General features: G+C 43.0%; 116 protein-coding genes and 1 tRNA gene (1 of these 117 cut by a window edge). 55 read left to right on the plus strand and 62 right to left on the minus strand.

Features of this window, described 5'->3' with window-relative positions; all coding sequences use genetic code 11:
* Positions 1 to 179: 179 nt before the first annotated feature.
* Both ACMUMQ_RS11935 and ACMUMQ_RS11940 read right to left on the minus strand, forming a co-directional pair.
* Positions 180 to 743 (minus strand): hypothetical protein, encoded by a 564-nt coding sequence (locus ACMUMQ_RS11935; protein WP_414682212.1) that lies wholly within the window; start codon positions 741 to 743, stop codon positions 180 to 182.
* 44 nt (positions 744 to 787) lie between these two features.
* Positions 788 to 1,864 (minus strand): hypothetical protein, encoded by a 1,077-nt coding sequence (locus ACMUMQ_RS11940; protein WP_414682213.1) that lies wholly within the window; start codon positions 1,862 to 1,864, stop codon positions 788 to 790.
* A gap of 156 nt (positions 1,865 to 2,020) precedes the next feature.
* Between ACMUMQ_RS11940 and ACMUMQ_RS11945 the strand changes: the two genes are divergently transcribed.
* The 3 genes from ACMUMQ_RS11945 to ACMUMQ_RS11955 are packed head-to-tail and all read left to right on the plus strand — an operon-like array spanning position 2,021 to position 3,321.
* Entirely contained in the window at positions 2,021 to 2,359 is a 339-nt protein-coding gene (locus tag ACMUMQ_RS11945; protein ID WP_414682214.1) for a GNAT family N-acetyltransferase, read from the plus strand.
* Positions 2,360 to 2,365: 6 nt separating this feature from the next.
* A complete protein-coding gene (locus tag ACMUMQ_RS11950) occupies positions 2,366 to 2,608 on the plus strand; it encodes a hypothetical protein (RefSeq protein WP_414682215.1) in 243 nt (80 codons plus the stop codon).
* 53 nt (positions 2,609 to 2,661) lie between these two features.
* Positions 2,662 to 3,321, plus strand: coding sequence for a hypothetical protein (locus ACMUMQ_RS11955; RefSeq protein ID WP_414682216.1), 660 nt, complete (start codon positions 2,662 to 2,664; stop codon positions 3,319 to 3,321).
* Between the two features lie 320 nt (positions 3,322 to 3,641).
* Here the strand turns inward: ACMUMQ_RS11955 and ACMUMQ_RS11960 are convergent.
* Positions 3,642 to 3,717 (minus strand) — tRNA-Phe (locus ACMUMQ_RS11960).
* Positions 3,718 to 3,837: 120 nt separating this feature from the next.
* On the opposite strand from ACMUMQ_RS11960, the gene trmL reads away from it, so the two are divergent.
* A complete protein-coding gene (gene trmL, locus ACMUMQ_RS11965; protein ID WP_414682217.1) occupies positions 3,838 to 4,305 on the plus strand; it encodes a tRNA (uridine(34)/cytosine(34)/5-carboxymethylaminomethyluridine(34)-2'-O)-methyltransferase TrmL in 468 nt (155 codons plus the stop codon).
* A 14-nt stretch (positions 4,306 to 4,319) separates the two neighbouring features.
* Entirely contained in the window at positions 4,320 to 5,417 is a 1,098-nt protein-coding gene (locus tag ACMUMQ_RS11970; RefSeq protein ID WP_414682218.1) for an ion channel, read from the plus strand.
* Positions 5,418 to 5,456: 39 nt separating this feature from the next.
* On the opposite strand, the gene ACMUMQ_RS11975 is transcribed toward ACMUMQ_RS11970, so the two are convergent.
* The 12 genes from ACMUMQ_RS11975 to ACMUMQ_RS12030 form a co-directional block, all read right to left on the minus strand.
* On the minus strand, positions 5,457 to 7,196 hold the full coding sequence (locus ACMUMQ_RS11975) for a potassium/proton antiporter (RefSeq protein WP_414682335.1): 1,740 nt from the start codon (positions 7,194 to 7,196) through the stop codon (positions 5,457 to 5,459).
* A 9-nt stretch (positions 7,197 to 7,205) separates the two neighbouring features.
* Positions 7,206 to 7,457 (minus strand): YfhL family 4Fe-4S dicluster ferredoxin, encoded by a 252-nt coding sequence (locus ACMUMQ_RS11980; protein ID WP_317005829.1) that lies wholly within the window; start codon positions 7,455 to 7,457, stop codon positions 7,206 to 7,208.
* Positions 7,458 to 7,500: 43 nt separating this feature from the next.
* A complete protein-coding gene (coaD, locus tag ACMUMQ_RS11985) occupies positions 7,501 to 7,986 on the minus strand; it encodes a pantetheine-phosphate adenylyltransferase (RefSeq protein WP_414682219.1) in 486 nt (161 codons plus the stop codon).
* Between the two features lie 173 nt (positions 7,987 to 8,159).
* Complete coding sequence (locus ACMUMQ_RS11990) at positions 8,160 to 8,702, minus strand: YggT family protein (protein ID WP_414682220.1); 543 nt, start codon at positions 8,700 to 8,702, stop codon at positions 8,160 to 8,162.
* Positions 8,703 to 8,707: 5 nt separating this feature from the next.
* Positions 8,708 to 9,544 (minus strand): pyrroline-5-carboxylate reductase, encoded by an 837-nt coding sequence (gene proC, locus ACMUMQ_RS11995; RefSeq protein WP_414682221.1) that lies wholly within the window; start codon positions 9,542 to 9,544, stop codon positions 8,708 to 8,710.
* Between the two features lie 67 nt (positions 9,545 to 9,611).
* Entirely contained in the window at positions 9,612 to 10,325 is a 714-nt protein-coding gene (locus ACMUMQ_RS12000; RefSeq protein WP_414682222.1) for a YggS family pyridoxal phosphate-dependent enzyme, read from the minus strand.
* A gap of 117 nt (positions 10,326 to 10,442) precedes the next feature.
* On the minus strand, positions 10,443 to 11,549 hold the full coding sequence (locus ACMUMQ_RS12005; RefSeq protein WP_414682223.1) for a diguanylate cyclase domain-containing protein: 1,107 nt from the start codon (positions 11,547 to 11,549) through the stop codon (positions 10,443 to 10,445).
* A gap of 115 nt (positions 11,550 to 11,664) precedes the next feature.
* Entirely contained in the window at positions 11,665 to 12,942 is a 1,278-nt protein-coding gene (locus tag ACMUMQ_RS12010; protein WP_414682224.1) for a dihydroorotase, read from the minus strand.
* A 1-nt stretch (position 12,943) separates the two neighbouring features.
* Complete coding sequence (locus ACMUMQ_RS12015) at positions 12,944 to 13,948, minus strand: aspartate carbamoyltransferase catalytic subunit (RefSeq protein WP_414682225.1); 1,005 nt, start codon at positions 13,946 to 13,948, stop codon at positions 12,944 to 12,946.
* A gap of 300 nt (positions 13,949 to 14,248) precedes the next feature.
* On the minus strand, positions 14,249 to 14,746 hold the full coding sequence (gene pyrR / locus ACMUMQ_RS12020; protein ID WP_414682226.1) for a bifunctional pyr operon transcriptional regulator/uracil phosphoribosyltransferase PyrR: 498 nt from the start codon (positions 14,744 to 14,746) through the stop codon (positions 14,249 to 14,251).
* Between the two features lie 63 nt (positions 14,747 to 14,809).
* Positions 14,810 to 15,280: a Holliday junction resolvase RuvX gene (gene ruvX / locus ACMUMQ_RS12025; RefSeq protein ID WP_414682227.1), complete on the minus strand. Its 471-nt coding sequence runs from the start codon at positions 15,278 to 15,280 to the stop codon at positions 14,810 to 14,812.
* Positions 15,280 to 15,852 (minus strand): YqgE/AlgH family protein, encoded by a 573-nt coding sequence (locus ACMUMQ_RS12030; protein ID WP_414682228.1) that lies wholly within the window; start codon positions 15,850 to 15,852, stop codon positions 15,280 to 15,282. Before ACMUMQ_RS12030 ends, ruvX begins: the two co-directional genes overlap by 1 nt.
* Positions 15,853 to 16,171: 319 nt before the next feature.
* Here ACMUMQ_RS12030 and ACMUMQ_RS12035 point away from each other — a divergent pair, with 319 nt between their 5' ends.
* Positions 16,172 to 16,318, plus strand: a complete 147-nt coding sequence (locus tag ACMUMQ_RS12035) for a hypothetical protein (protein ID WP_414682229.1) — start codon at positions 16,172 to 16,174, stop codon at positions 16,316 to 16,318.
* Between the two features lie 110 nt (positions 16,319 to 16,428).
* Positions 16,429 to 17,268: a 2OG-Fe(II) oxygenase family protein gene (locus tag ACMUMQ_RS12040; RefSeq protein ID WP_414682230.1), complete on the plus strand. Its 840-nt coding sequence runs from the start codon at positions 16,429 to 16,431 to the stop codon at positions 17,266 to 17,268.
* A gap of 93 nt (positions 17,269 to 17,361) precedes the next feature.
* Here the strand turns inward: ACMUMQ_RS12040 and cuyB are convergent, their stop codons facing one another.
* From cuyB to ACMUMQ_RS12055, 3 genes are all read right to left on the minus strand, one after another.
* Positions 17,362 to 18,084 (minus strand): cysteate racemase, encoded by a 723-nt coding sequence (gene cuyB, locus ACMUMQ_RS12045; RefSeq protein WP_414682231.1) that lies wholly within the window; start codon positions 18,082 to 18,084, stop codon positions 17,362 to 17,364.
* A 133-nt stretch (positions 18,085 to 18,217) separates the two neighbouring features.
* Positions 18,218 to 19,231: a D-cysteate sulfo-lyase gene (gene cuyA / locus ACMUMQ_RS12050; protein WP_414682232.1), complete on the minus strand. Its 1,014-nt coding sequence runs from the start codon at positions 19,229 to 19,231 to the stop codon at positions 18,218 to 18,220.
* Between the two features lie 141 nt (positions 19,232 to 19,372).
* On the minus strand, positions 19,373 to 20,278 hold the full coding sequence (locus ACMUMQ_RS12055; RefSeq protein WP_414682233.1) for a LysR family transcriptional regulator: 906 nt from the start codon (positions 20,276 to 20,278) through the stop codon (positions 19,373 to 19,375).
* Positions 20,279 to 20,496: 218 nt separating this feature from the next.
* On the opposite strand from ACMUMQ_RS12055, the gene ACMUMQ_RS12060 reads away from it, so the two are divergent.
* Positions 20,497 to 21,159, plus strand: coding sequence for a DsbA family oxidoreductase (locus ACMUMQ_RS12060; RefSeq protein ID WP_414682234.1), 663 nt, complete (start codon positions 20,497 to 20,499; stop codon positions 21,157 to 21,159).
* Positions 21,160 to 21,179: 20 nt separating this feature from the next.
* On the opposite strand, the gene ACMUMQ_RS12065 is transcribed toward ACMUMQ_RS12060, so the two are convergent.
* The 5 genes from ACMUMQ_RS12065 to ACMUMQ_RS12085 all read right to left on the minus strand — a co-directional run bounded on the left by ACMUMQ_RS12065 (position 21,180) and on the right by ACMUMQ_RS12085 (position 25,479).
* Positions 21,180 to 21,767 carry a Crp/Fnr family transcriptional regulator gene (locus ACMUMQ_RS12065; protein ID WP_414682235.1) on the minus strand — a complete coding sequence of 196 codons (588 nt, stop codon included), beginning with the start codon at positions 21,765 to 21,767 and terminating at the stop codon, positions 21,180 to 21,182.
* A 9-nt stretch (positions 21,768 to 21,776) separates the two neighbouring features.
* The gene (locus tag ACMUMQ_RS12070; RefSeq protein ID WP_414682236.1) at positions 21,777 to 22,685 is read right to left on the minus strand and encodes a DMT family transporter; all 909 of its coding nucleotides are present in this window, start codon (positions 22,683 to 22,685) and stop codon (positions 21,777 to 21,779) included.
* Entirely contained in the window at positions 22,682 to 23,536 is an 855-nt protein-coding gene (locus ACMUMQ_RS12075; protein WP_414682237.1) for an arylamine N-acetyltransferase family protein, read from the minus strand. The genes ACMUMQ_RS12070 and ACMUMQ_RS12075 overlap by 4 nt, the downstream gene beginning before the upstream one ends.
* Before the next feature lie 147 nt (positions 23,537 to 23,683).
* Positions 23,684 to 24,187, minus strand: coding sequence for a GNAT family N-acetyltransferase (locus tag ACMUMQ_RS12080; protein ID WP_414682238.1), 504 nt, complete (start codon positions 24,185 to 24,187; stop codon positions 23,684 to 23,686).
* A 290-nt stretch (positions 24,188 to 24,477) separates the two neighbouring features.
* The gene (locus tag ACMUMQ_RS12085; RefSeq protein WP_414682239.1) at positions 24,478 to 25,479 is read right to left on the minus strand and encodes a helix-turn-helix domain-containing protein; all 1,002 of its coding nucleotides are present in this window, start codon (positions 25,477 to 25,479) and stop codon (positions 24,478 to 24,480) included.
* A gap of 201 nt (positions 25,480 to 25,680) precedes the next feature.
* Here ACMUMQ_RS12085 and ACMUMQ_RS12090 point away from each other — a divergent pair, with 201 nt between their 5' ends.
* The 5 genes from ACMUMQ_RS12090 to puuE all read left to right on the plus strand — a co-directional run bounded on the left by ACMUMQ_RS12090 (position 25,681) and on the right by puuE (position 30,826).
* Complete coding sequence (locus tag ACMUMQ_RS12090) at positions 25,681 to 27,102, plus strand: ethanolamine ammonia-lyase subunit EutB (protein ID WP_414682240.1); 1,422 nt, start codon at positions 25,681 to 25,683, stop codon at positions 27,100 to 27,102.
* Entirely contained in the window at positions 27,099 to 27,941 is an 843-nt protein-coding gene (gene eutC, locus ACMUMQ_RS12095) for an ethanolamine ammonia-lyase subunit EutC (protein ID WP_414682241.1), read from the plus strand. The genes ACMUMQ_RS12090 and eutC overlap by 4 nt, the downstream gene beginning before the upstream one ends.
* Positions 27,942 to 28,211: 270 nt before the next feature.
* Entirely contained in the window at positions 28,212 to 29,567 is a 1,356-nt protein-coding gene (locus ACMUMQ_RS12100; RefSeq protein WP_414682242.1) for an ammonium transporter, read from the plus strand.
* A 2-nt stretch (positions 29,568 to 29,569) separates the two neighbouring features.
* A complete protein-coding gene (locus ACMUMQ_RS12105; RefSeq protein ID WP_317005804.1) occupies positions 29,570 to 29,734 on the plus strand; it encodes a hypothetical protein in 165 nt (54 codons plus the stop codon).
* Between the two features lie 165 nt (positions 29,735 to 29,899).
* Positions 29,900 to 30,826: an allantoinase PuuE gene (gene puuE / locus ACMUMQ_RS12110; protein WP_414682336.1), complete on the plus strand. Its 927-nt coding sequence runs from the start codon at positions 29,900 to 29,902 to the stop codon at positions 30,824 to 30,826.
* Positions 30,827 to 30,891: 65 nt separating this feature from the next.
* Here puuE and ACMUMQ_RS12115 read toward each other — a convergent pair whose 3' ends face one another.
* From ACMUMQ_RS12115 to ACMUMQ_RS12165, 11 genes are all read right to left on the minus strand, one after another.
* The gene (locus tag ACMUMQ_RS12115; protein ID WP_414682243.1) at positions 30,892 to 31,257 is read right to left on the minus strand and encodes an AraC family ligand binding domain-containing protein; all 366 of its coding nucleotides are present in this window, start codon (positions 31,255 to 31,257) and stop codon (positions 30,892 to 30,894) included.
* 143 nt (positions 31,258 to 31,400) lie between these two features.
* Complete coding sequence (locus tag ACMUMQ_RS12120; RefSeq protein ID WP_414682244.1) at positions 31,401 to 32,627, minus strand: allantoate amidohydrolase; 1,227 nt, start codon at positions 32,625 to 32,627, stop codon at positions 31,401 to 31,403.
* 2 nt (positions 32,628 to 32,629) lie between these two features.
* Positions 32,630 to 33,844 carry a (S)-ureidoglycine--glyoxylate transaminase gene (pucG, locus tag ACMUMQ_RS12125; RefSeq protein ID WP_414682245.1) on the minus strand — a complete coding sequence of 405 codons (1,215 nt, stop codon included), beginning with the start codon at positions 33,842 to 33,844 and terminating at the stop codon, positions 32,630 to 32,632.
* 24 nt (positions 33,845 to 33,868) lie between these two features.
* A complete protein-coding gene (locus ACMUMQ_RS12130) occupies positions 33,869 to 34,687 on the minus strand; it encodes a sulfite exporter TauE/SafE family protein (protein ID WP_414682246.1) in 819 nt (272 codons plus the stop codon).
* 32 nt (positions 34,688 to 34,719) lie between these two features.
* Positions 34,720 to 36,312: a gamma-glutamyltransferase family protein gene (locus tag ACMUMQ_RS12135; protein ID WP_414682247.1), complete on the minus strand. Its 1,593-nt coding sequence runs from the start codon at positions 36,310 to 36,312 to the stop codon at positions 34,720 to 34,722.
* On the minus strand, positions 36,309 to 37,511 hold the full coding sequence (locus tag ACMUMQ_RS12140; RefSeq protein ID WP_414682248.1) for an amidase: 1,203 nt from the start codon (positions 37,509 to 37,511) through the stop codon (positions 36,309 to 36,311). The genes ACMUMQ_RS12135 and ACMUMQ_RS12140 overlap by 4 nt, the downstream gene beginning before the upstream one ends.
* 115 nt (positions 37,512 to 37,626) lie before the next feature.
* Positions 37,627 to 38,385 carry a BPL-N domain-containing protein gene (locus ACMUMQ_RS12145; protein WP_414682249.1) on the minus strand — a complete coding sequence of 253 codons (759 nt, stop codon included), beginning with the start codon at positions 38,383 to 38,385 and terminating at the stop codon, positions 37,627 to 37,629.
* Between the two features lie 31 nt (positions 38,386 to 38,416).
* Positions 38,417 to 38,977: a biotin transporter BioY gene (locus ACMUMQ_RS12150; protein ID WP_414682250.1), complete on the minus strand. Its 561-nt coding sequence runs from the start codon at positions 38,975 to 38,977 to the stop codon at positions 38,417 to 38,419.
* On the minus strand, positions 38,978 to 39,592 hold the full coding sequence (locus ACMUMQ_RS12155) for an energy-coupling factor transporter transmembrane component T family protein (protein ID WP_414682252.1): 615 nt from the start codon (positions 39,590 to 39,592) through the stop codon (positions 38,978 to 38,980).
* Positions 39,567 to 40,328 carry an energy-coupling factor ABC transporter ATP-binding protein gene (locus tag ACMUMQ_RS12160; RefSeq protein ID WP_414682254.1) on the minus strand — a complete coding sequence of 254 codons (762 nt, stop codon included), beginning with the start codon at positions 40,326 to 40,328 and terminating at the stop codon, positions 39,567 to 39,569. Before ACMUMQ_RS12160 ends, ACMUMQ_RS12155 begins: the two co-directional genes overlap by 26 nt.
* Positions 40,329 to 40,519: 191 nt before the next feature.
* Complete coding sequence (locus ACMUMQ_RS12165) at positions 40,520 to 41,338, minus strand: MurR/RpiR family transcriptional regulator (RefSeq protein WP_414682255.1); 819 nt, start codon at positions 41,336 to 41,338, stop codon at positions 40,520 to 40,522.
* A 313-nt stretch (positions 41,339 to 41,651) separates the two neighbouring features.
* Here ACMUMQ_RS12165 and ACMUMQ_RS12170 point away from each other — a divergent pair, with 313 nt between their 5' ends.
* The 6 genes from ACMUMQ_RS12170 to ACMUMQ_RS12195 all read left to right on the plus strand — a co-directional run bounded on the left by ACMUMQ_RS12170 (position 41,652) and on the right by ACMUMQ_RS12195 (position 45,693).
* Positions 41,652 to 42,443, plus strand: coding sequence for a transporter substrate-binding domain-containing protein (locus tag ACMUMQ_RS12170; RefSeq protein WP_414682256.1), 792 nt, complete (start codon positions 41,652 to 41,654; stop codon positions 42,441 to 42,443).
* A 9-nt stretch (positions 42,444 to 42,452) separates the two neighbouring features.
* Positions 42,453 to 43,115, plus strand: coding sequence for an amino acid ABC transporter permease (locus tag ACMUMQ_RS12175; RefSeq protein WP_414682257.1), 663 nt, complete (start codon positions 42,453 to 42,455; stop codon positions 43,113 to 43,115).
* A 10-nt stretch (positions 43,116 to 43,125) separates the two neighbouring features.
* Positions 43,126 to 43,776, plus strand: coding sequence for an amino acid ABC transporter permease (locus ACMUMQ_RS12180; RefSeq protein ID WP_414682258.1), 651 nt, complete (start codon positions 43,126 to 43,128; stop codon positions 43,774 to 43,776).
* Entirely contained in the window at positions 43,763 to 44,491 is a 729-nt protein-coding gene (locus ACMUMQ_RS12185) for an amino acid ABC transporter ATP-binding protein (RefSeq protein WP_414682259.1), read from the plus strand. The genes ACMUMQ_RS12180 and ACMUMQ_RS12185 overlap by 14 nt, the downstream gene beginning before the upstream one ends.
* Positions 44,492 to 44,555: 64 nt before the next feature.
* The gene (locus ACMUMQ_RS12190) at positions 44,556 to 44,738 is read left to right on the plus strand and encodes a hypothetical protein (RefSeq protein ID WP_414682260.1); all 183 of its coding nucleotides are present in this window, start codon (positions 44,556 to 44,558) and stop codon (positions 44,736 to 44,738) included.
* A 295-nt stretch (positions 44,739 to 45,033) separates the two neighbouring features.
* The gene (locus ACMUMQ_RS12195) at positions 45,034 to 45,693 is read left to right on the plus strand and encodes a helix-turn-helix transcriptional regulator (RefSeq protein ID WP_414682262.1); all 660 of its coding nucleotides are present in this window, start codon (positions 45,034 to 45,036) and stop codon (positions 45,691 to 45,693) included.
* 84 nt (positions 45,694 to 45,777) lie between these two features.
* Here the strand turns inward: ACMUMQ_RS12195 and ACMUMQ_RS12200 are convergent, their stop codons facing one another.
* The 14 genes from ACMUMQ_RS12200 to ACMUMQ_RS12265 all read right to left on the minus strand — a co-directional run bounded on the left by ACMUMQ_RS12200 (position 45,778) and on the right by ACMUMQ_RS12265 (position 57,543).
* A complete protein-coding gene (locus ACMUMQ_RS12200; protein WP_414682263.1) occupies positions 45,778 to 46,407 on the minus strand; it encodes an OmpA family protein in 630 nt (209 codons plus the stop codon).
* 86 nt (positions 46,408 to 46,493) lie between these two features.
* Complete coding sequence (locus ACMUMQ_RS12205) at positions 46,494 to 47,780, minus strand: TadE/TadG family type IV pilus assembly protein (RefSeq protein ID WP_414682264.1); 1,287 nt, start codon at positions 47,778 to 47,780, stop codon at positions 46,494 to 46,496.
* A gap of 4 nt (positions 47,781 to 47,784) precedes the next feature.
* Positions 47,785 to 48,324: a tight adherence pilus pseudopilin TadF gene (tadF, locus tag ACMUMQ_RS12210; protein WP_414682265.1), complete on the minus strand. Its 540-nt coding sequence runs from the start codon at positions 48,322 to 48,324 to the stop codon at positions 47,785 to 47,787.
* Between the two features lie 4 nt (positions 48,325 to 48,328).
* A complete protein-coding gene (locus ACMUMQ_RS12215; RefSeq protein WP_414682266.1) occupies positions 48,329 to 48,889 on the minus strand; it encodes a TadE family protein in 561 nt (186 codons plus the stop codon).
* Positions 48,879 to 49,880, minus strand: a complete 1,002-nt coding sequence (locus ACMUMQ_RS12220; RefSeq protein ID WP_414682267.1) for a tetratricopeptide repeat protein — start codon at positions 49,878 to 49,880, stop codon at positions 48,879 to 48,881. Before ACMUMQ_RS12220 ends, ACMUMQ_RS12215 begins: the two co-directional genes overlap by 11 nt.
* Positions 49,873 to 50,763 (minus strand): type II secretion system F family protein, encoded by an 891-nt coding sequence (locus ACMUMQ_RS12225; RefSeq protein ID WP_414682268.1) that lies wholly within the window; start codon positions 50,761 to 50,763, stop codon positions 49,873 to 49,875. The genes ACMUMQ_RS12220 and ACMUMQ_RS12225 overlap by 8 nt, the downstream gene beginning before the upstream one ends.
* The gene (locus ACMUMQ_RS12230; protein ID WP_414682269.1) at positions 50,753 to 51,682 is read right to left on the minus strand and encodes a type II secretion system F family protein; all 930 of its coding nucleotides are present in this window, start codon (positions 51,680 to 51,682) and stop codon (positions 50,753 to 50,755) included. Before ACMUMQ_RS12230 ends, ACMUMQ_RS12225 begins: the two co-directional genes overlap by 11 nt.
* A complete protein-coding gene (locus ACMUMQ_RS12235; protein ID WP_414682270.1) occupies positions 51,679 to 52,965 on the minus strand; it encodes a TadA family conjugal transfer-associated ATPase in 1,287 nt (428 codons plus the stop codon). The genes ACMUMQ_RS12230 and ACMUMQ_RS12235 overlap by 4 nt, the downstream gene beginning before the upstream one ends.
* Positions 52,966 to 52,987: 22 nt before the next feature.
* Positions 52,988 to 54,223, minus strand: coding sequence for a CpaE/TadZ family protein (locus tag ACMUMQ_RS12240; RefSeq protein ID WP_414682271.1), 1,236 nt, complete (start codon positions 54,221 to 54,223; stop codon positions 52,988 to 52,990).
* Positions 54,224 to 54,225: 2 nt separating this feature from the next.
* Positions 54,226 to 54,717 carry a hypothetical protein gene (locus ACMUMQ_RS12245; RefSeq protein ID WP_414682272.1) on the minus strand — a complete coding sequence of 164 codons (492 nt, stop codon included), beginning with the start codon at positions 54,715 to 54,717 and terminating at the stop codon, positions 54,226 to 54,228.
* The gene (locus ACMUMQ_RS12250; protein WP_414682273.1) at positions 54,714 to 56,024 is read right to left on the minus strand and encodes a type II and III secretion system protein family protein; all 1,311 of its coding nucleotides are present in this window, start codon (positions 56,022 to 56,024) and stop codon (positions 54,714 to 54,716) included. The genes ACMUMQ_RS12245 and ACMUMQ_RS12250 overlap by 4 nt, the downstream gene beginning before the upstream one ends.
* 12 nt (positions 56,025 to 56,036) lie before the next feature.
* Positions 56,037 to 56,840, minus strand: a complete 804-nt coding sequence (gene cpaB, locus ACMUMQ_RS12255) for a Flp pilus assembly protein CpaB (RefSeq protein WP_414682274.1) — start codon at positions 56,838 to 56,840, stop codon at positions 56,037 to 56,039.
* Between the two features lie 20 nt (positions 56,841 to 56,860).
* A complete protein-coding gene (locus ACMUMQ_RS12260; RefSeq protein WP_414682275.1) occupies positions 56,861 to 57,307 on the minus strand; it encodes a prepilin peptidase in 447 nt (148 codons plus the stop codon).
* Between the two features lie 29 nt (positions 57,308 to 57,336).
* On the minus strand, positions 57,337 to 57,543 hold the full coding sequence (locus ACMUMQ_RS12265; RefSeq protein WP_414682276.1) for a Flp family type IVb pilin: 207 nt from the start codon (positions 57,541 to 57,543) through the stop codon (positions 57,337 to 57,339).
* A 388-nt stretch (positions 57,544 to 57,931) separates the two neighbouring features.
* Here ACMUMQ_RS12265 and ACMUMQ_RS12270 point away from each other — a divergent pair, with 388 nt between their 5' ends.
* The 8 genes from ACMUMQ_RS12270 to ACMUMQ_RS12305 all read left to right on the plus strand — a co-directional run bounded on the left by ACMUMQ_RS12270 (position 57,932) and on the right by ACMUMQ_RS12305 (position 69,164).
* Positions 57,932 to 58,633: a prepilin peptidase gene (locus ACMUMQ_RS12270; protein WP_414682277.1), complete on the plus strand. Its 702-nt coding sequence runs from the start codon at positions 57,932 to 57,934 to the stop codon at positions 58,631 to 58,633.
* 188 nt (positions 58,634 to 58,821) lie between these two features.
* Complete coding sequence (locus ACMUMQ_RS12275; protein WP_414682278.1) at positions 58,822 to 59,694, plus strand: ABC transporter ATP-binding protein; 873 nt, start codon at positions 58,822 to 58,824, stop codon at positions 59,692 to 59,694.
* 3 nt (positions 59,695 to 59,697) lie between these two features.
* Entirely contained in the window at positions 59,698 to 60,684 is a 987-nt protein-coding gene (locus ACMUMQ_RS12280) for an ABC transporter substrate-binding protein (protein ID WP_414682279.1), read from the plus strand.
* Positions 60,684 to 61,730: a FecCD family ABC transporter permease gene (locus tag ACMUMQ_RS12285; RefSeq protein ID WP_414682280.1), complete on the plus strand. Its 1,047-nt coding sequence runs from the start codon at positions 60,684 to 60,686 to the stop codon at positions 61,728 to 61,730. The genes ACMUMQ_RS12280 and ACMUMQ_RS12285 overlap by 1 nt, the downstream gene beginning before the upstream one ends.
* Before the next feature lie 331 nt (positions 61,731 to 62,061).
* Positions 62,062 to 65,433, plus strand: coding sequence for an MHYT domain-containing protein (locus tag ACMUMQ_RS12290; RefSeq protein WP_414682281.1), 3,372 nt, complete (start codon positions 62,062 to 62,064; stop codon positions 65,431 to 65,433).
* Complete coding sequence (locus ACMUMQ_RS12295) at positions 65,433 to 66,428, plus strand: response regulator (RefSeq protein ID WP_414682282.1); 996 nt, start codon at positions 65,433 to 65,435, stop codon at positions 66,426 to 66,428. Before ACMUMQ_RS12290 ends, ACMUMQ_RS12295 begins: the two co-directional genes overlap by 1 nt.
* Positions 66,429 to 66,585: 157 nt before the next feature.
* A complete protein-coding gene (locus ACMUMQ_RS12300) occupies positions 66,586 to 67,890 on the plus strand; it encodes a methyl-accepting chemotaxis protein (RefSeq protein ID WP_414682283.1) in 1,305 nt (434 codons plus the stop codon).
* 224 nt (positions 67,891 to 68,114) lie between these two features.
* On the plus strand, positions 68,115 to 69,164 hold the full coding sequence (locus ACMUMQ_RS12305) for a peptidase M42 (RefSeq protein WP_414682284.1): 1,050 nt from the start codon (positions 68,115 to 68,117) through the stop codon (positions 69,162 to 69,164).
* Between the two features lie 17 nt (positions 69,165 to 69,181).
* Here ACMUMQ_RS12305 and ACMUMQ_RS12310 read toward each other — a convergent pair whose 3' ends face one another.
* A complete protein-coding gene (locus ACMUMQ_RS12310; protein ID WP_414682285.1) occupies positions 69,182 to 69,709 on the minus strand; it encodes a DUF7482 domain-containing protein in 528 nt (175 codons plus the stop codon).
* Between the two features lie 121 nt (positions 69,710 to 69,830).
* Positions 69,831 to 71,858 (minus strand): sigma-54-dependent Fis family transcriptional regulator, encoded by a 2,028-nt coding sequence (locus ACMUMQ_RS12315; protein WP_414682286.1) that lies wholly within the window; start codon positions 71,856 to 71,858, stop codon positions 69,831 to 69,833.
* 382 nt (positions 71,859 to 72,240) lie between these two features.
* Between ACMUMQ_RS12315 and ACMUMQ_RS12320 the strand changes: the two genes are divergently transcribed.
* The 7 genes from ACMUMQ_RS12320 to ACMUMQ_RS12350 all read left to right on the plus strand — a co-directional run bounded on the left by ACMUMQ_RS12320 (position 72,241) and on the right by ACMUMQ_RS12350 (position 79,524).
* Complete coding sequence (locus tag ACMUMQ_RS12320; protein ID WP_414682287.1) at positions 72,241 to 73,329, plus strand: ABC transporter ATP-binding protein; 1,089 nt, start codon at positions 72,241 to 72,243, stop codon at positions 73,327 to 73,329.
* Between the two features lie 2 nt (positions 73,330 to 73,331).
* On the plus strand, positions 73,332 to 74,474 hold the full coding sequence (locus ACMUMQ_RS12325; protein ID WP_414682288.1) for an ABC transporter ATP-binding protein: 1,143 nt from the start codon (positions 73,332 to 73,334) through the stop codon (positions 74,472 to 74,474).
* Positions 74,464 to 75,333, plus strand: a complete 870-nt coding sequence (locus ACMUMQ_RS12330) for a carbohydrate ABC transporter permease (RefSeq protein ID WP_414682289.1) — start codon at positions 74,464 to 74,466, stop codon at positions 75,331 to 75,333. The genes ACMUMQ_RS12325 and ACMUMQ_RS12330 overlap by 11 nt, the downstream gene beginning before the upstream one ends.
* 10 nt (positions 75,334 to 75,343) lie before the next feature.
* On the plus strand, positions 75,344 to 76,204 hold the full coding sequence (locus ACMUMQ_RS12335; protein ID WP_317005748.1) for a carbohydrate ABC transporter permease: 861 nt from the start codon (positions 75,344 to 75,346) through the stop codon (positions 76,202 to 76,204).
* Between the two features lie 11 nt (positions 76,205 to 76,215).
* A complete protein-coding gene (locus tag ACMUMQ_RS12340; protein ID WP_317005747.1) occupies positions 76,216 to 76,488 on the plus strand; it encodes a DUF2160 domain-containing protein in 273 nt (90 codons plus the stop codon).
* A 98-nt stretch (positions 76,489 to 76,586) separates the two neighbouring features.
* Positions 76,587 to 78,308: an ABC transporter substrate-binding protein gene (locus tag ACMUMQ_RS12345; RefSeq protein WP_414682290.1), complete on the plus strand. Its 1,722-nt coding sequence runs from the start codon at positions 76,587 to 76,589 to the stop codon at positions 78,306 to 78,308.
* 322 nt (positions 78,309 to 78,630) lie between these two features.
* Positions 78,631 to 79,524 carry a phytanoyl-CoA dioxygenase family protein gene (locus tag ACMUMQ_RS12350; RefSeq protein WP_414682291.1) on the plus strand — a complete coding sequence of 298 codons (894 nt, stop codon included), beginning with the start codon at positions 78,631 to 78,633 and terminating at the stop codon, positions 79,522 to 79,524.
* A gap of 4 nt (positions 79,525 to 79,528) precedes the next feature.
* Here ACMUMQ_RS12350 and ACMUMQ_RS12355 read toward each other — a convergent pair whose 3' ends face one another.
* Positions 79,529 to 80,896 (minus strand): MATE family efflux transporter, encoded by a 1,368-nt coding sequence (locus ACMUMQ_RS12355; protein ID WP_414682292.1) that lies wholly within the window; start codon positions 80,894 to 80,896, stop codon positions 79,529 to 79,531.
* A gap of 327 nt (positions 80,897 to 81,223) precedes the next feature.
* Here ACMUMQ_RS12355 and ACMUMQ_RS12360 point away from each other — a divergent pair, with 327 nt between their 5' ends.
* The 3 genes from ACMUMQ_RS12360 to ACMUMQ_RS12370 all read left to right on the plus strand — a co-directional run bounded on the left by ACMUMQ_RS12360 (position 81,224) and on the right by ACMUMQ_RS12370 (position 84,665).
* A complete protein-coding gene (locus tag ACMUMQ_RS12360) occupies positions 81,224 to 82,336 on the plus strand; it encodes an outer membrane beta-barrel protein (protein WP_414682293.1) in 1,113 nt (370 codons plus the stop codon).
* 289 nt (positions 82,337 to 82,625) lie between these two features.
* Entirely contained in the window at positions 82,626 to 83,741 is a 1,116-nt protein-coding gene (locus tag ACMUMQ_RS12365) for an OmpA family protein (RefSeq protein WP_414682294.1), read from the plus strand.
* 375 nt (positions 83,742 to 84,116) lie between these two features.
* A complete protein-coding gene (locus ACMUMQ_RS12370; protein ID WP_414682295.1) occupies positions 84,117 to 84,665 on the plus strand; it encodes a porin family protein in 549 nt (182 codons plus the stop codon).
* A gap of 89 nt (positions 84,666 to 84,754) precedes the next feature.
* Here the strand turns inward: ACMUMQ_RS12370 and ACMUMQ_RS12375 are convergent, their stop codons facing one another.
* Entirely contained in the window at positions 84,755 to 85,978 is a 1,224-nt protein-coding gene (locus ACMUMQ_RS12375) for a TIGR03862 family flavoprotein (protein WP_414682296.1), read from the minus strand.
* A gap of 90 nt (positions 85,979 to 86,068) precedes the next feature.
* A complete protein-coding gene (locus ACMUMQ_RS12380; RefSeq protein ID WP_414682297.1) occupies positions 86,069 to 86,656 on the minus strand; it encodes a DUF502 domain-containing protein in 588 nt (195 codons plus the stop codon).
* A 170-nt stretch (positions 86,657 to 86,826) separates the two neighbouring features.
* Here ACMUMQ_RS12380 and ACMUMQ_RS12385 point away from each other — a divergent pair, with 170 nt between their 5' ends.
* Positions 86,827 to 87,747 (plus strand): LysR family transcriptional regulator, encoded by a 921-nt coding sequence (locus ACMUMQ_RS12385; protein ID WP_414682298.1) that lies wholly within the window; start codon positions 86,827 to 86,829, stop codon positions 87,745 to 87,747.
* 30 nt (positions 87,748 to 87,777) lie between these two features.
* On the opposite strand, the gene ACMUMQ_RS12390 is transcribed toward ACMUMQ_RS12385, so the two are convergent.
* The 5 genes from ACMUMQ_RS12390 to ACMUMQ_RS12410 are packed head-to-tail and all read right to left on the minus strand — an operon-like array spanning position 87,778 to position 92,607.
* On the minus strand, positions 87,778 to 89,061 hold the full coding sequence (locus tag ACMUMQ_RS12390; protein WP_414682300.1) for an amidase family protein: 1,284 nt from the start codon (positions 89,059 to 89,061) through the stop codon (positions 87,778 to 87,780).
* A 3-nt stretch (positions 89,062 to 89,064) separates the two neighbouring features.
* Positions 89,065 to 89,718, minus strand: a complete 654-nt coding sequence (locus ACMUMQ_RS12395) for a DUF2848 domain-containing protein (RefSeq protein ID WP_414682301.1) — start codon at positions 89,716 to 89,718, stop codon at positions 89,065 to 89,067.
* Between the two features lie 8 nt (positions 89,719 to 89,726).
* Positions 89,727 to 91,007 carry a TRAP transporter large permease gene (locus ACMUMQ_RS12400; protein ID WP_414682302.1) on the minus strand — a complete coding sequence of 427 codons (1,281 nt, stop codon included), beginning with the start codon at positions 91,005 to 91,007 and terminating at the stop codon, positions 89,727 to 89,729.
* On the minus strand, positions 91,007 to 91,537 hold the full coding sequence (locus tag ACMUMQ_RS12405) for a TRAP transporter small permease subunit (protein WP_414682303.1): 531 nt from the start codon (positions 91,535 to 91,537) through the stop codon (positions 91,007 to 91,009). Before ACMUMQ_RS12405 ends, ACMUMQ_RS12400 begins: the two co-directional genes overlap by 1 nt.
* Before the next feature lie 5 nt (positions 91,538 to 91,542).
* Positions 91,543 to 92,607 carry a TRAP transporter substrate-binding protein gene (locus ACMUMQ_RS12410; protein WP_414682304.1) on the minus strand — a complete coding sequence of 355 codons (1,065 nt, stop codon included), beginning with the start codon at positions 92,605 to 92,607 and terminating at the stop codon, positions 91,543 to 91,545.
* Positions 92,608 to 92,794: 187 nt separating this feature from the next.
* On the opposite strand from ACMUMQ_RS12410, the gene ACMUMQ_RS12415 reads away from it, so the two are divergent.
* The 11 genes from ACMUMQ_RS12415 (at position 92,795) to ahpF (ending at position 104,391) form a co-directional block, all read left to right on the plus strand.
* Positions 92,795 to 93,676 (plus strand): LysR family transcriptional regulator, encoded by an 882-nt coding sequence (locus tag ACMUMQ_RS12415; RefSeq protein WP_414682305.1) that lies wholly within the window; start codon positions 92,795 to 92,797, stop codon positions 93,674 to 93,676.
* A 47-nt stretch (positions 93,677 to 93,723) separates the two neighbouring features.
* Entirely contained in the window at positions 93,724 to 94,920 is a 1,197-nt protein-coding gene (locus ACMUMQ_RS12420) for an alcohol dehydrogenase family protein (protein WP_414682306.1), read from the plus strand.
* Positions 94,921 to 95,157: 237 nt separating this feature from the next.
* Positions 95,158 to 96,120: a TRAP transporter substrate-binding protein gene (locus tag ACMUMQ_RS12425; protein WP_414682307.1), complete on the plus strand. Its 963-nt coding sequence runs from the start codon at positions 95,158 to 95,160 to the stop codon at positions 96,118 to 96,120.
* 161 nt (positions 96,121 to 96,281) lie between these two features.
* On the plus strand, positions 96,282 to 96,800 hold the full coding sequence (locus ACMUMQ_RS12430) for a TRAP transporter small permease (RefSeq protein ID WP_414682308.1): 519 nt from the start codon (positions 96,282 to 96,284) through the stop codon (positions 96,798 to 96,800).
* Positions 96,800 to 98,107 (plus strand): TRAP transporter large permease, encoded by a 1,308-nt coding sequence (locus ACMUMQ_RS12435; protein ID WP_414682309.1) that lies wholly within the window; start codon positions 96,800 to 96,802, stop codon positions 98,105 to 98,107. The genes ACMUMQ_RS12430 and ACMUMQ_RS12435 overlap by 1 nt, the downstream gene beginning before the upstream one ends.
* Before the next feature lie 34 nt (positions 98,108 to 98,141).
* Complete coding sequence (locus ACMUMQ_RS12440; protein ID WP_414682310.1) at positions 98,142 to 98,888, plus strand: 5-oxoprolinase subunit PxpA; 747 nt, start codon at positions 98,142 to 98,144, stop codon at positions 98,886 to 98,888.
* Between the two features lie 8 nt (positions 98,889 to 98,896).
* On the plus strand, positions 98,897 to 99,610 hold the full coding sequence (gene pxpB / locus ACMUMQ_RS12445) for a 5-oxoprolinase subunit PxpB (RefSeq protein WP_414682311.1): 714 nt from the start codon (positions 98,897 to 98,899) through the stop codon (positions 99,608 to 99,610).
* Positions 99,600 to 100,523: a 5-oxoprolinase subunit C family protein gene (locus ACMUMQ_RS12450; protein ID WP_414682312.1), complete on the plus strand. Its 924-nt coding sequence runs from the start codon at positions 99,600 to 99,602 to the stop codon at positions 100,521 to 100,523. Before pxpB ends, ACMUMQ_RS12450 begins: the two co-directional genes overlap by 11 nt.
* Positions 100,524 to 100,645: 122 nt before the next feature.
* Positions 100,646 to 101,884 carry a cystathionine gamma-synthase family protein gene (locus ACMUMQ_RS12455; protein WP_414682313.1) on the plus strand — a complete coding sequence of 413 codons (1,239 nt, stop codon included), beginning with the start codon at positions 100,646 to 100,648 and terminating at the stop codon, positions 101,882 to 101,884.
* A 224-nt stretch (positions 101,885 to 102,108) separates the two neighbouring features.
* Positions 102,109 to 102,666 carry an alkyl hydroperoxide reductase subunit C gene (ahpC, locus tag ACMUMQ_RS12460; protein WP_414682314.1) on the plus strand — a complete coding sequence of 186 codons (558 nt, stop codon included), beginning with the start codon at positions 102,109 to 102,111 and terminating at the stop codon, positions 102,664 to 102,666.
* A gap of 177 nt (positions 102,667 to 102,843) precedes the next feature.
* Positions 102,844 to 104,391, plus strand: coding sequence for an alkyl hydroperoxide reductase subunit F (gene ahpF / locus ACMUMQ_RS12465; RefSeq protein WP_414682315.1), 1,548 nt, complete (start codon positions 102,844 to 102,846; stop codon positions 104,389 to 104,391).
* Between the two features lie 156 nt (positions 104,392 to 104,547).
* Here ahpF and ACMUMQ_RS12470 read toward each other — a convergent pair whose 3' ends face one another.
* Positions 104,548 to 105,366 carry an AraC family transcriptional regulator gene (locus tag ACMUMQ_RS12470; RefSeq protein WP_414682316.1) on the minus strand — a complete coding sequence of 273 codons (819 nt, stop codon included), beginning with the start codon at positions 105,364 to 105,366 and terminating at the stop codon, positions 104,548 to 104,550.
* 220 nt (positions 105,367 to 105,586) lie between these two features.
* Between ACMUMQ_RS12470 and ACMUMQ_RS12475 the strand changes: the two genes are divergently transcribed.
* Positions 105,587 to 106,216, plus strand: a complete 630-nt coding sequence (locus ACMUMQ_RS12475) for a LysE family translocator (protein ID WP_414682317.1) — start codon at positions 105,587 to 105,589, stop codon at positions 106,214 to 106,216.
* 17 nt (positions 106,217 to 106,233) lie between these two features.
* Here ACMUMQ_RS12475 and ACMUMQ_RS12480 read toward each other — a convergent pair whose 3' ends face one another.
* Together ACMUMQ_RS12480 and ACMUMQ_RS12485 are read right to left on the minus strand one after the other, a co-directional pair.
* Entirely contained in the window at positions 106,234 to 106,542 is a 309-nt protein-coding gene (locus ACMUMQ_RS12480) for a helix-turn-helix domain-containing protein (RefSeq protein ID WP_414682318.1), read from the minus strand.
* Positions 106,543 to 106,785: 243 nt separating this feature from the next.
* Positions 106,786 to 107,127 (minus strand): zinc ribbon domain-containing protein YjdM, encoded by a 342-nt coding sequence (locus tag ACMUMQ_RS12485; protein WP_414682319.1) that lies wholly within the window; start codon positions 107,125 to 107,127, stop codon positions 106,786 to 106,788.
* Between the two features lie 186 nt (positions 107,128 to 107,313).
* Between ACMUMQ_RS12485 and ACMUMQ_RS12490 the strand changes: the two genes are divergently transcribed.
* From ACMUMQ_RS12490 to ACMUMQ_RS12500, 3 genes are read left to right on the plus strand one after another with little or no spacing between them, the layout of a single operon-like run.
* Positions 107,314 to 108,672: a DASH family cryptochrome gene (locus tag ACMUMQ_RS12490; RefSeq protein ID WP_414682320.1), complete on the plus strand. Its 1,359-nt coding sequence runs from the start codon at positions 107,314 to 107,316 to the stop codon at positions 108,670 to 108,672.
* 2 nt (positions 108,673 to 108,674) lie between these two features.
* The gene (locus ACMUMQ_RS12495) at positions 108,675 to 110,183 is read left to right on the plus strand and encodes an FAD-binding domain-containing protein (RefSeq protein WP_414682321.1); all 1,509 of its coding nucleotides are present in this window, start codon (positions 108,675 to 108,677) and stop codon (positions 110,181 to 110,183) included.
* Entirely contained in the window at positions 110,180 to 111,730 is a 1,551-nt protein-coding gene (locus tag ACMUMQ_RS12500; protein WP_414682322.1) for a cryptochrome/photolyase family protein, read from the plus strand. Before ACMUMQ_RS12495 ends, ACMUMQ_RS12500 begins: the two co-directional genes overlap by 4 nt.
* Before the next feature lie 34 nt (positions 111,731 to 111,764).
* Here ACMUMQ_RS12500 and ACMUMQ_RS12505 read toward each other — a convergent pair whose 3' ends face one another.
* Complete coding sequence (locus ACMUMQ_RS12505) at positions 111,765 to 112,283, minus strand: glycine cleavage system transcriptional repressor (RefSeq protein ID WP_414682323.1); 519 nt, start codon at positions 112,281 to 112,283, stop codon at positions 111,765 to 111,767.
* A gap of 222 nt (positions 112,284 to 112,505) precedes the next feature.
* Between ACMUMQ_RS12505 and ACMUMQ_RS12510 the strand changes: the two genes are divergently transcribed.
* Complete coding sequence (locus ACMUMQ_RS12510) at positions 112,506 to 114,428, plus strand: putative bifunctional diguanylate cyclase/phosphodiesterase (protein ID WP_414682324.1); 1,923 nt, start codon at positions 112,506 to 112,508, stop codon at positions 114,426 to 114,428.
* Between the two features lie 123 nt (positions 114,429 to 114,551).
* A protein-coding gene (locus ACMUMQ_RS12515) for an NAD(P)H-dependent oxidoreductase (protein ID WP_414682325.1) crosses the window boundary here: on the plus strand, positions 114,552 to 114,724 show its 5' portion. Its footprint extends 466 nt past the window's final position; only the first 173 of its 639 coding nucleotides appear in the window; its start codon is at positions 114,552 to 114,554; the stop codon falls past the right edge of the window.

The raw sequence follows: 114,724 nt of genomic DNA on the forward strand, positions 1-114,724 counted from the left end.
TTGATCAACAACTGCCAATTTAAAGGCGAAGGAATAGTCTCTCTGTGTACGCTTAGGTGTTGTAGTCATTGCACTCTCCAATTGAAGTATTGAAAAGTGACAACCTTATTTAGGACGGGTCAATGCAAAAAATAAAAGCCCTCTATTGAGGGCTTTTATTTAGTATAGCGACTAAAAACTTACCTATTCTCTTCAAGAAGTTCTCTTTCAAGCCTAGATATATCAACAAAATTTTCTAGTCCGATCCATAATATTTGAAGGATCAACTTAACTTGAATAAGACCAAGGAAGACTAAGACAGAAAAAGACCCCCCCTTAAGGTACGGGGCATACGGTTGCACAAAGCTAATTTTAGAAAGTGCATAATAAGCGAACACTTGAGCAAGACATACAAACAAGACAACGCTACTGGCTGTGATAACATCGCTAAGACTCCCCATTCTCTCGATTACAGGAGACATACTTTCGCGTTCCTTAGCGAGCTTTCTCATTTGTGTTTCAGCATCAATCTTCATTAACGCAAGCCAAGCACCAATCACCCCAAATAAAATTGATGATATAGTAATCATACTGCCAGCAATTGAAACCTGATCAGTCCCTTTGACGCTAGTTCCAGGAAAATAGGCAGCAACAGTAATCGCCAAAAAACAGCACCAAACGAGAACGTTAAACCGACGACAAAAGGTTTCATTTGCATGTAACTTAGCAAATATTTCTGGCCACTTTCTGAGCAAACTCATCATAAAATCACTCCGTCCGATAGATTGATTTTAGCACAATAGCGCTTTCACGAACTATGTAGAAAAGAACCAAATCGTGATAAAAGCTCTTTATGGAATGCATTTTGATCTGGGAACTCTCTATTACCTTTTTGAGTTTTAAGATTAATAGTGTCGCCTTCCTTACTATAGCTTCCTGATAACCAATACTCTCGACCATGCCCACTAATTTGAAAGCCCACGTTAAACGCCTGCTCCTTAGTAAACTGCTCAAAATTTTGCTCTAGTTCTTCCACTTCACTTTGAAGCATGCCCGCAACCGGTACAACCATCCGTATTTGGCGCTTTTTATCAAAGTCCCCATTATGGTTTATATATCCCGCTACAGACTCTTTCGCTTGCCAAAGCTGTCGGTTAGCAGTTTTTGGAATCAAATCTGGTTGCTTAATCTGATAGGTTACTTTGTAAATGTCGCTTGCGTACTTTTTAACAGTATCTAGCTCTGAGTCACCGTACCTGCGACTCCAATCTACTTTTGAAACTAGGCTACTATTTAATACTTGAGTAGGATCAGATGCTTTTTTTTCTGAAAAGCCACCGTCTTTGCAGCGATACAAAGAATGACCATTCATGTAAGCCTCGAGATAACTTTTTAACTTGGGAGTTGAAACATAAGGCTTTCCAAATCCTTTAAACCATAACTGAACAGTAGCCAACCGATTTAACTTAGGGAGGAAGAGGAAATATGCCATAAACCCTGGTATATCATGCACGTCTAGATTCCCTTTAGGGTTCTTAGGAATTTCTCCCTTAACAGGTCTATTTCCAGGTAACGTACTTACTCCAGCTCGCCCTCTGGGCAAAGCAACCCAAAATGCAGCTAAAAAAGTGTCTTGTAATTTAGTGATGTTATAGCAATAAATTTTCTTTTCATCGGGTATGGTATCAGGGCAAGTGTTAGCCAACGGTTGACCGGATGCTATGGCCCATTGCTCGACTTCTGTAAGTAACTCTTCTATCCCCAAGCACTTAGGTACATCATTCTTATGAACAATTTGTCTTCTGCCTTGTTCTGTCGCTTCGTACAATCCACACTTTTCAATATTGTGTAGAATTAACTCGGCCTCAAAATCCGTTGCGCTCAAATGACTTCCTCCATACCCACTAGAATATTAATCTCTTTGAACTTTAAGTATCTCTATAAGCGTTTCATTTGTCACCATTTGAAAACATTTTATTGACTCAAACCTGACATGTGAGGTTAAGATTGGTATATCTCCACAAGCGACTAAGGATGGCTAATGCGCTTCAAGCACGTTCAAGACGATGAAACGAATGGTATGTTCATCGCTAATAGCGACACTGGAGCTCGTGTTGCCTATCTAATATGGGATTTCCCCGAAGATAATGAAAACGTCATCGAAATATGCGATCTCATGATTTACAGCGAAGAAGATCGTGGTAAAGGCATTGGTTCTGCTCTGATCAATTTACTGCTAGAGCACGCTAGAAAACTCAAAGTTGATGAGGTAATGGGGATAACCCAAGCGGATGATAAACTAGCACACGCTTTTTATGAAAAGCACGGTTTCTCGTTCCCTGAACCTCATAGATTCACACTTACTGTAGAACGCAGCTAATTTAATATGCAAAGGCAAAAGAAGAGTAATTCAGACATTCGCTGTGAGATTGCTGACGAGGCGATTAAAGAAGAGAACTACGACTGGCATCGCTCGGTGGAGTTGGCCATCAAGCATTATAAGGCTTGGGGTGATCACTCTGTCAGCGAATTAGATGACTTGATTGATATTGTTCGCCGTAAGATTGAAGATGAAGAAAAGCGACAGTCACAAATAAAGTTAAAGCAATATCGAAACTTGAGAGGGTAATGATTTTTATCTGACCCTAAATATTATACCGATATCAAAAAATAAGGGCCAGAATGAATATTGATTCACCATTAACATTAGTAGGAATAGTTACCGGTGCAATTTTAACATCGTTGAGCGCTGGCTGGACTTTTGGCTACTATTCAAGAAGTGACCGTATAGAAACTTTAGAGACGGAAGTCCAATCTTATAGAAACGCAGAAAATCTAAATATGCCTGCAACAATACGTACTCTTGTAAATACCAACAAGTCGATTGAAAAAAACATCGCTGAAGTCAACGCCCATTATAATTGGAAGGCTGAAGAAGAAAGCCTCAGGTCTAAAATTTCAGATCTTTCGGCTGAACTTGAAAACAAGACAAACCTATTGAACAAAGAACAAAAAGAGTCATCTTTATTAAAAATTAGCCTGAATAAGGCTAAGAGAGAATTAGAGCTTTTATCTCCTATAAATGAAGAGTTTTGGTTAGGTATGGGAGAGACAAAAAATTTTTCAGGATTTGATAAAACCCTAGGGTTATCAGTAATATCAGCAAGCAGTGTCATAATTAACTTTGAAAACAGGCCAAAAACTCTATCTATTGGTGATCACGTAAATTTTTATACAAAAGGCTTCGATTGCAAATTAATTTTATCTAACATTAATACATACAACATTCGTGCATTTTTTAACAATGTTTGCACAAAAACTAAAGACTCAGTTAAAAATTAGGAAATAAATCAAGTTTCGATTGGATTACTGAGAAGGCGATTAAAGAAAAGAACTACGACTGGAATCGCTCGGTGGATTTGATCATCAAGCAGTATAAGATGTGGGGAGAACACTCTATCAACGACTTGGTTGATATTATTCAGCGTAAGATAGAAGATGAAGAAAAGCAGCAATCTAGACAATGTGAGCATATCACATATCACATGCTCAAAAAATATGAGACACAGAAACAAAGCGAAAATTAATAAAGAAGTAAATAAGCTAACAGTCAGGCCGTTCAGGCGAAAAAAAACCTGCTATAAAAGCAGGTTTCTTTAATATGGTGCCCAGAGACGGAATCGAACCGCCGACACGAGGATTTTCAATCCTCTGCTCTACCGACTGAGCTATCTGGGCAAGTGGGGCGTATTATAGAGAAACCTTTTTACGGGTCAACAGTTTTTTGAAAAAAAATTAAAAACTTAGTTTCTTCCGCGCCTCTGGTATTATCTCTCTAATATCAAGGAGATAAAACTTATGCTTCATATCGTACTTTACCAACCAGAAATTCCACCTAATACAGGCAATGTCATCCGCCTGTGCGCTAACACAGGTTACCACTTACATTTGATCGAACCTTTTGGTTTTGATCTCGATGATAAGAAGTTACGCCGAGCGGGTTTGGATTATCACGAGTTTACTAATTTAAAACGCTATCCAGACTTCCAGTCCTTTGTTGATCAAAATGACATCGGCACTATTTATGCCCTGACCACAAAAGGCAGCCGAACGCATAGTGAAGCGAACTTTGTAGAAAACGATGTCTTGGTTTTCGGGCCAGAAACTCGTGGCTTGCCTGCTGAATTCATCGAAGCGCTACCACTTCCTCAAAGACTACGTTTGCCAATGCAAGCGAACTCTCGCAGTTTGAACTTATCTAATACAGTTGCCGTCATGGTTTATGAGTCTTGGAGACAGCTTGGTTACGCCATGCCAGCAGAATAATACACTGAGGTAAAATGAACGCTCTTTCACTGCTTTTAAAACGAAAAAACAGTCGTCGAAAATTTCGCGATAAAGTGCACTTGCATGAATCTACCGATTTAAAAAAGCGCTTCCTGCTTTTAATCGGCGTAATTGCTTTGCACAGCTTAGCCATGGTGTTTTTTGAAGACTTAGATTGGTGGCAAGCTTTTTGGCTAACCATGACTTCTGCAAGCACCACAGGTTACGGGGATATTTCCGCCGCAACTTTTTGGGGGCAATTCTCAACCATCTTATTAATTTATGGCATGGGAATAACCTTACTTGCACAAATTGCCAGTGATTATGTGGAACTAAGACTGACGAAGAAAGAAATGCGCGTGAAAGGCGTTATAAGGTGGAATGAAATGCAAAACCATATATTGATTATCAATACTCCGAAATATGACTCTGAACGCTACCTAGGGCTTTTGGTGAGCCAAATCACACAAACGCCTGAACTTGCCGACACTCCCATTCAGATCCTTACCACAGCCTTTCCTGAGGGGTTACCGTTAGAACTGAGATCTCAAGGTGTGGTGCATCACACTGGAGATGCATTAAGCGATGGTATGCTTTTAGCCGCTGGAGCCGATAAAGCCAAGTACATCATTGTTTTATCGCCAGATGCTCAAGACAGCCTGAGCGACAGCTTAACCTTTGATATTTTGCATCGTATTCAAGCTCTACAGCCTTCGGCTTTTATTATGGCGGAAGCCATTAATGACTCGAATCGACCTCGCTTTAGAAGCGCAGGGGCAAATGCCGTTATTCGTCCAGTAAGAGCTTACCCTGAAATGCTAGTGCGCTCTTTAATGGCGCCTGGTACAGAGCAAGTGCTGGAAGATTTGTTTCGCCACCAAGGAGACCATACCATTCGCTTAAACATTCAGCTTGCGAATGTTACTTGGGCGAAAGTCGTGACAACCTTGATCCAAAAAAACATTGGGACTGCATTAGGCTACATACAAGAAAACGGTGACGTTGTGACGCACCCTCAGACTCATGCCGTCATCAATGCAACAGGATTAATCGTGCTGATAAATGACGACCAAGTCATTCCGTCGCTGGATGAAATAGGAAAGTTATTCTAAGACGAGCATTCAGCTCAGAGTATAACGATGGGCTTGAGATTACTTATTTTGTAACTTAAGCCCGATCACTTCTATTTGATTGCCTTTCATTTCACGAATCGTTAGGCGCAAGTTACCAAACCTTGCCCTATCACCTACCACAAGGGATTTACCAAGTTGCTGTTTCACCAACTCAGCGGCAGTATCGCTTTCACTGATGCCCTCCAATGAAACACCATACACCTTGGCAAGATCCAATAACGACGCATCACCACGAATGGCAAACTCACCAAAGAAGTTCTGCAGCAGGAATGATCCTGAGGATTGTTGTGAGAATATTTGCGCCACATCATTCACATCTTCTGGATGTAAAAGCATCCAGATTCTGTCCCCTGACTTAAGCGCTGTTTCAGTATTCACGACAATCGGTTTCTGATCTCGAACCAAAGCCACCAGCTGAGGCGTAGAAACCGTCTCGCTAGGAACGTTTTGAACGATCGCCGCAGGAATACGAACCGATTCCGCTTGCACCAAAAATTCGTAGAGTTCTAATGTGTGATGAGAGTTTACGTCATCGATTAAAGAGAAACGTGTTGTCGGTGCAGGCGCCGGAGGAACAACCACTTTCAGCCAACGGGCCATCCAAGGCACAGTAGAGCCCTGTAACAACAAAGAAATCAGCACTACAGTGAAAGTGATTTCAAACAAGAGCTCCGCATTGGTGAGACCTGCGATGACAGGATAAAGTGCTAATACAATCGGAACCGCGCCGCGTAGCCCAACCCAACTAATATAAAGACGTTCAGGCCAACGGAAATCAAACGGCAGCAAACAAATCATCACAGCAACAGGGCGAGCAATAAAAATAAGAAAAGCAGCAATCGCAACAGCTTCAAAGCCATGCGTCAGCAAGCTCGACGGCGTAACCAAAAGCCCTAATAACAAGAACATGCCTGCCTGAGCCAACCAAGCCAAACCATCCATCACTTGAGATATAGCCTCAAGCTGCTTGATACGACCATTGCCCACAGTTAATCCAACAAGATAAACAGCAAGGAAACCACTACCACCCGCAATGTTAACGCCGGAGAAAACAGCAAGCCCAAAGGAGATAATCAGTAGCGCGTACAAGCCTTCCACTAAAGGTACTTTACGCAGCACAAGCAATAATAGTTTCCCACCCAACAAGCCAACGATGCCACCGATCGCGAACTGCTGAAGCATTTGACCTAAAAACGCCAAAACACTTAAATGATCTGTGCTTTGTAGCAAGCCAGTTAGCATCACCACCAACAAAATCGCCATTGGATCATTGGCACCAGATTCGATTTCTAACGTGCCACCGACGCGTTCATTAAGGCTCACGCCACTGTTACGCAATAGATTAAATACTGCTGCCGCGTCAGTCGAGCCAACAATGGCACCGAGTAATAAGCCGTAGATAAGTTTGACGTCAAGCAACCAAGCAGCAAAGGAGCCGACCGCCGCTGTGGTGAATACAACACCTAATGTGGCAAGGGAAAAAGAGGGCCACAAGGCCACCCGAAAGGTACTGGTTTTGGTACGCATACCACCATCAAGCAGGATGATAGCAAGAGCAAGGTTACCAACAAAAAAGGCTAGATTTGGGTTGTCAAAAGCCAGTCGGCCAATACCCTCTTCGCCTGCTAACATCCCCATTCCGAGGAAAACAAGTAACAAGGGCAGACCAACACGAACCGTTAAGGAGCTGGCTAAGATACTAACCAGTAGCAATATGCCAGCTAAAAAGATAAATCCATTTGTGTCGATAGTAGCAATAACCTCTGACTAAAGTTGTCCGGTAAGTGTTAAGTACTTTTCCATCAGTTGCTCTTCACTTTCTTTGTAGTTTGGATCCAAAGGAATGCAATCTACTGGGCAAACCTGCTGACATTGAGGCTCATCAAAATGCCCCACGCATTCAGTACACTTTGCCGGTTCAATCACATAGATTTCTTCACCTTGAGAAATCGCCTCATTTGGGCACTCAGGCTCACAAACATCACAGTTTATGCATTCATCTGTAATAATAAGAGACATTTTTCTCTCCTAACAAAAACACTATGTAGTAGAACCAAGAAAGTTAAATCGTTTGAAAGTGCTCTTGCAGAACACGCTTAACTTCTGGATTTACAAATTGACCAAAGTCACCATTTAAAGACGCGATTTCTCTTACCAATGTTGATGATATGTAAGAGTGCTTCTCTGATGGCGTCAGGAAAATACTTTCCACATCTGGCGCAATCGCTCTGTTCATATTCGCCAGCTGGAACTCGTATTCAAAGTCAGAAACCGCACGCAAGCCTCGAATGACCACTTTGGCATTCACAGAGCGCGTAAACTCGGTTAATAAGTTATCAAAGCCCATTACTTGTACATTCGGCAAATGCCCTAATACATGCTTCGCTAATGATATACGCATTTCATGTGATAATGCTGGGCGCTTTTTCGGGCTAGCGGCAACCGCTACGATAACTTGATCGAAAAGCTTTGATGCTCGTTCAACCAAATCCGTATGGCCATTTGTAATCGGGTCAAATGTCCCCGGATAAACCGCAATCGTACTCATGGCTTTCATCCAAAATTAGTAAGGGATAATGAGACAGAGCGACCAAAATCGTCATAGTGATCCACTCTCGTTCTCGTTTTAGGGGTCGCATCATATAGGAATACGCCCTTATTCTCAATTCGCCAAACAATATCGATTGTCTAACTTCTATTCAAGATTATAGGGCGCTCTTTTTATAAGCTGTAAGGCCCTAGTATTTGCTTAAGGAAAGAAATCGCCAAAAATATAAAGATAGGCGATAAATCCAAACCACCCAAGGTAGGAATTACTCGCTGGCACGCTCGATATAAAGGTGCCGTAATCTGTCCAACCAACATAGCACCAGGATGACTTGCACCAGGAGCAACCCAGCTCAAGATCACAGAAATCAACATGGCCCAGAAATACAGATCCAATAAATGATAAAAAGTCCCCGCGATGGTGTAAATCGCATAGCCTGCTGGAGGCAGTGAAACACCTTTAATGAGTACAACCAAAGCCACTGTTAGAAGTTGCACTGCGAACGCCAATACAAGAGAAGCGGTATCCAATCGACCAATAGCTGGTATAACTTTACGCAATGGCAATATCAGCGGACTCGTTGCTCTAACCACACCTTGGCTAATAGGGTTATAAAAATCTGCTCGCGTCAGTTGAAGCACTAAACGCAGTAAAACAATAAACAAGTAAAGGTTACATATCACCTTCACCAACATAGTAAATGGATCTGAATACATTCTATTTATTCCTCATTATTATTCTGAACAGAAAAGTCTCTCGACATTTCTTTTGATCTATTCGCGCAAGCTGTCATGGCATCAGCCACTATTTTATCTATATTCGATGCCTCAAAAGACAGCAAAGCTTGTTCTGTTGTGCCATTTGGCGACGTAATGTTTTTACGCAATTCCGCGATCGGTTCCGGCAATTCCACCACCATTCGCGCCGCACCTAACATGGCGTGGCTCGCTAACTCGCGGCTGACATCTTCATCCATGCCTTGTTTTTTTGCCTCTTTGATCATGGCCTCAAGGAATAAAAAGAAATACGCCGGCGCACTGCCCGATAGGCTTGTGACTGTATGCATGTGTTCTTCTTGTTCAACCCAAACAGAATTGCCAACACTTGAAAACAATTCAGTTACCCAATGCTTTTGTTCATCCGTAATGTGCTCATTGGCAATCAGACCTGTCATACCCGCACCTAACTGCGAAGGCGTGTTTGGCATACTACGAACAACAGCAACAGGCTTACCAAGCCAGTGTGACAGAGCATTCAACTCTATCCCCGCCGCGACCGACACAAACAACTGGTCGCTGCGAACATATGACGAAAACTCTTCAACGACCGCTTTCATTTGCGCAGGTTTAACGCACAACACAACGACATCAGCGTCATTCACAGCCGAATCATTATCAGCCAACATGGTGATGCCATATTGTTCATGATAATAATCTCTTTTTTCTGGCGTTCTTGATGTTCCTATAATTTTGTCAGCAGGGTAACCACTCGCAAGCATGCCACTAAAAATTGCTCTTGCCATGTTTCCCACGCCGATGAAGGCAATGCTAGGTGTCATGTGTCATCCTATTATTAATCTGAGCTCGTACGCCCGTTAAAGGTCAATATTATACGTTGTCATTGCGCTACTTGGTTGAGTAATCTCGCTCACCAAAGATCGCTGTTCCCACTCGAACCATAGTGCTTCCCGATTCAATCGCAGCAGTTAAATCGCCAGACATCCCAATAGATAGAGTGTCTATCATGCTATCTTCTTTGGATAATTCAAGGAATGCATGAGACAAGGGAGCATAAACAGCACACTGAGCTTGATGACTTTCTTGCGGTGCGGGAATGGCCATCAAACCTCTAAGGCGTAAATTTGGCAATTCCTTAACTAACGCAACCATATCATCTAATTGCTCTAAAAGAATTCCAGACTTACTTTCTTCGCCGCTTATATTCACCTGAATACACACATTAAGCGGCGGCAAGTTTTCTGGTCTTTGTTCATTTAAACGCAGTGCAATCTTTTCACGATCAATAGAATGAACCCAATCCATTGTTTCTGCGATTTGGCGGGATTTATTAGATTGAATTGGGCCAATGAAATGCCATTCAATATCGGAAAGATGTGAAAGCGCATGGAATTTATCAACCGCTTCCTGCACATAGTTTTCACCAAAAGCTCGTTGACCAGCAGCATAAACCGCTTCTAAGGATGAAACAGGCTTTGTTTTGCTCACTGCCAATAAACGGACACTGCCTTGCAGACGATTTGTTTGGCTCTCTGCTTGCTGAATTTGTTGCAAAACCAGAGCAAGATTTTTTTTAATGCTTTCCGCGTCACTGTTCGTCACTTCAACCACCATTGCACCTCAATCTTATTTTTTAGTGGGTTTATTTGATTTTAAATAAACCCACTAAAAAGCATATGTTGCGCATCATAGCACTATTTTAAATGACAGAAAAAACACCTACAGTGAGTAGCACTCTGAACTGGAGCTGTAGAAAGCATCATGGAATTCCAAGCGATAGCCGGAAGCATTTCCAAGGGAGTAGGCAGCTGAAGAAGCCGCTTTATGAAGAGATTCTAAAGATGAGTGTTCAGGATAAAAAGCAATACCGATGGCTAAGCCAGCTCGCATAAGTCTGTTATTGGAGTATTCCGCTTTTTTCATGGAATCCAATACTTTTTGAGCCACTACTTCAGCGTCTTCTAAATGCTGAATACGGATTCCCATAACAAACTCACGCTCATCATAATGTGCAATAAGGTCGTTATCTCGCACGGCATCTGACATCACATCAGCTAGCTCTTTCAGTTCACTCGCGTCGATTTTTATATCTTGAAGTAAGTAGAGAGACAACAAGGCCGCACGCTGAAAATGACGACGAGAATCTTTTAAAACCATGCCAAAACTGTCATCAAAGCTATAACGTCTTAATAAACCAGTATTAGGGTCTCTATGGTTGTTTTCCAATAATGAGAAATCTGCTTTTTCACGCTCAAAAGCAGCATTCACCCAAGAAGCATAAGAATCTAACGCCAACTCCATTAAATTATTGGCAACCGATGTATTGTCTTCCTGAAAAGCCAACATGAAATAAATGGAACCTTGTCCATCAGAAATACTGACCATAGAAACACTTGTGAAAGCATGCTTGCTTAGAAAAGGTTGCCATTTTTTCCAACCCGATGCTTGTTGAATATTCACATCGTGTTGCTTTGGTCGTGAGGAAGTTGCCGCGAAAGACAGTAGATCTTGAGGAATAACCGATAGCAAGCCATTACTTGATGGCAAATCGGCATTAATCGAATCGGTAAATTGCAAACGCCACTGTAAACAGTCTTTATCAGAGACTAGAAACAAGCAATAAGCGTTAGACAACTGCGCCTGCAATTTACTTTTGAAACGGTTTAAAAGCGCATTTAAAGGTGCGCCTTTCGATATGACCTCAAGTATTTTAGGTACGTCGTCGTATAACTTTTTTATAAAGTCCCTTTCTTTTTCTACATTCGCCAATCGAGATTGCAATATTTGCTGCTCTTTTAACGATGAGCCTGAGATGTCCGTAGTCATAAAAAATTAAAACCATACCATTCACAATTTAAGTTAGATTAACGCGCTAACACAAAAAGTAAAGGACTAGTAAAACCAAACAGTAAAAAACCTTACTTTGCCCGAAAAAAGAACGCTAAACAGCCTGATAAACCTGTTGCCCAGAGATATAAGTGCTCATCACGCGGCCAATAAATTCTTCACCAAAGTAAGGAGAATTATGGCCTTTTGTCTTGCGACCTTCATAACTCCAAGACCAACGAGCCGTGCTATCGAACAAGACAAAATCAGCAAAGCTTCCTACCGCAAGCGAACCCGCTTCCAAACCGAAACAGGCTGCTGGACCAGAGGTCAAACAACTCAACAGTGTAGAGAAATCAAAATCGCCTTCATCCATAAGCTGCATTGCTAATGGCAAAAGGATTTCGACATTCGCCATGCCTGGCTCTGTCGCCGCAAAAGGCGCAATTTTCGCCATTTTTTCATGGGGCTGATGATCAGAACAAATCGCAGTAATCACACCCTGTTTAATGCCTTCGATCAATGTCAGGCGATCGTTCTCTGAACGCAGTGGTGGCAAAACATGATATCGACCATCAAACTGATTCAGCACATTATCGCTCAGCAATAAATTATGTACCGCTACATCTGCTGTTACATCCAATCCTGCCGCTTTCGCATCTGCGATCATTTCCACTGATTTAGCACAAGATAGGCGTGCAAAGTGCGCGCGCACTCCAGTCTTCTCAACCAATAATAGATCACGCATCAAAGCTACGGTTTCAGCCGTGTCAGGAATACCACTTAAGCCATGCATGGTGGACATCAAACCTTCGTGAGCACAGCCGCCTTCAGACAAGCTTTTCTCATCAGGATGAAACACCACTAACAAATCGTGAGTCGCAGCGTACTCTAACGCTCGAGACAACACCTTGGTATTTGCCATTCCGTTGCGACCGTTAGATAACGCGATACAGCCAGCATCCGTTAATGCCACCATATTACTTAATTGAACGCCTTCTAAACCTTGAGTCAAAGCTCCAAGCGGGAAAACATTCGCCATGCCGGCTTCATCCGCTTTATCTTGAATCAAAGCTGCCACTGCTGGCGTATCTACGATAGGGCGAGTATCAGGTGGCGAAATCAGTGTCGTAATCCCACCAGACACAGCAGCGCGTCCTTCGGTAGCAATGCTGCCTTTTTGCGTAAAACCTGGTTCACGTAATGACACAGCAAGATCCACCAAACCTGGCAATACCCACTGCCCTGATGCATCAACAACTTGAGCGTCATCAAAACCCTCAGGCGCTTCACCAATGGCAACAATTTTATGATTCTCAACAAACAAGTCGGTGACTTTATCTAAACCTTGGCTTGGGTCGATCAAACGACCATTTTGAATACGTAATTTCATACTATTTCTCATCCTTCACAGCTGGCGCTTCATCACTTTGCAACTGACCGCTCATCGCCATCGACATCACCGCCATACGCACTGCAATACCATTAGTAACCTGATTCAAAATCACCGAATGGTCACCATCCGCCACTTCAGAAGAAATCTCAACACCTCGGTTAATCGGTCCTGGGTGCATAACAATCGCATCTGGCTTAGCCCACGCTAGGGATTCTTCAGTCAAACCATACAGACGATAAAACTCACTCTCGCTCGGCAAAAGAGCGCCTTTCATGCGTTCTTTCTGTAGGCGCAACATCACAATAACATCTACATCTTTCAAGCCAGCTTCTAAGTCATAACAAATGGTTGCGCCCATCTCTTCGAAAAAGCTTGGGACCAAGGTCTTAGGGCCAACCAAACGAACATCACTAACACCCAAAGTTGTGAGCGCTTGTAATTGAGAACGGGCAACTCGTGAATGCAGAATGTCGCCAACGATAGCGACTTTTAAACCGTCAAAGCTGCCTTTGTGGCGGCGAATCGTCAGCATATCTAACATAGCTTGAGTTGGGTGAGCGTGACGGCCGTCCCCTGCGTTAATAATCGCTACGTTTGGCGTACAGTGTTCGGCAATAAAATGAGGCGCGCCGCTGTCAGAGTGACGAACAACAAACATGTCGCTTTGCATCGCTTCAAGGTTTTTCAGAGTGTCTAATAAAGACTCGCCTTTAGATGTTGCCGAGGTTTCGATATTCAAATTGATAACGTCAGCGGAAAGTCGTTTAGCCGCTAGTTCAAAAGTAGTACGAGTTCGGGTGGAGTTTTCAAAGAAGAGGTTAACAACGGTTTTACCGCGTAAAAGTGGCACTTTCTTAACGGACTGCTCGCCCATTGAAAGGAAAGATTCCGCTCTGTCTAGAATCTCAGTCAGAATGGTTTTATCAAGCCCATCTAATGTCAGAAAATGCTTTAACTGACCGTGTTCGTTTAACTGTAATGCCCGAGGGTCGGATCGCATCATGGTTTGCTTTCCTCAAACTGTAAAGACGGAATCGCCTTTCTCTATTTAAAATGGTCTTCTAATATTCAGCCGTATTTAAAAATTCAAAATACGCAAAAAATTTATTCTGTAAGTGTAGATAGAAAAATGCCCGGTTAGTAAAACTAAAACCGGGCATTAACAATGCGAAAGACTAAAACAAACAATGAATCCACCAGCATAGCGGGTGAAATAAGGTGCTTTTTAACTATTCGATCGTTTCTTTTATCCATACTCTAATTGTCGTATTTGTTTGATAAAAAATAAAGCTCTTAACCAATATTATTGCGCATCTACTAAGGAAACGCTCATCGGCTGAGGGCCAGTTAACTTAACCCTTTGATCAGGATTAAGCGTTAGGTGCTCACCGACAATATCGGCAGCAATTGGCAGTTCATGCTGACCAAGATCATAAAGAATCGCCAAGGTAATGCTGGCAGGACGACCAAAGTCAAAAATCTCGTTCATCGCCGCACGAATGGTTCGGCCAGACATCAAAACATCATCCACCAAAATAACATGGCGATCTTCAATCGCAGGCAACAAGGTTTGGTTTACCTTTGGGTTTAAGCCTGCTTTGGTAAAATCATCTCGATAGAAAGTAATGTCTAATGTGGCTAATGGTTCATTGGTCGGCACTGACGACATCAGTTGCTCCGCAACCCAAACACCGCCCGTATGAATTCCAACGACAATCGCATCTTCAATGTTCTTCTTTGCGCAATAGTCAGCTAATTGCGTTTTCATGGATGCCAGAGAAAGCTCTAAATCTAACTTCATTATTGCCCACACCTTACTGATAAAATCACTGTTTCTATGCTGAACAGCCTGTTAATGGATGACTTAAAGAGATTCTGCGAACCAAGTTTCTAGAATCATTTGAGCGGCCAAACCGTCAACAGAGTTGTCTTTAAAATTACGGTTTCCGCCTCGTGCGATTACTTGGCCTTTTGCTTCATAGGATGATAATCGCTCGTCCATCATATGGTAAGGAAGATTAAAACGCCCATGCAATCGTTTGGCAAATTTACGTGCTCTTTGACACATCTCATTTTCAACGCCATCCATATCTAATGGCAATCCTACAACAAAGGCGTCCGGTTTCCATTCTTCAACGATTTTCGCAATGTCATCCCAGTTTGGAATGCCATCTTTTGCTTTAATCGGGTCAAGTGGCTGAGCGGTGCTGGTAACACTCTGACCAATAGCCACTCCCATTCGAGTCGTGCCAAAATCAAAACCCAATACTGAACGAACAGTATTGGGCTTCTGTTGATTACTTAAAGGCACTTCTGTCGAGCCTGACGCTGTCATTAACCATGTCCTATATCCGGTGAAAGTCTTGTCATATCAATTCCCAACACTTGAGTCGCTGCGGTAAATTGCATATCACTTGGTGTATGGAATAATACGTCTAAATCCGCTTCACATACCAGCCAATCATTGTTGGCAATTTCAGATTCTAATTGCCCTGCATCCCAGCCCGCACAACCTAATGTGATTCGAAACGCATTAGGCCCGTTGTTTTGAGCAATGTCTTCCAACGCCTCAAGAGAAGCGGATAACGACACTTCGTCTGTCACTTGTAGTGTATTGCTCCATTGTTTATCCGCAGTATGCAAGATGAAACCTTTCTCTGCTTCTACTGGGCCGCCGTGATAAATAGGTTCAGCAGCAAGCAAAGGATTGCTAATTTTCATTTCGAGATGATCAGCTAATTCTGTGAAATCAACTTTTGATGGGCGGTTAATCACAATCCCCATCGCGCCTGCCTCTGTGTGCTGACAAAGATAAATAACAGTATGTTCAAAATGTGGGTCGTCTAGGTGTGGCATTGAAATGAGAAAGTAATTTTTAAAAGATTCGAAAGGTACATTCATAGTCATTAACCCTCTTAAATTAGATGAAAACACAAAAAACGTGCTAATTGCCTAAACTTAAAAAGAACTGAGATCTGAACAATTACCGAAGCTTAAGAAGCTTCCTTAACGCAGTGGAACTGATAATGAAGAAGTGTAAAAAAGCCAATCTGAAAAACGATTTGACCAAAACAGTATAGACCAAACTAACGGTAAACCATTCCAAAATATACATTTTTTTACTGACCGGCTTCAAAAAACACACATCAGGCAGTAAACTACCCATACAAATTCAAAATGATGTATTGTTTCTAAAACTTCTATTTTCATGCTTAGGAAGCCCAAAATGTCCCTAATTTCATTACAAAGCGCACAAGGAGACTCGATGTTAATCGGGCCACTTGCTCGTCTTAAAATGATGATGTGGGCACAGCATTACCAAGCTGAAACAGTTGATTTACGCTATTTTTTCCACAGCGGCTGGTCTTCTTAACCTCCTTATTTATTGTCTAAAAAAACACTCTCTGCCTCTTTCATTAGAAGAAGAGGTTTTGCTTTTTAAAAAACAATACTGTCGGCCAAATGGCGACAAAGGAAATGATCATGCAACTACAAGCAATCGACTACACAAGCGCAACTGCTCAAGAAGACTTCGTAAAATCACTTCACGATACTGGCTTTGGCGTTTTAAAAAATCATGCAATCCAAAAAGCCTTAGTCAGTGCGATTTACGCGGAATGGCAAACCTTTTTCGATGACGAATCAAAATACGATTACCGTTATAACGTTGGCACACAAGATGGCTTCTTCCCGCCAGATGTGTCTGAAACAGCCAAAGGCCACACGAAAAAAGACATCAAAGAGTATTTTCACTATTACCCTTGGGGACAATGCCCAGATGCTCAAAAAGCCTTGTTGTCTCAATATTATGCAGAAGCCAATACACTAGCGGCCGAGCTATTAGCTTGGGTGGAAAAACACACACCAGCCGACATTGCTAAAAACTACACGCAATCTTTATCCAGCATGGTAGATGGCAGCGATCAAACTCTCTTACGAGTATTACATTACCCGCCACTAAAAGGTGATGAAGAGTTAGGCGCGATTCGAGCTGGTGCTCATGAAGACATTAACCTGTTGACCATTTTACCTTCCGCCAATGAGCCGGGCTTACAAGTAAAAGCCAAAGATAGCACTTGGATGGATGTACCATGCGACTTCGGCACCTTGATCGTTAACATCGGTGACATGTTGCAAGAAGCGTCAGCGGGCTACTTCCCTTCTACTTCTCACCGAGTCATCAATCCTGACGGCGCAGATAAGACAAAATCCCGCATTTCTTTGCCTCTGTTTCTGCACCCAAAACCAGAAGTGGTGTTGTCTGACCGCTACACAGCGAAAAGCTATCTGCATGAGCGTTTAGTAGAGCTTGGGGTTATCTAAGACTTAAAACGTCACAACAAAAACGGCTCTTAGTTCCTATACACAAGAACTAAGAGCCGTTTTTTTATTGACCGTTAAAACCGAACCGAAATGTTATTTAGAGGGTAAAGCCTCACTCACAATACTCTTCGCTAATAAATCTGATGCATCGTAAGTCGGTAACTCTGTGCGTAACTGATCTCCCACTACCGACAATTCAGTGCAAGCAATAATAAGACCTTCAGCACCTTGAGCCGCTAAATCTTCAGCCGCTCGATGATAATCAACAAGTTGTTCTGCTGTCTGTTTATTGGCTTTGACCGAGCAAATAAACGCCATCACTTTTTCTTGATGCTCTGGCGCTGGATACATTACTTCAACATTATGCTTGGCAAACCAAGGCTCGTATAAATGAATAATTTGAAGTGCTGAAGAAGCCAAGAGTCCAATCTTCTTAATATTTGGCTGAGCACTTTTCACATGATCTGCCGTCAATTCAACCATATTCATAAAAGGCACATTCACAGCTTCCGCAATACGCGAATAATAATGATGCGCGGTATTGCATGGCATGACTAAAAAGTCAGCCCCTTGTTCCTCCAAACCTTGCGCCATTTTAATCATGCAAGGCGCTGGGTCTTCCCCGTTCCCTTCGATCAAAGCTTTAATACGAGAAGGAATCTTAGGATTGTTATCCACCAATACATGAATATGATCAATATCATCCGTCACAGGTGTCAGGTGGATAATACGGTGCATCAAATCAACGGTCGCCTCAGGCCCCATTCCACCGATGATACCAACCACTTTTTCTTTGTTCTTGACCTCATTGGTCATAACCGATTCTCCTTCTCACCACTTCAACAATGATTCTGCCAACCAAATAGTTTCATACGAAAATGAAACTATTTGTTGCCCTTATATGATCAAGGTAAATAGCATAACAGGTTTCATCTATTATCTATCTGGCCTATTTTACATAATCTTCAAAGCCAAAAGCTTGACGATAACCATATAGTGCTTGGCTGCCACCAGTGTGTAAGAAGACAATATTTTCATCTTTTCCGAAATGACCTTTGCGAATAAGATCAATCAGTCCCGCAGCACCTTTTGCAGAATAAACCGGATCCAACAAAATTGATTCATATTCAGCGAACAACTTAATAGCCTCAAGGCCACTTTCTGTCGGAATACCATAACCTTCGCCAACATAATTACAGTTGGCGACCACATCTTCACGTTTTACAACACCCGGGATGTTTAGATGTTCAGCAGTTTTCTCAGCTAAACGAAAAACATTACCTTCTTGAACATCCTGAGGAACACGTACACCAACACCCAACACAGGAATTTGGCTGTTTGTAGCAGCAAGGCCAGTTACCAAACCTGCTTGTGTTCCAGCACTACCTGTTGCATGAACAACATGATCAATTTTAAGACCCATATCATTTGCTTGAGTAAGTAATTCAATCGCCGCGTTAACATAACCTAATGCACCAACTGGGTTAGAGCCACCACCGGGAATAATGTAAGGCTTTTTACCTTCAGCACGCAGCTTTTCAGCAACCTCTTCCATTGCCGCATTCATATCAGTACCACCTGGATACTTACTCAACGATGCACCAAAAAGCTGATCCATTAATACGTTACCGTTGTAGTTGTAATCCACATCTTTACTACCTGTACGGTCTTCTAACAAAAGATGGCATTCCATACCCATTTTCGTCGCAATGGCAGCTGTTTGACGAGCATGGTTTGACTGGGTAGCACCTTGCGTAATAATAGTGTCAGCGCCTTTTTCAATGGCATCTCCCATTAAGAACTCAAGCTTACGAGTCTTGTTGCCACCACCAGCCAAACCAGTGCAGTCATCGCGTTTAATCCATAATTTAGGGCCACCTAACAATTCACTTAAACGAGTCATTGGCTCAAGAGGGGTTGCAAGATGTGCGAAGTGCAAACGAGGATAACGAGAAAGATGCATATAAGGCTCCAATAGCAGCATTGTTTGTTAAATGAACAGGCGTCTTACCTGATTAGCTTTCCACATTAGAGGTAGACAAATAGAGAGGCCAATGCTGTTTTACTCAGCACCGGTTACTTTTTTGCATAAGGTCAGAAGAGCTTACTCACCATCTTTATAAAGAGTGAGCAAATGTTGCCAAAATCGTTCAGAAACTGTATTGGTTTTCGTCTTTCGTCGGTAAATATTGATACTTAAATCAATTGATTGAAGAGGGTAAGGTAAAATGGCCATAGAGCCTTCATCTAACTCTTTCTTAACCAATGATTGTGGTAACCAAGCGATGCTATAACCTTTCGCCACTAACGCTTTCAAGCCTTCGGCCAATGCATTTTCACAGACTTTATGAAGTTTAATTTTACTCTTAGGTTCCAAAAAACTTACGGGAGCAATCAATCGCCCTAAAAAGGATTCTTTTGGATAAGAAGCCCACCTTAAACTCCCCTGCGATGGATCATAAACTGGCTCACCGTCTGCCCTAACTGCAGTAACGGGCACCACACGATCCATTGCTACATGAAGACTTTCAACATCATCGCGATCTAATTCTTGCATAATATCGGGGGACGAAAAGCATAATAAGAAATCGCCTGTTCCAGCAATAAACGATTCCAATGAGTCATGAAGATTATCAGTATTGACTCGAATTAATGTATCACTCATCACAGACTCAACTTGCTCTAACCAATCAGGCAAAAATGACACCGCCAATGAATGCTGTGACAGCACCATAATTTCGGTCATATCGTTCACTAGACAGGTAAGCTGATGTCGAGACGAATAAATCTGGTTTTTAAGACTTTCTGCCTGCTCTAAGAATGCTTTTCCTGCTTCCGTAAAACTGGTGGGATATTGTGTTCGATCAACCAAACTGACACCAAGCCAGTTTTCTAATGAACGGATACGTCGACTGAACGCTGGCTGTGTCACAAACCGGGCTTCAGCTGCTTTTGAGAAGCTGCCATGTTTGGCTAACGCAAGGTAATCTTCCAACCATTTAAGTTCCACAAGAGATCCTTTTGACTCAATTAGGGCTGCTGCATAATCATGTAAGCGGAGCAAACAACTTACCATCTCCTTTCCCTATATCAAACAATCTTATATCTCATGAAGATATGGATTAATTATGCAAATCATCAGTAAAAACGAACTTTTTCCATTCTAATGCTTTTATTTTCAAACAACGCCCACAACTATTAACTCACTTAACTCCAAGGTCATTGATCATGAAAAACTCACTAGACATTCAATTCGTATCCGACATTATGTGCCCTTGGTGCGTGGTTGGACTCGGTAACCTCAACAAAGCCATCGCCGAACTGGAAGACAAAGTAGATGTAAATATCACCTTCCAACCATTCGAGCTGAATCCAACCATGCCAGCAGAAGGCCAAGGTTTCCAAGAACACATCATTGAGAAGTACGGCATTACCAAAGAGCAATCAGACCAAAACCGAGCGGCTATCCAAGAACGTGGCAAAGAACTCGACTTTGATTTCAACTTCAATGACGAAAGCCGCATGCGTAACTCTTTCGACGCTCATCGTTTATTGCATTGGGCCAATTTAGAAGGCAAGCAAGCTGAACTAAAAGCCGCTTTATTCAAAGCCCATTTTACTCATAACCAAGACGTTAGTGATTATGCAGTTTTATCTAAAATTGCGGCCAGTGTGAATCTAGATCCAAGTGCGGCAAAAGGCGTCTTGGAAAGCGGTCAATACAAGGAAGAAGTAAAAAAGCTTGAGCAATTTTGGCAGCAAAATGGCATTAACTCAGTGCCAACCGTTGTGGTGAATAATAAATACGCCATTACTGGTGGCCAACCCGCTGAGAGCTTCAAACAAGCTCTTGAAGAAATCATGGCAAGCGAGTCTAGTTCGGAAGAGTAAGCTTGAATTGCTAGCATCAATCAACACAGCTTTAGCTTCTGTCGAATACGGCTTAACGCTACAGGTGTAATGCCAATGTAAGAAGCTATTTGCTGCTGTTGAATGGTGTCTTTTAACTCTGGGAAGGCAATGCAAAAATCCAGATATCGACGCTCAGCAGAGTGTTTCATGAACGCACTTTCTCGCTCTTCTTTGCTGATAAAAATCCTTTCTAATAATTTGACGTAAAACTCCAGAAAGTTTTTATCCTGTCGCATTTGCTCATAAAACGCGGCCCAAGGGTAAGATAAAACAATGCTCTCTTCTAACGCTTGAATCCCAAATGATGCCTTTGATTTTGTCACCATAGATTTGGTGGAACCAATAACACTCGGACCTTTAACAAAGCTTTGGATAAACTCTTTCCCTTCATCAGATACACTGACATAACGAACCAGTCCAGTAGATAAAAAGTAGAAGTTGCTCGCAACATCGCCTTGCTGAAAAAGGTAATCCCCTTTTGATACGGAATGGATCTCTACAGGCAGAGTAAGGATCGATAAATCAATGTCATGCCCTAATCGATTAAAATAGGTCTGCAAACTATTTGTTAATTGAGGTTGCTCCATAAAGTCACTTCACTCTAATTGTTTTCTATCAATTAAAAACAAGGCCACGCCCAAACACAACAACCCAGCAAGAAAGCCCCAATTAAACAAACTGAATACACGAGCATTAGCGACAGAAACAAAAAGCGCCACCCAAACCGGTATTGTATAAGAAAAAGCCAATAATCGACTTGCGCCTACCGCTACCACCAAACGCTGTTGTAGCACGAAGGTAAATAACGTCGTAAATACCGTTAAATATAATCCGTAAAACCAAAAGCCACTTGTTTGCCATTGCACCTTCTCTAAGTCTCCCCAGAATAAAGCAATCGGCAACAACCAAATACAGCCAAAAAGCATCATCATAAAAGCACCTGATAAAGCCTCTAGAGATCGCCCCCATTTTTGTACAGACACAACATGCAAGGCCAATAGAACACAAGCACCAATAAAAATAAGGTCGCCTGAATGCCAAGCAAAATCACCAACGGCTTGTGTCGAAAACAACACCAAGATGGCACCACAGGAACCTATGACAAATCCCAAAATACGTAACCACGGCGAGATTTCATGCAACCATACTCTGGCGATAAAAACGCCGATCAAAGGCACTAAAGTATAAAGTACAGACGTATTCAGTGGAGTGGTCGATTGCAATGCGGCAAATAGCCCGATAAAAAAGCCAACCAAAGCACCGCTGATAATCACATAATGAAAAACTCGGCGGCGACAAACAAACAGCGCCTTAAACTGATCGCTAACCTTAAGCCCTTTCTTACGCCACCTTACGACAAGAACGCAAAACATAATCAGGCACGCCAAAAAGAAGCGAAACGTCGATGTGGCAATTGGACTCGCGTAATCCACAATAAGACCAGACACAATAAAGGAGGAAGCCATCAACCAAGCCCAAACCAACAAGGTGATAGTGTGGTTCATAACACGGCCTCAGACTGATCTTCTTTGTTTAATAGCGCCAAGTTATTCGCCAAAAAGCGATCAAACAAATGCTCAGCAATCACCCATTCAATATCCAATCCAAATGTGTTGGTTAACACTTGGTATAAATCGTTAGGAGAAGATAAGACCTGCTTTTTCAGGTTTCCTTGCTGCCTTTCCATTAACTCATGGTTCATCAAAAAGATCGTACGCGACGCGTCTTTTAAGCCAACCATTAAGTTATTCACAAAACCAGCCATTGGATATCGATGAGAATAGAAGTTACCCGCTAAACAATCTGCATCGGTATAAACCGCCAAATCAAAACGATACATAGTGTAGTAATCGCCTTGCTTCAAAATCTGTAAGTCGTACTCTCCCTCCGGCTTAGCCACAATGCGGTACACATCATTGCCTGACTTTTGCAGTACATCTGGTTGCAGCAGCAAAGGCGTAATCGGACAATCGCCACCAAACCCTGTATCCACCAAATACTGTCGACCTTCATGATTCAATAAAGTGAAGCGATGTGTTCTAGGAACCTCTTGTTCTTGGTTTTTAAGCACACGAGCCATCACCAATTTAACGTCATATCCCAAGGCTTTTAGAAGCTCAAAGGTGAGCTTATTATGTTCAAAGCAATAACCGCCCAAACCACGTTTCACGATTTTCTGGCTGATATCTTCTAGGTTCAAAGAGATATCTTCTCCCATCACCACAGCCAGACTGTTGAAGCTGTATCGGGCAATATGTGTCGCTTGCAGTGACTCAACAAAACTCATATCTAATGGTACGGGAATGGCCAAGCCAAGATCTGAAATATAGCGTTGTAAACTTAATGGTAATGACATGCTTTGCTCCTTTGATATAACCAATAGGAGCAAAGAATATAGAGGCAAAGGAAGAAAGGAATTAACCTAGGTTAAGCGATATCAATTTACTGTACTTTAAGACATCAAACTCACAACGCTTATTCAACGAAATAGTGATCCGTAAAATTAGCCAATGGCTTTTTCAAGCATTTCAACATCCCAGTACTGCTCGAATTTACGGCCTACTTCACGAAACACACCGACGGATTCAAAGCCGAACTTCTTATGAATAATAAGCGATGCATCATTTGGCAAAGTGATTCCAGCATAAGCACGGTGCACGTCTTCTGTTTCTAAGCGTTTAAACAATTCTGTGTATAACGCCTTCCCCAAGCCTCGGCCTTGTGTGTTTGGCTTTAAGTAAATACTCACTTCGACAGAAGTTTCATAGGCTTGCTTAACTTTATATTGAGCACTGCAAGCATAACCAAGGACTTCTCCTGCTTCTTCTACAACCAACAGCTGATGCCTTCCTGTCGGGGAAAATTGTGAAAACCAAGCACTTCGGCTTTCTACTGTATAAGGCTTGATATCAAATGTTGTTGCCGTATTGGCGATGTAATAATTATAGAGATCAGTTAAAGCAGTTAAATCGTCAATAACCCCTGTACGAATTTGAAATCTGTTCATTGAGTTTCTTCTCTTTTATCTAGGGAAGGTGCGAACAAGTCCACTGGCTTCAGCGTGTGGATAAACCTTTATTATTCGAGGCAAGCTTCGCAGTCCAATATGAACATATTGGCAAGAAGCTTAACAAAGAATAAAAAGTGTTTAGCCCACGCCCTTCGGGTCTTTCAGAGAAACGGCCTCTCTGCGTTAAGAGTAATTGAAAGGTATTAACATTCCTGCTCACTCTTGCCTTGATAGACCGTTTCTCTGATAAGACTGAAGTTCAGAAGACTTATTCGCACCTTCCCTAACTACATTTGCCACTCTAGTGTTTGAGAGGGTTGTTCGCCAAAAAGCTGTTTATAGTCTTTTGAAAATTGGCTTAAATGCCAAAAACCCCATTGCGAAGCAATGCTGCTTACGGTTTCTGAATCTTGAGCGCTTTTGTTTACTTGTATCAAAGCTCGCCTAACACCGTTTAATCGGCTCATTCTCAAATATTGAATCGGGCTGATGCCTAGAATACTTTCAAAGCTGTATTGCAAGGTTCGGCGGCTCACATTGGTAATCTCGCACAGTTGCGTCACCGTCACAGGCTCGTCCAAATGAGAATCCAAAAACTGCCGGACACAATCCACTACTTTTTTACGATGATGATAACTTTGTGTTTTTGCAGGCTGCGGGGTTTCTACTTTCAGTATCTCCAACAACGCCATCATGACAATATCGTGCTGTAGTCTTGGCGGTGTCGCTTGATATTGAACAGAAGCTGAACCCTCTGATACATCATGACCCGACAACAAACGCGCTAGTAGAAAACGAACATCGGCCAAGGTCTTATCTGGCACACCAAGCCGACCATGCTCAATAAATTCACGCCAGTTTAGATCCACACCATGAACATCCGCCATTTTCATTAAGGTGAATTTATCCACCACCAAACCATACAAATCGTAATCTTGGGGTGTCGATAACTGAAAATCACAGCCACCAGGGCGACACATGATGGTGTCAGGCCGAATGCTCAAACCATTAATTCGGCTTTCCTCTTGGTTTGCCTGAGGAATACCTAACCAGACAGAATCCGGCCAGACAACGCACTTTTGCTGCAAAGCCTGACTCGTGTGTTCACAAAAGACCTGTAAATCCTCAAAAGGCAGCTCAACAATACGACCATAAAAGCTGCCGCAGCTGGTTTGATCGTATTCCTGCTGCCAATTAGTTAAATTCCCTGCATGTAGGTCTGCATCATGTGCTTCCGAGACTCGTGAAAAAAAGCCCTCTTTTTGTGCATCATTTGCCATATCCAACATAACAATACCTATTTCTGTACTCTGCCTTCGCAAATCATCAAGCGCTTAACTCTAACTTATTGATATTTATAAAATAGTAATTTTGCCAATATTCGATAACCGCTTTGCATGATTTTCCGTAAAGTGAATAAGAAGCAAGTCCTATGCCTTTACGAACAATGGCAATTTAACAACGACAAACACATTGGTACGAGAAACATTATGAGCAATCCACATTCTACTTTTCAATTTCGTCACATTGTGGGAGAGCGCACTTTTGGATTTGTCGATCTAGCCGAGTTAATGGCCAAAGCCACACCAGCTCGTTCCGGAGATCGTTTGGCCGGAGTCGCAGCGCAAAGTGCCGAAGAGCGTGCCATCGCACAAATCACACTGGCCGACGTACCTCTAAAGCTTTTTCTTGAGCAAACGCTCATACCTTACGAAAAAGACGAAATCACTCGCTTAATTATTGATGATCATGACAAACAGGCTTTCGCGCCTATCTCTCATTTAACGGTGGGCGGTTTTCGTGACTGGCTACTCAGTGACCTTGCAACGCCAGAAGTCTTAACCAGCATTCGCCAAGGCATCACACCAGAAATGGCCGCCGCGGTGAGTAAAATCATGCGCAATCAAGATCTCATTTTGGTCGCGAAAAAATGCCATGTGAAAACCGCTTTTCGCAATACCATTGGTTTACCGGGACATTTATCCACACGTTTACAACCTAACCACCCAACGGACGATTTAACCGGCATCGCCGCCAGTATGTTAGACGGTTTACTTTACGCCAATGGCGATGCGGTGATTGGCATCAACCCAGCCACCGACAACGTACAACAAGCCTCTCGACTGATCAAAATGATGGACGAAGTCATCCAACATTATGAGATTCCGACACAATCTTGCGTGCTGACTCACGTTACCAACACCATTGAATGCATTGACCAAGGCGCGCCAGTGGACTTGGTGTTTCAATCCATCGGCGGTACTCAAGCCACTAACGACAGCTTTGGTTTCAACCTTGCGAATCTCGCCGAAGCCCAAGACGCTGCTTTATCTCTAAATAGAGGCACAGTCGGCAATAACGTCATGTACTTTGAGACTGGCCAAGGCAGTGCGCTCTCAGCCAATGCGCACCACGGTTTAGACCAACAAACCTGTGAAACTCGCGCTTATGCGGTTGCTCGGAAATTCAATCCACTCTTGGTAAATACGGTTGTCGGCTTTATCGGCCCAGAATATTTGTACGACGGCAAAGAAATCACTCGTGCCGGTTTAGAAGATCACTTCTGTGGAAAATTACTCGGTTTACCAATGGGTTGCGATGTGTGCTACACCAATCACGCAGAAGCCGATCAGAATGACATGGACAACTTGCTCACACTTTTAGGTGTGGCTGGTTGCACCTTTATTATGGGCATCCCTGGCTCCGACGACATCATGCTGAATTATCAAACCACTTCCTTTCACGATGCCTTGTACGCTCGTCGCGCTTTAGGGCTGAAACCTGCGCCAGAGTTCGACGCTTGGCTGGCGAAAATGGAAATCTTCAAAAATAACGAGCAATTCACTCTCAACCACCAATTACCTGATGCTTTCCATCAATCACTTAATCGCATCATTGGAGGCCGCTCATGAGCAAAATCACAGAAACACACGAAGAAGCGGTCACTGAAAACCCGTGGCGCAAGCTAAACGCTTTTACCGATGCTCGTGTTGGCTTAGGGCGATCTGGCGTGAGCGTGCCAACATCGCATTTATTGGCGTTTCAACTAGCGCACGCTCAAGCCATTGATGCTGTGCATACGCAACTCGACGTAACTCTATTATCCAAGAGCATTATGGAGCAGGATTGGGCTCCTGACTGCGCTCCCCTAGAACTGCACAGTCGCGCGACGGATCGCGCAACCTATTTACAGCGCCCAGATTATGGTCGCCTTCTTGATGAAGCTTCTGCCAACAAGCTCGAAAAATACAAAGCACCATCGTCCGATGCTTATGATCTTGCGATTGTCGTGGTTGATGGATTGTCCTCTCTGGCGATTGAACAAAACGCCTTACCTTTCTTAAAAGAACTTTTTCACCAACTGGACAAAACAAGCTCCCCAAATTGGAACATCGCCCCAATTTGTATCACTCAACAAGGGCGAGTAGCCATTGGCGACGACATTTGTGAACGCTTAAACGCCAACTGCGTGCTTGTATTGATCGGTGAGCGTCCTGGTTTGAGTTCACCAGACAGTTTGGGCTTATACCTCACTTGGCAAGGCAAAGTTGGGCTAACAGACGCGTTTCGAAACTGCATATCCAATGTTCGACCAGCAGGCTTAAATTATCCCGAAGCCGCCCACAAAGCCCATTATTTACTGACAGAAGCGCGAAATCTCAAGTTATCTGGCGTCAAATTAAAAGACAGATCAGATGACAACATCATCGATCATGACAACGAAGAATCGTCACTATTCTTAACGCCATAGCATTCTTCACAAGTGAAAATTGGTTTCGCTGGCAAATTTTATGAAAGAAATGTCAGCGTAAGACAAAAAATGGGTATAGATATTGCCCCTTACAAAATAATGACACTTCATCAGCCTACAAAAATAGGCTGGTTGTAAGTGACATAAAGAGCATGGAAAGGTGAAAACATAAACAGCACGAAGAGGCTGTATTTAAGGGAAAACAGCTACTCAACGTAGTCACTATATAAAAAACTTAAATTATTTTATTTCACAATAAGGAACATAATCATGGCGACAGAAACTCCGACGCTAGAATCCCTCCAAGCGACGCTCGATGCGCAGCAGGCGGTATTCAGCATGCATCAAGCGATGAACGTAGAAGTCTTTTATTGGTGGTGTACAGCCATCATGGTGATGATTCACGCAGGCTTCTTGGCTTATGAAATGGGCGCTTCTCGTAGTAAAAACGCATTGGCCGCAGGTGTTAAGAACATTCTCGCACTCGCTGTCATCATTCCAACTTTCTACCTATTTGGCTGGTGGATTTATAACGCATTCCCTGGTGGCTTCATCCCTGCAGATGCCTCTTACGCTCTTCCATGGTCACAAAGCATGGGACCAGACGTACAAGACATGGGGTCTGGTATCTTCTGGGCGGCCTTCGCATTATTTGGTGCGACAACAGGTTCCATTCTTTCTGGTGCCGTTATCGAACGTATCCGAGTCAGTGCTTTCTTAATCCTTGCGATCCTACTTGGTAGCGTTGTTTGGATTCTAGCTGGCGCTTGGGGCTGGCACCCAGGCGGTTGGATGCTAACTAAGTTTGGTTACCATGATGTTGGTGCTTCTGGTGTCGTTCATGCTATCGCTGGTTTCTTCACATTAGGTGTTCTAATTAACTTAGGGCCTCGTGTTGGTAAATTTGTCAAAGGTGTTCCTCAGCAAATCAAAGCGCATAACCTACCAATGACGCTAATTGGTTTGATGATGATCATCTTCGGTTTCTTCGGCTTCCTAGGCGGCTGTATCATCTTTAACGGTGGTGAAACTGGATGGACAACTATCTACGGCACTCCAACTAACTTATCTGCTTTCGCCTTCAACACGCTAATGGGCTTTGCTGGTGGTGTTATTGGTTGTTACATCGCAACTCGCGACCCTTTCTGGACTATGTCTGGTGGCCTTGTCGGTATCATTTCCGTTGCAGCTGGTTTGGATTTATACGATCCAGGTTTGGCTTTCATCATCGCAATCTGTGTTAGCTTCATTGCTGTTGCAGCTGCGAAGAAATTGGAAAAAATGGGTATCGATGATGCTGTTGGCGCGGTTGGCGTACACGGTGTAACTGGTTTCGTTGCTGTTGTTCTTGTTGGCGTATTCGCTGGCGGAACACCAAACGTAGATGGCAACCCAGCAATCAGCCTATACGGTCAAACTATCTGTGCAATCGCTATTGCGGTTCTAGGTTTTGTACCTGGTTATGTCGTGTCTTTGATCTTGAAAAAATGCAACGTACTACGCGTTCCAACAAATGTTGAAGACCTTGGTCTTGATGAAGTTGAAATTCTGGCTCACCCTTACCCAGAAACTGTTCCATCAAGCAAAAACACAACAACTGATGACTTAGCGACTACAGGAGCTTAATTATGGGTACTTCTATTACTACTTGGGAAAATGTATCTGCATACTTTACCTTTGCTGATAGCCCTATGATGTTAGGCCTGTTTAGCGCAGGTGTTGCAGTGATCCTTATCGCTTTAATTCGCTTCATCATGAAACATGAAAAAGAAGCGTTTGAAAGCCACGAATAAGTAAATCCAGCGTTTAAAAAGCCCCGCATTTTATCGTAAAAATGCGGGGCTTTTTTGCTCTCAACAATCAGAAAAATCCCTTATCGAAATCGGCTTAGCCTTATAGCTATATGGTAAGCTATCTCTCATTATTCCATGGCTATATCAAGAGTTGAGATTATGACTATGAAACATTATTTAGAACGAGATTACGCAGGCTACGGCCGCCAACAACCTCACGCAAATTGGCCAAACAACGCCAAAATCGCAGTGCAGTTTGTTTTAAACTTTGAAGAAGGTGGCGAAAATTGTGTTCTTCATGGTGATGAGCACGCCGAAACATTTTTGTCTGAAATTTTCGGTGCACAACCTTTTAAAGATCGTCATATGAGTATGGAATCGTTATACGAATACGGTTCACGATCTGGCGTTTGGCGCATTCTCAACGAGTTTGAACGCCGCAATTTACCTCTGACCATATTTGCCGTATCCACCGCTTTGCAACGTAATCCAGAGGTTGCGAAAGCCATTGTCGACGCCAATCATGAAATCGTTTGCCACGGTTTAAAATGGATTCATTACCAAGACATGAGCATCGAGCAAGAGCGCGAACAGATGCAGCAAGCGCTCGACATGATAGAGCAAGTAACAGGCGTAAAACCAAGCGGTTGGTACACAGGACGCGACTCCCCAAACACCCGCGCGTTGGTCGCAGAGCAACCTCAGCTAAAATACGACTCCGATAACTATGGCGACGACCTACCTTACTGGGTTGAAGTACCACATCATGAAGACGCAACGAAAACCAAACCGCACCTGATCGTGCCTTACACACTCGACTGCAACGACATGAAATTTTCTTCACCTTACGGCTTCAGTCACGGCGACGAGTTCTTCCAATATTTAAAAGACAACTTTGATTGTTTATACGAGGAAGGCGCAACCGCGCCAAAAATGATGTCCATCGGCATGCACTGTCGAACCTTAGGAAAACCAAGCCGCTTCATGGCGCTAAAGCGTTTCCTAGATTACGTACAATCTCATGACGATGTATGGATTACACGACGTGGCGACATTGCAGATCATTGGATAGAGAATCATCCGCCTGCGTAAAATAAAAAAACGATGGTAGATACTTATGATCTACCATCGCTGCTCATTCATCTTGATCTATAAATCTAAAGCTCCACATCTTCTGGAATGGTGACAAAAATAGAATGGCGAACTTCATTGAAGAGCGCTTTGCTGCAGTGGCCTTCACCTTCTGTGTCTTCAAGAAGCAGTAAGTCACCGCCACCGAATTGGCGTGTTTCGCCAGACGAAACTTTAAATTCGCAACGCCCTTTGATGATGAACAATAATTGACGCTGTGGCGCTGGGTGCCATTTGAAATCGTAGTCGCTTGGGGTTTCACGGAAGATGATGTCGCCCGCTGGAAAACGCTCTGACAAAAAACCAATTGGTCCACCGTCTTTTAGTTCGAGTTCCAATTCACCAAAATGGCTTTTGCCTTGTTCGTCGTTGTAAATTCGTGTGAATTTCATCTCTTATTCCTTACAAAAATACCCTGATCGAGTGATCTGAATACTGTATCAAACGTTTTCAAAACCTTATTCAGTACAACACCAGAGCGATTCTTCGAGCTTGCTCGGGGAGCTAGGTGTTTTGCTGAATAATTTAATGACACTTAACCCAAATTTTTAATGGCGTGTTCTAGCACTTCTAATGTGACCGCCACATCGCTTTCCATAATGGCTTCAGCAGGATTGTGGCTGATGCCTTTGTCACAACGCATAAACAACATGGCCACAGGGCAAATATCGGCAATCGCCATGGCGTCATGCCCAGCACCAGATGGCAATGTTCTCGCCTGATAACCCGTTTTCTCAATGGCATCGCGCAAAACACCTTGCAGGCGCTGATCACAATGTACGGCATCCGCTGCGTGGGTTTGTTTTTTGTCTAGAGTGACATTACGACGATCCGCAATAGCTTGGATCTCTTCAAAAATCTGCGCTAAACCCGCATCCCGTTTGTCATCAAATTCGCTACGGATATCCAAAGAAATCGAGGTATTACCAGAAATAACGTTCACACCATTTGGACGGTTGTTAATTTGTCCAACGGTGGCCACAATGCCGTGCTCTTGCGCGATTCGTTCAATAACTAAAATCATTTCACTTGCAGCACACAAGGCGTCTTGGCGAAGGGGCATAGGCACAGTGCCAGCATGACCCGCCATTCCTTTGATGTTCATTTCGAAGCGCTTCGCACCCGCAATCGCACTAACGACACCCACAGGTAAGTCTTCGTCTTCTAACACAGGGCCTTGCTCAATGTGCAGTTCAAGATAGCCAAGTAAATCATCGGTCGAGATCGTTGCATTAGGGATGGCGTCAAAGTCCAAACCAAAATTCGTCAAAGCCTCTCTAAGTGTAATCTCGTCTTCATCAACCAGTTCTGCCCACTCTTGTGGCCATTTACCAGTTAAGGCACGACTGCCTAATAAAGTAGAGCGAAAGCGCGTACCTTCTTCGTCTCCAAAGCCCACCAACTCAAGGTGAAATGGTAACTCGACACCTTGTTCATTAAAGTAATGAATTAAGGAGATCGGTGCCAATACACCCAACATGCCGTCATATTTACCGCCATTTGGTACTGTATCTAAGTGGCTTCCTAACAAGTAGCGTGGTGCGTTTGGTGTGCTACTTTCCAAACGTCCCCATAAATTACCCGCTTCGTCTTGCCAGGTTTTCATGCCTGCTTGCGACATCCACTCGCCCACTAATTGGTTCGCCTGCTTATGCTCAGGTGTGAGGTAGCGGCGATCCAAATTTTCGTCCGATTGACTGATTTGTCCAAGTTCGTCACAGCGTGACATAACTTGTTGAGCGAGTTTGTCGAAATGGGTCATGACTAGGCTCCGTAAACCGACAAAGCAGCGTCTACTGATTCACCAGATGGCAAAGCAAAACCCGCTCGACGTAATACAGTTTCTAAAGACTGTAATGTATGTAATACCGCATCCTGACGGGCGTTATAACCCATAGTGCCGATGCGCCATACCTTGCCTTTTAATGGGCCAAAGCTGGTGCCGATTTCAATATTGAAAGTGTTGAGTAGGGTATGACGAATGGCTTCACCGTCCACATTGTCAGGGATATGAACACCAACCACATTGCTCATCTTATGCTCAAGGTTACCAAAAGGCTGTAAGCCCATGGCTTGAATACCAGACAGCATGGCGTCGCCGGCTTGCTTGTGGCGTGCAATCACTTGGTCTTGGCCTTCGCGTAACAGCTCAATCGCACATTGGCGAGAACCAAACAACATGGTCGCCGCTTCCGTATGATGGTTAAGACGCTCTTCGCCCCAGTAATCCATGATCATAGACAGATCAAAGTAGTTAGAGCGAATACGCTCGCCACCCGCATCTTCATGGTGTGCATCACGAATACCCGCTTCCACATGGTGACGCTTGCGAATCACATCCACAAAACGGTCACTCATAGAGATGGGCGCGCTGCCAGATGGGCCGCCTAAACATTTCTGCAAACCAACAGATACAGCATCGATTTGCCAAAGGTCCGTCTCAAACGGGTTACCACCAATGGATGCCGTGGCATCCGTATACAACAATACATCATGAGCACGACAAATTTCACCAAGATGCTCCAGTGGTTGCAGCATGGTAGTGGATGTATCGCCTTGCACAATCGCTAACAACTTTGGTTGTATTTCCTTGATAGCGTCTTCAATTTGTTGAGGATCAAACACCTCACCCCATGTGGTTTCAATGGTGTGAACTTCCGCGCCAGCACGCTCTGCGATTTCCGCCAATAAGTGGCCAAAGCGCCCAAACACAGGCACCAATACTTTATCGCCCGGCTCCAAACTCGACACCAAGGCAGCTTCAATGCCGGCACGAGAAGTGCCATCCACTAGGAAAGTTTGCTGATTTTTGGTCTTGAATACTTGGCGATATAAGGCCATCACCTCGTTCATGTAACCTGTCATGGCAGGGTCGTATTGCCCAACCAATTGTGTCGACATGGCCGTTAGCACCTGTGGATAACAGTTAATCGGCCCTGGTCCCATCAGTAATCTAGGAGGAAGAGAAAGTGGTTGCATAAATAACTCCTTAAAGATGAAAGATTAAGCCAAAACTTGGTACAACATACGCAAGCCAGTGAAGATGAGCACAACAGCAAACACCTTCTTCAACTTGGATGCGTCTAGGCGATTCGCTAAACCTGCGCCCACTGGAGCAAACAACACGGTCAATGGCACGATAAAGGCAAAGCCAATCAAGTTCACCAAGCCAACGGTTCCAAACGGTGCGTCTAATGGGCGTTCACCCATGACCAACATGGTCACCGCACCCGGTAAAGAAATGATCAAACCAACAGCCGCTGCGGTGCCTACTGCACGGTGCGCTGGGTAATTACAGAATGTCAGTGTTGGAACCGTTAAGGTACCGCCGCCAATACCGATCATGCTGCTGAAAAAGCCGATCGCTGAAGCAATGACGCTCTGACCCGCTTTACCCGGCAACGATTTAAAGATGGCGTCTTTACGACCTAACAACATATTGATCGCCGACAATGAAGCGATGATGCCAAACATCAAGGTCAACAACTGACCTTCTACTTTGGTCACTAAAATACTGCCGACAATCACGCCTGCGAAAATGAACACGCCCCATTGTTTCAACAAGGCAAAGTCCACATTGCCTTTTGCATGATGAGAACGAATTGAGCTCACAGACGTTGGAATAATGGTCGCCAAAGAAGTGGCTGTTGCCACCAGCATGGCGGTATCTGCCGCTACACCAAGACCTTGATAAATGAAGAACAAGACGGGGACAATGACAATGCCGCCACCAACACCTAACAAACCAGCCAAAACACCAGCCACAACACCTGTGCCCATCATGGCTAATAACATGGAATAGTTTTCCATTATAAACGACATTTCATTCTCCAGATTTAATCTATCTTTTTGTCTTAGTTAATCTTTTTTGACAGTGCTAAACCGTCACTGCGTGGGTCTGTTGCGGCCAATGTGTCGCCACTTTCCAGACGAACCACCGCACCTGCGTGACCCATTAATTCATTACACGAATCTACAATGACAAGATCATGACCACGAGCGCGCAAAGAGTCTGCGGCTTCGTTGGCAAAGTCTTGTTCAATCTTTAAATTGTGGCTTTCATCACCCCATGTACGACCCAACAACCAACGACCTTCACTGATGGCTTTGTCTAATGGAAAACCGTGATATACATAGCGACTGAACAGCGCCGCTTGGGTTTGTGGTTGACCTTCGCCGCCCATGGTGCCGTAACTCATACGACGACCATCGTTCAACTCCGCAAAAGCTGGATTCAAAGTATGGAAAGGTTTTAAGTTTGGCCCAAGCTCTTGTAGAGAGCCTTTTTCTAATGAGAAAGACGAACCACGATTGTTCCAAACAATGCCAGTCGAAGGACTAACAACACCGCTACCAAACTCCCAGAAAAGGCTCTGAATATAACTCACCATGCGACCTTCACTGTCACAGGCGCCCATCCAAATGGTGTCGCCGTGTTTCTCCACATGAGGCCATGTTTGCGCCTTGTCTAGGGAAATAGACTTGAGCATCTCTTCTAGTGATTCATCTGCCAACAAGGCTTCTAAGTCGGCCGTCAAACGGGATTCATCTGTCACATATTGATTGCGAGCGATGAAAGCTTGCTTGGTGGATTCGATCAATAAATGCGCCATATCGGTTGGCGTTTTGCCTTGCGTATGCAGACGATCGTACAGGGCTAAAATCAGTAAAGACGCAATGCCTTGAGTCGGTGCAGATAAGTTGTATAAAGTACCCGCACTGGTGGTGACTTGGAGCGGTTTTACCTGTTTAGCCTCATAAGAATGGAAGTCTTCCAATCTAATAGGCGAGCCGGCTGTTTCTAAGTCTTTCGCCAACTCTTCCGCAATTTCACCGTGATAAAAGTCATCCAAGCCTTTTTCAGCAAGACGTCTTAACGTTTTCCCTAGCGCAGGAAGCGTTAAATTATCACCCTTTTCATATACGCCACCGTCTTTCAAAAAAGTCGAAAAGCCGTGAACGTCGGCTAAATCGTCAAAAACCTTGTTACTTGCGTCCACATAAGTTTGCGTCACAGCACTGCCTTGTTCGGCAAACTGAATGGCATCATTTAACAACGTAGACAAAGGCAAATTAGCTTGCCAGCTTTCACTGATCGACAAGGCTTCTTTCCAACCCGCCACAGCGCCCGCCATGGTTAACGCGGCTTTTCCGCCACGAGCAGGAATGCTGTCGAACTCTTTGTACACGTCCAACGTCGCGTTTTGTGCAGCTTTTCCTGATGCATCAATACCAATAGGTGCTTTACCTCGTTCGCTGATCAACCAGAAACCATCACCACCTAATCCATTCATGTGCGGATACACAACAGCAATTGCCGCCGCTGCAGCCACCATAGCTTCAATGGCCGTGCCGCCTTGCTCTAATACTTTTTGACCCGCTTCGGTTGCTTTAAAATGCGGAGCGGTAAAGCCAATACCACCTTTATTAATACTATTTTCACTCACGAATCTTGCTCCAATAATGTTTTTGCCAACTCGATCAATTCAAGATCACTGCCTTTCGGGCCCACTAAAGACAAACCACAGGGCGCACCCTCTAATTCACAGACAGGCAAATGCAACTGAGGTAATCCAGCCAAGCCTGCAACAGCAGTTATATCCATTAATTGGTTGCGATATTCGGCTAATTCGTCGACATCTATCTCGAAAAGCGGAGATAACCCCGGTGTCGTCGGCATAATAAGAACCGAGTCTTTCAACTCACTTTGAATCCAATCCGTAAAGTCTTTACGTTGTTGCTTCGCGATCGCCACATCATCTGCAGAAATGGTTGCACACCATTCAAGTCGTATTTGAATATCTGGAGCAAATACCGGCTTTTCTGATTCAATCCATTCGCCATGCTCGCACCAGATTTCAGCACCTTGGAGGGTTCTAAAAGTTTCACTGGTTTTCCAAGCTTTAGTATCAATCTGAAAAGGCGTTTCATTCGTCAAAAAGCCTTTCTGACGCCACACATCCAGTTGTTTTTTCAATTCACTTGAATGGGCAACTTGATCAATGAGATTGTCGCAAATGAGCACCTTATTAAAAGAGGTTTCAATGCTTTCTTTTAGCAAGACCTTAGCGACACTTGCCAAGGCTTTTAAATCTTTCGTCATCCAGCCGACCGTATCAAAAGACGGCGCTAATCCCACCATATTGTCCATTTCGATCACGCCGTGAGTTGGGCGCAAACCGAATAAACCGTTGTAGCTGGAAGGCACACGAATCGAGCCGCCGGTGTCGGTTCCTAGACCAATATCTGCAAAGCCAGCCGATACAGCGATGGCCGAACCTGACGATGAACCGCCTGGCAAACGGTTTGGAGTGATTGGATTTTCAGGCGTACCGTAATGAATATTCTGACCGTTTAAGCTGTAAGCCAACTCGTCAGTAATGGTTTTACCACAAAACTCAGCGCCCGCATCGAGCAAAGCAATGACGCTGGATGAGGTTTGAGTTGGAATGCTGTGAGTTGCTAGCCAAGTCGGATTGCCTGCTGACGTTGGCAAACCCGCCATATGAAACAAATCTTTCACGGCAAGACGCAGGCCTTTCAAAGGTTGATCGACAGTACTCTCTCTTTTACTGGAGAAATCGGCACAGTTCGCGTCTTGATCACTTAATGTAAGAAATGGATTTTGCACAATAGAATGTTTCATATGTCCCCCTTGATTACATATATGAAACAATCGTTCCAAGAAGAAGTCAACTGAAACAATATCAACTAAGAGATTATGGCAACACTCGACTGGATATTTTCTTAAAGTAGATGACTTAACAGGAAGGGAGATTAAGGCTGACTAATAAGCTCTCCATTAGCTCCAGACGTAGATCAATGTCATCTGGCAACCGAGAAAAATGCTCATACTGATTGCCGATCACATTGAAATCTAGCAGTTCAACGGCTTCGTTATCGTATTCAGGGTGTGTTGAACACAACAACCATTGTCCCTTTCCGTATTGGCCTGAGACAATCGCTGCTGGTTTTTCTGGTAAATCAGCAAAAGACGCCAGCACCTTATAACCTTTTGCCTCCTCATCAATTGCCGTCTGAGGCTTAAAAACACAGCCTCCCAAATACAGAGAAGAGACTAATTTACCTTGGTATTCCAGAGTCACTAAATGAGCATCGGTCTGATTGTAGTTGTCGCCCCGACCAAACGCCTCGATCGGGCCAACCGCCTCTCCCAAGAAGAAATCCAATTCATTCTCAGTAATGATTTCATGGGGCAAACCTTGCGCCCATTTTGTCACACTGCAGCCCATATAAGCGCCAGCACAAATACCAAAATAGCGGCCGCCCTGTTCAACATAGTGTTTAATCATACGGTTTGCTGCGCCATTGAGCTTATCGGCTTTATAGCGACTGGCGCCGCCGGGCATAACGAACAAGTCCACATCATCCGTTAAAGCACCGTTTAAAATCTCATTGGCATTAACGAAGCAAACGCTGCTTTTACCGTACAGCCGTGCCAGCGCATAATAGAGGACGTGGTTAGCGGAAACATTATCCGTATAAATCAGAATCTTCACCTGACGTCCTCTACTACTGTCCATACAGATATTAGGATTTGGCTTTAGCCTGTCGAGACAACAAGCTTGCTGGACGAGCTTTCGCAATAGCTGCGGTTAGCAGACCAGCAATAATCGCTTTAATAATGTCTCCGGGTATGAAAGCAATCATCAATGCTGCGGACTCAAAGAAGGTTTTTTCCAACACGATCGCCATGCCAACAATGCCAAACAGATACATCACGAAGATGCCGCCGATAATGGAAGCAATAACTGAAACAAGCGCAATAGAACCGCTGCGCCACTTCTCAACGATCAATCCTGTCACATAAGCAGAAACCGGCCAGCCAATTAGAAAACCACCCGTTACGCCAAAGAACAATCCTAAGCCGCCGCGACCACCCGCCAATAAAGGCAAGCCAATAGCAACCAATAACAGCAGCAACAACACAGCTAACGCGCCGCGTTTGGCACCCAGTATCGTGCCGCAAAGCATAATACCAAGACCCTGTGCGGTAATCGGTACACCAAAGCCTAGGGTGATTTTAGGTATCAAACCCAGTGCGGCAATCAAGGCTGTAAACAACGCGATATAGGCAATATTCTTTTCCATCTATTTTCTCTCTTGGTTTGTTAATCCGCCGCGAGCCTTTAAGGCTTCGGCAACATGGTCCGCATCGTCAAGCGCGAGGACCGTAAAAGGTAAAATGATTCGCCAGCCGGAGCGACGATTTGAACGTGCTCGCCAAGCCAAAGATAAGCTCTGCCCTTTGGAAACCAGCACGGGTGTCATTCGTATCACCAAGGCAATCGCTAGTTCTAATATTCGGGGGTTAAAGCCAAGTCTTTGCAGTGGGCGAGTTAGCCAATGCACAACGTCTATCATGTCGGAAAGACGCGTTGTCATGGTAACTAAGTTCGCTAGCCCCACGGCAGAGATCATACGAAAAGCAACAGTTAACCCCAGCGGCAACTCGTCTGTGAACAGGTGCCAAGCAAGCACAATAAAAACAAACGGCCACAAAATTTTCAGATGCTTCCAGCCATTTTTTAAAAATCGCATCCCGGGCAATGCATAGAGCACAGCGACAAAGACCACAAACACACCATGAAAGAGGACGCTATCAATAAAGAACAAGCTAAAGGTCACCAAACACAGCAATCCTAGCTTTAATCCAGCGGGCCAGCGATGTGCACGGGTTTCAATTGGAGAGGTCAGAGATATCATCGCTTTCTCCCAGTTCGTGCATGGCCGCTAAATAACGAGGCATCACTTCGTCAGACTGTCCCAAAGCTTCGACTTGCCCTGCTTCCAACCATAAAAGCTGATCGTAATTCTGCAAATCATCGGGATCGTGGCTGATGTGAATAAGACTGCCAGAAAAGGTATCGAGGTAACGCTGTAATTGGCGCTTGGTCGGAATGTCCAAGCCAGCAAACGGTTCATCAAGAATAATAAGATTCGGTTTCATGGCGACAATCGACATCAGGCAAACCAGATGCTTTTGCCCTTGAGATAACGCAGAACAATGAGCATCCTGCCAGTGCTCTTTGCCAAACGCAGACAAGACTTCCAGAGCGTTATGTTTCGCAGTGGCTTTGTCTTGGCCCAATTGACGCAAGCCGAATATGACTTCTTCTAATACGGTTGGGAAAATAATCTGGTGTTCTGGGTTTTGAAACAACAGGCCAACCTCGCGCAAGGCTGCACGGCGGTCTTTAAACGGATTAAAACCAGCAATTTCAAGTTCCCCAGACGTGGTGTCAATCAATCCAGAAAGTAAGCGAGATAAAGTGGACTTGCCTGAGCCATTACGGCCAATCACGCCAAGTCGACGAGCATTCGTCTCCAGAGACAATTGGTTAATGACCTGTTTGCCTTCGACTTCTAGGCAAACCTGATCTAACCGAATAGCACAACCCGTCGTAGTAGAACTTTCAGCAGGGCTCTTCATATTCATCATTCACATCAGCGCTCAGTACAGATAAAACGTGCCACAAACGCACACGCTATAAAGAAGACACACGGATAAAATACGCGTATCTGTCTACCTTGGGCGCGAGATACTAGCAATGCCAGCAATCAATGTAAACTGCAAGATTTCTATTGGTTTACAAAGGTTCAAAAAGAAAGCTAAAGATTGAAAGTTTTTCCCTAAGGCTCTAATTCATCCAGTGTTTCGTATAACCCTGAAATATCTTGCGCTTGGTTACTGGCACTGTCGCCCAGAAAACCAAAGGTGCGGTTGCACAACATGGAGATCAAACTCATTGGCGCGGCGTAACTGTCGAATGGACTTTCGTTGCCAAGATGACAAACAAGCACGTCAGACACTTGCTGATTGTAAACCTGCCCTGTTGGGTCAGTAATCAAGACAGTATCGCGTCCTTCTAAGACTTGTATGATGTGTTTGAATTGACGTGTGCGCCTTCTAAATCCCAAAAGCACAATCACTTCATCATCGAGAATATCGTGCAAGTCTTCGCCCAAGGTTTGACCAGGCTGCGGCAGTAAACGCACAGAATGGCGTACTTGTTGAAGCTGTTGACGAAAATGCAGCGCCATTGGATACGCATTGCGAAAACCAATCAAGGTAACGCGGCTCGCCTTCGCCAATCTCTGGCTTATGTCGTTAAGAATATCGGGACGCAGGCCTTCAAAGGTCAAAGAAAGATTTTTCATTTCTTGAGCAGTTTGGTCTAACGACGCACCTTCGATAAAAGTCGGCACGCCACTTTCTCGCAAAGCAAGCTGAGCTTGTTTCGCAACATGATGTGTTTCATAACCAAGCTGACGGAAAAAGCGACTTACAGTGGCTTTTGATGTTTGCGTCTTTTCCGCGATTTCAGCAGAAGTTTGACTCACAATCGCCAAAGGATTCTGCTGTAGATAATTCGCAATCGACCGTGCAGAAGGAGAAAGGTTAGGGTAATTTTTCTCGATTAGGGATAACACATCCTGCTTTGTCGTCACGTAAAAACCTCTGTTTGATAATAATTACTAATAAGGTAATAGATTGTAGATAATCTGCCAACTGAGATCCGCTTTTTATTTCAAGTTGCACTAAAAAAGAAACTTAAGTTTCACTTGTGCACTGTTTTTCACCTTCAAAAAACACAATAGCGCACAACCAATTAAGTCCTTTCAAAGTCTAAACCTTTATGGAAAAAGAACTTTTTGTTACATATAAACAAAAATAGAAACTTATGTTTCATGTTGGCATGAGTGTTGCAAATTATGTTTCAGGCATTCATTAAAATGAAATAAAAGTAAGGACCCTCAAACCATGAAGAAATTCATTAAAGTAATCAGTAAAGCTCTTATCATCGGTGCGGCTTTTTCCGCATTCAGTGCAACTGCCGATGTATTGAAAGACATTCAAGATCGCAAACTTATTCGTATCGCAGTGCCACAGGATTTCCCTCCTTTTGGTTCTATCGGTACCGACCTTAAACCTCAAGGTATCGATATCGACATGGCAAATTACATTGCCAAAGAAATGGGCGTGAAAGTAGAAATCGTCCCGGTTACCAGTGCAAACCGCATTCCTTATTTGCAAACAAATAAAGTCGACCTTGTGATTTCTAGCTTGGGTAAAAATCCAGAACGTGAAAAAGCCATCGACTTTTCAACACCTTATGCACCTTTCTTCTTAGGTGTATTTGGTTCTAAAGACGTTACCGTTACAAAAATCGAAGACTTAGCCGGTAAGACAGTGGGCGTGACTCGTGGTTCTGTAGAAGATTTGGAACTGGAAAAACACGCACCTAAATCTGTCAATGTACGTCGCTTCGAAGACAACAATACAACACTAACCGCATACCTTTCTGGTCAGGTTAACTTGATCGCAACAGGTAACTTGGTGGCAACTGAGATTGCAACTCGCCAACCTCAGCGTGCACCAGAAAGCAAATTCATGTTAAAAGACTCTCCTTGCTACATTGGTATGGCGGAAGGCGAAGCAGCACTACAAGCTAAAGTAAACGAGCTGATTCAAAAAGCATTAACAACAGGTGAATTGAACAAGATTTCAATGAAGTGGTTAAAAGCCCCTCTACCAAAAGGTTTTGGCGTATAGGGCTGACTCATGTTGCATTTCTCCGATTTGTGGCAATACAGTGATTTATTCCTCAGTGGTCTTATGACCACTGTTGAGCTCACTATACTGACCACTATTTTAGGGGTAGCACTCGGCACCACATGCGCTACCATTCGCCAATATGGCAACTCATCGAGCCAACGTCTTGTCACTGTGTATGTTGAGCTCATTCGTAACACACCTTTTATTGTTCAGCTCTTTTTTATTTTTTTCGGTTTACCTTCCATCGGCATGAAGCTGTCTCCTTGGGAAGCCAGTGTTATCGCATTGACTATTAACCTGGGCGCTTACAGCACAGAAATCATTCGTGCAGGCCTTAGCAGTATTTCAAAAGGGCAAATGGAAGCGGCAAAAGTACTTGGATTAAATTTTCGCCAAACCTTAACTCGCGTAGTATTTACTCCCGCTTTTGAAAAAATTTATCCAGCACTAACCAGCCAGTGCATTATCGTTATGCTCGGCTCGGCGGTCATTTCACAAATCTCTGTGGAAGATCTAACCTACGCTGCTAACCTTGTTCAGTCTCGTAATTTTCGCGCTTTTGAGAGCTACTTGGTGACTGCCTTCTTGTATCTTGGGCTGTCTATTCTGTTGCGCTTTGCGTTCAACCTTCTAGGCAAACGTTTGTTTGTTTACCGAGCGACGAAGTGAGGGGATTATCATGATCGAGTTTTCAAATTACGATATTTTGCGCAATTTACTGTTCGCCACTCAGTGGACAATTTTATTGTCTCTCGCTGCTTTTATTGGTGGTACAAGTGTCGCTTTGGCGCTTACGGCGTTGCGCTTAACCGGAAATGTGGCGGTACAAAGAGTCGTTCGTCTATATATTGAAATATTCCAAGGCACGCCTTTGCTGATGCAAATGTTCTTGTGCTTTTTTGGCTTATCCATGCTTGGGTACGAAATCTCTGCGTGGAGTGCGGCGATTCTTTCACTCACCTTTTTCACGAGTGCTTTTCTAGTGGAAATTTGGCGAGGCTGCATTGACACATTACCAAAAGGTCAATGGGAAGCCAGCCGTTGTTTGGGCTTAAGCTTTCTACAGACACTGCGCCACATCATTCTACCTCAAGCGATACGAGTCGCCACAGCACCTACTGTGGGCTTTTCAGTTCAAGTCATTAAAGGAACAGCCTTGGCGTCCATCATAGGTTTTGTCGAACTAACAAAAGTCGGCACCATGCTTAACAACGCGACCTTTGAGCCTTTCAAAGTTTTCACCTTGGTTGCCATCATTTATTTCTTGTTGTGCTATCCGCTTTCTTGGTACAGCAAGGTTCTGGAGAAAAAATTCAATGTCTCTCGTTAACCTACATCAAGTCCATAAATACTATGGCGACTTACACGTCTTAAAAGGCATCGACCTTGATATTAAAGCAGGTGAAGTCATTTCCATTATTGGCAGAAGTGGTTCTGGAAAAAGCACGCTTTTACGCTGTATTAATGGTTTGGAAGAGTATCAGCAAGGCGGCATTACCTTAGATGGCAATGAAGTCACCACGGAAGATATTCAAGTACGGAAACTGGCGCTTAGTGTGGGCATGATTTTCCAAAATTTTAATTTATTTCCACACTTAACCGTTGGCGAAAATATCATGCTCGCTCCAACGATTGTATTAAAGAAAAGTAAAAAAGAAGCGGAAAGCATTGCCCGCGCCATGTTGGATAAAGTGGGCTTAGCCGACAAGTTTGACAGCTATCCAGAGAAATTGTCTGGCGGCCAACAACAACGTGTTGCCATCGCTCGAGCATTGGCCATGTCACCAAAAGTATTGCTGTGTGATGAGATCACTTCCGCACTCGATCCAGAACTCGTTGGTGAAGTTTTAAAGGTCTTAGAGCAACTGGCAAAAGAAGGGATGACGCTCATTTTAGTGACTCATGAAATGAACTTCGCCCGTGACGTCGGTAACCGAGTCGTGTTTATGCACCAAGGAAAAGTCTGGGAAGAAGGCGATTCAAAAGAGTTGCTCTCTAACCCTCAGACAGAAGAGTTAAAACAGTTTATTGGTGCAGTTTTATAGCGCAGCATTGATTTGCCGAACTAAAAAAGGGTCACTTCAGTAAGCTATGAAGTGGCCCTTTTTTATGACTCAGTACACAGAATCAAAGGACGTACTGAAACAGAAGGCCGCCGATAATGGCAGTGGTCAAGATAATCCCAACAAACGCCACAACAGCTTTAGGCTTCAATACAGAAGATATCAAAGTAATTTAATTGCTGAACAAATGGCTAAAGAAAAGTCCGTTCATGTGACAAAAGTAAATTGAATCGCGGAGTTCACCTACTTACCCCCTTTACCTCGCCTACCGTCAAAAAACACTTTGCCAGACAGATTTGAGCTGGCTAAAGACATGCTTTTAGATAAGGAAAAAACGTCAGAAAGTAAACCTGTCGGCAATATAAAGTGAGAGACAGCTATTCTTATACCTATCGAGCCAACCCCATTGGAAAAGAGTGCTATTATTTAATGAGTGTTTTAATTTTGTTACTTATTTGTCATCTTAATAGGATAGCGTTCATAAAAACCTTACCCGTTTCATTGCCAATAGGAGAAATTCCAAAATGAAAATGAAAGATCAATTAGATAGCCCTCAGCCGTTGAAAAAGCATAAAGCCAAGTCTAAAAAGGCAGAATCAAAGAAGAAAAAGCAGGCAAAAATTGAGGGTAAAAAACAATCTAAAGAAAAGAAGGTAAGTAAAACAAAAGAATCGACACCTATTATTGAGCAACCTGTAGCGGCTCCAAGCAGCAAAAAGGCCGCAAAACCAGCGCCTGCGAAACAAGCAGCCCCAGAAGAGAAAAAAGCACCAGAAGTAAAACCGGAGCCAGCTCAAGTAGCCACTCCAACACCAGAAGAACTAACAACAGCCGTTACAACACCTTCCACAGAAAGCTTAGCCAGATCACGCGTTTCAAAAAGCCTAGAGCCAATGTCAAAAGAAGACCAGTTGGTTGCGGTAAATCAAATCATTAAACGTTTGTTATTAAACGAAATTTCACAAGGCGAAGCGCTTCGTGAATTACGAGTGAATGTTTTGCGTCTAAGACAAGAAGCTTACACTGAGTTAACTGGCGTTTCGCGAAAAACCTTGTCTGAAATCGAAAACGATAAAGGCAACTATACACCTGAAATCATTAACAAAGTTTTTAAACCTTTTGAATTAAAAAGCAGCTTGGTACCAACATCGAGCCAATTATTGGTTGCGATTTTAAGCAGCTAATTTATAACAATGTCTTTTATAAGAGAATAGCCAGTGACTGAATATGGTTACTCAGTCACTGGTAAGCTAAAAGATACTTAATTATTATTCGGTAATATCTACACGTCTGTTTTGGTAACGGCCATCAGCTGTTTTATTCGTTGCAATGGGCGAAGTCTCTCCAAAAGAAACAGTTTGCATCTGACCTGGGCGGACACCCTTTTCTTCAAGATAAGAAGCGACTGCCTGTGAACGCTTTAAACCTAAGTTAAAGTTATAACGCTCACTTCCTAAACTATCAGTATTACCCTCTACAACCATTGCCTCTGTTAGACTAAACCGGTTAACTAACTGATCTAGAATGTAACGAGACTCACTCGTTAACTTACTACTATCGAAAGAAAAATGGACACGAGCAATCACATTATCTGCTGGTGCAATTTGCTTTCCTTTAGTCATTAAAAATTCAGCGCATTCAGGCCGAATTCCCGTTTGCACCATCTGAGTTTTTAAAAACTCTGCACTAGGATCCACTTTATCTAAGCTTTGTACTTGAGAAAAAGCACCTTGATTGAGATGTATACGTACCCCTTGCCCCACTTGAATAGATTTTTCAAACTCAAGACCTGCACCATGACAGTAATAACGTAATGCATCTATAGTTTCTTCTGCTACAAGCTTACTTGCCTGAAGTCCGCCGAAGGCTAACGCTAAACCTAACAAAACAACCTTCATTTCCTTACTCCCTGTTTATCTGATTCACAATATGTTGTGTAATTTTTTAGATACAGCTCAAAATCATTGTTATAACTATTTCTGAATTACAATGCTGAATGCCCAATCTCTTCAGAAATCAGCTCCAGGATTTTATTTTTTATATCCGCTGTGTTTTCAGCTTTATAAACATTATCTTCGCCAACACAGGCAGCCATTTGAGGATTAGAGTCAATATCGTAATCAAATCCTACAGCAGCTAATTTAGTAGTGACTTCATCACTATTCAATTTTTCTAAAATAGTAGAGCATAACCCCTTATTTATAAGCTCTGTGGTAACAGAAGAAATACTGTCTACACCATCCGATAATATAATAATGAGCCGTCTAGGGTTTGTTCCTGTAGCCGCTACTTGAGCTCCTCGTATAATGCCTGTATACGAAGCTGTCCCTCCGTTTCCTTTGAAATTGGAGTTCATATATGTCGAATTAAATGGGTCTGAAAGAGGTTCAGACAAAGGAATAGTATAAAATGAAAAGGTTTTGTTTAAACTTATCCAAGAACTTAAATCTTCATTAAAAATATTATCCACTGTATCTTGATATTTAATATTATCCTCATACCAGTACAAATTCTTATTATTTTTTACAACTAAACAAGCCTTATTACTATTAGAGCTAGTACTGCTGCTATTACAACTAAGGTGATGTGCATAAAGGGTGCTATTCCCCTCAATTTTCGCAGTAAAATAATTGAACCCGACAACTGCAAGTTTATTTTGCTCATCATCCGCACTAATTTCATTGAATGAGTCAAGTTCCGCTGCTACTTCAACAATAATATCATTCAGGTCTTTATATTTTTTTTGTGAGCCCCCATCCCATGTATCATCCATTGATCCTGAGTAGTCCGCCACTAATACTACATCCACTGCTTCGGATTGATATTTTCGTGCAGTTGAAGTTCCTCCCACTTGATAGTTCTCACCCATACTTGATGCTGAAGAACTCTCAGAATAAAACCAGCTATCTTGAGAAATAGTAACCACCACACCATACTCAAAGAATCTCTGCCCCTCCAAGTCGTCTGCATCACAGTCACTATTCTCTTCACACGATAGCTTTGTTACTTCGATGTCACTGTCTGAAATACTCGCGCTAGGAAAGTATGCTTGAATTATTTTTTTGGCTGTAGATTTACGATCACTTTCGCTATCTGAGTTTCCGGCAGCAACAATTAAAGCCGCCACTTCAGATGCTTCTTCTAAGCGTGCTTTATCCTGAAGCGCTCTAGCACCATCACTACCAAGAGCAAATAAGCTGAAAAGTGCTGGAAATAAAAGTACAAATAAAAGCGCAGCATGCCCTGACTCTCTATTCTGTAAATTTCCCATCTGACTAGCGCCCTATTGCAACAGCATTACTGCTGACCGTATTGTTAAACACCGTATCAACCAACGTCCCAAATAAGTTATCCGTTTCATAGCATAGAGTTACTCGATATAAAGTGGCCATCCTTCCCCATGAAGTCACTACAGATAAATCTGAGCTTAAAGGATCTCCTACATCACAGGAAACATTGCCTCCTTCATAGGTCTGTAACTCATTAGCATTATGAGAGCTCTCATCAAAAGTTTGTACTTCCAATACACTACCGTATAAAGCAGAATTAAAATTTCCCATTGTACGGTTCAAAGATGCTTGGATAATCGCATCCGCCTCAGTAAAATCCGACTCTGTAATATTAAAAGAGCTTTCAGAAAACAACTGACTACGCTCTTTTATAATGCCTACAGCAGAGTAAGACATTCGATCTAACTTACCTTTAACTGATAACTTGATTGCTATATCTGCACTAAACACTAACAATAGCGCAAAAAACACACCAACAATGGCAAACTCTACTGTAAAATTACCGCGCTCATTTTTATAATCCATTGCCTTAATTGCTCACTTCAAATTCACTACGCTGATACTCTTGGATAACCAACATTTCTCTCGAAAAGATATCCGTAGTATTACCAAAATAGCCAAAAATCTGATCATAACTATAGCTAATACGATAGATAGCAATTGGGGCATCTTCTGCTGTACCACACTCAACACCAGAAACACTTTCATCTTCTGATTCACATGCATCAATGATAGTACTTAGTTCATCATAATCTTTTACATAACGAATGCTGTATCGGAAATTATCTTTATTTACCAAGAATTGCCAAATGCTATCATCGCCTTCAATGACTTTTTTATATTGATCTAAATAGTTTGTATCTTCGCTGTATAATTTACTTTGTCGTGCAGCTTGAGAAATAAGTAAGTCTCCCACCGAAGAAATGTAAGATATGTAGCCTATCTCAATCAAAAATATACACATCGTCCAAAACGCAGTGAAACCAAGAACAAATTCAATAGCTGCAACACCACTTTCGGCATCAGTTTTACTATCTTCAGTTATATTATCTCTCTGAGTGCCTTGCTCTCCTTGCCACTTATTCATCATCACTCTCCAATTGGAGTTCACCAGTCTGCAATATCAATGGAGCTGTTTGAACATTTACGGTATCAGAAACATCAATAGATGTTCTGGAGCTTGACTCCATAAATGGGTAATCAATAAAAGGCAAAGACTGATTAAATGTTGTATTGTCATTCACAGTGGCATCTCTAGAAACCTTCTCTGAGATTGAATGGCTATTCTCTGCTGTTTTCGTTATAGCGTTCTGCATCCCATCATCAGCTACATTATGAACAACAAGTTCACTTGCTTTTAGATCATTGTATATTGCCAATAATTCCTCCGAACTGTATTTATCAGCATAGAGGGTATTTATGTAATCAAAACTTCCTAGCTTTGCCATAATAATAGCTAAATTTGCTCGTACGCTTTCGTCTACTTTTCCTCTATTGTTAAGATAAACAGGCAATAGAGTTGCAGCAGCAGATTGATATTCACCTTCAATTAAATCCAATAACGCAAGATTATTTTTAATTGTGGCATCGCTGTACATCAACTCGCGCGCTTTATTAAAGGTTTTCCGAGCGTTCTCCAGCTCACCTTGATAAGCATAAATAATGCCCAGCATATTTAACGCTTTTGCATTATCTGGTTCACGTTCTAAAACGATTAGCAATGAATCATGAGCAGAGACAATGTCCCCCATATTATATTGAGCAACAGCTTGAGCATAAAACACTTCGGGGTTGATTTTTTTTTGATTAATAAGAGGGGCTAACGTAAATAAAGCCGACTCATTATCATAGCTATCAATATATACATTGGCTAATTTAAGGCGAGTTTCAGAGTTTTCTTTCTCCTTTAGTTGTTCTTTATATAACTCTATTAAACGAGCGTAGTTTAATGACTTGATCAGTATTTTCTCACTCATCACCTTCTCATCAGCTTTTCCAGATGACACTGTCGGAGCTGAGTAGTGAGTGGTACAGCCCGTTATCGTTAATATTAAAAACAACAACGCAACTAATTTAGACATTCATAGCCCTCATAACACCTGGTGCCGCAACTAGAATAAGAATAGGTATCATAATAAAAAGAATAAGTGGCACTGACATTTTTGCCGAAAGCTTTCCTATTCTTTCTTCTACACCCAACATTTGAACTTCACGAATATCGGCAGACAAGGTTGTTAAAACATTATAAATAGAGCTCCCGTATTGCAAACTTTGTTTTAATGTCATGACAAAGCTACGCATTTCATGAGAATTCACTCGTACATACAGCTCATCTAACGCTTGATTCAACCCTACAATTTTAGTCCTGTCATTTGTTTTCGTTAAAATAAAACCTAAGTCCTTATCAAAAGAAGAAAGTTCCTTGGTTAAATAGCTCATAGCGGCCTCAATTGTCATCCCTGTTTGTACACAAACAGCCAACAAATCAATCAAATAAGGAAGCTTATTTGAAACCCGTATTCTTAATGCCTTTGTACGCATGACTAAATAGCTATCTGGAGCGATTAAAGTACATACCAACCATAAACATATAATGCTAATAGTTGAAGAAACTTCCCATCCACTTTTTACGCCCCAGAAATATATTCCAGCACCACCCAAAAAAAGTAACGTATATTTCAATGGCATAAAATAAGCAGCATACTTCGTGTTATAAAAGCCTGCAGCTAAAAATTTAAGTCGCATTTCCTCATCACTTGAAGAAAATATAGATACAAGGGACTTTATAACAACTTTCCACCAAGCGACCTTATTCTCATGATCTTTTCCTTGATAAGATGCTAACCAATCACTTCCCCGCTTAGATTTCCTATAGCTAGACAAAAGAAAAAGCCCAAAAAGAACGTAAGCGATAACTAAAGCGCCTATAAAAAATAGGTTACTGAAAGCCAAATCATTTAACACCTTTCATTAGCCCCCAAACAATAGAAATACCAATGAATTCACTAACTAGCATATAATAGAGAATCATATTTCCATTAGGATTAAACATAATATATTCAAAGTTCTCAGGTTGAATAAAACGTAATCCTAAAAGAAAAATAAACGGGATAGCGGCAACGATTTTCACTGAAGCTCGTGCTTCTGCTGTTAATGCATATTTCTTTTTTTCAATAGAGCGCATGTTAAACATCAATCGATTTAGACGCTGAATAATATCTTTAAGCTGCCCTCCTCGCTCCATGTTCGCTCTTAGCGTAATAACAAAGAAATAAAATGTCGGGTAAGACAACCTTAAGCAAGCTTTCCTAAATACATCATCTGGAGACTCCCCCATTTGTAAACGCTGTCCCATTGAACGAAATTCATTCCCGACTTTGCCATCTAAAGACTCACCTACATAACTAATTGCTTGTGTAATACTTTCCCCTGAAGAAACAGCACTCGTAAGCATATTTAAGGCAACAGGAAAAGTTTCCTCGAACGCTCTCCGTTCTTGGTTTTGCAGCCAATCATATGCAAACCAAGAGCCAAGTGGAGCAATCACTAAAAAGATCAAATCAGGATTAATTGGTAAGTAAAAGCTATTAATTAAGCGAGAGAGCAATAGTAAAAAAGCATAAAAGACCGCCACTTTGACTAGGGCAAACTTACCGAGTTGCTCGCGTAAGTTTTTCCATTTGTTGAACTGTCGATCTAAAAAGCTATGACCAGATAAAGATTTCAAGTCAACTGCCTGTTGTTTTGCCCCAACCATTTGCGAACGAGTCACCTTGGTAAACTCATTAAGATAGCTGTATCGTTTAAATCGTGCTGAGCGTATCATTGAGTATGATATGCAAACACCAGACAAACCGATGAAGAGCATAAGTAAATAAATCATCCAGCCTCCGCCAAGTTTTGAAAAGCACTTAATAATCGCTCTTCTAAACCAAAGAAGCGGGCTTTCTCATACAATACAGACCGTTTCATCAATCCAGGTGTTACAAATTCACCTTCCAATTTGCCCTGTTCTTTTTGATTATGACTTGGCTGAAAACGGAAGATCTCTTCTAGCACAACGCTACTACCTTCTAATCCAACAACCTCAGTAATACTCATAACCTTACGAGAACCATCGTGCAATCGGCTAATTTGAATAACAATATCCACAGCGCTCACAATGGTCCGTCGTATTGCTTCAAGAGGTAAATTACTGGTTGCCATCATTACCATAGACTCAACACGCGCTAACGCATCACGAGGAGTGTTAGCGTGTAAAGTAGACATCGAACCATCATGTCCTGTGTTCATGGCTTGAAGCATTTCAAAAGCTTCGGAGCCACGACACTCACCAACAATAATACGATCTGGACGCATACGTAATGAGTTAATAACCAAATCTCGCTGACTAACAATACCGGTATTTTCTATTCCCGCAGTTCGAGTTTCTAACCGCACAACATGAGGCTGTTGCAACCGTAATTCTGCGGCATCCTCGATCGTGACGATACGTTCATTTTCTGAGATATATTGAGAAAGCGCGTTTAACATGGTTGTTTTACCAGAGCCAGTACCGCCAGATATTAATATATTCAAACGACAACGCGCAGCTACCATCAAAACCTGCGCCATCTCTATACTCATTGCATTAAAATCGCATAATTTTTGAAAATCGATACTTTGCTTTTTAAATTTACGAATAGAAATAGCGGTGCCATCGATAGCAATTGGAGGGATAACGATATTTACTCGGCTACCGTCGGCCAAACGAGCATCACAAGTAGGGGAAGATTCATCTACTCGTCGCCCTACCCGAGAAGCTATACGCTTCGCAATAGATAAAAGCTGATTTTCATCGACAAAGTCGATATGTGCCTTTTCAACCAATCCATTACGCTCTATAAAGACATTCTCATGCCCATTGATCATAATATCGCTAATGGATTCATCTTCCATTAGGCTTTGTAATGGACCAAGCCCAATTAACTCATCAACCAAGCTTTTTACAAAGTCATTTCGCACAACCTTTGGGACGGCTAAATTTTCACGCTGAACGAGTAAGTCAACAGCGTCGGCAATCTGCTTACTTAGTTGCTCTTTATCCATGTCTCCAATAATATCAGCGTCTAACGCGTCAAATATCTGTTTGCGCAGAGCGATATAAATTGCTTTAGCACCTACCATTAAGCCACCTCAGGGATATATATCATGAGCTAAGAGAGAATAAAGAGCGTTTAGGCTTCACTGTCGTTTCCCCTAATATTATAGAGGTTAACTCTTTCAACGGCTTAGATGCCTTTAATGAGGTTTTGGCAATACGCTTGTTGTCTAAAATAGTCGCAGAAAGCATTTCACAATATGGAATTTCAATATCCACTTTTTGCTTTAGAAAAGTTTCTACCTCATGTCGTTTCACCGTCGCTGCTTTTTTAGGTACTGTGTGATTAAGTACTAAAATAATCCTAAGGGCATTGTTATTATTTACCCTTTGTATTACTTCTCGCATACGCGCAGCATCCCGCAACGAAGAGACACTAGGCTCAATAACCAAAACCACAGAGTCACATTGTGCAATGAAGTTATCTGATGAAATGGAAAAGCCAACTGACGCGGAACAATCTTCAATTACAAAGTTCACATCCACAGCCAACAAATCAACAACAAGGTTTGTGTAATCTAATAATGCAGCACTGTCTAAATGCTCAGATGAAAGTGATAACAAGGACAACAAGCTATTTTGTCTATACACAAGCCCTTGTGAAAATGTCTCATCTAAAGAAGATGTTGCCTCGGCCTGTTGCAACTTACGGCGTTCAAAGCCTTTAATTCCCATCATAATATCAAGGTTGCCAGTAAAGTGGTTTTGATCTACAACCAAGCAAGAAGACTTTTTATCTGCACTTAACTGATAGGCCATTTCAGCACAAATAAAAGTAGCTCCAACACCACCTTTTGTCCCTATAATACTAATATACTTACCACGTCGGTTCTGTCCTGGACCACGGCTACTGTTACGCTTACGGTTGTCACTCACACTACGGACGAAATCAACAAGCTCTTGCTTTGTTATTGGCCAAAATAAGTAATAAAAGCCCATTGTTTTAAGGTTTCGAATAGTAGAAATCGCATCTTCACTACCAACAACAATAACAGAGGCGTTGTTAGGCAATAAGTGACTTATATATTCAGCGTCTTTACTGACATCTTTACTATTATTTAGCTCAACAATAACAACTTCAATATCGGAACTACGAACATGGTCAACTATGTCGTCTTCCGTGTTTTTAGCGATAGATGGTGGTGCAATACCTTCAAATCTATACGCTTCTTGAACCAGCTCTTTACATTTTTCAGTTTGAAAAAAAAGTACCGTACTGATTTTTTCAGCCGAAATGGGGTCAGCTTTCTTAACTTTTTTTAAGGAGTCAACAAGATCAAACATAACTACTTACTCCCACTCATCTTCTCTGGTCTCACCATAGATTGCCAGCGCGCGCTTTCTGCATAGCAGCCAGCACCCGTATGATAAGTACCAACTTTAATTGGCTCACAGATAGGAACAACTACTCTATGTTCAACTACAGATACTTGGAAATCAAAACGCTGCTCGGCAGCACTTTCAACCTCTTTCTCATTAATGTACTCAGAAGATACACCAAGACGAATCAACTCTTTCTTTGCTTGCCTCGCAAACTTGGCACCATCGGATGTTGTCCATGCCAATATCACAGGTTGAGTTAACAGTTTAGACTTATTACTCTCTATAAAAGCAGACCACTCTTGCTTGGAATCTTTAATATGATGGCGATCTGTCTGTATAGCCAAACTATAAGTAACAGGATATATATCAATAGCAGGTCCAGACTTTCCTGAAGCAGCACAACCAGAAAGAACAACTAATATAAATGCAGATAAAACACTGAGTACTATTTTCATTTCTTAAAGCCTCCTGTTGCTAACACTTCCTGACTCAGCCTTTGATGCTCAGCTTCTTTTCGCTTCGGTATAAAAAAGAATCGCTCCGCTGAAGTGGTGCGCTGGAAAGTCGGCAACTGAACTTGATTCGACTCTATTGGCTTCACCAAGTTTACTGTAGCAACTATTATCAACTCAGTTTTATTCCGTTCAGTTTCAGCATAACGAAATAACGAACCTAAAATAGGAATATCACTAATAAAAGGAACCTTACGTAAAAGCTCTCTTTCTTCGTTATTAAGTAAACCGCCTAGAACAAAACTTTGACCATCGCCCAGCTCTACCGTTGTTCGTGCACGACGTGTTTTAAACGCGGGAATATCGTATGTACCATCTGAATACTGACTATCAACAGAGCTCACTTCCGGCATGAGTGACAGCCTAATTTTGCTGTCCTTCATAACCTTAGCCGCAACATCCAACTTAATACCAAACTCTTTATAAGTGACATTTACAGTATCATCTACAATCGTAGTTACCGGCATCTCACCACCTACAAGAAAGCTAGCTGTCTCACCTGAAATAACGGATAAATTTGGCTCAGCCAATACCTGCCCAATCTCGTTATCGTTGATTGCTGTAATAGTTGCTATAACGTCACTACTTGAAAAGCTACCTACCGTATTACCGCTAGAGGAGTATTGCACCCCAAGATTATCCAACAGGCTATGAGTCACTTCGGCGATAGACAGTTTCACATTAATTTGTTTAGTGCTCGCCACCTCAATATTATTAATAAGGCCATCAAACTTTCGCTTTTGCATGAAATCAAGACTATAACTCTCACCACTATCGCTAGATGTCCACTCAAGGTTCGTATCTACTGATTCCTTCCCCAGTAATTCGCCCACAAAATTATTAATGCCATCTTTCTCCGCTTCTGTCGCAACTATACCGCTTAGCACCACTTTATCGCTCAAGCTATAGATACTCACTTCAGCATTTGGGTATTTAAGAGCAACACTCTGCTGTATGCGAGCCATACTAGGATTAATAATTAAGTGTCGCTGAAGCAATGTGTCACCATGAGCAGAAAAAGCAATCAAAGTCGCCTCTCCGATCTTTTTACCAAAAACAACGACTTTGTTTTGGTCAATCACTTGATAATCAGCCACCGAAGGGTCAGAGATAAACACTGAGTCAATATCAGCTGCAACAGAAATGGCTCGAGCATCGCCCTTCGCTAGATTCATTAACTCTTGCGACAACGCTGTTGTCGATGCACCCAAAAGCACAAGAAAAAGTAGAAATTTTTTAAAAGTAATCATCTTAGTTCCTTCTTAGTGCTCAAGAGTTTCTGTATCGGGACGAAATTCACGGATACCAGTGTAGCGAGGAATGACATCGCCAGCATTGGCAGACAAGTCATCAGATGACGTTGTAACACCAGTAGAAACATGCACTTCCAGTTCTGCGATATGTTTCGCTACCGTCAAAGTAGCCACTTGTTTCGGGGTTAATTCTAGAATAAGGCTGGCTGTTGTTTGCCCTTCTTGTTTTGCAGAAACAACAGCAGCTTTTTCTTCTTTTACTTGCAGGACATTGACTCCCATTAAAATAGGGGCCAACGAAATACCTTCTAAATCTCTAATTCTGTCTTCACTTGCCAAGTTCTGGCTCAAAGACGTCAAAGCTAACACATCCACTTTGGAACCAGATTTAATCACACCACCCACAATGGCTTCTGGGCTAACAGTAACAGGGAAAGGAACATTACCAGGCGTCATGACAAGACGAAAGTAGCCATCTTGGTTGGGCTTAGTGATATTTTCGGGGACAATCAACTCACCTTCAGCAAGTGGCGTGTTTACTACCATCCCCGCAGTAAAAGATAAGTTAACATCGTCCTGAATTCCTTTCTTTAAAGCTTCCTCTTGCGGAATAATCTTCAAATATAAATCGTTTCGAGTTACCGGGTCTCCTAAAGCAAGCGAATGACGCGTTACCCAGACCTCATAAGTAATCTCTTTTTTTTCTGGAACCACTACTACTGGAGGGGCCGTCGAAAAACGCGACATAATTAAACCAGATAGACCTACTCCTAGCAGCAGCAGAGACACCACCATCAAAACCTTTGATTTCATTCCCTTATCCTAAGAGTGTGTTAACGTGAGAAACATGAAAGGAATATAAAGACACCGCCAGCAATAGAAATAGGCACCGCGTAAGGAATACCCTTTTCTCTCACCTTAGTTAAATCTGTCATTAAGCCATATAGCAAATACCCCAAAGCCAAAACGCCACCTAATAAAGCAACGCTATACAACATAAGAGGAATAAACTCAGGAGACACACCTAAACTCAATACCGCCAGCAACTTTGTATCACCAGCACCTAGTACACCCAAACAAAACAATCCAAAGCCTACGACCAGAATCGCTAAGGTATAAGGCAATACCGAAAGATTAAAATGAAAACCCCAACTTAATAACAAAAGCCCTGTTAGCCAAAATAAGCTTTTATGGCTAACAGATCTCTTATATATGTCGTCAATCGATATTTTTATTAAAGTCACAAAAAAGACTATTAAAAAAACACAACCGAATAACATCAGGTATTACTTAACTACTAACGTAGCTTTTAACCTTCTTCACCCTTAATATTACTAGTTACTTCAGTGAATGCATCATCCAAAGCAGTAGTCAAAGAACCATCACTAAAAACAGCATACACTCCAGCAGACACAGCAACAGCAATAACAGCGTATTCAATCGCCGTTACACCTTCACGATTTTTAGCGAAACAGTAAATAGCCGTTTTAACATTAACAAAAAGTTTAGTGAACATAATCAGGACTCTCCCTAGTTTAAAATGCCTCTCAACAGAATTGTCAAGAAAGTATACAGAGGTGATAGATCCCCTCAACTTCATAAAAAAACAGCTAAATTAGCTAAATCTTATACAAAGTCTTTACTTACATTAATAAAAATGCTGACGATCTATTGACGAGAATAGTAGCAAATAAACCAAACTTGACAATGGACAATATTCAACCAGACGAAGCTTTATTGTAACGTTTTGTAAAAAAAATATTCCTTATGTATCATTTCGTAAACACTAATTGTGCTTAAAAGCAATGAAAATGGTTATTATTTCTACATAGAAAAAACGCATATGGAAAAGCTTTTGCATACCTCTATACTGACATTCATACCACTAAAAAATTGAGAGCAAAATGACCCAATTAACGACTGAAACACAGACTTTTGAGCATATCTTAGTGATTGTTTTAGTTGGGGTTATATCCATAACAACAGGCATCCTTTTAAGAGTCTTATGCAAGCTCACAATAGAACCCAAACATAGGTCGATTTACAGTCACTTAAGTAGCGTCTATAGCATAAAAAAAGCTCATTTCATCCCCCTGGAACTCTTAATTCTCACAATGTCTTTAATCGTGGTTTGTAACAGCAACCTAAGTCTTTCTAGTTTCATGTTGTTATTACTAACTAGAGCCTTAATAACTTTGAGTTATATCGACATCCAACAGAAGCTGCTACCTGACTCACTGACAATTCCTTTACTTTGGTTAGGCATTCTCCTAAACAGTGGCAACTTCTTAGTCGATTTAAAAGATTCCGTTTGGGGAGCAATTATTGGCTACGCATCTTTGTGGACTATGTATTGGCTATACAGATTACTCACAAAAAAAGAAGGTATAGGATACGGAGATTTAAAACTATTCGCCGCATTAGGTGCTTGGGGAGGCGTAAGCATATTGCTTCCTACCTTTGTAATGGCGTCACTGTGCGCTGCATTATTCTCGTGTTTTTATGCTTTTCTTGCAAAAAAGTCCTTTAAAAACACAATGGCATTTGGCCCTTATTTATCTCTATTTGGCTGGGCCAACATTCTATTTATCTACTTGAGATATTAACCCCCATTAAATTTTTATTTTAAATCCCGTCATTTAATCACTGCATGTGGAGATGAAAATTCTCACGGTTCCATCGCTTGTTCATATCAGGCTGGCTACGTATAGTTTGCGATAATAAAAACTGTGTTTGTCTTTAGAATAGTTAATGTTATATTATAACATTAACACTTTACGGAACCCAGCTACCCTTGATAAATGATACCACCCACTCTCACCCGCATTCTCAGCCTAAGAATGCGCTGCCTTCCTTTTTTTCACGCTGCCAACCCGCTGCGATGACATTAGAGGATGTGGCTTGGTCGCCTTACAAGGACAAACCTTTGCTCTCACCGATCAACATCTCGGTCAATGCTGGAGAATTTGTTGCCGTTGTTGGTCCAAATGGTTCTGGTAAAACCAGTTTATTACGTTGTCTTTATCGAGTGAACAAACCAACTTCTGGTCGGGTTTTATTAGATCAGAAAAACATCTGGTCGCTTTCTGCTCGCCAATGCGCACAACGTATCGCAACGGTTCTACAAGACGTCAGCGCAGAATTTGGCTTGAGTGTTTTTGAAATGGTCGAGATTGGTCTAACGCCAAAATCAAACAGTTGGAAACGCACGGATGACGATATCGATGCTATTCATGAAGTGTTAGCACTACTTGATGTACATCACCTTGCGGAGCGCTCTTTTAGCTCCTTGTCTGGCGGCGAACGCCAACGAGTGATCATTGCTCGTGCTTTGGTACAAAACCCAGATATTTTGATTCTAGACGAGCCAACAAATCATCTTGATATTCGCCATCAGCTGGAAGTATTAGAGCTTCTTTCAATGCTGCCTTGTACCGTCATTGTGTCTTTGCATGACCTGTCTCTCGCGTCCACTTATGCGGACCGTGTTTTGGTAATGAAAGAAGGTCACATGCAAGATTACGCAGAACCGAAAAGCGTTTTCACTGAAGGCCAGATACGCCTAGTATTTGATGTGGAAACCGTCATTGATGAACACCCTATTACTCAACGCCCACGCTTTTCATTCCATCTAAATGAAAAGCACTTAAATAAAAAGCAGGATTAACCTATGCCTCACTCAACTCGCTATTCCATCAAACCCACGCCTTTTTTCATCGCAGGTTTGATGTTTTGTGGATTCCAAACTAGCCAATTACAAGCGGCAGAATCTCATTATCCTGTTCATGTACAAAGCTGTGATCGAGTCGTGACGTTCGATCAAGCACCACAAGCTGCTGTACCAAATGACTCTAACTTAATAGAAATGATGCTGGCATTGCGTCTTCAAGACCATATGGTTGGCTACACAGGCGTATCCGGCTGGAAAACACTCGATCCAACATTGCGCGAAGGCATTGGAGAATTGCCTGAGTTTTCTCCAAAATATCCGACCAAAGAAGTACTGCTTGGCGCAGACGCTGACTTCTATTTCGCGGGCTGGAACTACGGGATGAAAGTCGGTGGTGGCGTTACGCCTGATACGCTAGCGCCGCTGGGAATTAAGGTTTATGAACTAAGCGAAAGCTGCATTCATATTATGGATAAGCCTAAAGTTTCCATGGACGACATGTACAACGACTTACTAAATTTGGGGCGTATTTTTAATGTTGAAGCGCGCGCCAATAGCTTGGTCGAAAGCTATAAAAAAGAGCTAGAAAGTTTTCATGCAAACTTAGCCCCATTAACACAAGCTGTCAGCGTATTTGTCTATGATTCAGGCGAAGAACAACCTTTTACAGCCGGACAACATGCAATGCCGACGGCACTGATTGAAGCGGCAGGAGGTAAAAACATTGTTGATGACGTGCGTAAAAGTTGGACACAAATTGGCTGGGAATCTGTCATAGACCGCGCTCCTGAAGTCATTGTGATCGTCAATTACGGTCAAGTAACCGCACAGCAAAAAATTGACTTCCTACGCAGCAATCCTGCGTTCAGCGACATTCCTGCTATCAAAAACAATCGTTTTGTCGTATTGGAATACGTTGAAGCCACGCCTGGTCCACGCAATATTGAAGCAATTAAACGCTTAGCTAAGGCCTTTAGAACAGAATAATGAAAAAAGCCAGATTCATGCCTAAGCTCACATTGCGAGCACTCTTACTGACGTTAAGTATCTTACTCATTATTTTGATGGGCATGGCTGTTGGCGTTGGCTCTGTCTCTATTCCACAATCCACCGTTTGGGGAATCATTGGTAACAAGCTGTCATTGACCAATAGTTTGCCAACTTGGTCAATGGGCCGCGAAAACATTGTTTGGGCTGTTCGTATGCCTAGAGTCATATTGGCCGCTATTGTCGGTGCAATATTAGCGTTAGTGGGGGCGGCATTGCAGTCTGTAACCCGAAACCCTTTGGCCGACCCTCATTTGCTAGGCGTGTCATCCGGTGCGGCGCTTGGCGCCATTATTGCGCTACTTCATACAGGTATGATTTTAGGACTGATGACGGTACCCGTATTTGCTTTTCTTGGAGCGCTTTTGGCTATGTTTTTGGTGCTCGGAGTGGCAAATTTCTCAGTAGCGCACAGTGCAGGTCGTCTTATTCTTGCTGGTGTTGCTGTCGCTTTTATTCTTACTGCCTTAGGTAATTTATTTATCTTTATGGGCGATCATCGAGCTTCTCATACTGTTATTTTCTGGATGCTTGGTGGTTTAGGTCTCGCGCAATGGGGGCAACTTTGGTTTCCCCTTTTCACTCTGATATTGGGCGCAGGGTACTTAATCTATAAAGCGAGATACCTAAATGCCATGATGCTTGGGGATGAAACAGCCAGCACACTAGGCGTTCCTGTTCCTCGCTTTCGTTTTATCGTTATCGTTGTGTGTGCGTTATTAACCGGAGCGGCTGTCGCTTTTTCAGGAGTCATTGGGTTTATCGGTTTAATGGTGCCGCATATTGTTCGCTTGTTAGTCGGTGGGGATTACCGAAAAGTTCTTCCGCTGTCAACGCTTTTTGGTGCATTGTTTTTAGTTTCTGCGGACATCGTAGCTAGAATAATAATTCCACCTGAAGACATGCCAATTGGTATTTTAACTGGGCTGGCTGGAGGAATCGCCTTTGTTTTCTTAATGAGACAAAAGCGAAACGTATCACTTTAATAATCGAATTAACCTTCTACCTCTAGGGAAGGTACGAACAAGTCCTTATAATGAAAAAACATCTTTTTTGTTATTCAAAATGACGGTGCTATTTGTGTCGAAATTTACAAAAAATGCTTCCGCTATAGTCCGAGACAGGATATCTCTAGTGGCTATATCTTCAAAAATCTCAATATTTACACATATTTAGCCATTAGTAATATTTATGATTTTTACTTTAGGTTAAAATCTGAGCTATATATGTATACTTAGGTAAACATATGTAATTCACTATTTTGATATTTTAGACTATATTTATATTTGTCCTTTTTCAGGGGTTAAGCATTTTTACATGAATTGGCTACAAGACTTTTTTGTTTTTGACATGACAGGCTATCACTCTGATATGGGGACTTATAACTACTGGCTGGTTTTATTGTCAGTTATTATTTCCTCTGCGGCGGCTTTTTTCTCTTTGCATTTTGCTTCTGTCGCTCAACACATCACGATTAAAAAACATAAAACTATTGCACTAGCTTCTGGGTCATTGGTTATGGCCGGTGGCATTTGGAGTATGCACTTTGTTGGCATGTTGGCCTACGATATGGGTCACTCAGTCAGTTATGAACCATGGTTGACTCTGTTTTCCATACTCCCTAGCGTTGTTGCATCCTACATAACACTGAACCTTCTAATTCAAAATAAACTTACATCTTGGCAACTTATCTTCGGTGGCACACTTGTGGGTGCCGGAATCGGTACGATGCACTATATGGGCATGGCGGCCATGGAAATGGATGTGGATTTACGCTACGACCCATTTTGGTTTGCTTTATCTATTTTTGTCGCTGTTGCATTAGCCATCATTGCTTTATCTGCTCGCTACCACATCAAGCGGATTCGCAAGAACCTAAATGAGAACATTATTAATGCCTTTAGTGCTGCCATCATGGGTGCTGCTATTTCTGGCATGCATTATGTTGGTATGACAGGCGCTCGCTACGTCCCTATTCCAGGTATGACTCATGACCATCACTTGCACATGGAGAGTGGCGACAATAACTATCTTTCTCTAGCTGTAGCCATTTCCACATTGCTCATTTCGATATTGGCCACCAACATTACCTCTCAACTTCGTTATCGCCAGCTATTACTTGAGAAGACGACGAACGAGTTACGCTTAAAAACCACTTTAGACACAGCCGTGGATGGCATTATCACCATTGACCACAAAGGCTTGATTCAAGAGTTTAACAAGGCGGCAGTGACTATTTTTGGTTGGCAAGAAGAAGAAGTCATAGGCAAAAATATCTCGATGCTCATGCCTCAGCCTTACGAAGAAAAGCATGACGGCTACCTTCTAGACTTTAATAAAACAGGCCTAAGAAAGGCAATTGGTAGAAATCAAGAACTCCCAGCACTACATAAAGATGGCCATACTTTCCCTATTCGTTTAGGTGTAGGACAGGTCCAAATCGATGGTTTTGACTCCATCTTCGTAGGCTTTGTGACAGACATTTCTGCTCGACGAGCAATGGAAGAGAAAGTCCGCAAAAGCGAAGAACAGTACAGTTCACTTATCAAAAATATTCCAGGTGCGTCCTTCCGCTGTAAACTGGATAAGAACTGGGGAATTATTTTCATTAGTGATGCTATTGAAGAGCTTTCTGGCTGGAAAGTGAGTGATTTCCATGATGGCAGAATTCATTTAGCGGACCTTATCCATACAGACGATAACGAGAAAGTCATCGAAGCTGTAAACAAAGCCAAAACAGGTCACCAGACTTATACTGTCGAATACCGCTTTAAACACAAAGAAGGGCATTACCTTTGGGTACTCGAAAATGGCTCGATTGTGCTTAATGGAAACGGTGAGGCACAGTGGATTGATGGCGTAATATTAGACATATCCGCTCGAGTTGAGATGGAAGATGAATTACGCCAAGCTAAGATAAAAGCAGAGCAATCAGCAGAAAGTAAATCGGCATTTCTTGCGAATATGAGTCATGAAATTCGTACGCCAATGAACGCCATTATTGGTTTCTCTGACATCTTATTAGAGTCTGACATTTCCCTAGAAAACAAAAAGCACCTAAGCACCATCAGTAAATCTGGGCGCTCTTTACTTCACTTGTTAAACGACATTTTGGACAGCGCAAAGCTGGACAAAAATAAACTCGAATTGGACGAACAACCTTTTGACCTAATGAATATGGTTGATACGGTTATATCAACCTTATGGCTACAAGCAAAAAGCAAAAATGTGGAACTGAGCTTCACGATTGAAGATGGCATCAGCAAAGCATACTTCGGGGCAGAAGGCCGAATTCATCAAGTATTAATGAACCTACTAGGCAATGCCATTAAATTTACCGAAGTCGGTAGCGTCACACTGACCATTTCAAAACAGGACAATGGCTTTCTACGTTTTTCTATCCAAGATACAGGCATTGGTATTCCACCAGATCGACTCAAAAGCATCTTTGAACCTTTCACACAAGCGGATGCCTCTATGAGCCGACGCTTTGGCGGAACAGGTTTGGGAACAACCATTTCCAAACAGCTAGTTGAACTGATGGGAGGCAAAATACACGCATCCAGTGAGCTCAATGTTGGTAGTTGTTTCTCTGTTGATTTGCCTTTGGAAGAAAGAAGCTTTGTGCCTAGTAACAAGCCAAAAACTGTTATCGGCCTTGAGCCTAAGAAAGTATTAATTGCAGATGATGTTGAGCAAAACATCACTCTACTGACAATTATTCTGAAGCGTCAAGGTCATGAAGTCTGCTCTGTTGCAGATGGCTCTGCAGCTGTTGAGAAATTTAAAATTGTTCAACCCGATATTATTTTAATGGACATTCAAATGCCCATTATGGACGGTTTAACAGCGGCTCAGATTATTCGAATCTACGAAAAAGACAACAAACTACCTCGTACTCCGATTATTGCCTTAACCGCCAATGTGCTGCTCGAAGACAAGTTAGAAGCACAAAACGCTGGTATGGATGGTTTTGCGAACAAGCCTATTGATGTTAATGCACTGACTATGGAAATGGCCCGCGTTTTGAATATTGAAGCCATTGAGCAAGTCATTCCAGACGAAGAGCAGGAGTCCATCGAAGCGACCAACAAAAAGCAGGTTAACTTCGAAAAAGGCTTAGGATTATGGGGCGAAGCATCTGTTTATTTAGCAGAGTTAAACCATTTCTACGAATTAAATAAAGCACTTTCAGACACGCTCGTTAGTCATGTGGAAAACGACGAGTTTGACGAAGTAAGTGCGTTGGCTCATGCAACCAAAGGCTCATCAAGCAATTTGGCATTATTAGGCATAAGCAAACAAGCTGCCTTCATTGAAAGTTCTGCGAAAGCACAAAAACGCAGTGATTGCCTGAGCGCAATTGAGCAATTACAAAATCATATGATGTGTTTTAGCCAAGAATTAGAAGTACTTAAAAATACTCATCAGCCAGAAGACACTAGCAGCCAAAGAGTTGTCTCTTCAAAAGCATCCAAAGAAGAGTTGTTAGCAACCATTGAAGAGCTAATCGAATTGGCAAAAGCAGGCGAAGTAGATGATGAGAAAATAGATCTGTTTGTCGATAACATCGAAACCAGTCTAAAAGCAAAAGCCGTTGAGGTAAAAAATGACCTTTTAGATTTTGACTTCGATACTGCACTTGCGACATTATCAGAACTGAAGAAAGTCATTAAGGAAGAGGCGTGATGATCCAAAAGAAAACATCAGCGCGAATTTTACTTGTAGACGACGAGCCAACTAATCTAAGAATTTTGCGTCATATTCTACAAGATCATTACACTCTGTCATTTGCTAAATCAGGTCAAGCCGCTTTAGAGCTTGTTGAAAAAGAAGAAATCGATCTTATTTTACTCGACGTGATGATGCCGAATATGACGGGGATCGAAGTTTGCCAGAAACTGAAACAGAACCCTGCAACAAAAGAAATACCGGTCATTTTTGTTACTGCTCTAAGAGACGCAGGAGACGAAGAAAGAGGCTTTGAAATAGGCGCTGTCGATTACATTACCAAGCCGGTTGTGCCTGCTATTGTTCTGGCTCGCGTGAAAAACCACTTATCTTTGACCAGTGTTGCCGCTCTGCATCAGACTCACCTCGACCTCATCCAGAGACTAGGCCGTGCGGCAGAGTACAAAGACAACGAAACAGGCATGCATGTACAACGCATGAGTCGCTACACCCGTGAATTAGCAATCGCTTACGGCTTTCCTGAAGACTATGCTGATGATTTGATGATGGCTGCGCCAATGCATGATATTGGTAAAATAGGCATAGCAGACAATATTTTATTGAAGCCCGGTAAACTAACGGCTGAAGAATATGAAGTAATGAAAACTCATGTTGAGATTGGTGCCGAGATCTTGTCGAACCCTCGCTCTCACCTGATTAAACTGGCTCATATTATGGCTCTATCTCATCATGAAAAATGGGATGGCTCGGGCTATCCAAAAGGTCTATCTCAGGAAGATATTCCCATTGAAGGTAGGCTAATTGCTGTTGCCGATGTATTTGACGCCCTAACCAGTGAGCGTCCGTATAAAAAAGCATGGTCTGTTGATGACGCGGTGAATTATATCTTTGAGCAATCAGGTAAACACTTTGATCCAGCTATTCCGCCTTTATTAAAACAAGTGTTACCAAAGATCTTAAAAATTAAAGAATCGTTCTCTGAAACTTTTTAAGAAAACCCTTATTTTCGACATATTTCGAAAATAAGGTAAGGCATATAATCGCCGAAACTTAGTGAAAATGGATTTTTCTCCTAATTTTTATTTAGGGATATTTAAGTAGATAAGCGGTAATTCCATTTAAATTAGGTAAAGGTAATCTATAAATTTTATGTTTTTCAAGAAATCATCACATCAAATAGTAACTCCAGAAAAACAAGTTTTAGCTCTCCAAAATAGCGCATTCATTGAAGCAATGCATAAGTTCTGTGCCACCATTAGTTTTTTACCTGATGGCACAATTCTGGAAGCAAACGCACATTTCCTCAAAACATCAGGCTATTCTCTAGGTGAAATCCAAGGTAAAAAGCATGTTATCTTTTGCCCTGAAGAAATCGCTCAAAGTACAGAATATAGAGATTTCTGGCCATCTCTCGCTGCAGGCCAAAGCCAACAAGGTACATTTTTACGTCAACGGAAGGACGGATCAGACCTATGGTTAGAAGCGACTTATTTTCCTATTGAAATAGACGGTAAAGTCGTAAAAGTTGTAAAGATAGCAGCCGATGTAACCAAAGCGAAAGAAATGTCTGACAAACAAGTTGCTGTTTTCAAAGCCATCGATCGCTCTTCTGCAACCATTGAATTTAACCCAGATGGAACCATCATCACGGCCAACAAAAACTTCCTAGATACAATGGGCTACCCTCTTAAAGAGATTGTTGGTCAGCATCACCGTAAATTCTGCACAAACGACTTCTACCAAGAAAACCCTGATTTCTGGAAAGACCTAGCACAAGGGCATTTTGTTACAGGTAAATTTGAGCGAATTGATAAACAAGGTCGAAAAGTATGGCTCGAAGCCAGCTACAACCCTATTTTTGATGACGAAGGCCAAGTTGTAAAAGTTCTCAAAGTGGCGTCTGACATTACTCAACGCATTAATGAACAACACGCGACACAAGAAGCCGCAGAAGTTGCTCATTCCACGTCAGTAGAAACTTCAAAAGCGTCTGCAGACGGTGCTGAAATACTCAATCGCACCGTTGAAACATCCGACAAAATTGTCCTTGAGATTGAAACCGCGACTCAGCTGATCGAGCAACTTAATGTTCAATCCGAAAATATTGCTAAAATCGTCACGACAATTGGCTCTATCGCAGACCAGACTAACTTACTTGCCCTAAACGCTGCCATTGAAGCCGCACGTGCTGGAGAACATGGTCGAGGCTTTGCCGTCGTTGCCGATGAAGTAAGAACGCTAGCGGCTCGCACAAGCACGTCCACCGTTGAGATTGAAGATATGGTTGCACAAAACAGCAGCCTTACTCGTCAAGCAAAAGCTAACATGGACAATGTAAGCCAGCGCTCAGTTGAAAATGCTCAGCTTATAAACCAAGCTGCATCAATCATAGGACACATTAGAGCGGGCGCCGAACACGTTTCAGCAACCGTTAGTAAACTCCTACATCGTTAAGTGTTGAATCCGTCTCTTCACGGATTACGTCGACTATAAATCGAAGATGAAATATCAGTCAGAGGGCCAACTCTCACTGATATTTCATCTAATCGATCTCCCCAAATAGTGAAAGTTTCAACTCACTCTCCCTCTCTAAAAATAGATAAAAAAACATTATGTAAATCGCTCAATTGGGTTTATAAACGTGCTTTAAATTCCACCTCTTTTTGGACCCTTATTGCATGCCTAATGATGACTTTATTGATCTGCTTAAACTGCTTGTTCGCCAACCTAGTGTCGTTGGTGCGGAGCATTCTTTTTTCCGAGTTTTGCAGCGCGAACTAGAAGAGCGTGGCGCAAAAGTCACTTGGTATGAAGGTCTATTGGTTGCCCAAGGTAGTGAACCTTTTAGCACTATGTTTTCGGCTCATATTGACCGTCATGGCTTAGTTTGCACTGGTCCAAATGAATTCCAATACGCTGCTTTTGTTTCTGCTAACCGCACAGATTTATTAAACAATTCCGTGTCAGAAGAATTAATGAGCAAAGTAACGGAGCGCTTCAACCATGAAGAGGTGTACGCTTACGAACCTTGGTCCGGCGTGTATCGCGGTAAAGGCGTCATCAAAAAGTCTTACGTGTGTGAATTTAGAAACAACTTAATCTTCGAAATAGACGGTTTAGAGAGTGTGGTTGCGGGCACGCCAATTGCTTTTAAAGACCAACTCAACATTGTGGAAAACCGCTTCGAAGGTCAACTCGACAACGTCATCTCGGCTGCGGCATTAGTTCATCTTTTTAGTCTTGGATTTAAAGGCACCGCGTTTTTCACAGCACAGGAAGAAGCAGGCAAAAGCTGGCGTTATTTACTGGAGTGGTTCCGTCGTTTCGGTGGATCAACTAACCGTTTATTTGTTGTTGATACCAGCCCGTTTCCAAATGTCGAAGCAGCAAATAAGCAGCATCTCGTATTGCGAGAGAAAGACGCGAACGCGACTTTCAATCAGGAAAGTACGAAGTTACTTGAAGAGCTTTGTACGCAAAACGACGTCTCTTATCTTTACAAGAATCGCTATGTTGAAAATGAGAACATCAAGCGTGCGGAACAAGGTTTACCACCAAGCTCTTTGGGCAGTACAGAGCTTGGTCGAATCATCGCGGCATCCAATGGTTTAGTAGATGGAACAACCATACAAATCCCCACTATTGGCTATCATACGATGCATGAATCAGCCGCAGTGGAATCTGTGGATGCGTTTTTGGATATGCTAAAAGTAGTATCCAATATTTGATTTTGCTTTATCCTAAATTATTTGTCTAAAGCGAAAGGAATGACAGGGCAATTAAGCACCACATCGGTTCTTGTGATGGTGACTAAGCCCTGATCTTCCGCAACAAAAATCGCTTCTTCTGACGTTAGCTCATAAGCTTGGCTTGGATCATTCCACTCCACCACATATCTTAGCCAAAGAGGAGAATAATGTGGATCCCGGCTTTCTGGACCCAGTGGCGCAGGCACAGAAGCAAATACGCCTCTGTCTTGTTCTCCATTAGGAAAGTCATAAACTCTCTCTAAAGCGGTTTTTACATGAGGCGGTTTCGGATAATGTGGCACAGCATCACGTAAACGAGGGGCGTAATTAGCATTTTTTAGCTTTGCAATTTCTCGGTCAGACACATCCGTCGTAATGTAAAAAACTTCCTCGCCGTTATACCATGCTCTCAGCAATGGAAAACTCACCGTTTCACCAGGAATCGACTTAGGGTGAAAAGATGGGCTACTGCAAGCCACCATCGACAAAGCGATCACACCCCACAATATAGATCGAAAAAACATACCGAATACTCCTAATAAAACAAAACCGCCAAAGCTAAGCCTGACTTTACACTAATTCATTCTCTTCTCGCCAGAATGAATAGGTTTTATATAAAGATAGAGTACTTTAAAACCGTAGAGTTCAATCTTCTCCCGCTTTCATTTTTGCGTATTTATAAACTGTGTTTCTGCTGACACCAGCCGTTTTTGCAGTTTGTGATACGTTTCCTTTGAACTCGTTTAACAGTCTAGGAATCAGTTTCTCTAATGGCTCTTCTTGCTCAACATTTAGATTCAAAGGCATGTTTTCCATTGTGTCTAAATCATCAAAAAAATCATCCGGTAAATGCCACTCTTCGAGTATTTCTTCATCCGCCATAGCCATACCGACTTTGAGTACATGAGCAAGTTGACGTATGTTACCTGGCCAAGGATGCTTAACCAGAAGGTCTATCATTTCTGTCGACAATTCTGGACCAGGCTCTTCTTTGCATAATCGATTATGCAAATATTGGATCAATTCGGCTTTATCTGTACGTTCACGCAAAGCGGGCAATTTAATGTTCAAACCCGAAATCCGATAGTACAAATCTTGTCGAAAACGGCCTTCTTTGATTTCTGTTTTAAGGGCTCTGTTAGTCGCTGAAATAAGTTTAATATCAACAGGATACACTTCGGTGGAACCTAAAGGAGTGACGACTCTTTCCTGTAAAACACGCAACAAGCGCGATTGCACTGCCATGGGCATTTCGCCAATCTCATCAAGAAATAATGTGCCTCGATGAGCTCGGCGAATCAGCCCGATGGAACCTTTATTTTGAGCTCCCGTAAAAGCCCCTTTTTCATAACCAAAAAGTTCAGACTCAACCAAATCAGACGGAATTGCGGCACAGTTCACTGCCACCAACATCTCTTTCGAGCGGGAACTGTGGTAGTGCAAACTGCGTACAAAAATTTCTTTTCCTGCACCGGTTTCACCATGAATCAAGATCGGAATGTCTTTCTCCATAATCTTATTAGCTTGGTTAACTAGACGCTCAACATTCTCATCGCCATGCTGTAATTCAGCTAACGGGATGACATTATCTGGAATGTTTGAAGGTATTTGATTGTCCACTTCAGTCATTTTCTCAACCGTTTGAGTATTTTCTATTTGATCATTCTTGATCTGATCATCCGCCACATGAGCGTTTAATTCTGCCGGTGACACATAGTCTGCACGTTGTCGGAAGTCTGGCACGCGCATAATTTGTTGCACTGGCGGAATCACTTTGACATAAAACTGATAACGCCCCATGGCGATCAATTTCATTGGCAAACTGAAGGGATGATGTTTGATTTCACGCATTTCAATGTCGAATATTTGGTTAATATTCAACAAGGCTAAGTCTCGTGCTAAAACCACTTCAGCTCGACGGTTTGCGGAAACGATAGTGCCGTTTTCGTCGAGCACCAAAATACCCGACCAATGACTGTCTAAACTGACCACATTAGTATTAAAACTAAGAATAAAATGCTCTTGTTGAAAGGCGGAAAAAATCAGGCGATTTTCTACGCTCAGCGACATCAGCTTCACCATTCCGAAGGTATGATCCTGCGGTAAATAAGCGTCCGAGGAAATATCTAACACACCTACTAAATCGTTTTTCGTATTGTAAATAGGCGATGCGGAACCCACCATAAAACGATTGGCTCTTAAAAAATGCTCGTCTCGGCCAACTTGAATAGCCTCCCCGGTAATCAAAGCAGTACCAATTGCATTGGTGCCTGCCCCCATTTCGCTCCATTGATTACCGCCAACCAAGCCATGCTCTGCAGCACTACCAAAACGAGGTTGTCCCCATGTATTTAATACATGACCTTGGCGGTCAGCCAAAACAATCATGCAGGCAGAATTGCTAAGAATGTTTTCATAGTAAGGAAGCACTTCGTTTTCCGTGGTTTCCAACAAACTACGATGTTGGTCTACCAAATCACTCAAGGTGCCTTTTGGTAAAGTAGCAAAATCAGGACGACTGCCGTGATCTAGTCCGAATTGCTCACAGCGGTACCACGAATCTTGAATTCGATCTTTATGACTCTGTTTTAGGCTCGGTTCTTGTGCCACAGCCGAGTTCTCTAATGCATTAACGTTTTGTTGATTTTGTTGTTTTTCATCTTCGTCTTGCATATCCAGCTCCAAAATCACTGGGACAAAGGAGCACAAATTCATGCACCTTTTTATTATCGACACCCATAAATGCAACAGCAAAAAAAGTAAAAACTGTGCACTAGGTGTTCATTGTTATGAGTGGACTGTAAACACTTTGAACACTCATGAACAGCTCTTTTTCGAAAATGAAAACACTCTAAATGTATGACAAATACAAAAAAACACCTTAAATTTCAATTAGATATCTTTTTCATGAAAATAAAAAAAGTTTTGGCATGACATTTGTAATGTAACTTTAGAGATGTCTGTGTTCACTTTTTAACGTCAACACTCGATTTAAAAAAGTATTACTCAGAGCACAAAAAGTACAAAAAATAATAACAAGAAGAAGGTATCGACAATGTCCTTAACGCTGCAGAATGTATCGCGCGTTGTTGAAGGAGAAACCTGGATCGATCAAGTCAATCTGACTCTCGAGCCTGGCTCTTTCAATGTTCTACTAGGCAGAACCCTGTCTGGTAAGACGACGCTGATGCGACTCATGGCGGGTCTTGATAGGCCCACCACTGGCAAAATCATCATGAATGGCGTGGACGTCACTGGTGTGACCGTTCGTGAACGCAATATTTCCATGGTGTATCAACAGTTCATCAATTACCCCAATCTTACGGTTTACGAAAATATCGCCTCCCCCCTTCGTCTTGCCAAAATGGATGAAGCAGAGGTTGATCGTCGAGTTCGTGAAACTGCCGAAATGTTGCGCATCGATTCTTTCCTTGATCGCCTTCCGTTACAGCTTTCTGGTGGTCAGCAACAACGTACCGCCATGGCACGAGCACTGGTAAAAGACTCGCAAATCATTCTTTTCGATGAGCCTTTGGTTAACCTCGATTACAAATTACGTGAAGAGTTACGCCAAGAGCTACGAGCGTTGTTTAAGGCACGTAACTGCATCGCCATTTACGCCACCACAGAGCCAAACGAAGCTCTAGCTCTTGGTGGTAACACAGCAGTGTTAAACGAAGGTCGCTTGTTACAAATGGGGCCAACAGCTGAGGTTTACCATCAACCAAAAGACATCATCACAGCAGAAATGTTTTCTGAGCCACCAATTAATATTGTGCCTGGTCGAGTCAGTGAAGAAGAAGTTACCTTCGATGACACAGTGCATTTCCGTTTAAACAGCGATCTACGTCGCCTAACACCAGGAGAGTATCAATTTGGTGTACGCGCTTCTCATATTGGATTAGTGCCACATTCTGATGACGATTTAGAATTGCCTGTTCGAGTTGATTTAGCAGAGATAAGTGGTTCAGAGACCTTCTTGCACGTACACAACCAACATTTCGATTTGGTGTTGCATTTGTCAGGTGTTCACGCCTACCAAGTGGATCAAGAAATTAAAGTCTACTTTCCGACGCACAAACTTTATGCCTTCGATCATCAAGGCAAAATGGTGCATTCCCCAGCACGAATGAGGGAGCAATAACCATGGCTGAAATTACATTAAACGCTTTGGCTCACACCTATACGGAAAAACCAACTCGACCAGAAGATTATGCCATTCGTGAAATGACTCATGTTTGGGAGCAAGGTGGCGCATTTGCATTACTCGGCCCTTCAGGTTGTGGTAAATCAACACTGTTAAACATCATTTCTGGCTTGTTAGAACCATCCAATGGTGAAGTCTTATTCGACGGAAAACGCGTCAACGAACTGAAACCAGAAGAGCGTAACATCGCTCAGGTTTTCCAATTTCCAGTGGTATACGACACCATGACGGTGTTCGAGAACCTTGCCTTCCCACTGCGGAACATTGGTGTTCCAAAACATAAGATCACTTCTAAAGTTCATGAAGTGGCCGAAATTCTAGAGCTATCTGATCAATTGCAACGTAAAGCCAAAGGTTTGTCTGCTGACCAAAAACAAAAAGTCTCCATGGGTCGCGGTTTGGTTCGTGACGATGTATCAGCGATTTTGTTTGATGAGCCACTTACCGTTATTGATCCGCAATTAAAGTGGAAACTGCGTCGTAAGCTCAAACAGATTCATGAACAGTTCAACATCACCATGGTGTATGTCACCCACGATCAGTTAGAAGCATCGACCTTCGCCGATAAAATCGCCGTGATGTATAACGGGCAAATCGTACAATTTGGTACACCAAGAGAGCTATTTGAAAATCCGGCCCACACTTTCGTTGGTTATTTTATTGGTAGCCCAGGGATGAACTTCTTCGAAGCCGAATTAAGAAACAATGAGAGCAGCGGAAAAGACGAAATTGTCTTTGGCGACCACATCATCCCCACTAGCGATGCAATGTTAGCGCATTTGAAAAATATGGAGACGTCCAAAGTAACCCTCGGTATTCGTCCTGAATTTGTCCATGTTTGGGAAGGCAAAAACGACGACGCCTTCGCGGTAGAAGTGGACTACGTAGAAGACCTTGGCACCTATAAAATTCTGTCCTTCTTATTTCATGGTCAAGTCATGAAAGCAAGACTAAGCGAAGATCAAAAGGTGCCTTCTGGACAAATCTACATCAGCTTCCCAGAGCAATGGACAAAGATTTATGTGGATGAGTATTTGGTAGATCTAACGCCTCAGAATAAGGAGACCGACCATGCAAACTAAAGTCGAAAACAACAAGGCATGGTTCCTTGTTATGCCCGTTTTCTTAATCGTTGCTTTCTCTGCCATCATTCCTTTAATGACGGTGGTGAACTATTCGGTACAGGATATTTTTGACCCTTACACTCGCTACTTTGTTGGCACGGAATGGTTCAAACAAGTCATGTTAGACAGCCGCTTGCATGAAGCCTTGCTGCGCCAGTTTATCTACTCCTTCACCATTCTAGCTATTGAAGTACCACTGGGTATTTGCGTTGCCTTAATGATGCCAACAAAAGGTCGAGGTGCATCTTTGGCTCTAATTCTTGTGGCGATTCCACTGCTCATTCCGTGGAATGTGGTAGGCACAATTTGGCAAATATTTGGCCGTGCGGACATAGGTTTGTTCGGAGCCTTTATGAGCTATATCGGCGTCGATTATAACTATGCCTCGAATCCTAGCGATGCTTGGTTAACCGTTGTCTTGATGGATGTTTGGCATTGGACTCCGTTGGTGGCGCTCTTATGTTATTCAGGCTTACGCGCCATTCCTGAAGTTTATTATCAAGCGGCTCGCATTGACCGCGCTTCTCGCTGGGCCGTGTTCCGTTATATCCAACTGCCTAAGTTAACGAACGTACTAATCATTGGGGTGCTATTGCGCTTTATGGATTCTTTCATGATCTACACCGAGCCTTTTGTACTAACAGGTGGCGGACCGGGAAGCTCAACGACCTTTTTGAGCCAGTCATTAGTACAGCAAGCCATTGGCCAATTTGACCTTGGCCCAGCAGCAGCGTTCTCACTGGTGTATTTCTTAATCATCTTGCTCGTGTGTTGGGTGTTTTATACCACCATCATGAACATGCAAAAAGACATGTAGGAGCGGAATCATGCACTCTTCAAAAGAACAAGCACCCGTTTTCAGTCGTGCCGAACGTAAAGCACGTAATGCAAATTTACGTGGCCGCTTTGGTCTCGTGCTTTATGTCGTTTTATTACTGTTACCAATCTATTGGTTGGTGAACATGTCATTCAAAACCAATACAGAAATTCTCAGTGGGTTATCTTTCTTCCCTGCAGATTTCACTTTGGAAAACTACGCTAAGATTTTCAGCGATTCAACTTGGTACATGGGTTACGTCAACTCGATCTTTTACGTTTCCATGAACATGGTGATTAGTCTATTAGTCGCCTTACCCGCAGCCTACGCATTTAGTCGTTATAAATTCATTGGCGATAAGCACATGTTTTTCTGGTTACTTTCAAATCGTATGGCGCCACCAGCAGTATTCCTATTGCCCTTCTTCCAACTCTATTCGTCTGTCGGCTTATTCGATACACACATTGCCGTGGCGCTGGCGCACTGTATTTTTACCGTACCTTTGGCGGTGTGGATATTAGAAGGCTTTATGAGTGGTGTGCCTCGTGAAATTGACGAAACCGCCTATATCGATGGTTACTCATTTCCAAAGTTCTTTGTACGAATCTTCATTCCTTTGATCCGTTCAGGAATCGGTGTGACTGCCTTTTTCTGTTTCATGTTCTCTTGGGTAGAGCTTTTGTTGGCTCGTACTTTAACGTCGGTCGAAGCCAAGCCTATCGCAGCCATCATGACCCGCACTGTTTCTGCATCAGGAATGGATTGGGGGCTGCTCGCTGCGGCGGGTGTACTCACTATTATTCCAGGAATGCTGGTCATTTATTTTGTTCGTAACCATGTGGCGAAGGGCTTTGCTCTTGGTCGAGTGTAAGGGGAATCATTATGGCTTGGATGTCTTGGACATTACCAACGGCTCTATTCTTTATCGGCATTGCTGTGCTCTTGGTCGGCATGACCACATGGCAAATTGTATCGCCTTGCGTTGAACGTCGTGGCTTTTTGCCACTGGCAACAACACGTGGTGACCGTCTCTTTATTGGCCTGCTTAGCAGCGCCTTTATCCACCTCGCATTCGTTGCTTTAACGGATGTGAACATCGCGGTGGCAACCGTTCTAAGCGCATTTTGGATGTTAATCCTAATGCGTTGGGGCTAGGGAAGTGTTCGCACTTTCCTTCATCAACGTTCCTAATCAATAGGTACGATGGACTGTCTGGCACGGAAGCCAAAAACTAAACTTTGTTGAGGTAAAACATGCGCTACAATAAGAAAAAAATTGCACTGGCCGCCTTACCCTTTGCTGTCATGTTACATTCTGCCAATATCTGGGCAGATGCGTATTCTGATGCAGCAGAAAAATGGGTAGATAACGAATTTTCTGTTTCGACGTTAACCAAACAGCAACAACTTAGTGAATTACAATGGTTCACTGACGCCGCGGAAAAATTCCGTGGTATGGAAATCAATGTGGCGTCAGAAACACTCACGACGCACAAATACGAGTCGCAAGTCTTAGCTAAAGCTTTCGAAGAAATCACTGGTATCAAGGTCAACCATGACTTGATCCAAGAAGGTGATGTTGTTGAGAAACTGCAAACTCAAATGCAATCTGGTCGTAACATTTACGACGCCTATATCAATGATTCCGACTTGATCGGTACGCATTTTCGTTACGGTAAAGTTGTCCCTATTTCTGACATGATGGAAGGCGACGGCAAAGCTTACACGTCTCCTACTTTGGATCTTAACGATTTCATCGGTTTAGACTTCACAACCGGGCCAGACGGTAAACTTTACCAATTACCGACTCAGCAATTCGCCAACCTATATTGGTTCCGTGCTGATTGGTTTGCTCGTGCTGACCTAAAAGCGAAATTCAAATCCATCTACGGCTATGACCTAGGCGTACCCGTTAACTGGTCTGCTTATGAAGACATCGCTGAGTTCTTCACAGATAAAGTGAAAAACATCGATGGCGAACGTGTTTACGGCCACATGGATTACGGTAAAAAAGACCCTTCTCTTGGCTGGCGTTTCACAGATGCTTGGTTCTCCATGGCGGGTGCGGGCGATAAAGGCATTCCAAACGGATTACCTGTTGATGAATGGGGGATTCGTGTTGAAGCCTGTCATCCTGTAGGTTCTAGTGTTTCTCGTGGTGGTGCAACGAACGGCCCAGCGGCTGTTTACGCAACCACAAAATACGTAGATTGGTTGCGCAAATACGCGCCACCAGAAGCGCAAGGCATGACCTTCTCTGAATCTGGTCCTGTGCCAGCGCAAGGTGGCGTAGCTCAACAAATTTTCTGGTACACCGCCTTTACTGCTGACATGACAACCAAAGGTCTTCCAGTTGTAAATGACGATGGCACACCGAAATGGCGTATGGCGCCATCTCCTGTTGGACCATACTGGGAAGAAGGCATGAAAAAAGGTTATCAAGACGTTGGCGCTTGGACCTTCATGAATTCCACACCGGATGATCGTCGTTTAGCCGCTTGGTTGTATGCTCAATTCACCACAGCAAAAACGGTTTCTTTGCAGAAAACATTGGTTGGCCTAACGCCAATTCGTGAATCGGATATCAATTCTCCTGAAATGGCGGCTGCGGCGCCAAATCTGGGTGGTTTGGTTGAATTCTACAAAGGGCCAGCTCGTAAAGAATGGTCACCAACCGGTACTAACGTTCCTGACTATCCAAAACTGGCTCAACTTTGGTGGCAATATATCTCGCAAGCAGCGAGCGGTGAAGCCACGCCACAAGAAGCGCTTAATGGCTTAGCAGAAGCACAAGACAAGGTAATGAATCGTCTTGAGCGTGCGAAAGTACAAGACATTTGTGGACCTAAACTAAACACACCTCGTGATGAAGCTTACTGGTTAGCTCAACCAGGTGCTCCAAAAGCGAAACTGTCTAATGAGAAACCGAAAGGCGTTACCATCGCCTATGACGAGTTACTTCGCTCTTGGGAGTAATGACTTCTTCGTAAACACCCTACGTGTTTGACCGGCTTAGGCCGGTCTTTTTTTATCTCTGCAAATACATTACAAAGCGCTGTGATTGAGCCTCGCTTGAATTAAGCCAGTTTTTGCTCATGTGGTCTTAACCCGCGCCAAGTGATGTGGGTTAAAACGATCAAAGACAGTGATTTTACTAGTTGAAGAAACCGCTTTACTTGCGAAACCTTTTTAGTTGCGAGAAAAATAAGTGGAAAACACTTAAGCTTGTCCGCTATGGGAAATGCTCTCGGAGCACTTAAAAAAACGCGTTTAAGCACTAAAACATGAGGCCAACATCATGGAAAGCACATCAGCCAATCAATTAGAAACCTTCCAAAAGACAGGTTTTCTTACACTTTCCAATATCATTGATGAAGAAAGGATCACAAAACTTCGCGAGCAGTTCTGGCGTGAGATAAATAACACTTTTGGTATTTCTCTTAGTGATCCAAGTACATGGTTTCATAATCCTAGCAATCCTGTTGGTGGCTCAGGTGCAAAGCGTTTAAATGGTATGGGGCCGATGATGCGAGACTTAAAAGCGTCGGGCAAATTCGACAAGATAGAAGCGATGATGCAGTCGGCAATCGATCCAATATTTGGTGACAACACGTGGCGTCCGTTAGACCTCTGGTATTCTCTATTGAGCTTTCCGGGCAGCGAAACCAAATGGAATGTACCAAATAAATCTTGGCACAGTGATGAACCGATCGTCGTTGGGGATCCGAATCCGTGGAGTCTATTCGTCTTTTTATTACTCGACGATGTCAGTGTCGATATGGGCGCAACGGCAGTGGTTTCAGGTTCTCATCGTCGCGCAGAACAACTCGCCGAAAGCATCGCCAGCTCAGATCAAGAAGCGGCAATAAAAGCCTTTGATTCGGTAAACAGCGGATTGATTAATGATCCAAAAAACACGCGTTTGCTGACGACCGATAATGTATTAGAACCGCTCACACAAGAAGACCCTTGGATGAAAGCGCTGGCGACAGAAGGCACGCCAGAACAGCGTATCCAACAATTCGTCAAAGAAGGCGGCACTTACAATGGTATCGAACAAAAAGTGGTTTCCCTTACGGGTTCCGCAGGCGATATCATCATACTCAATCCTCGTTGCTTACACAGCTTTTCAGCCAATGTGTCAAAGCTTCCAAGACAAATTATACGACTCGACTTTAGGCGTCATACCTAGCCTTTTATTCATCTTCGTCATACATGAGTTTGTCCATTTTTGCTTGGTCGAACTCTTTTATGGACTTTCTTGCCAACATTCTAAAAGGTAAGGCTTTCACCACTTCTTCAAACGGTTGAATCGCAAACGCCCAAAAGATAGACACATCGAAATACAAAATAATCAGCGCACACAAAGGAATGGAAATGACCCATTGGCCGATGAAATTGATTTTGAAAACCGAGGTGGTTTTTCCTAGTGCTCGCAGAATATGCCCGTGAACCGTGTTGTAACCTCGAACAATCGGCAAGAAAATATACAAGGGCGCAATCACGCTGAGCGCCACATAAGTTTCCGCTTCCAGGTCTGGATAAATGCTCGGTAGAAAGAAATGTAAGACCACAAACAAACCCGCGCAGATGATGGAAACAATCACCGCGACATCGATGCTTTTATTGATGTTATCCGCCAAGTTATCCAGTTTTTTTGAACCGATTGCCTGACTGATACTGATCGCCGAGGCGTGCGCCCAAGAAGCGACAAACTGACCGATTCCTCGCAACCAAGGCATGATAAGAATAATCGCCGCATAAGCATTGATGCTCAGCTGAGAATACAATAACTGATAAACACTGATGCCTATTTGCAAGATGGTGATATTGGCGGCAAAAGGGAAAATTTCGACACTGTGTAAACGGATGCTTTTTACTAGCGTTGATAGACCACTATTAAATTCAAGGTCCAATGTGCGATCTATTCTCAAGCAAACAATCAGATAAAGAAGTCGAATCACAATGGCGATCAAGCTGCCTAATGCGGCACCTTCGACTCCCATTCCGTGAAAGCCGCCAACACCATGAATCAAGAAATAAGACAAAACCGCGTTAATTGGCATCTCGATCAGATAACCCTTTAATGGCGTTTTACTTTTGTCTCGACTGTTGAACAAGGCAATCAGTACCTGAGCAATGGCAGTAGAAGGCACCAAATAAATCGCCAGTTCCAAATACCCTTTTGTTTGCTGCTGTAACAACAAGTCGTCTGACAATGACGAAACAATGGATTGCGCGCCGAAATACATCGCAATACAAAACACCAAGGCCACAGCAAAGTTAATGGACAATCCAGCCCAAAAACCTTTGGTTAACAGGTTGTTATTTCCCGAGCCAACAGCGCGACTTAAAATGAGTTGAGTACCATTTGCCAGCGCCATTTGCACGCCAAGCATGAAGGCCAATATTGCGGAAGCAATCCCCAACGCCGCCAAAGGAATCTCACCTAATGGAGAAATCAGCAGCGTATCTATCATCAACATGGATTGCATCAGCAAACCATTGAGCGCCAACGGCCAAGCCAGAGAAATGTTTTTTCTAAGATAAGACGGGGAAGACATCGTTGTCCTTACGATACATTACAACAAGAGAATATAAGCAAATTACTCAGTCTATTATTCCACAGAAATAGCGGTAAGACTGAATATTTTATTTTTCTCCAAACGAAAAAATCATGTAATTAATCTCGCGCCTTTTTACGTTTTTAACGTCTGTTTTCAGTGATCAATGTGTTGAAAATGCTTGTTAGGTAAACACTCTGTCATGATTGAGAAATATCAGGTAATACTAGAGTTTTAGGGCGTTTTGGTGACATTTTTTTAGCGCTAACAAACAGGCTATGCTGAGTAAAAGCACAACATAAATTGATTTTTTATCGGAGATGAAACATGTCTTTTACTTTAGCAAAACGCACTCTTATTAGCGGCCTTATAACGGCTTCTTCTTTATCAACAATCGCCTTGGCTCAACAGCAAAGTGGCTTCACAGTCACACCAAGCATTGGTTATTACAATATGGACAGTGACCGAGATACCAAGGATGACGAAGCCTACTCTCTTGGTTTAGGTTACCAATTTGATAACCCATGGGCTGTTGAATTTGTTTACCTAAATGCAGACTCTCAATTATCAAACAGCAGCACTGATATTGATGTTGACCAATATCGATTAGATGCTTTGTATCATTTGCCAACTAATCACTCGTTGAACTTAACACCTTATTTAGCGGCCGGTGTTGGCACAGCGGATTTCAGTAATCCAAGCACGAATAACGCCCAATTCAATGCGGGTGGCGGTTTAAAATACGCACTAAACGATAACCTAGCTTTACGAGCTGACTTTCGTTTATTAAACGATGTAGAAGATGATCATATCGATCACATGACATCTGTCGGTCTGCAAATGACTTTTGGCCACTCTGCTCCAAAAGCAACGCCTGTTGCAGCCGTAGAAGAAGAGCCAGTTGTTGAAGAAGTTATCGCTGAACCAGTAGAGGAAACGACGCCAGAGCCAGAAATCGCAGCTGAAGCCCCAGTTGAACCTGAGCCAGTCACCGAACCTGAACCAGTGGAAGAATTAACACCAGAAGAGCCAGTCTACCCAGAAGGTGAAGAACCAAGCATTTTAGAACAAGCCGCCGTTGTTGAAGCGCAGCCGCCTGTCACATTAAACGTGCAATTCGGTAACAATAAAACAACAGTTGAGCAGTCGTTTTACCCTGAAATCGAGAAACTAGCGACCTATTTGAACGAGAATCCAAACACAACCGTTGTGATCGAAGGTCATACGGATGACAGTGGTGCAGCAAGTTACAACCAAACCGTTTCGGAAAAGCGCGCCCAAGCTATTGCCGATGTCTTGATCAATATTTTCGAAATTTCAGAGAAGCGCGTCAGTGCAATTGGATACGGTGAAGAAAAGCCTTTATTCAGTAATGACACGGCACAGCACCGCCAAGCGAACCGTCGAGTAACGGCGGTTATCTCTTCAAATGAAGCATAATAGAAAACAGCTCTAACCTTCCATTTCAAATAAGCAGCCTACTTAGAAAGCATGTTTTAAGTAGGCTTTTGAGCTTCTTAAATTCCTCAACCACAGCAAATACACACTTTTCTTCCTTCCAAAAGCCCCCTAACGTAACCGATTTGTAAGTATTTCTAAATATGTTTGATTTTGTATCAAACACTACCTTTATCGTCCTGTTAAGCGATAATGCGGCAAATTCTAAGCATGATAGGAACCTTTTCTATCATTAGATTTACGCTTTCAATATTTATCAGGGAACTTTCGCATGTCTTTTTTATTTGATAAACGCATTCTTTTAACAAGCCTTATTGCTGCATCATCTGTTGCACAGGCACAACCGGAAGAAGGCTTCACTATTGCGCCAAGTATTGGTTACTACAACATGGACAATCACCGCGGTGTTGAAAACGATACGGCATTGTCTTTGGGTCTAGGTTACCAATTTGGCAATCCATGGGCGGTAGAATTTGTTTATGTAAACGCTGATAGCGAAGCATCGACTGGTGGTAGTAGCGTAGATGCTGACCAATTTCGTTTTGATGGTTTATACCACTTAACAGAACGCAATCAGTTCACGCCATATTTGGCTGCGGGTGTTGGTACAACAGACCTAAGCCCTGGTTCTAACAATGCATTAATCAATGCTGGCGGTGGCTTGAAGTACGCCCTAAACGATGCATTGTCACTACGTGGTGATTTCCGTTTGATCAGAGACGTTGAAGATCACGAACTAGATAACCTAACAACCATAGGTCTGCATTTTGTTTTTGGTGGCAACTCTACTGATGCCCTAAACGCAGAGGAGCAAGATGTTACTGAAGCCAAAATTGAAACCGTTGATACAGATAGCGACGGCGTAAAAGATGCAAATGATCTTTGTTTAGCAACACCTGCAAATGTTTCTGTTGATGCAACAGGCTGTGCATTGGATACAGACAAAGATGGCGTTGCTAACCACCTTGATATGTGTTCAAACTCTTCAACTGGTGTGAAAGTCGATGAAAAAGGTTGCCAAGTTGTATTAGAAAAGCCAAAGTCAGTGCATCTAAACGTACAATTTGAGAATGACTCTGTCGTTATCAATCCAGAATACTATGCTCAGATCGAAGAAGTGGCTAATTTCCTAACGGAATACCCAAACACTAATGCAACTATCGAAGGCCACACAGATGACCGTGGTTCTGCAAGCTACAACCAAGCGATTTCTGAAAAACGTGCACAAGCAATCGTTGATGTACTTGTGAACTCTTTCGGTATCTCAGCGGATCGTCTAAACGCTGTTGGCTACGGTGAAGAACAACCTTTGCTAAACAACGATACGGAAGCAAATCGCAGTATCAACCGTCGAGTAACGGCTGTTATCTCTTCTGACGAAGGTTAAGTAGTCACATGATAGAAAAGCGTCTGATGGCAACATCAGGCGCTTTTTTTTGTCTTAGCAGCCTAGAAAATATTTCAAGCACTCCTCAAAATAGCATCAAATAACAGCCTCCTTGCTTACTTTCATCACAATTATTTTCAGCCCCAAAGAAGTGCAAAACTATTGTAATAAGTGACGTATTTCTTCCTCGATTCTAGTCTGTATAAAGTTCTAAACGGCCTTCAATTTAGGCGTTTTAGTAAAGCAAATGTCATGATTCGACAGGAGTGGTTCACACCCTATTATTTGCGCATTTAACAGGGGCTTTTCAGCAAAATCTATTGGCGTAATCTGACTAGCGAACAACAAACATTATGTTCATTAGGAGAAATGATTATGTCTACTTCTTTCACAAAACGAACGCTTTTCAGCGGTGTTCTAATTGCATCATCCTTAACAACTATGGCCTACGCAGAACCATCCAAACCGGGTTTAACTGTGACGCCCAGTATTGGCTTATACCATGCCGGTAATAGAGAAGCTGGCGACGATACCTCTTACTCTATTGGTGTTGGCTACCAATTTAACAGTCCCTTAGCAGTAGAAGCGGTTTATCTTCATTCTAATGCAAGCCAACGGGGCGAAGACAACGACTTAGATTTTTATCGAGTGGACGGCGTGTATGCTCTACCCGAGTTTGATACGGTGAAATTAACACCCTACTTAGCCGCAGGGGTTGGGCTTAACGAAATTGATGGCAGCGCCCCAAGCGCCAACTTATCAGCAAACATAGGCGCAGGTGTGAAATACGCCCTTAATCGCGATGTGAGCTTACGTGCAGATTACCGACTTATAAAAGATCTCGAAGATCATTACTTGGATAACGTGGCTTCAATCGGCGTGCAATACTCTTTTGGCCAACCGAAAAGCCAAACCGATTATTAATAACGATGAGAAAAATAGCAATCACAAAAAAGCGCCCAATGTTTCCATTGAGCGCTTCTATCGAGCCTACAAAACAGACGTAATTTAGCTTAATGCTTTTCCAGCCAAGTGTTCACGCCTTGCCCCGCTAAGTAACCTGTCGCGAAACAAGCGGTTAACAAATAGCCTCCCGTTGGCGCTTCCCAATCCAGCATTTCTCCTGCGCAAAATACACTCGGCATAGAGTTCAACATCAGCTTGTCATTCACCGCACTTTCACAAACGCCACCAGCGCTGGAAATGACTTCTTCAATCGGTTTAGTTTTATAAAAGTAGACAGGCAATGACTTCAAACACTTCGCCAGTGTTTCTGGAGTTTGGTATTGGCTCTTGTCATAGGTTTCATACAAAAGCGCTGTCTTCACACCACTGATACCCAAAGTGCGTTTTAAATATTTGCTAAACGATTCTTTCGGTTTGGTGTTACGCAACTTTTTGATGATTTGCTCTTCGCTTTGCAAGGGCAGAAAATCCATCTCAATCACAGCGCGACCTGCAGCATTAATATCGTCACGAATGTATTTAGAAAAAGCATAAACCAAGCTGCCTTCCATGCCATCTTTGGTGACAATACATTCGCCTTTTTTCGATATTCGCTTGCCATCACTCAAAGCAAACGAGAAAGAAACATCTTTTAGAGGACTGCCAGCAAACTTAGTTTGTAAATGCTCACTCCACTCACTGTAGAAGCCACAATTCGCACTCTGCAATGGCGCAACCTTCACACCGTTTTCCTGTAAAACAGGCAGCCAAGCACCGTCAGAGCCTAATTTCGGCCAGCTAGCGCCACCCATTGCCAACACGATAGCATCAGCCTTCGCCACCACGTTTTCACCATTATGCTCAAACGTCGCTTGGTTGTTTTCAAGCCCAGTCATTTTATGGCGCATGTGAAACTCGATGCCAGATTCACGTAAACGTTTCAGCCAGTTGCGTAGCAAAGGTGCGGCTTTCATTTCTACAGGGAAAACTCGACCAGACGTCCCCACAAAGGTCTCGACGCCTAAGTCATGAATCCACCCGCGCAAGGCATCGGCATCAAACTGGCGAATCGCGGTATCAAGCCAATCGGCTTTATCGTAATAGCGTTGGATGAACTCAGGATAGGCTTCGGAGTGAGTAATGTTCATACCGCCCACGCCCGCCAGTAGAAACTTACGGCAAGCACTGGGTTTAGCGTCATAAACATGAACTTGATGACCTGCGGCACAAATGCCTTCTGCCGCCATTAAGCCTGCTGGACCGGCACCGACAATGATTACTGTTTTCTGCATTTGACCGTAACTCATTAATTAAAGTGGCTCTGGATAAAATAGGAACGCATGATAAAGAATATTATGCGTAACACCAATGACTTCTCGAAATCAGTCTTCGGCTTTTGGGCTACTTTGCACACCTGCGGTTAACGCAAGGCGCATGGCTTCTTCGACGCCAATATCTAGTACAGTTAAACGATCACGGGAAATATAAAAAGTCATGCCGCCAATCTGATAACTCAATGGCACATAAACGCCCACTAAGTCTTGATCTCCAAACAGTTTCTGCCCTGTTTGCTCGCCCGTCACAAATCCAATGACTTGCGCGCCGTTCCACTCAATGGAAACCACGCTTTTCATTTCCTTCTTTTCAGACAAATTAAAGACCATCATCATGTCTTTAAAAGCGCCGTAAATGGATTTCACTAAAGGAATTCGTTCAAAGATATTCTGGCTTATTTTTACCAGATAACGAACGCCATAAAGGTTCACCAAAAAGCCAACCAAAACCAAAATCCCTAAGCTAGCAATTAACCCTAAACCAGGAAAATAAATGCTGTCTGGAATCAACCAAAGGACAAGAGGTTGAGCAAGGCTTTCCCCTGTCGCTAATAACCAATAAATTAAATATACCGTTAACCCAATTGGCAGCACCGCTACCAAACCTTTTAACAATAAAGACACTAATTTGTTCATCGTGCTCTTCTTCCTATTTCGTTATTTACAGCATAGCGCAAGCACTGTTTCAGACCAACGACTCTAATCACCCGTAAAAGGTAAAGATTGCTCAAATTTGTCGAGCCTTATACTCTTCCCAGTATAAAAATACACTTTTACTGTTTAGATTGTTTTATTGGAGCCCCATTGTGAACTACAAACGCTTAGAAACCTTCATGTGGGTAGCAACGATAGGCAACTTTCGTAAAGCCGCGGAAAAGCTTCACACCACCCAGCCCGCAATTTCTGCGAGAATTTCAGGGCTAGAAGAAGAGCTAGGGGTGAAATTATTCGAGCGTATTGGTGGTTCAAGTCCGATTATGCTGACACCAAAAGGCAAAGAGTTATTGCCCTACGTGGAAAAAATTCTGTATCAAACCGAGCAATTACGAAAACGTGCGGAAGTCTCAACAGCCTATTCTGGCGTGCTCAGACTTGGGGTGGCTGAAACCATAGTTAACACATGGTTGCCGCAGTTTTTGTCTCGATTACACAAAGACATGCCAGAGCTAGCGGTCGACATGGTTGTGGATGTCACGGAAAGATTAGCGGTTGGAATCAAAGACAGAAGTTTGGATTTAGCTTTGCTCATGGGGCCAATTACAGAGCCCAATATTGTCAATCGAGAACTCTCGACATTTGATCTGTCTTGGGTTGCCAGCCCTGACTTGGATTTACCTGATCGTCTTTTATATTTGGAAGAGCTGGTGAATTGGCCCATTATTACGTACGCCCGCGGCACCAAGCCTTATATGGAAATCATGCAAAGATTCCGAGATCTTGAAGTGCCGCCTGTACACTTTTTTTCTTCAACATCTTTGGCCGCGTGCCGAAGCTTGACCATTGATGGTGTTGGGATTTCTACCTTGCCAAATGTGATGATCAAGAAAGAGCTAGAAGAAGGGAAGTTGAAAAAAATCAGAGCCGTATGGACGCCAAGTGACTTGCCTTTCACCGCGTCATATTCCGATGAACCTTTTAATCCAATTGCCGACATGGTCATTGAAATGGCCGTGCTTGCTGCCAAAGAATATGATGCAAGAAGATTATCAGGCGAAGGGGAAAACTAAACCTTTAGTTTCCCCCTTGCTTTGAAAGACCTATTTGGCCTTCTGAGTGGTGGTTTGAATTACTTTGGCTAAATCCAAAACCTGCTGATCCATACCGTTATTTGCTGTCAACATGAGTCCCATTGGCTCGTTTTGATAGCGAAACGGTAAAGAGACACTGCAACCATTCAGCACATTCGCTAAAGACGTATTGCGCAAGCACAGCAAGTTCAAGCGGTCATATTCAGCATTTTCTTCAAGATCTTTCAGTTTAGGTGCCAGCACCGCTACCGTTGGCAATAAGAAAACCGTGTTGGCTTCTTGATTTGCCACGCCTTGAATAAAGGCTTCTCTCGCTGCTTTTGTCTGTGCGAAATCCACCGCCGTCATAGTTTGAGCACGAGCCACACGAGAAGCGACTCGTGGGTCCATATTGACCTCACTCAAGTCATAATGCTCGCCATAATAAGCATCGCACTCAAAAGCAGAGAATTGCCAAACCGGTATGCTTTTGTAAGCTTCTAGCGCGTCAACAAAGCGTCGCTCAATCTTCACACCATCTGCTTCAAGACGAGACAAAATGTCAGCAAAACCTTGCTCAATCAAGGAGTCTAGTTCATTCATGCCGAAGTTTGTTGGCACAACTAGCGTCAGCTGAGAAAGGTCTGTTTGGCTTTCCTGCGCCAAAGCATCCGTATCTGACACACCTGACAAGACTTTCCAAAATAGCTCACATTCCTCAACAGTATTGGCAATCGGGCCCACCGAATCTAACGAGCTAGACAAAGGCAAACAACCTTCTCTAGATACGGTTTGTTCAGAAGGTTTGAACCCAGTTACACCACAAAATGCCGCAGGAATACGCAACGAGCCACCTGTGTCTGTCCCCAGCGCAGCATCTGCAATGCCCAAGGCAACCGATACTGCACCACCACTGGTAGAACCGCCCGGAATACGGCCAGAAATAATCGGGTTATCTGGCGTACCGTAATGCGGGTTCAAGCCCAATCCAGAGTAAGCAAGCTCCGTCATGTTGGTGTGACCGATCAAGCTGGCGCCTGCATCACGAAGCAAAGACACCGCAGCGGCGTCTTTTTTCGCCAGCTTATTATCAATAAATACAGAGCCAGCTTGCGTCTTATAACCTGTCACATCGAACAAGTCTTTGATCGAAACAATGGCACCATTCAAAGGGCCTTTTGCTGGCTCACGATAACCAAATAGCTCAGTAAAAACACTTTTACCTTTGAGTTGTGCCGTGTCTAAGGCAGCCGCCCACTGTGTTTTTAAGTCCCTATTCAGCCAAGGAAAATCCGTCTGGTTTGGTTGTGTCATAGATTAGCTCACTATTGGCAGTTCTTTAGATAGGTATTCACATGAAATAGTGCGATTCAAAATTGGATCATGGATGCTCATTTTGAACTTCTCTGTACGGCGAACGCCGCCAATAGCAGGGCAAGTACCACATAACATTGCGCTGCCGTCTAGCAAGTTCCCTTTTTCAATTAACTCAGTTAAAGGACGAATATTTGCCAACGAGCCTTTTTGATATTGAACCCAACCTTCGCCTTCATCTACCCAAGACTCAATCGTTAAATCGTCTAGATGATCCGCTACTTCAGAGAAATCCCATAATTCAGTCGAAACAGGTTTTGCAGAAACTTGCTTAGAATGCGCAACAGAATAAGCTTCTAGCTTACGGTCCGTGTGATCAGAACCAATACCAAGATACAACTTGCCGTCTGCCTTGATGATCAAAGGCTCAACTTCTCCAGACGTATCCGCACTCAATACTTCAACTTGAGAAGCCTGCGTAACAAGCAAGTTAGAAGCGCGGTAAAACAAAGGCACAGTAGAAGGTGGCTCAACACCAATTTCGGCTAATTCATCAATGTGCTCTTGCACAGACGCCATATCACGCGCTGTCCAACCTGCGATAATAAGGTGTTGAATATCAAATGTTTTGGCAGCTCCATTTACTGTAAAAATCATAAAAATCCTTAAAAATTAGTAGGTAGATAAAGAGAAATACTTGGATAAGCGATCAGCAAAATAATCATCAAGATCATCACGCCGACATACGGCAAGCTGCCCACGACGACATCAGAGATTTTGCCGTTTTTACGAGCTGAGTTAACAACATACAAATTCAGCCCGACGGGCGGGGTAATAAGCGCCATCTCGACCAAAATAATCATCAAAATACCAAACCATATTTTGTCGTAACCAAGCTGAACTATGATCGGCACAACAATCGGAATCGTCGCGACCATCAAAGACAAAGTCTCGATGAAAAAGCCCAGAACAATGTACATAGCCACTATGATCAACAAGGTCGCTAACGCGCTAAGACCCAAACCTTCCAATAACATTTGCAAGGTTCGACCAACACCTGCTGCGGTTAAAGCAAAGTTCAAAACATAAGCGCCCAACACAACCATCATAATCATGGCGGTAATACGAACCGTGCCAGCCAAGCTGTCCATCAGCATTTTCTTCGAGCAGGCTTTGTACGCCACTGCCAGAACAAAGGAGATCAGAACACCAATCGCAGCGGCTTCTGTTGGCGTTGCCCAGCCGACATAAATGGAACCGACAATGCTGAACAATAAAAGTAAAACGGGTAATAAAGACTTGAGCGCGACGATTTTCTCTTTCCAAGTGCTGTGCTGCTTCGGGCCACCTAAACGAGGCCACAATGAACAAATAATCACAGTCACTATCATGAACATCAGTGCCATGCTGATACCAGGCACAATCCCGGCGAGAAACAGCTTAGGAATAGAGCTTTCCGTTAGAAATCCATAAACAATCAAATTGATCGAAGGCGGAATAAGAATCCCCAACGTACCACCCGCGGCAATAGAACCTGTAAACAAACGCTGATCATAACCCAGCTTTTCCGCTTGCGGCGTTGCCACAGTCGCCACAGTCGCGGCTGTTGCAACAGAAGAGCCAGACGTCGCAGAAAACATAGTTGCCGTCGCGATATTCGCGTGAATCAAGCCACCAGGTAACCAAGAAACCCAAGCATTAAGCGCGCTATAGGTTTTTTGCGCGACGCCACTACGAAGAAGAATTTCACCAATTAAAACAAACAGAGGAATCGCAATCAGAGTGGAATGGTTCGAAGAAGACCACAGAACCTGACCAAGTCCTCTCATCAAAGGGAAAGGGCTAAAAAACGCATCAATCCCAAACGCCAATAAAAACAATACGATGCCAACTGGAATGGACAGAGCCAACAACCCCAAAAGGCCAAAAAATGTAAAAGGAAGCATTACTCTGTCTCCGTCCCAATCATGTCGTTAACCTGACTGTGTTTTTGCTTAATGACCAAAACCAAAGCGCATACCAACAAAACACAGGACGTAACGGCGAACCAAATCCAGCCGGCCATCCAAATAGATTGAGGAATTATCAAAGGAGTTTCTAACGAGGTATTCGCAAGGGAATTTCGTTTCAATGTTTTTTCTACTACGGGAATCACATGATAAGCCGCAAAAACTGCCACATAAGAGGTCGCTGCCAAAGCAACAAGATCAAAAATAGAACGGGCGGCTTCTTTGCCTTTATTGCGTATTACATCAATCCGTACATGGGCTTTTTCGGTTAATGCGTAGCAAACGCCCCAGCTGGAAACCGACGCCATCACATAACCCGATATTTCTTCTGAACCACCAAAGCTAATACCGAATTCGCGTAATAAAATATCAATTAGAATGAGGAGAACGCAGGCCAGTAACACTAGGCCTGCGGCAATCGCCACTCCATTATTGATGCGTTTTAACCAATCAATAATGCGTAACATTGTGCTTACTCTCCAGGAACAGCGAGTTGGATTTTCGCTACTTTACCTACACTTGCATTCCATTTCTCAACCCACTCTCCACCAGCACGCTCTGCCCATTCAGGCAATACAGTGTCGATCAGAATGCGTTTCGCCGTAAAAATGTCATCTGCACTTGGCTCAGCCCATGTCATGCTGTGGCTTGGGCCTCTTGCACAATCACCATTACCTGTTAGACAAGCAACGTCTTGATCAAGCTCAGCTTGAGCTGTGCTCCATACGGCTTTTTCGAATTTCTCAGACACTTCAGATTCTAAGAAAGCTTGGTCTTCAGGAGATAAATCGTTCCATTTGTCTAGGTTGATCGCTGTTACAACAGGATCCCAACCACCCAATGGCAATGTCATCAATGTGTCTGTCACTTCCCACCAGCCAGCACTGTAGCCAGAACCTGCGCCTGTTACGGCACAATCCACTACGCCACGCTGCAATGCACCAGGCACTTCACCAAAGCTGATATTGACACTTTGTGCGCCTAGTGCGTCTAGGAATTTCGCAGTCATACGACCAGAGGCACGAATTTTTAAGCCTTCTAGATCGGATACTGACGATACATCACCTTTACAGAAAACCACTTGCGGTGGGTAAGGAACAATCGCCAATACTTTTGAATTGAATGTTGTTTCATAAATTTCATCGACCATAGGGCGAGCGGCCTCTATCAGTCTTTTGGCTTGCTTTGCAGAACTCGCTAGCAAAGGCACATCTAAACCTTCTAATGCTGGCGCATCGGCTACTGCATAATCGCCGGATGTCATCGCAACATCAAAAACACCATCGCCTAACATACGGAAAACATCGCCAGTACCAATGCCCATTTGGTCATGGGTTGTCATAACGACTTCAAACTCGTCTTTGCTATCACTTGGCAGAATGTCTGTCCAAAAAGGCTGTTCGTATTGCTTATAAAGCGGGAGGCTACTCCAGCTACCAACAACGGAAAAGGATTCATCAGCAAGGGTTTGGCTCGATGCAAAAGCGCCAAGTAACGCTAGAGGAATGCCTTTCATGAGGAAATTTGGTTTGATCATTTTCGTGTCCTATCTTTTGTGAATTTGTTTGTACAAATCTTTTTTATGTACCTCAAAAGACAAAATGAGGGGTCATCTTTAAAGAGGCTAAATTCAGTGTTAAACGACAGAGCGATAAAGTCAATTCGCTATTTTCTTTCTAAAGTGATAAAAAAAACAGATCACTTTGCAAACTGGAGCCTCATAAATGAACTTTGACCAACTCAAAACCTTCCTTTGGGTCGCAAGGTTAGGTGGTGTTCGAAGAGCGGCAAGAGAGATGAATTTATCCCAGCCGGCCATATCAAGCCGCATTTCAGCTCTGGAAGATCATTTAGGGGTCAGATTATTTGACCGCCAAAAAAACGGCTTAGTGTTAACCAAAGAAGGCATTTTATTGCGCTCCCATGCAGAGCAAATTGAGCGCTCTGTTTCGCAAATTAAAGCGGAACTCACACCGTCAGAAGAGGTAAAGGGCACATTAAGAATTGGCGTGGCCGAAACCATTGCGCAATCTTGGTTATCGGAGTTTTTGTCCGCTCTACGAAAACGCTACCCAAAATTGGTTGTCGAACTTTCAGTTGATGTCAGTATTCATTTGCGTGATCAACTGCTCAGCCATAACATGGATTTGGTGTTTTTAATGGGGCCATTATCTGAAGGCAACGTGGAAAACATCATGTTCCCGCCTTTTCGATTAGGTTGGTTTTGCCAACCGAGCATGGACAGCCATGACTTAGGAAGCGTGCCTATTATTTCTTTCTCACGCTTGTCTCGGCCGTATCAAGAGTTGATCTCTGAACTAATGCAACGTTATCAAGAAATCGGTCAGGTGTTTCCTTCCACCTCCTTGTCCACCAGTTTTGAAATGGTCGCCTCTGGCATCGGTGTCGGCGCCCTGCCTGTGCAGTTGGCAAAACGCTACGTTGAAAGCAATCGCTTAAAAGCATTCGACCCGGGTTGGGCTCCTGAAGACTTGGTTTTTACCGCATCGTATTTGAACGACCCAAAAGACCACATTGCTAGCGAAGCGGCCAGTTTGGCCTTATCTGTCGCCAACGAGTACGATCAAAGAACTGCCGACATCTGATACATCCTTGTGATGTATTTTTCCATGAGTGTTACTAGGTATTTATTATGACCATCAACATTTCTTCTCTTAATGATAAACAGCGTTTTGAATTACAAAATGACAGCGTCACCATGAAAGCTGTGGTGACAACAGGGAATGGCGGTTATGAAAAGTTAGAGTATAAAAATGTTCCCATTCCGGCGCTCAATGAAGGAGAAGTCTTGTTGCAAGTCTTAGCGGCAGGCGTCAATAACACAGAAATCAATACGCGCATGGGTTGGTACTCGTCTTCCGTCACAAAAGGGACGAGTGATTTAGAAGGCGACGAAGAGGAACGTAGTCGGCAGAAGTCTGACGGCGGCTGGAATGGCGCAACGCCTTTTCCCTTTATTCAAGGCACAGATTGTTGTGGTCGAGTTGTGGCTGTTGCTTCCGAAAAAGATAAAGCGTTATTGGGGAAACGATCATTGGTGCGAGCTTGCTCACGAACGCAAGGCTGGGAATCGAAAGAAAATATTTGGATGGCTTCAGATTACGATGGTGCGTTTGCGCAATTCGTTAAAGTGCCTGCCAGCGAAGTCTTTCCAATCAACTGTGATTGGACGGATGCTGAGTTAGGCACGATTCCTTGCGCTTACGGAACAGCAGAAACCATGTTACACAGAGCCAATGTCTCATCTAAAGATCATGTGTTGGTGATGGGCGCATCTGGCGGCGTTGGTTCTGCTGTTGTGCAACTTGCTAAACGTCGAGGTGCAAAAGTAACCGCAATATGTGGTCGAGATAAGTTTCGGCAATTAGCTGATATTGGTGCCGATGCACTGATTGCTCGCGATGAAGATTTAATAAAAGCCTTAAGTGTGAATAGCATAGACGTGGCGATTGATAATGTCGCTGGCGATGCTTTCGGTCAGGTCATTGAAGTGCTAAAGCGAGGTGGCCGATATGCGTCCTCTGGCGCCATCGCTGGCCCCGTTGTGACATTGGATATGCGTCAGTTGTATTTAAAAGACCTCACTTTGTTTGGAAGTACTGCATGGGACGAGCCCGTTTTTCCTAGTTTGGTGAACTACATCGAACAAGGAGAGATCAAACCTTTATTAGCACGAACCTTTGATTTGGCTGATATTGTTCAGGCTCAAAAGCGTTTCACTGAGAAAAAACACGTTGGTAAATTTGTTCTCCTTCCACCTTCACTAAATGATCAACAAATGCATTATATTCGTGAGAACTACCCCATAACTGTGCCAGTTTCGTCTTAATTCTCTTCTGAAAAGCAGCGACTTAATAAAATCATATCGTTTTGGCCTCACTCTTTGATAAAAAAAATTGATCAAATTATCTAAAAAAACACGATTAGACTTTTTGTTTCAGAGAGGTCTACTCTTGAGCAACTTAGTTAAACAAAAATAGCTCCATACGATTCATCCAATGAATTGATGAGAGTGCAGAACCAATACTGCGAAATTCATAATTAAATAAACTAAAGGAACAAAACTATGTTGAAACTAACCAGCGCGTTACTTATTGGTGGGCTTGTTTCCACTGCCAGCTTTGCAGCTAAGTGGCACATGCCAACGCCTTATGGTGACGGTAATTTACCTACTCAAATTGCTTATGATTTTGCTCAAGAAATCAAAGACAAAACCAATGGCGAGCTAGACATCACAGTTCACTCTGGCGCTTCTTTGGTGAAACACACAGAAATTCCACGTTCTGTAAAAACGGGACAAGTACAAATGGGTGAAGTATTCCTAGGTATTTTAGGGAATGAAAACCCAGTTTATAAACACGATAACATTCCATTTTTAGCAACAACTTATGAAGACGCTAAAAAATTATGGGAAGCCGCAAAACCAGCTGTTAAAAGACGCCTTGATCGAGACGGCATGGTGCTTTTATACACTGTCGCTTGGCCAGCTCAAGGTCTTTACAGCAAAGAGCCAGTAAACAAACTGTCTGATTTAGCCGGTTCTAAAATGCGTGCTTACAGCCCGTCTACTTCTCGTCTAGCAGATCTAATGGGTACAACGCCAACGACAATTCAAAACCCAGATATTCCTCAGGCATTTAGTACTGGCATCATTCAAGCCATGGTGACATCGCCTTCTACTGGTGTCACAAGCCAAGCTTGGGATTATGTAAATTACTACACAGACATCAAAGCATGGGTTCCTAAAAACATTGTTGTTGCCAACAAGAAAGCCTTCCGTCGTTTAGATAAAGAAACTCAGCAAATCATCATGGATGCGGCAGAACACGCAGAAGCAGAAGGTTGGGCGAAGGTCGTTGCTCGTGCTGATAAAGACACACAAATCTTGATTGATAATGGCATGACAGTATCTGAGCCTTCTCCAGAATTGCTGAAAGAGTTGCAAGCCATTGGTAAAACTATGACTCAAGAGTGGAAAGAAGAAGCGCCGAAAGACGTTGGTACTATTCTTGGAAACTACGAAGGTTAATATTTCTTGGCTGTAAATTAAGCCAAGAATGTTTCTATTGTCCTCCCTTCACTGTCTAGTGCTCTTTATTAAAAGAGTGCTAGACAGTATTTTTAAGACTCTGTATTCAAACAACAATACTGTTTACTGTTAACACTCCCTTTTCGAAAAAGTGACATACTATGAGCCGAATTAAAGACAAACTCTATCTATGCTCGGGCCTGCTCTCTGGCTTCTTCATCGTCGTTATTACCTTGTTGCTACTAGCGCAAATCATCGGCCGTTTCTTCAACTTTATTGTGCCATCCGCTGAAGACTTTGCTGGTTTCGCACTCGCTGCATCGACTTTTTTAGGTTTGGCTTACACTTTTAGAGAAGGTGGTCATATTCGAGTAACGCTGGTGATTCAGCGTTTTTCACCTCTGCCTCGCAAAATACAAGAAGGCCTAATTCTTACACTCTCATTGGCTTTGCTTTGTTATGTGTCTTACGCCTGTTCATTCATGGTGTACGAATCTTACATTTACGATGAAGTCTCTTACGGTTATGTACCTGTGCCGCTATGGATTCCTCAAGTGCCTGTCGCAGTCGGTGCCATTGCATTAACATTGGCAATATTCGATGCTTGGATTGACGTGATTCGAGGCAAACAACCTGATTATGTAAAACAAGAAGACGCCTTGTCGTTGGAGGAAATCTAATGGACATGATGTGGATTTCAATCTTGTTAGGATTCGCCCTATTCGCGTTACTCGGCTTAGGCGTTTGGGTTTCATTTACTCTCATTGCGATTGGTGGTTTAGGGCTAATCTTGTCCGAGAATTATCAAATCGATTTGCTGTTCGCCACTTCCAGTTGGGGCGCCAGCACCGCTTGGTCTTTGACCGCATTGCCACTTTTCATCTGGATGGGTGAAGTGCTATTTCGCACACGTTTATCTGAAGATTTGTTCAAAGGTTTGTCACCTTGGTTAGGTGGCGTTCCAGGCAAACTGTTGCATGTAAATATTCTGAGCTGTGGCATTTTTGCTGCGGTGTCTGGTTCCTCTGCTGCAACGGCCGCAACCATAGGTCGAATGACACTACCAGAGCTTCGCAAACAAGGTTACAGCGATCGTATGGCGATCGGTACACTCGCAGGATCTGGTACCTTGGGTTTGCTGATTCCGCCTTCTATCATACTGATCGTTTATGGCGTTGCGGCTGAAGTTTCCATTGCGCGCTTGTTCATTGCGGGTGCATTACCTGGCTTATTACTGGTGTCGCTATTCATGGGTTTCACCATGATTTGGGGACATTTGCACAAAAACGAATTACCAAAAACCACAGGTCACGAAACCAGCTGGGCAGCTCGTGTGAAAGGCTTGCGTAAGTTGCTACCAGTAGTCGGCTTAATTGGTTTTGTTTTAGGCTCTATTTATGGCGGATTAACTACACCAACAGAAGCCGCGGCGATCGGTGTTACTGGCGCATTGGTTTTAGCAGCATTCACAGGATCATTAAGCCGACACAGTTTTATGGACAGCTTACTTGGCGCGGTAAAAAGCTCCTGTATGATTGGCTTCATTCTTGTTGGTGCGCATTTCCTAACCCTTGCGATGGGCTTTTTAGGCATCCCTAAAGCCTTAGCAATTTGGATCGGCGATATGTCATTGTCACCAATGGAGTTGATCTTATATCTCACGGTTTTATTCGTGGTATTGGGTTGTTTCTTAGATGGAATTTCCGTTGTTGTTCTAACGGTTGCGGTTATCTTGCCAGTGATTCAAGCTGCAAACATTGACCTACTTTGGTTCGGTATTTTCATCGTTTTAGTGGTCGAAATGTCGCAGATAACACCGCCCGTTGGCTTCAATCTCTTTGTCATACAAGCCCTCACGGGGAAAAATATTTTATACGTTGCAAAAGCCGCGCTGCCTTTCTTCTTGTTGATTGGCGTGGCGATTCTTTTGATCAGCGTTTTTCCAGAAATTGTGACTTATTTGCCGACAACCATGTCGCAAAATTAGTCACGTATTAATGATTTATTAGCAGGAACTCAAAATGAAATTAAATTGCGATATGGGTGAAGCCTTTGGCGCATGGAAAATGGGCTTAGACGACAAGATAATGCCGTTTGTGGATCAGGCAAACATTGCCTGCGGCTTTCATGCTTCTGACCCTCTCACCATGGCAAAAACCGTTGCTCTGGCAAAACAAAATAATGTAACGATTGGCGCACATCCCGCGTATCCAGATTTGGTCGGTTTTGGCCGTCGTAATATGGACATCGCACCCGCAGAATTAAAAGCCATTATTCAGTACCAAGTTGGCGCATTAAAAGGCATTTGTGAAAGCCAAAACACTCAAGTGGATTATGTAAAACCACACGGTGCGTTATACAACACAATGATGGCAGATTTTTCTGTGCTAGAAACCGTTATGCAAGCCGTGAGTGAACTGGATGCAACTATTCCATTAATGGTGATGGCAGTTCCTGAAGCACCAGAAATCAAGAAGATGGCGAAAAAGTACGGCATTGATGTTTGGTTTGAAGCCTTCTCTGATCGTTTATACACAGACGAAGGTCGCCTGACACCGCGTAAAGAGCCAAGAGCCGTTCACGCTACGTTTGACTTGATCGAGAAGCAAGTTGAGCAGCTGTGCGAAACTGGCACACTCACAACGGCATCGGGTAAAACATTGGCGATCCACGCCGACACTATTTGCGTTCATGGCGATGGTGACCATGCACTGGAAGCCGTTACTCGCATTCGTACTTTGGTAGACCGTTTAAACAAGGCTAACTAGAACTCAATATGAGCACAGTAAATCCAATTGCATTTCCGAACATTGAAATGGTCAGCAATCAGGCTTGTCTGCTGAGTTTTTGTCAGGTGATTAGCGAAACCACCTCCAACTACATTGCGCAGGTCACACAGCATTTAAAATCGTTAGACGGCATTGTGGATTTGGTGCCGTCTTACACCACTTTATTGGTGGTGTTTGACGATGATCACTACGACCGTTTCGTGATATGTAAAACCATTCGCGAAACCATCGAAGCCATTGATCCAAATGATTTCGCGCTAGAAGACCATCGCGAAGTGGTGATTCCTGTGTATTACGGGCCAGAAGTTGGCCCCGATATTCAGGACGTTGCTGAACATTGCCAGCTAAGTATGGAAGAAGTCATCAAGCGTCACAGTGAAACCACTTATCGAGCCTATGCCATTGGTTTCACTCCTGGCTTTGCCTTTTTGGGCAACACACCACAAGAGCTCCATGTTCCGCGTAAAACCACACCAAGACTAAAAGTTCCTATTGGCAGCGTTGCACTGGCAGAGAACCAAACCGCGGTTTATCCAAGCGTGACACCCGGTGGCTGGCAGATTATCGGCCGCACGCCAGTACAGCTTGTGGATTGGGGAAGTGAGAATCTTGCCTTGATCGCCATGGGAGATTCAGTAAGATTCGAGCCCATCTCAAGAGATGAATTTTTAGTATTAGGAGGCCAGCTCGATGGCTTTTAAAGTAATCAAACCCGGTTTATTGGCACTGGTTCAAGACTTAGGGCGTCATGGTTATCAGTCCCTTGGGTTAACTACAGGCGGACCAATGGACGAAATGGCGTTTCGTTGGAGTAATGCGTTACTTGATAACGACACCAATAGCGCGCAAATTGAAATCACATTCGGTATGTTTTCTTTAGAAGCGCAAGCCGATACCAGTATTGCCATTACAGGCGCGGATCTTGGCGCGACTTTAAACGACAAAAGCATTTCCCCTTGGCGCAGTTACGCAATCAAAAAAGGCGATGTTCTAGCATTCCACCAGCCAGTTTGGGGATTGCGCGCTTATCTCGCCGTGAAAGGCGGTTTTTTGTGTGAGCCCACATTAGACAGCGTTGCTACTGTTATGCGTGAAAAGATCGGTGGATTGACAGGGAAAGGCGACAAATTGCAGAAAGGTGACATGCTCAAGTATCAACCTTTTACTCATAATCAAGATCGCGCGGTACCAAGACTGGCCATTCCTAATTACGGCCAAACAGAAATCCCTGTGATTTTGAGTTATCAATATGAGTCTTTTTCGACCTTGGAACGGGCTAACTTCTTTTCTAGCGATTATCGGGTTTCGGGTAATTCCGACCGCATGGGTTATCGATTAGAAGGCAAAGTCATTAGCAGTGATTTGAAAGGAATTATTTCGGAAGGCATCGCTTACGGCGCCATTCAAATACCTAAAGACGGACAACCTATTGTTTTGCTAAGAGACAGACAAACCATTGGCGGTTATCCGAAAATCGGTTGTGTAACGCGCTATGGTGGCAGCATTTTATCTCAGCAAAAACCAGGCGATGTTATTCAGTTCACACCTATTACCGTTGACCAAGCAGAGCATGAACGACACTTACAAATGTCGAGACTTGCCCAGTGGCGTTAGCCTAAAGCCTGCGCCTTTTAACTTTCCTAGTATCGTGTTTAGAACCGTATTATCATGATACGAAATCAAGCTAAGTAAGACAGTCTTAGTATCTTTCAAAGATTAAATGCGATGATTCTCACATGATAAAGTTAAAAGGCTTCACCAGTAACATAGTCCACCATGACCGTCAGTTAGATCATAACGACAACCCCATTCATACGCCGATTTATAACTCTGTTCCTTATGGTTATAAAAGCACAAAAGACCTAGAAAATGTGTTCCAAGGCAAAACGTCTGGTCACAGTTATGCGCGCCAAGCGACGCCAACAACAGACAGTTTGCAGTCGATGATCAGCCAGACTGAATTAGGTATCGGCAGTTTAGTGTTCGCAACAGGAATGAGTGCTTTAAGCGCTATTTTCTTAACCTTGCTAAAAAGTGGCGATCACCTGATTGCCAGCCGATACTTATTCGGTAACTCCTACAGCTTAATCACCACCTTGGAAAACTTTGGTATTGAAGTAACCTTGGTAGACGCGACAGATGCAGACAATGTGATTGCTGCGAAGCAAGACAACACGCTCATGGTCTTTGTTGAAACCATCGCGAATCCTGGGACTCAAATTTCAGATTTAGTCGCCATCGGCAACTGGTGTGAGCAGGAAGGTTTGGTCTATTTAGTGGACAACACTATGACTTCGCCTTATTTGTTCCAGCCGATTAGAGCCAAAGCCAGCTTGGTGATGAACAGCTTATCTAAGTATTTTTGTGGTCACGGCACGGTTCTGGGTGGCGCAGTAACAGACACAGGTTTATTCGATTGGTCTAATTACCCAAATATTTTCGATGCTTATCGAAAAGGCGATGAAAGCAAATGGGGATTGACTCAAATTAAGAAGAAAGCCTTGCGAGACATGGGCGGCACTTTGAGCTCTGATGGCGCTTACCAAATCGCTGTTGGTTCAGAAACCATGGCACTGCGTATGGATAGGTCTTGTGCGAACGCACTGGCTCTCGCACAATTTTTACAATCTCACGACAAGATCGAAGCCGTTTACTATCCTGGGCTGGCGTCACATCCTCAGCATCAAAAAGCCAGCGATTGGTTCAGACATTACGGCAGCATTCTTAGCTTTGACCTAAAAGAGGGTTATGACTGCGCACAGCTATTAGATGCAATCGACATTACAATCAATGCCACTCATTTGGGTGATAACCGAACACTTGCTTTGCCAATGGCGAGCACCATTTTTTATGAAATGGGTCCGGAAAACCGCGCAAAATCTGGCATCAGTGAACAGATGATTCGCTGCTCTATCGGCATTGAAGATACAGACGACCTATTAGAAAGCTTTAAATTTGGTTTAGATCAAGTTTAATCTCGCTCAACACTCAATATGGATCGTCCGATTCTAAAAAGCCCCAAGCCTTTATTTATAAGGGTTTGGGGCTTTTTTATTGTATTTTCAATCTGCAAAAGCAAGGTGATAGTTTTTAACAATCAAAAGTAATAAAAATAACAATTTCATCAAATCGAAACTTTCCCCTAATATAACTCTCGTTGGTAACGCACTTACACAAATTCTTATTTAGGAGATACACAATGATCAACACTCAACTTAAGCCATTCAACGCAACTGCATACAAAAATGGTGAGTTCGTAGAAATTTCTGAAAAAGACGTTCTAGGCAAATGGTCTGTGTTCTTTTTCTACCCAGCTGACTTCACATTTGTTTGCCCAACTGAACTTGGCGACGTTGCAGACAAATACGAAGAACTTCAAGCACGTGGCGTAGAAGTATTCTCTGTATCTACAGACACTCACTTCACTCACAAAGCTTGGCACGACAGCTCTGACACTATCGGTAAAATCAAATACTTCATGGTAGGCGACCAAACTGGCAACATCACAAACAACTTCAACGTGATGCGTGAAGGTCAAGGCCTTGCTGACCGTGCTACTTTCTTGATCGATCCAGAAGGTACTATCCAAGCAATGGAAATCACTGCTGAAGGTATCGGCCGTGACGCTGAAGACCTACTTCGCAAAGTGAAAGCTGCACAATACGTAGCGGCTCACCCAGGTGAAGTTTGCCCAGCGAAATGGAAAGAAGGTGAAGCGACTCTTGCTCCTTCTCTAGATCTTGTTGGCAAAATCTAAGACAACACCTCCTGTTGTTGGGTGCATTTCGCACCCAACATCGGGCTTTGCCTAGGTCTTGGATAAAGCCCTTATTTATTATTTTCGGAATGCGGATTTCAAGCCCTTTATTAGCTTGGTATGGATTCTTGCACCCGAAACTTACAGTAATCCCTCAGTCTTAACGGGTTAAACATTATGTTAGAAGCAAATTTAAAACAGCAACTGGGCGCATACCTAAAGAATATCGTTAATCCGATTGAAATTACTGTGTCCACAAATGGTTCAGAAAAATCAACAGAATTACTTAGCTTGGCTCGTGAAATCACAGAGCTTGAAAGCGGCAAAATTACATTGACTGTAGACGAAAAACCAGCGGGTCGTGCGCCACAAATGGCAATCGCTCCTAAAGGTGAAGCACCTCGCGTGCGTTTTGCAGGCATCCCAATGGGCCACGAATTTACATCTTTAGTGTTGGCCTTGTTGCAAGCTGGTGGTCATCCATCGAAAGCGGCACCAGAATTACTAGAGCAAATTAAGTCTCTAGACACAGAATTAAACTTTGAGGTGTACATTTCCCTCTCTTGCCACAACTGCCCAGACATTGTGCAAGCAACAAACTTGATGGCGGTATTAAACCCGAAAGTTACCGCAACCATGATTGATGGCGCGTTATTCCAAGACGAAGTAAACGACTTGAATATCATGGCGGTTCCGTCTGTTTATCTAAACGGCGAACACTTTGGCCAAGGTCGTATGACATTAGAAGAGATTCTAAACAAAGTAGACACAGGCGCTGCCGACAAACAAGCCGCTGCGTTAGCGGAAAAAGCCCCATACGATGTATTGGTTGTAGGCGGTGGCCCAGCGGGTTCTGCAGCAGCTATCTACTCAGCGCGTAAAGGTATCCGTACTGGTATCGTGGCAGAGCGTTTTGGTGGTCAAGTAGCTGATACTATGGCGATCGAAAACTTCATCTCTGTGAAAGCAACAGACGGCCCGAAATTGGTCGCTGGTCTTGAGCAACACGTATTGGATTACGATGTTGATCTAATGAAAACGCAAAAAGCGGTTCGCTTAGAGAAGAAAGAGTTCGTTGAAGTCGAGCTAGAAAACGGCGCAATCTTGAAGAGTAAATCCGTTATCTTGGCGACTGGTGCTCGTTGGAGAGAAATGAACGTTCCTGGTGAGCAAGAATACCGCGGTAAAGGCGTTGCTTACTGCCCACACTGTGACGGCCCACTGTTCAAAGGCAAGAAAACAGCGGTAATTGGTGGTGGTAATTCCGGTATTGAAGCGGCTATCGACCTTGCTGGTATCGTTGAGCACGTAACCGTACTTGAATTTGGTGACACTCTACGCGCTGACGATGTCTTGGTTAAAAAAGCAGAATCTCTGCCTAACGTAACCATCATCAAAGAAGCGATGACAACAGAAGTAATCGGCGATGGCGAACGTGTGATTGGTTTGAAATACACAGACCGTCGTACAGACGAATCTCATCTTGTTGATGTAGCCGGTATCTTCGTTCAAATCGGTTTGGTACCAAACAGTGAGTTCTTGAAAGACACACTACAATTGAGCAACCGTGGTGAAATCGTTATCAACGCACACGGCGAAACTTCCATTCCGGGTGTCTTTGCAGCGGGTGACGTGACAACAACACCATACAAGCAAATCATCATTTCCATGGGTGGCGGCGCAACCGCAGCACTTGGCGCATTTGATTATTTGATTCGTAACTAACTTTTTGTTGAGTGGTGAATCATCACTCAACAGCGCGTTCTACCGACAAGAAAGCCGTCTTCTGGACTATCTAGAAGGCGGTTTTTTTGTTGTGTAAAAACTGTCAGCGAGACGTTAGCAGTTGGCTTGGTGTTACCGAATAAGGCATAAATATCATTAACGGTTAAGTTGTTTTTGATACCGTGCAGGCGTTACACCAAGTGCTCTCTTGAAGTGAGTATTCATATGGCTTTGATCACAAAAACCACATGCTAAAGCCACTTGAGCGGGTATTTGGCCTTGAAACAGTAGATGGCGTGCTCGTTGGATTCTGCATTGAATTAAATATTGAAAAGGCGTAATACCAAAGGCTAAAGCAAATTGTCGAATAAGGTGGTATTTACTTAAGCCTGTGATCTTGGCGAGCTTTTCCAAACTGATATCTTGCTCAGCATAAGCATGAATGTATTCCTTGGCTATGTGTACTTTGCTGGTGTCTTTTTTGAGTAAATCTTTTATTTGGGTCGCTCTCTGGTTGAGTGTCAGTCGCATGAAGAAGGCATAGACTAATGTTTCTACTTTGAGTTTAGAAGGGTCACTCTTTAGCTCCGAAAAAATTAAGCGAAACTGATTTACAAGACGAGAGTCATGAATAATGGGCTGGTGAAAGAATGGAGCATTGCTACTTTTTAATGTGAGGTCGGCTAAGACATCATCAAACAGTTCAGGGGTAGGATACATAGCCATATATCCCCAACCATTTTCAGATGCTGATTCTCCTGTGTGTACAGAATCAGCGTTTACGATAACCAAACTGTCTGCACCAGAAGTATGATGCTCGCCTTCACTGTAAAAGCGTTGAGCACCATATTCTATAACGCCAATCGCATAGCCTTCATGAACGTGTTTGGAGAAATGCTGATCCTTAAAATGTGCGTCCACACATTCTATTCCATCATAACAATCCAAGTTAAAGAAAGTAGAACCTAATTCCATAGCCGAGTCTTATTCCATAATAAAAAATAAAAAGTGCATGATGAGAATGCGCAATTTTCTTATAGACATCACACCATAAAAAATTGCTTTTGTAAGGTAAAAATTAAACAAATAAACTTGGTATCTTTTTAAATGACCTCGGAAACACCGCAATATTCTTCTATCTGACATTATCTTTTTGATCACAATAGAGTCAATTGGATTATGTAAGAGAATTTTTATGTCGGTAATGGAATTTTTAGCGAACGAGCGTTTTATTTATTATGTCATCACTTGCCTTATTGCCGCCGCAACGCCTGGGCCAGGAACTCTAGCTGTGCTGAACTCCGCCCTGACGCAGGGACTAAGAAAAACCTTACCTCTTATGTGTGGAATTATCTTTGGGATGGGGACGGTTTCTATCGTAACGCTTTCCGGATTAAGCGCTCTAATCCTTCATTCTCAGTTGGCTTTTTCTGCTATCAAATATCTAGGTGGATTTTATATCGGGTATTTAGGAGTGATCAGTCTGCTCCCTTTATTCAGATCGACGCGACAAGCACTTCCTCATGAACAACCAAAGAAAAAAATGACTTTTTATACGGGGGTTATTCTCTCCATTTTTAATCCAAAGACCTTGGTGTTTTTCACGGCATTGCTTCCTACCTTTATCGTGCAAACAAATGGTTTAGTTCAACAGACTATCTTGCTCACTTTGGTGCTTTTAATCTGTACCTTTAGCGTTCACCTAGTTTATTCAAAACTCTGTGGGTTCGTTGCTCACTTCTTTGAGCAACGTATGAAATGGGTCGATGGTATAACAGGGATCACTTTTATGGTGTTTGCTGTCATCATGCTTTTTAAGTTATGAGGCAAACAAAGCCTTACTCACGCTTTTCCCACCAGTAAATAACAAGCCATGTGTGGTTCAATCGGTGCTAAGCTGGATTTCACTCCGAACGGCTTGAAGACTTTATCAATGATACCTTGGGCTTGGCTGCCTTTATTTTGTTCTATGTCAGTCAAAGTCCGTCGGCTGATTCCAACCAATTCTGCATAGTGAGTTTGCGACATGCCCAAAACGTTTTTCCGAAGGTATTGCAGCAATTCGCCTTGGCTGATTTCACCTAACATATGCTGCCTTAGTAAATCTAATAATAGGCTTTGTTTCTCTTCTTCCGTCATTTCCACTTTCATGTTGAATCACCTAAATGAGCAAAATATTACTCAAATATAGTGAGAGATTTAGAAGATGGGAAATATATTGCTCAAAATAGCAGCAGAAAGAGAAAAAATGTGCATTATTTTGCTCACCTTTAAACTAGGAGATTATTAGTGAACATTTGAATTTGGGAAGTAAGAAAGGAAAAGGTGTTAGAAGTCAGGTGAAAACACGGCCGCATTTTCACCTGATATCACTTTTTGATAACAAGAGATGATTTAAGCTGAGGCTTTTTTGACGAATTGAGATTTCAGCATCATGTCACCAGCGCCATCTACTTTGCAATCGATGTCGTGGTCGCCATCAACTAAGCGTTTAATCGTCGCTTTGGTACCGATTTTCAAGACTTGCGAAGAACCTTTTACTTTAAGGTCTTTCGCCAAAGTCACTTTATCACCTTCTTGTAGCAACTTGCCGCTCATGTCTTTGATGATAAGAGCATCTTCATCTTCGATGACTTCATTTGGATTCCATTCGTATGCGCACTCAGGGCAAACCAACATAATTTGGTCTTCGTAAACGTATTCTGAGTTGCATTTTGGGCAGTTAGGAAGGCTCATAGTTTATCAATACCTTTGATACAGATTGAGAGAATGTGCGCGCATTATAACCCTATTTTTGCTGTGGTTTTTCATCCAGCATAAAATTTATTTCCTTAGCCTCAATACTTCTTGAATGCATCACAAAACCAATTCATCAATCTTTGCGTAATAAATTTAACAAGCTCAAGGTGCAGAGGTATCAATATGAAATTGGGGTTAGTTTGGTTCGGCAATGATTTACGTTGTGCCGATCAAAATATACTGTCGTTGGCAGCAAGTGAAGTAGACCAATTAATCTGTTTGTATTGTGATGACCCCAAGTACAAGCAGCCAAGTCGTTATGCTACACAAGGTATGTCCGTACTACGTCGCCGTTTTTTAAACGAAGGCCTGAACAGTCTCGCCACCGGGCTAGAAGCACTTGGCCAGACCTTGTTTGTTAGCCAACAAAACGCCGCCACCAGCATAGCGCTATTGCTCAATGAGCTGCCTATTTCTCACATTTACTCTAATCATCACTGCGGCTGGAACGAGCAACAAAGCCTTCGACAAATCGCAAATGAATTTCCAGATGTGCATTTTCATATTGAGCATGGCTTAACCTTGTTTGAACCTGAGCAACTGCCTTTTACCTTGGTGTCTTTAGAAACATCAGCGAGAGAACAAAGTTTTCCCAGTTCTTTTTCTAAATTCCGAAAGTTGGTTGAAAGATTAGAAGTGCCGCAACCAACACCTAAAGTAACCAAATTGCCCGCTGTTTCAGCATTACTAGACAAGCTCGTTTTGCCTTCTATTCGACCGTGGAAAGCCGAGCCAATCACAGCTATTCCCACCTTTGCCGGGGGAGAAGAAGCGGCTCAAAGGCAACTGAATCATTACTTTTCGACCAATTTACCCAGCCATTACAAGGAAGTTAGAAACGCCTTAGACGGTTGGGGTAATTCAACTAAGTTTTCACCATGGCTTGCTCAAGGAAGTATTTCACCAAGACAAATTTTAGCCTCGCTCACACAATACGAAGAGGAACATGGAGAGAACGAGTCAACCTATTGGATTTATTTTGAATTGCTGTGGCGTGAATACTTCCACTGGTACGCAACTTATTACGGAAAGCAGCTTTTCTTAGTCGGCGGTTTATCCAACACAAGAGCCTACGGCAGTTTTTATGCTGAGCGCTTCCGTAAGTGGTGCCAAGGAAACACACCTTATCCGATCGTAAATGCGTGTATGAAACAACTCAACCAAACTGGCTTCATGAGCAATCGTGGTCGTCAAATTGTGGCCAGTTGTTTGATCCATGAACTCGGTATTGATTGGCGCTATGGCGCTGCATATTTTGAAGAAAAGCTCATTGATTATGATGTGGCATCAAACTGGGGAAATTGGCAATACATCGCGGGGGTTGGTGCTGACCCAAGAGGTGGGAGACGCTTCAATCTAGAAAAGCAGACTGAGCAGTACGACCCGAATCACAGTTTCATCCATAAATGGCAAGGACATAACTATGACCACCAATTGGATTCCGTCGATGCCTCAGATTGGCCGATTATACCTGAGTCATGACAGTGACGATTGATTCCTTATCTCCAGTTGTTGTTTGGTTTAAGCGTGATTTACGCCTGACTGATCACTTGCCCTTGAATCAAGCAATAGAGCAAAATCGCCCCATTATTTTGCTCTATATTTTTGAGCCTGAACTCTTAGCTGATCCGCATTACGATGAGCGCCATTGGCGATTTGTTTGGCAATCACTTGAAGATATAAATCGACAGTTGTCGGAGTATGGCGGACGCGTTCAAGTCTATTCAGATGAGCCACAAAAAGTTCTCCAACAGCTTCATAAAAGCACCCAATTCGACACACTTTACAGCAGCGAAGAGATAGGTTTGGGAGTCACTTTTGTGCGTGATATCCGTATCAAAAACTGGTGCCAAGAAAACAACATTATATGGAATGAAACACCAACTGGCGCGGTCATTCGGCCACTGAATCACAGAAAAGACTGGGACAGTGCTTGGCAAAAGTTAATGCGAGCTCCGCTCGCACAAGTCGAACTCGAACGCATTGCCTGGCACGCCATAGAGCAGCCAGAACCAGAGGTTCCAGATACATGGAAGACCTATCAGAAAGGTATGCAAACAGGCGGACCCAGCTTGGCTTGGCAAACATTGCACAGCTTTTATGAAGGTCGTGGCAAAGACTATTACCGCTCAATTTCCAGTCCTTTGACAAGCCGGTCAGCTTGCACGCGGTTGTCACCTTATTTAGCTTGGGGAAACATCAGCTTAAGAGAGGTTTATCAAGACCTTTTATCTCGCTGGAATACAGTTGGCTGGCGACGCAGTTTGATCGCGCTTAGTTCACGTCTGCACTGGCATTGCCACTTCATGCAAAAGTTTGAGAGCGAATGTCGCATGGAATTTCACCCCGTAAATCGTGCTTATGAGCAATTCCCCTATCGCCAAGACGAGCACGTTATGACCGACTTACAAGCTTGGCAACAAGGCATGACTGGCTATCCAATGGTCGATGCTTGCATGCGCGCGTTACAAGCAACGGGTTACATCAACTTTCGTATGCGAGCTATGTTAGTCAGCTTTCTATGTCACCATTTAAACATTGACTGGCGTTTAGGTGTTCATCATTTAGCTCGGTTATTTCTCGACTTTGAGCCTGGTATTCATTACCCACAATTCCAGATGCAAGCAGGCATGACAGGCACGAATACGATTCGTATTTATAATCCGGTAAAACAATCCCAAGACCAAGATCCAGAGGGCGAATTCATTCACCGCTGGGTACCAGAATTACATCAAGTGCCTGCGCCATTGGTACATTCTCCTTGGGACATGTCACCAATGGAAGAAGCTCTCTACGAATGTCAGATTGGGAGCGATTATCCTTCGCCCATTGTTCACCTTGCTGATGCTGCAAAAGCAGCTCGTGACCGTTTATGGGGCTATCGTAAGAATCCCGATGTAAGTGCAGAAAAGCAGCGCATTTTAGCCACACACGTTAGGCCTTCTAAGCGTCAAAAAAACACCAAAAAAAAAGCCAATAGGAAATCCTCATGAGCCAATACCACACCTTGCGAGTCATTTTAGGCGATCAATTAAACGCCGCGCATTCTTGGTTTAAAGAGCAGGATGATGGCGTACTGTATTTGATTGCCGAGCTTCATCCAGAGGCCACTTACGTTAAACACCACATTCAAAAACTATGTGCCTTTTTCTTAGCCATGGAGCAATTTTCTAACTTATTAAAAAGCGCACAACATGCAGTGCGTTATCTCACTTTGGACGATACGGTAGGGCAAACATTGGAGTCCTTGATTCTTGAGGTGGCAAAAGCAGAAGGCGTTTCTCGTATTCAACTCCAGCGACCAGACGAATATCGCGTCTTAATGCAATACAAGGCTTTAACAGAGCAAACTGAACAAGAAGTAGAAATAACCGATACTGAGCACTTTTTACTGCCGTTTGACGATATTCCAACCTTTTTCAAAGACAATCACAGCGTGCGTATGGAAAACTTCTACCGAAAAATGCGGCAGCGCTTTGCTGTTTTAATGGATGAAACAGGGCAACCAGAAGGTGGAAAATGGAATTATGACAGCGCGAATAGAAACAAACTCAAAGCACAAGATCTGCAAGATATCCCTCAGCCTTTGTGTTTTCAATACGATGTACGCCATTTACTCGCACGCATAGAACGCCATCAGATCATCTCCATCGGTCATGCAGAAGACAAACTGATTTGGCCAGTAAATCGCCAAGATGCACTGCAATTACTCGACTATTTTTGCACACATCTTTTGCCTAACTTTGGTCGCTTTCAAGATGCCATGACAAGCAAAACACCTCACAGCTGGAGTTTGTATCACTGCCGATTATCTTTTGCCTTGAACAGCAAATTAATCAGCCCTAAGCAGGTCATTAAAGCGGCGATCCAATGCTACAAAAACAATGATGAGATCGACATCGCGCAGATTGAAGGCTTTGTTCGACAAATACTCGGTTGGCGTGAATACGTACGCGGCATGTATTGGATTAACATGCCAAACTACCGAGAGCAAAATGCTCTCAACGCACAGCGCGACTTACCCAGTTACTTTTGGACAGGTGATACAAAAATGCACTGCCTTGCCAGCGCCATTGGGCAATCACTGGATTATGCCTACGCGCACCATATTCAACGTTTAATGGTAACAGGCAACTTTTGTCTATTAACTGAGATTGAGCCAAATCAGGTAGATGAGTGGTATTTAGGGATTTATATCGACGCATTGGAATGGGTAGAATTACCGAATACTCGTGGCATGAGCCAATTCGCCGATGGCGGTTGGGTCGCTTCCAAACCATACACAGCCAGCGGCAGCTACATTAATAAAATGAGCGACTACTGCACTTCCTGTCACTACAAAGTAAAAGACAAAACGGGCGAATTATCTTGCCCACTGAATAGTTTGTATTGGCGCTTCATGGTCAAACATCGTGAACGACTTGCCAAAAATCCACGCATCGGCATGATTTACGGAAACTGGGACAAACAAAACGACGCGCAAAAACACGCCGTTTTAGAAAGGGCTGAATGGTGCTTGGACAATATTGAAACGCTTTAATTAAAAAGTCTCGTTATTAACTGAGCCAATTTAATCAGGCAAACTGGCTCACCGACAGCTCAACCATAAGATCACTGCTGATATTTTCTAATGCGACTTCCAACTCAGACAAAGGCAGTTTCTCTGGCACCACAAGAATCATCTCTGTTTTAAACAACATCTCAGAACTCATCGGCGCAGGTTCACAAGACGTTTTAAGCTCTTTCACGTTAACCATAAGCGAATGCAAAACTTGAGAGACCTCTTTCACAATGCCTGCTCTGTCATTACCGACAACAGACAGCGACAGAGTTGACCCTTGAGCCGGGCTTTGAGTTGCATTTTCTACCGTGACAGTTAAGCCAAGCTTTTCGAAGTCACGCAGCTCGTTAATCAGCGCCGTTTGATAATCCAAAGGCACTGATAAGGTAAGAATGCCTGCGAATTTATCGGCTAAATGCGCCATACGACTTTCTAACCAATTACCGTGATGACGGGAAATCGTATCGGATAAACGCTCGACAATACCGGGACGATCTTCCCCTATAAAACTTAGTACTAGATGTTGCGACATAATATTCTCCATCCATTATTCTTAGCATTTTTCAAAAGAGAGTAAGAAAAAGTGTTCCATTTAATCAGTCTAGACTACGACAATCATATTAAGCAGCTAAACTTAGTAAGAGTAAAAGTTTTATTTCAAATAAGCAGAGTTAATTACGTCCCAGTTCAAAAGACTGTGATAAATTAAGTAGACTAAATGGATAACATAAAATCGGTTATCAAAGGGGAGAAGATGCTGCAAAATCAGGAAGTAAAGCAGGACGAGCGACAAGAGGCTTTACGTCTTTTATATACGAATGTCCTAACAAGCACTATCGTTTCCGCCTTGATCAGTACTGTGTTTGTATTTTCACTTACCAGTGAGGAAAACCATTACGACAAGCTCATTTGGTGGGTTGTCATGATCTTCGTACTTTCCTTGCGTCTTTTCGACCTAGCTTTATACCGCAAAAAATTGTCTCTAAACCATGCTCCATCACAAAAAGACTTGTGGCAATTTTCTATTTTATGCTTTTTAGTGTCCTCTACTTGGGGGGCATACCCTTTATTTTTTCATCCGTTCTCAGATTCTTTTGAACTTGTTACTACCATTACTATTTTATGTGGTATTGGCTCCGGCGTTGTCATTATGTGGTCTGCTAGTAAGCTCACTTCCATTATATGTATTTTGGCAATGTCAGTGCCTTATTCAACCCTGCTACTCATTTCAGGCGACCAATATGAGCGCTTGATCGGTGTTATGGGCATGACTTACGCAATCGCCATGTCGTTGACAGCATCAAAGCTTTCTAGCTTCACTTATAAAGCGATCCGTTTGAAAAACCAGAATTCACAACTGTTACTCACCATGGAAAAGAAAGTAGATCTCCGCACACAAGAGATTTACCGACTGTCTAATATAGATCGTCTAACAGGCTTTTTGAATCGCACTGCATTTTTAAAAGAGCTCAACAAAATCATTCACTCTCGCACATCGACACCCTTTGCTTTGCTGTTTATTGATCTTGATGGCTTTAAACAGGTAAACGATAGCCTGGGGCATGAAGTTGGCGACAAAGTCATCAAGGAAACCGCCGCTCGGATTGCTTCATTATCTCACGGAGACTTTCCTGTTTGCCGCTGGGGAGGAGACGAGTTTTTATTAGCTTATACATTCTCAACACCTGAGGATATTGAACCTTTTACTCAACAACTAATTGATATTATTAACCTTCCTTATGAGGTTTCCCAGTCAAAGACTTGGGTTGGAGCCAGTATTGGCATCTCGCTTTACCCTCAACATGGCACTCATTATGACACCTTGATTCAAAATGCAGATATGGCGATGTATCAACAAAAGCGTTTAGAAAAAGGCAAAGTTGGTTATTTTAATGAGTCATTACGCTTAAAAATCATTCGGGAGCGTTTTCTTAGCGATCGACTCGTTACCGCGATTGAAGACAATGAATTGCGATTAGTGTTTCAACCTATTGTAAGGAACACAACGGGAGACATTGTTGGAGTAGAAGCATTATTAAGATGGAACTTAGATGGTGAAGAAGTTTCACCAGTCGAATTTATTCCCATTGCTGAACAATACGGCGTGATAAAAAGCATAGGTTTATGGGTCGTTGAAAAGGCTTGCCAACAAATAATAGATTTGTCCGGCAAAGGAGAAGAGCTAACCGTAAGCATCAATGTTTCCATCATTCAGTTTCAAGACAAAGACTTTGTGGATCACGTCAAAGAGCTGATGAGCAGATTATCATTTGAGCCAAGCAGACTGCATATTGAAATCACAGAGTCTGTCTTTGCAGCGGACAAAGCCGCTCTAATTACTCAAATAAAAGCGCTACAAGAAATCAATATCAAGATATCCATTGATGACTTTGGAACAGGCTACTCATCTCTTGCCAGCATGCAAAGCCTCGGTGTGGATATCGTTAAAATTGATAAAAGTTTTATCGATGAAATCCACGGCAGTGGCTCAAATATTATTCATGCTGTTCTGCAAATTTCACAACCCATGGGTTACCAAGTGGTTGCTGAAGGAGTTGAAACGCTTGATCAAGTCGAAGTGCTCAACAAAATCGGAGTACATTATTTACAAGGATATTATTTTTCAAAACCCTTGGAAATTGAGCAACTCAAAAACTATTTAGACGACCGCCTTTAAACCATACAACGGAATAGGGCTTTAATATAAACAAAGCCCTGATTCTTCCTTATTCTGCCCCTTTAATTATTGGTTAAATAACTCATATAGAGAACATATAAATCTTTTTAAGGAATTAAAGAAATGTCGAATTTGATAGACAAATTAAACTGGCGCTATGCAACGAAAAAAATGGACTCGTCAAAAGCGGTTGAGCAAGAAAAAGTAGACCGTATTTTAGAAGCAGTTCGTCTCACAGCGACTTCGAGCGGCTTGCAACCATACGAAGTGATTGTGGTAACGAATAAAGAATTGCG

Source organism: Marinomonas algae (genome assembly GCF_047525555.1).
In the GTDB taxonomy this organism is placed as follows: Bacteria; Pseudomonadota; Gammaproteobacteria; order Pseudomonadales; family Marinomonadaceae; genus Marinomonas.

Bases quoted from the DNA above. Each gene is read 5' to 3' on its own strand.
- ACMUMQ_RS11935 (WP_414682212.1), bottom strand. From the start codon at position 743: ATGATGAGTTTGCTCAGAAAGTGGCCAGAAATATTTGCTAAGTTACAT.
- ACMUMQ_RS11945 (WP_414682214.1), top strand. From the start codon at position 2,021: ATGCGCTTCAAGCACGTTCAAGACGATGAAACGAATGGTATGTTCATC.
- ACMUMQ_RS11950 (WP_414682215.1), top strand. From the start codon at position 2,366: ATGCAAAGGCAAAAGAAGAGTAATTCAGACATTCGCTGTGAGATTGCT.
- ACMUMQ_RS11955 (WP_414682216.1), top strand. From the start codon at position 2,662: ATGAATATTGATTCACCATTAACATTAGTAGGAATAGTTACCGGTGCA.
- trmL (WP_414682217.1), top strand. From the start codon at position 3,838: ATGCTTCATATCGTACTTTACCAACCAGAAATTCCACCTAATACAGGC.
- ACMUMQ_RS11970 (WP_414682218.1), top strand. From the start codon at position 4,320: ATGAACGCTCTTTCACTGCTTTTAAAACGAAAAAACAGTCGTCGAAAA.
- ACMUMQ_RS11980 (WP_317005829.1), bottom strand. From the start codon at position 7,457: ATGTCTCTTATTATTACAGATGAATGCATAAACTGTGATGTTTGTGAG.
- coaD (WP_414682219.1), bottom strand. From the start codon at position 7,986: ATGAGTACGATTGCGGTTTATCCGGGGACATTTGACCCGATTACAAAT.
- ACMUMQ_RS11990 (WP_414682220.1), bottom strand. From the start codon at position 8,702: ATGTATTCAGATCCATTTACTATGTTGGTGAAGGTGATATGTAACCTT.
- proC (WP_414682221.1), bottom strand. From the start codon at position 9,544: ATGACACCTAGCATTGCCTTCATCGGCGTGGGAAACATGGCAAGAGCA.
- ACMUMQ_RS12005 (WP_414682223.1), bottom strand. From the start codon at position 11,549: ATGACTACGGACATCTCAGGCTCATCGTTAAAAGAGCAGCAAATATTG.
- ACMUMQ_RS12010 (WP_414682224.1), bottom strand. From the start codon at position 12,942: ATGAAATTACGTATTCAAAATGGTCGTTTGATCGACCCAAGCCAAGGT.
- ACMUMQ_RS12015 (WP_414682225.1), bottom strand. From the start codon at position 13,948: ATGATGCGATCCGACCCTCGGGCATTACAGTTAAACGAACACGGTCAG.
- pyrR (WP_414682226.1), bottom strand. From the start codon at position 14,746: ATGAAGTTAGATTTAGAGCTTTCTCTGGCATCCATGAAAACGCAATTA.
- ruvX (WP_414682227.1), bottom strand. From the start codon at position 15,280: ATGACAGCGTCAGGCTCGACAGAAGTGCCTTTAAGTAATCAACAGAAG.
- ACMUMQ_RS12030 (WP_414682228.1), bottom strand. From the start codon at position 15,852: ATGACTATGAATGTACCTTTCGAATCTTTTAAAAATTACTTTCTCATT.
- ACMUMQ_RS12035 (WP_414682229.1), top strand. From the start codon at position 16,172: ATGTCCCTAATTTCATTACAAAGCGCACAAGGAGACTCGATGTTAATC.
- ACMUMQ_RS12040 (WP_414682230.1), top strand. From the start codon at position 16,429: ATGCAACTACAAGCAATCGACTACACAAGCGCAACTGCTCAAGAAGAC.
- cuyB (WP_414682231.1), bottom strand. From the start codon at position 18,084: ATGACCAATGAGGTCAAGAACAAAGAAAAAGTGGTTGGTATCATCGGT.
- cuyA (WP_414682232.1), bottom strand. From the start codon at position 19,231: ATGCATCTTTCTCGTTATCCTCGTTTGCACTTCGCACATCTTGCAACC.
- ACMUMQ_RS12060 (WP_414682234.1), top strand. From the start codon at position 20,497: ATGAAAAACTCACTAGACATTCAATTCGTATCCGACATTATGTGCCCT.
- ACMUMQ_RS12065 (WP_414682235.1), bottom strand. From the start codon at position 21,767: ATGGAGCAACCTCAATTAACAAATAGTTTGCAGACCTATTTTAATCGA.
- ACMUMQ_RS12070 (WP_414682236.1), bottom strand. From the start codon at position 22,685: ATGAACCACACTATCACCTTGTTGGTTTGGGCTTGGTTGATGGCTTCC.
- ACMUMQ_RS12075 (WP_414682237.1), bottom strand. From the start codon at position 23,536: ATGTCATTACCATTAAGTTTACAACGCTATATTTCAGATCTTGGCTTG.
- ACMUMQ_RS12080 (WP_414682238.1), bottom strand. From the start codon at position 24,187: ATGAACAGATTTCAAATTCGTACAGGGGTTATTGACGATTTAACTGCT.
- ACMUMQ_RS12085 (WP_414682239.1), bottom strand. From the start codon at position 25,479: ATGTTGGATATGGCAAATGATGCACAAAAAGAGGGCTTTTTTTCACGA.
- ACMUMQ_RS12090 (WP_414682240.1), top strand. From the start codon at position 25,681: ATGAGCAATCCACATTCTACTTTTCAATTTCGTCACATTGTGGGAGAG.
- eutC (WP_414682241.1), top strand. From the start codon at position 27,099: ATGAGCAAAATCACAGAAACACACGAAGAAGCGGTCACTGAAAACCCG.
- ACMUMQ_RS12100 (WP_414682242.1), top strand. From the start codon at position 28,212: ATGGCGACAGAAACTCCGACGCTAGAATCCCTCCAAGCGACGCTCGAT.
- ACMUMQ_RS12105 (WP_317005804.1), top strand. From the start codon at position 29,570: ATGGGTACTTCTATTACTACTTGGGAAAATGTATCTGCATACTTTACC.
- puuE (WP_414682336.1), top strand. From the start codon at position 29,900: ATGAAACATTATTTAGAACGAGATTACGCAGGCTACGGCCGCCAACAA.
- ACMUMQ_RS12115 (WP_414682243.1), bottom strand. From the start codon at position 31,257: ATGAAATTCACACGAATTTACAACGACGAACAAGGCAAAAGCCATTTT.
- ACMUMQ_RS12120 (WP_414682244.1), bottom strand. From the start codon at position 32,627: ATGACCCATTTCGACAAACTCGCTCAACAAGTTATGTCACGCTGTGAC.
- pucG (WP_414682245.1), bottom strand. From the start codon at position 33,844: ATGCAACCACTTTCTCTTCCTCCTAGATTACTGATGGGACCAGGGCCG.
- ACMUMQ_RS12130 (WP_414682246.1), bottom strand. From the start codon at position 34,687: ATGTCGTTTATAATGGAAAACTATTCCATGTTATTAGCCATGATGGGC.
- ACMUMQ_RS12140 (WP_414682248.1), bottom strand. From the start codon at position 37,511: ATGAAACATTCTATTGTGCAAAATCCATTTCTTACATTAAGTGATCAA.
- ACMUMQ_RS12150 (WP_414682250.1), bottom strand. From the start codon at position 38,977: ATGGAAAAGAATATTGCCTATATCGCGTTGTTTACAGCCTTGATTGCC.
- ACMUMQ_RS12155 (WP_414682252.1), bottom strand. From the start codon at position 39,592: ATGATATCTCTGACCTCTCCAATTGAAACCCGTGCACATCGCTGGCCC.
- ACMUMQ_RS12160 (WP_414682254.1), bottom strand. From the start codon at position 40,328: ATGATGAATATGAAGAGCCCTGCTGAAAGTTCTACTACGACGGGTTGT.
- ACMUMQ_RS12170 (WP_414682256.1), top strand. From the start codon at position 41,652: ATGAAGAAATTCATTAAAGTAATCAGTAAAGCTCTTATCATCGGTGCG.
- ACMUMQ_RS12175 (WP_414682257.1), top strand. From the start codon at position 42,453: ATGTTGCATTTCTCCGATTTGTGGCAATACAGTGATTTATTCCTCAGT.
- ACMUMQ_RS12180 (WP_414682258.1), top strand. From the start codon at position 43,126: ATGATCGAGTTTTCAAATTACGATATTTTGCGCAATTTACTGTTCGCC.
- ACMUMQ_RS12185 (WP_414682259.1), top strand. From the start codon at position 43,763: ATGTCTCTCGTTAACCTACATCAAGTCCATAAATACTATGGCGACTTA.
- ACMUMQ_RS12190 (WP_414682260.1), top strand. From the start codon at position 44,556: ATGACTCAGTACACAGAATCAAAGGACGTACTGAAACAGAAGGCCGCC.
- ACMUMQ_RS12195 (WP_414682262.1), top strand. From the start codon at position 45,034: ATGAAAATGAAAGATCAATTAGATAGCCCTCAGCCGTTGAAAAAGCAT.
- ACMUMQ_RS12200 (WP_414682263.1), bottom strand. From the start codon at position 46,407: ATGAAGGTTGTTTTGTTAGGTTTAGCGTTAGCCTTCGGCGGACTTCAG.
- ACMUMQ_RS12205 (WP_414682264.1), bottom strand. From the start codon at position 47,780: ATGGGAAATTTACAGAATAGAGAGTCAGGGCATGCTGCGCTTTTATTT.
- tadF (WP_414682265.1), bottom strand. From the start codon at position 48,324: ATGGATTATAAAAATGAGCGCGGTAATTTTACAGTAGAGTTTGCCATT.
- ACMUMQ_RS12215 (WP_414682266.1), bottom strand. From the start codon at position 48,889: ATGATGAATAAGTGGCAAGGAGAGCAAGGCACTCAGAGAGATAATATA.
- ACMUMQ_RS12220 (WP_414682267.1), bottom strand. From the start codon at position 49,880: ATGTCTAAATTAGTTGCGTTGTTGTTTTTAATATTAACGATAACGGGC.
- ACMUMQ_RS12230 (WP_414682269.1), bottom strand. From the start codon at position 51,682: ATGATTTATTTACTTATGCTCTTCATCGGTTTGTCTGGTGTTTGCATA.
- ACMUMQ_RS12235 (WP_414682270.1), bottom strand. From the start codon at position 52,965: ATGGTAGGTGCTAAAGCAATTTATATCGCTCTGCGCAAACAGATATTT.
- ACMUMQ_RS12240 (WP_414682271.1), bottom strand. From the start codon at position 54,223: ATGTTTGATCTTGTTGACTCCTTAAAAAAAGTTAAGAAAGCTGACCCC.
- ACMUMQ_RS12245 (WP_414682272.1), bottom strand. From the start codon at position 54,717: ATGAAAATAGTACTCAGTGTTTTATCTGCATTTATATTAGTTGTTCTT.
- ACMUMQ_RS12250 (WP_414682273.1), bottom strand. From the start codon at position 56,024: ATGATTACTTTTAAAAAATTTCTACTTTTTCTTGTGCTTTTGGGTGCA.
- cpaB (WP_414682274.1), bottom strand. From the start codon at position 56,840: ATGAAATCAAAGGTTTTGATGGTGGTGTCTCTGCTGCTGCTAGGAGTA.
- ACMUMQ_RS12260 (WP_414682275.1), bottom strand. From the start codon at position 57,307: ATGTTATTCGGTTGTGTTTTTTTAATAGTCTTTTTTGTGACTTTAATA.
- ACMUMQ_RS12265 (WP_414682276.1), bottom strand. From the start codon at position 57,543: ATGTTCACTAAACTTTTTGTTAATGTTAAAACGGCTATTTACTGTTTC.
- ACMUMQ_RS12270 (WP_414682277.1), top strand. From the start codon at position 57,932: ATGACCCAATTAACGACTGAAACACAGACTTTTGAGCATATCTTAGTG.
- ACMUMQ_RS12280 (WP_414682279.1), top strand. From the start codon at position 59,698: ATGCCTCACTCAACTCGCTATTCCATCAAACCCACGCCTTTTTTCATC.
- ACMUMQ_RS12285 (WP_414682280.1), top strand. From the start codon at position 60,684: ATGAAAAAAGCCAGATTCATGCCTAAGCTCACATTGCGAGCACTCTTA.
- ACMUMQ_RS12290 (WP_414682281.1), top strand. From the start codon at position 62,062: ATGAATTGGCTACAAGACTTTTTTGTTTTTGACATGACAGGCTATCAC.
- ACMUMQ_RS12295 (WP_414682282.1), top strand. From the start codon at position 65,433: ATGATCCAAAAGAAAACATCAGCGCGAATTTTACTTGTAGACGACGAG.
- ACMUMQ_RS12300 (WP_414682283.1), top strand. From the start codon at position 66,586: ATGTTTTTCAAGAAATCATCACATCAAATAGTAACTCCAGAAAAACAA.
- ACMUMQ_RS12305 (WP_414682284.1), top strand. From the start codon at position 68,115: ATGCCTAATGATGACTTTATTGATCTGCTTAAACTGCTTGTTCGCCAA.
- ACMUMQ_RS12310 (WP_414682285.1), bottom strand. From the start codon at position 69,709: ATGTTTTTTCGATCTATATTGTGGGGTGTGATCGCTTTGTCGATGGTG.
- ACMUMQ_RS12315 (WP_414682286.1), bottom strand. From the start codon at position 71,858: ATGCAAGACGAAGATGAAAAACAACAAAATCAACAAAACGTTAATGCA.
- ACMUMQ_RS12320 (WP_414682287.1), top strand. From the start codon at position 72,241: ATGTCCTTAACGCTGCAGAATGTATCGCGCGTTGTTGAAGGAGAAACC.
- ACMUMQ_RS12325 (WP_414682288.1), top strand. From the start codon at position 73,332: ATGGCTGAAATTACATTAAACGCTTTGGCTCACACCTATACGGAAAAA.
- ACMUMQ_RS12330 (WP_414682289.1), top strand. From the start codon at position 74,464: ATGCAAACTAAAGTCGAAAACAACAAGGCATGGTTCCTTGTTATGCCC.
- ACMUMQ_RS12335 (WP_317005748.1), top strand. From the start codon at position 75,344: ATGCACTCTTCAAAAGAACAAGCACCCGTTTTCAGTCGTGCCGAACGT.
- ACMUMQ_RS12340 (WP_317005747.1), top strand. From the start codon at position 76,216: ATGGCTTGGATGTCTTGGACATTACCAACGGCTCTATTCTTTATCGGC.
- ACMUMQ_RS12345 (WP_414682290.1), top strand. From the start codon at position 76,587: ATGCGCTACAATAAGAAAAAAATTGCACTGGCCGCCTTACCCTTTGCT.
- ACMUMQ_RS12350 (WP_414682291.1), top strand. From the start codon at position 78,631: ATGGAAAGCACATCAGCCAATCAATTAGAAACCTTCCAAAAGACAGGT.
- ACMUMQ_RS12355 (WP_414682292.1), bottom strand. From the start codon at position 80,896: ATGTCTTCCCCGTCTTATCTTAGAAAAAACATTTCTCTGGCTTGGCCG.
- ACMUMQ_RS12360 (WP_414682293.1), top strand. From the start codon at position 81,224: ATGTCTTTTACTTTAGCAAAACGCACTCTTATTAGCGGCCTTATAACG.
- ACMUMQ_RS12365 (WP_414682294.1), top strand. From the start codon at position 82,626: ATGTCTTTTTTATTTGATAAACGCATTCTTTTAACAAGCCTTATTGCT.
- ACMUMQ_RS12370 (WP_414682295.1), top strand. From the start codon at position 84,117: ATGTCTACTTCTTTCACAAAACGAACGCTTTTCAGCGGTGTTCTAATT.
- ACMUMQ_RS12375 (WP_414682296.1), bottom strand. From the start codon at position 85,978: ATGCAGAAAACAGTAATCATTGTCGGTGCCGGTCCAGCAGGCTTAATG.
- ACMUMQ_RS12380 (WP_414682297.1), bottom strand. From the start codon at position 86,656: ATGAACAAATTAGTGTCTTTATTGTTAAAAGGTTTGGTAGCGGTGCTG.
- ACMUMQ_RS12390 (WP_414682300.1), bottom strand. From the start codon at position 89,061: ATGACACAACCAAACCAGACGGATTTTCCTTGGCTGAATAGGGACTTA.
- ACMUMQ_RS12395 (WP_414682301.1), bottom strand. From the start codon at position 89,718: ATGATTTTTACAGTAAATGGAGCTGCCAAAACATTTGATATTCAACAC.
- ACMUMQ_RS12400 (WP_414682302.1), bottom strand. From the start codon at position 91,007: ATGCTTCCTTTTACATTTTTTGGCCTTTTGGGGTTGTTGGCTCTGTCC.
- ACMUMQ_RS12405 (WP_414682303.1), bottom strand. From the start codon at position 91,537: ATGTTACGCATTATTGATTGGTTAAAACGCATCAATAATGGAGTGGCG.
- ACMUMQ_RS12410 (WP_414682304.1), bottom strand. From the start codon at position 92,607: ATGATCAAACCAAATTTCCTCATGAAAGGCATTCCTCTAGCGTTACTT.
- ACMUMQ_RS12415 (WP_414682305.1), top strand. From the start codon at position 92,795: ATGAACTTTGACCAACTCAAAACCTTCCTTTGGGTCGCAAGGTTAGGT.
- ACMUMQ_RS12420 (WP_414682306.1), top strand. From the start codon at position 93,724: ATGACCATCAACATTTCTTCTCTTAATGATAAACAGCGTTTTGAATTA.
- ACMUMQ_RS12425 (WP_414682307.1), top strand. From the start codon at position 95,158: ATGTTGAAACTAACCAGCGCGTTACTTATTGGTGGGCTTGTTTCCACT.
- ACMUMQ_RS12430 (WP_414682308.1), top strand. From the start codon at position 96,282: ATGAGCCGAATTAAAGACAAACTCTATCTATGCTCGGGCCTGCTCTCT.
- ACMUMQ_RS12435 (WP_414682309.1), top strand. From the start codon at position 96,800: ATGGACATGATGTGGATTTCAATCTTGTTAGGATTCGCCCTATTCGCG.
- ACMUMQ_RS12440 (WP_414682310.1), top strand. From the start codon at position 98,142: ATGAAATTAAATTGCGATATGGGTGAAGCCTTTGGCGCATGGAAAATG.
- pxpB (WP_414682311.1), top strand. From the start codon at position 98,897: ATGAGCACAGTAAATCCAATTGCATTTCCGAACATTGAAATGGTCAGC.
- ACMUMQ_RS12450 (WP_414682312.1), top strand. From the start codon at position 99,600: ATGGCTTTTAAAGTAATCAAACCCGGTTTATTGGCACTGGTTCAAGAC.
- ACMUMQ_RS12455 (WP_414682313.1), top strand. From the start codon at position 100,646: ATGATAAAGTTAAAAGGCTTCACCAGTAACATAGTCCACCATGACCGT.
- ahpC (WP_414682314.1), top strand. From the start codon at position 102,109: ATGATCAACACTCAACTTAAGCCATTCAACGCAACTGCATACAAAAAT.
- ahpF (WP_414682315.1), top strand. From the start codon at position 102,844: ATGTTAGAAGCAAATTTAAAACAGCAACTGGGCGCATACCTAAAGAAT.
- ACMUMQ_RS12470 (WP_414682316.1), bottom strand. From the start codon at position 105,366: ATGGAATTAGGTTCTACTTTCTTTAACTTGGATTGTTATGATGGAATA.
- ACMUMQ_RS12475 (WP_414682317.1), top strand. From the start codon at position 105,587: ATGTCGGTAATGGAATTTTTAGCGAACGAGCGTTTTATTTATTATGTC.
- ACMUMQ_RS12480 (WP_414682318.1), bottom strand. From the start codon at position 106,542: ATGAAAGTGGAAATGACGGAAGAAGAGAAACAAAGCCTATTATTAGAT.
- ACMUMQ_RS12485 (WP_414682319.1), bottom strand. From the start codon at position 107,127: ATGAGCCTTCCTAACTGCCCAAAATGCAACTCAGAATACGTTTACGAA.
- ACMUMQ_RS12490 (WP_414682320.1), top strand. From the start codon at position 107,314: ATGAAATTGGGGTTAGTTTGGTTCGGCAATGATTTACGTTGTGCCGAT.
- ACMUMQ_RS12500 (WP_414682322.1), top strand. From the start codon at position 110,180: ATGAGCCAATACCACACCTTGCGAGTCATTTTAGGCGATCAATTAAAC.
- ACMUMQ_RS12505 (WP_414682323.1), bottom strand. From the start codon at position 112,283: ATGTCGCAACATCTAGTACTAAGTTTTATAGGGGAAGATCGTCCCGGT.
- ACMUMQ_RS12510 (WP_414682324.1), top strand. From the start codon at position 112,506: ATGCTGCAAAATCAGGAAGTAAAGCAGGACGAGCGACAAGAGGCTTTA.